The sequence below is a fragment of the Anaerococcus sp. HMSC068A02 genome, from assembly GCF_001811125.1.
In the GTDB taxonomy this organism is placed as follows: Bacteria; Bacillota; Clostridia; order Tissierellales; family Peptoniphilaceae; genus Anaerococcus; species Anaerococcus vaginalis_C.
The window spans coordinates 4,240-119,582 of record NZ_KV803714.1; the positions used below are offsets into that span (position 1 = coordinate 4,240).

Annotated in this window: 128 protein-coding genes, 2 other RNA genes, 2 pseudogenes and 1 riboswitch (1 of these 133 running past the window's edge); of the genes and pseudogenes, 122 read left to right on the forward strand and 10 right to left on the reverse strand. The window is 27.1% G+C overall.

All coding sequences use genetic code 11. The features are described from left to right. Positions 1-90: 90 nt before the first annotated feature. From HMPREF2782_RS09620 to HMPREF2782_RS01185, 9 genes and pseudogenes are all read left to right on the forward strand, one after another. A pseudogene (locus tag HMPREF2782_RS09620) lies at positions 91-255 on the forward strand (sigma-70 family RNA polymerase sigma factor); the annotation flags it as partial. Positions 256-484: 229 nt separating this feature from the next. After that, on the forward strand, positions 485-1,099 hold the full coding sequence (locus tag HMPREF2782_RS01150) for a TetR/AcrR family transcriptional regulator (protein WP_070640272.1): 615 nt from the start codon (positions 485-487) through the stop codon (positions 1,097-1,099). A 107-nt stretch (positions 1,100-1,206) separates the two neighbouring features. Beyond that, positions 1,207-2,976 (forward strand): ABC transporter ATP-binding protein, encoded by a 1,770-nt coding sequence (locus HMPREF2782_RS01155; protein WP_070640275.1) that lies wholly within the window; start codon positions 1,207-1,209, stop codon positions 2,974-2,976. Then, on the forward strand, positions 2,973-4,655 hold the full coding sequence (locus tag HMPREF2782_RS01160; protein WP_070640278.1) for an ABC transporter ATP-binding protein: 1,683 nt from the start codon (positions 2,973-2,975) through the stop codon (positions 4,653-4,655). Before HMPREF2782_RS01155 ends, HMPREF2782_RS01160 begins: the two co-directional genes overlap by 4 nt. Continuing rightward, complete coding sequence (locus tag HMPREF2782_RS01165; protein WP_261668534.1) at positions 4,603-6,777, forward strand: restriction endonuclease; 2,175 nt, start codon at positions 4,603-4,605, stop codon at positions 6,775-6,777. Before HMPREF2782_RS01160 ends, HMPREF2782_RS01165 begins: the two co-directional genes overlap by 53 nt. Before the next feature lie 45 nt (positions 6,778-6,822). Further along, positions 6,823-7,029 carry a GmrSD restriction endonuclease domain-containing protein gene (locus tag HMPREF2782_RS09625; protein ID WP_070640281.1) on the forward strand — a complete coding sequence of 69 codons (207 nt, stop codon included), beginning with the start codon at positions 6,823-6,825 and terminating at the stop codon, positions 7,027-7,029. A 256-nt stretch (positions 7,030-7,285) separates the two neighbouring features. Further along, positions 7,286-8,092, forward strand: a complete 807-nt coding sequence (locus HMPREF2782_RS01175; protein ID WP_070640284.1) for a molecular chaperone DnaJ — start codon at positions 7,286-7,288, stop codon at positions 8,090-8,092. Beyond that, positions 8,089-8,490 (forward strand): HIRAN domain-containing protein, encoded by a 402-nt coding sequence (locus HMPREF2782_RS01180; protein ID WP_070640287.1) that lies wholly within the window; start codon positions 8,089-8,091, stop codon positions 8,488-8,490. The genes HMPREF2782_RS01175 and HMPREF2782_RS01180 overlap by 4 nt, the downstream gene beginning before the upstream one ends. 68 nt (positions 8,491-8,558) lie before the next feature. After that, on the forward strand, positions 8,559-9,122 hold the full coding sequence (locus HMPREF2782_RS01185; protein WP_261668535.1) for a hypothetical protein: 564 nt from the start codon (positions 8,559-8,561) through the stop codon (positions 9,120-9,122). A gap of 277 nt (positions 9,123-9,399) precedes the next feature. On the opposite strand, the gene HMPREF2782_RS01190 is transcribed toward HMPREF2782_RS01185, so the two are convergent. After that, a complete protein-coding gene (locus HMPREF2782_RS01190) occupies positions 9,400-10,431 on the reverse strand; it encodes a lipid II:glycine glycyltransferase FemX (RefSeq protein WP_070640291.1) in 1,032 nt (343 codons plus the stop codon). 423 nt (positions 10,432-10,854) lie between these two features. Between HMPREF2782_RS01190 and HMPREF2782_RS01195 the strand changes: the two genes are divergently transcribed. From HMPREF2782_RS01195 to HMPREF2782_RS01240, 11 genes are all read left to right on the forward strand, one after another. Beyond that, positions 10,855-11,679 (forward strand): hypothetical protein, encoded by an 825-nt coding sequence (locus HMPREF2782_RS01195; RefSeq protein WP_261668536.1) that lies wholly within the window; start codon positions 10,855-10,857, stop codon positions 11,677-11,679. 2 nt (positions 11,680-11,681) lie between these two features. After that, positions 11,682-12,560: a radical SAM protein gene (locus tag HMPREF2782_RS01200; RefSeq protein WP_070640294.1), complete on the forward strand. Its 879-nt coding sequence runs from the start codon at positions 11,682-11,684 to the stop codon at positions 12,558-12,560. Positions 12,561-12,773: 213 nt separating this feature from the next. Continuing rightward, the gene (locus HMPREF2782_RS01205) at positions 12,774-13,127 is read left to right on the forward strand and encodes an SPASM domain-containing protein (RefSeq protein WP_070640297.1); all 354 of its coding nucleotides are present in this window, start codon (positions 12,774-12,776) and stop codon (positions 13,125-13,127) included. Next, positions 13,111-13,260, forward strand: a complete 150-nt coding sequence (locus HMPREF2782_RS09455) for a hypothetical protein (protein WP_186821641.1) — start codon at positions 13,111-13,113, stop codon at positions 13,258-13,260. The genes HMPREF2782_RS01205 and HMPREF2782_RS09455 overlap by 17 nt, the downstream gene beginning before the upstream one ends. Positions 13,261-13,351: 91 nt before the next feature. Then, the gene (locus HMPREF2782_RS01210; protein WP_070640299.1) at positions 13,352-13,999 is read left to right on the forward strand and encodes an NPCBM/NEW2 domain-containing protein; all 648 of its coding nucleotides are present in this window, start codon (positions 13,352-13,354) and stop codon (positions 13,997-13,999) included. 34 nt (positions 14,000-14,033) lie between these two features. Next, positions 14,034-15,014: a tetratricopeptide repeat protein gene (locus HMPREF2782_RS01215; RefSeq protein ID WP_070640302.1), complete on the forward strand. Its 981-nt coding sequence runs from the start codon at positions 14,034-14,036 to the stop codon at positions 15,012-15,014. A 76-nt stretch (positions 15,015-15,090) separates the two neighbouring features. Next, a riboswitch (FMN riboswitch) is annotated at positions 15,091-15,203 on the forward strand. Between the two features lie 76 nt (positions 15,204-15,279). After that, positions 15,280-16,359, forward strand: coding sequence for a bifunctional diaminohydroxyphosphoribosylaminopyrimidine deaminase/5-amino-6-(5-phosphoribosylamino)uracil reductase RibD (gene ribD, locus HMPREF2782_RS01220; RefSeq protein ID WP_070640305.1), 1,080 nt, complete (start codon positions 15,280-15,282; stop codon positions 16,357-16,359). Beyond that, positions 16,340-16,969 carry a riboflavin synthase gene (locus tag HMPREF2782_RS01225; RefSeq protein WP_070640308.1) on the forward strand — a complete coding sequence of 210 codons (630 nt, stop codon included), beginning with the start codon at positions 16,340-16,342 and terminating at the stop codon, positions 16,967-16,969. The genes ribD and HMPREF2782_RS01225 overlap by 20 nt, the downstream gene beginning before the upstream one ends. Positions 16,970-16,974: 5 nt before the next feature. Continuing rightward, positions 16,975-18,189: a bifunctional 3,4-dihydroxy-2-butanone-4-phosphate synthase/GTP cyclohydrolase II gene (locus tag HMPREF2782_RS01230; RefSeq protein ID WP_070640311.1), complete on the forward strand. Its 1,215-nt coding sequence runs from the start codon at positions 16,975-16,977 to the stop codon at positions 18,187-18,189. Then, positions 18,190-18,648, forward strand: a complete 459-nt coding sequence (gene ribE / locus HMPREF2782_RS01235) for a 6,7-dimethyl-8-ribityllumazine synthase (RefSeq protein WP_070640315.1) — start codon at positions 18,190-18,192, stop codon at positions 18,646-18,648. Then, positions 18,645-19,250 (forward strand): HAD family hydrolase, encoded by a 606-nt coding sequence (locus HMPREF2782_RS01240; RefSeq protein WP_070640318.1) that lies wholly within the window; start codon positions 18,645-18,647, stop codon positions 19,248-19,250. Before ribE ends, HMPREF2782_RS01240 begins: the two co-directional genes overlap by 4 nt. A gap of 152 nt (positions 19,251-19,402) precedes the next feature. On the opposite strand, the gene HMPREF2782_RS01245 is transcribed toward HMPREF2782_RS01240, so the two are convergent. Then, positions 19,403-19,948, reverse strand: a complete 546-nt coding sequence (locus HMPREF2782_RS01245) for a DUF3793 family protein (RefSeq protein ID WP_004838694.1) — start codon at positions 19,946-19,948, stop codon at positions 19,403-19,405. Between the two features lie 4 nt (positions 19,949-19,952). After that, positions 19,953-20,387 carry a flavodoxin gene (locus HMPREF2782_RS01250; protein ID WP_039920469.1) on the reverse strand — a complete coding sequence of 145 codons (435 nt, stop codon included), beginning with the start codon at positions 20,385-20,387 and terminating at the stop codon, positions 19,953-19,955. A gap of 606 nt (positions 20,388-20,993) precedes the next feature. Between HMPREF2782_RS01250 and dhaK the strand changes: the two genes are divergently transcribed. Genes dhaK through dhaM form a run of 3 tightly spaced genes read left to right on the forward strand, consistent with a single transcriptional unit; the run spans position 20,994 to position 22,966 of the window. Next, entirely contained in the window at positions 20,994-21,980 is a 987-nt protein-coding gene (gene dhaK / locus HMPREF2782_RS01255) for a dihydroxyacetone kinase subunit DhaK (protein WP_070605297.1), read from the forward strand. A 1-nt stretch (position 21,981) separates the two neighbouring features. Continuing rightward, positions 21,982-22,581 (forward strand): dihydroxyacetone kinase subunit DhaL, encoded by a 600-nt coding sequence (gene dhaL / locus HMPREF2782_RS01260; RefSeq protein WP_070605300.1) that lies wholly within the window; start codon positions 21,982-21,984, stop codon positions 22,579-22,581. Beyond that, the gene (gene dhaM / locus HMPREF2782_RS01265; RefSeq protein ID WP_070605303.1) at positions 22,574-22,966 is read left to right on the forward strand and encodes a dihydroxyacetone kinase phosphoryl donor subunit DhaM; all 393 of its coding nucleotides are present in this window, start codon (positions 22,574-22,576) and stop codon (positions 22,964-22,966) included. Before dhaL ends, dhaM begins: the two co-directional genes overlap by 8 nt. Here dhaM and rsmI read toward each other — a convergent pair. Both rsmI and HMPREF2782_RS01275 read right to left on the reverse strand, forming a co-directional pair. Next, a complete protein-coding gene (gene rsmI, locus HMPREF2782_RS01270; protein WP_070605305.1) occupies positions 22,963-23,781 on the reverse strand; it encodes a 16S rRNA (cytidine(1402)-2'-O)-methyltransferase in 819 nt (272 codons plus the stop codon). The two genes, dhaM and rsmI, sit on opposite strands and share 4 nt — an antisense overlap. Then, entirely contained in the window at positions 23,771-24,472 is a 702-nt protein-coding gene (locus HMPREF2782_RS01275) for a tRNA1(Val) (adenine(37)-N6)-methyltransferase (RefSeq protein ID WP_070640321.1), read from the reverse strand. The genes rsmI and HMPREF2782_RS01275 overlap by 11 nt, the downstream gene beginning before the upstream one ends. Positions 24,473-24,612: 140 nt before the next feature. On the opposite strand from HMPREF2782_RS01275, the gene HMPREF2782_RS01280 reads away from it, so the two are divergent. The 18 genes from HMPREF2782_RS01280 to HMPREF2782_RS01360 all read left to right on the forward strand — a co-directional run bounded on the left by HMPREF2782_RS01280 (position 24,613) and on the right by HMPREF2782_RS01360 (position 36,122). After that, entirely contained in the window at positions 24,613-25,362 is a 750-nt protein-coding gene (locus HMPREF2782_RS01280) for a rhodanese-like domain-containing protein (protein WP_070640324.1), read from the forward strand. Positions 25,363-25,436: 74 nt separating this feature from the next. Beyond that, on the forward strand, positions 25,437-26,891 hold the full coding sequence (locus HMPREF2782_RS01285; protein WP_070640327.1) for a TIGR04282 family arsenosugar biosynthesis glycosyltransferase: 1,455 nt from the start codon (positions 25,437-25,439) through the stop codon (positions 26,889-26,891). After that, entirely contained in the window at positions 26,888-27,607 is a 720-nt protein-coding gene (locus HMPREF2782_RS01290) for a TVP38/TMEM64 family protein (protein WP_070640330.1), read from the forward strand. Before HMPREF2782_RS01285 ends, HMPREF2782_RS01290 begins: the two co-directional genes overlap by 4 nt. Continuing rightward, entirely contained in the window at positions 27,597-28,280 is a 684-nt protein-coding gene (locus tag HMPREF2782_RS01295; protein WP_070640332.1) for a TVP38/TMEM64 family protein, read from the forward strand. Before HMPREF2782_RS01290 ends, HMPREF2782_RS01295 begins: the two co-directional genes overlap by 11 nt. Beyond that, the gene (locus tag HMPREF2782_RS01300) at positions 28,280-28,963 is read left to right on the forward strand and encodes a TIGR04283 family arsenosugar biosynthesis glycosyltransferase (protein ID WP_070640335.1); all 684 of its coding nucleotides are present in this window, start codon (positions 28,280-28,282) and stop codon (positions 28,961-28,963) included. The genes HMPREF2782_RS01295 and HMPREF2782_RS01300 overlap by 1 nt, the downstream gene beginning before the upstream one ends. 8 nt (positions 28,964-28,971) lie before the next feature. Next, entirely contained in the window at positions 28,972-29,295 is a 324-nt protein-coding gene (locus HMPREF2782_RS09630; RefSeq protein ID WP_261668544.1) for a ferredoxin family protein, read from the forward strand. Next, on the forward strand, positions 29,285-29,932 hold the full coding sequence (locus HMPREF2782_RS01305) for a heterodisulfide reductase-related iron-sulfur binding cluster (protein ID WP_261668545.1): 648 nt from the start codon (positions 29,285-29,287) through the stop codon (positions 29,930-29,932). The genes HMPREF2782_RS09630 and HMPREF2782_RS01305 overlap by 11 nt, the downstream gene beginning before the upstream one ends. 10 nt (positions 29,933-29,942) lie before the next feature. Beyond that, entirely contained in the window at positions 29,943-30,362 is a 420-nt protein-coding gene (locus HMPREF2782_RS01310; protein ID WP_070640338.1) for a C-GCAxxG-C-C family protein, read from the forward strand. Between the two features lie 89 nt (positions 30,363-30,451). After that, positions 30,452-31,792, forward strand: coding sequence for a phosphoglucosamine mutase (glmM, locus tag HMPREF2782_RS01315; RefSeq protein ID WP_070640340.1), 1,341 nt, complete (start codon positions 30,452-30,454; stop codon positions 31,790-31,792). A gap of 3 nt (positions 31,793-31,795) precedes the next feature. Next, positions 31,796-32,116 (forward strand): aspartate 1-decarboxylase (aspartate alpha-decarboxylase), encoded by a 321-nt coding sequence (locus tag HMPREF2782_RS01320; protein WP_070640342.1) that lies wholly within the window; start codon positions 31,796-31,798, stop codon positions 32,114-32,116. A 79-nt stretch (positions 32,117-32,195) separates the two neighbouring features. Beyond that, on the forward strand, positions 32,196-32,345 hold the full coding sequence (gene rpmG, locus HMPREF2782_RS01325; protein ID WP_004816546.1) for a 50S ribosomal protein L33: 150 nt from the start codon (positions 32,196-32,198) through the stop codon (positions 32,343-32,345). 14 nt (positions 32,346-32,359) lie between these two features. Further along, a complete protein-coding gene (gene secE, locus HMPREF2782_RS01330) occupies positions 32,360-32,542 on the forward strand; it encodes a preprotein translocase subunit SecE (protein ID WP_004838712.1) in 183 nt (60 codons plus the stop codon). A gap of 7 nt (positions 32,543-32,549) precedes the next feature. Beyond that, a complete protein-coding gene (gene nusG / locus HMPREF2782_RS01335) occupies positions 32,550-33,143 on the forward strand; it encodes a transcription termination/antitermination protein NusG (protein ID WP_070640345.1) in 594 nt (197 codons plus the stop codon). A gap of 63 nt (positions 33,144-33,206) precedes the next feature. Then, entirely contained in the window at positions 33,207-33,641 is a 435-nt protein-coding gene (gene rplK / locus HMPREF2782_RS01340; RefSeq protein WP_004838714.1) for a 50S ribosomal protein L11, read from the forward strand. A 37-nt stretch (positions 33,642-33,678) separates the two neighbouring features. Next, entirely contained in the window at positions 33,679-34,389 is a 711-nt protein-coding gene (gene rplA, locus HMPREF2782_RS01345; protein ID WP_019117748.1) for a 50S ribosomal protein L1, read from the forward strand. A 201-nt stretch (positions 34,390-34,590) separates the two neighbouring features. Further along, the gene (gene rplJ, locus HMPREF2782_RS01350; protein WP_004838716.1) at positions 34,591-35,139 is read left to right on the forward strand and encodes a 50S ribosomal protein L10; all 549 of its coding nucleotides are present in this window, start codon (positions 34,591-34,593) and stop codon (positions 35,137-35,139) included. 39 nt (positions 35,140-35,178) lie between these two features. After that, positions 35,179-35,559 (forward strand): 50S ribosomal protein L7/L12, encoded by a 381-nt coding sequence (rplL, locus tag HMPREF2782_RS01355; protein ID WP_019117746.1) that lies wholly within the window; start codon positions 35,179-35,181, stop codon positions 35,557-35,559. A 113-nt stretch (positions 35,560-35,672) separates the two neighbouring features. Further along, positions 35,673-36,122 carry a Fur family transcriptional regulator gene (locus HMPREF2782_RS01360; RefSeq protein ID WP_019117745.1) on the forward strand — a complete coding sequence of 150 codons (450 nt, stop codon included), beginning with the start codon at positions 35,673-35,675 and terminating at the stop codon, positions 36,120-36,122. Positions 36,123-36,163: 41 nt separating this feature from the next. On the opposite strand, the gene HMPREF2782_RS01365 is transcribed toward HMPREF2782_RS01360, so the two are convergent. Further along, positions 36,164-36,877: a heparan-alpha-glucosaminide N-acetyltransferase domain-containing protein gene (locus tag HMPREF2782_RS01365; RefSeq protein ID WP_070640347.1), complete on the reverse strand. Its 714-nt coding sequence runs from the start codon at positions 36,875-36,877 to the stop codon at positions 36,164-36,166. Between the two features lie 87 nt (positions 36,878-36,964). Here HMPREF2782_RS01365 and HMPREF2782_RS01370 point away from each other — a divergent pair, with 87 nt between their 5' ends. The 4 genes from HMPREF2782_RS01370 (at position 36,965) to pepD (ending at position 42,667) form a co-directional block, all read left to right on the forward strand. Beyond that, on the forward strand, positions 36,965-38,251 hold the full coding sequence (locus HMPREF2782_RS01370; RefSeq protein ID WP_070640349.1) for a bifunctional folylpolyglutamate synthase/dihydrofolate synthase: 1,287 nt from the start codon (positions 36,965-36,967) through the stop codon (positions 38,249-38,251). Positions 38,252-38,524: 273 nt separating this feature from the next. Beyond that, the gene (locus HMPREF2782_RS01375; RefSeq protein WP_070640351.1) at positions 38,525-40,042 is read left to right on the forward strand and encodes a YfcC family protein; all 1,518 of its coding nucleotides are present in this window, start codon (positions 38,525-38,527) and stop codon (positions 40,040-40,042) included. 13 nt (positions 40,043-40,055) lie between these two features. Beyond that, positions 40,056-41,267, forward strand: coding sequence for a peptidase T (gene pepT, locus HMPREF2782_RS01380; RefSeq protein WP_070640353.1), 1,212 nt, complete (start codon positions 40,056-40,058; stop codon positions 41,265-41,267). Then, positions 41,267-42,667 carry a beta-Ala-His dipeptidase gene (pepD, locus tag HMPREF2782_RS01385; RefSeq protein WP_070640356.1) on the forward strand — a complete coding sequence of 467 codons (1,401 nt, stop codon included), beginning with the start codon at positions 41,267-41,269 and terminating at the stop codon, positions 42,665-42,667. The genes pepT and pepD overlap by 1 nt, the downstream gene beginning before the upstream one ends. 619 nt (positions 42,668-43,286) lie before the next feature. Here the strand turns inward: pepD and ssrA are convergent. Further along, positions 43,287-43,643, reverse strand: a transfer-messenger RNA (tmRNA) gene (ssrA, locus tag HMPREF2782_RS01390). Positions 43,644-43,797: 154 nt separating this feature from the next. Here ssrA and HMPREF2782_RS01395 point away from each other — a divergent pair. From HMPREF2782_RS01395 to HMPREF2782_RS01435, 9 genes are all read left to right on the forward strand, one after another. Continuing rightward, entirely contained in the window at positions 43,798-44,931 is a 1,134-nt protein-coding gene (locus HMPREF2782_RS01395; RefSeq protein ID WP_070640358.1) for a glucose-1-phosphate adenylyltransferase, read from the forward strand. Position 44,932: 1 nt separating this feature from the next. Further along, complete coding sequence (glgD, locus tag HMPREF2782_RS01400) at positions 44,933-46,048, forward strand: glucose-1-phosphate adenylyltransferase subunit GlgD (protein ID WP_070605375.1); 1,116 nt, start codon at positions 44,933-44,935, stop codon at positions 46,046-46,048. Between the two features lie 10 nt (positions 46,049-46,058). Continuing rightward, positions 46,059-47,489: a glycogen synthase GlgA gene (gene glgA / locus HMPREF2782_RS01405; RefSeq protein ID WP_070640360.1), complete on the forward strand. Its 1,431-nt coding sequence runs from the start codon at positions 46,059-46,061 to the stop codon at positions 47,487-47,489. Position 47,490: 1 nt separating this feature from the next. Then, complete coding sequence (locus tag HMPREF2782_RS01410; protein WP_070640362.1) at positions 47,491-49,740, forward strand: glycogen/starch/alpha-glucan phosphorylase; 2,250 nt, start codon at positions 47,491-47,493, stop codon at positions 49,738-49,740. Positions 49,741-49,745: 5 nt separating this feature from the next. Continuing rightward, a complete protein-coding gene (gene pulA / locus HMPREF2782_RS01415; protein ID WP_070640364.1) occupies positions 49,746-51,632 on the forward strand; it encodes a type I pullulanase in 1,887 nt (628 codons plus the stop codon). Beyond that, positions 51,622-53,313, forward strand: a complete 1,692-nt coding sequence (locus HMPREF2782_RS01420; protein WP_070640365.1) for a phospho-sugar mutase — start codon at positions 51,622-51,624, stop codon at positions 53,311-53,313. Before pulA ends, HMPREF2782_RS01420 begins: the two co-directional genes overlap by 11 nt. Positions 53,314-53,530: 217 nt before the next feature. Then, positions 53,531-54,034, forward strand: a complete 504-nt coding sequence (locus HMPREF2782_RS01425) for an FHA domain-containing protein (protein ID WP_070640367.1) — start codon at positions 53,531-53,533, stop codon at positions 54,032-54,034. Next, positions 54,027-55,298, forward strand: a complete 1,272-nt coding sequence (locus HMPREF2782_RS01430) for an FtsW/RodA/SpoVE family cell cycle protein (RefSeq protein ID WP_394373503.1) — start codon at positions 54,027-54,029, stop codon at positions 55,296-55,298. The genes HMPREF2782_RS01425 and HMPREF2782_RS01430 overlap by 8 nt, the downstream gene beginning before the upstream one ends. Beyond that, positions 55,279-56,784, forward strand: coding sequence for a peptidoglycan D,D-transpeptidase FtsI family protein (locus HMPREF2782_RS01435; RefSeq protein ID WP_186821642.1), 1,506 nt, complete (start codon positions 55,279-55,281; stop codon positions 56,782-56,784). Before HMPREF2782_RS01430 ends, HMPREF2782_RS01435 begins: the two co-directional genes overlap by 20 nt. Positions 56,785-56,860: 76 nt before the next feature. Here the strand turns inward: HMPREF2782_RS01435 and HMPREF2782_RS01440 are convergent, their stop codons facing one another. Beyond that, a complete protein-coding gene (locus tag HMPREF2782_RS01440; protein ID WP_070640372.1) occupies positions 56,861-57,646 on the reverse strand; it encodes an NAD(+)/NADH kinase in 786 nt (261 codons plus the stop codon). A 60-nt stretch (positions 57,647-57,706) separates the two neighbouring features. Between HMPREF2782_RS01440 and HMPREF2782_RS01445 the strand changes: the two genes are divergently transcribed. The 34 genes and pseudogenes from HMPREF2782_RS01445 to HMPREF2782_RS01605 all read left to right on the forward strand — a co-directional run bounded on the left by HMPREF2782_RS01445 (position 57,707) and on the right by HMPREF2782_RS01605 (position 84,968). Further along, complete coding sequence (locus HMPREF2782_RS01445; RefSeq protein ID WP_070640374.1) at positions 57,707-58,567, forward strand: RluA family pseudouridine synthase; 861 nt, start codon at positions 57,707-57,709, stop codon at positions 58,565-58,567. Between the two features lie 33 nt (positions 58,568-58,600). Continuing rightward, positions 58,601-58,769, forward strand: a non-coding RNA gene (gene ssrS, locus HMPREF2782_RS01450) — 6S RNA. Between the two features lie 83 nt (positions 58,770-58,852). Then, positions 58,853-59,428 carry a YtxH domain-containing protein gene (locus tag HMPREF2782_RS01455; RefSeq protein WP_004838737.1) on the forward strand — a complete coding sequence of 192 codons (576 nt, stop codon included), beginning with the start codon at positions 58,853-58,855 and terminating at the stop codon, positions 59,426-59,428. 10 nt (positions 59,429-59,438) lie between these two features. Beyond that, a complete protein-coding gene (locus tag HMPREF2782_RS01460; protein WP_004838738.1) occupies positions 59,439-59,882 on the forward strand; it encodes a hypothetical protein in 444 nt (147 codons plus the stop codon). A 49-nt stretch (positions 59,883-59,931) separates the two neighbouring features. Then, entirely contained in the window at positions 59,932-60,939 is a 1,008-nt protein-coding gene (locus HMPREF2782_RS01465) for a LacI family DNA-binding transcriptional regulator (RefSeq protein WP_039920481.1), read from the forward strand. A 56-nt stretch (positions 60,940-60,995) separates the two neighbouring features. After that, the gene (locus HMPREF2782_RS01470; RefSeq protein WP_004838740.1) at positions 60,996-61,256 is read left to right on the forward strand and encodes an HPr family phosphocarrier protein; all 261 of its coding nucleotides are present in this window, start codon (positions 60,996-60,998) and stop codon (positions 61,254-61,256) included. Positions 61,257-61,315: 59 nt separating this feature from the next. Further along, positions 61,316-63,025 (forward strand): phosphoenolpyruvate--protein phosphotransferase, encoded by a 1,710-nt coding sequence (gene ptsP / locus HMPREF2782_RS01475; RefSeq protein ID WP_070640376.1) that lies wholly within the window; start codon positions 61,316-61,318, stop codon positions 63,023-63,025. Between the two features lie 11 nt (positions 63,026-63,036). Then, complete coding sequence (locus tag HMPREF2782_RS01480) at positions 63,037-63,945, forward strand: kanamycin kinase (protein ID WP_229028441.1); 909 nt, start codon at positions 63,037-63,039, stop codon at positions 63,943-63,945. A 136-nt stretch (positions 63,946-64,081) separates the two neighbouring features. Further along, positions 64,082-64,933, forward strand: a complete 852-nt coding sequence (locus HMPREF2782_RS01485) for a YitT family protein (RefSeq protein ID WP_070640378.1) — start codon at positions 64,082-64,084, stop codon at positions 64,931-64,933. A 30-nt stretch (positions 64,934-64,963) separates the two neighbouring features. Next, positions 64,964-65,101 (forward strand): annotated as a pseudogene (locus tag HMPREF2782_RS09635) (RNA-binding protein); the annotation flags it as partial. A gap of 111 nt (positions 65,102-65,212) precedes the next feature. Beyond that, complete coding sequence (locus HMPREF2782_RS01490; RefSeq protein ID WP_070640379.1) at positions 65,213-65,755, forward strand: S1 RNA-binding domain-containing protein; 543 nt, start codon at positions 65,213-65,215, stop codon at positions 65,753-65,755. 1 nt (position 65,756) lies between these two features. Continuing rightward, a complete protein-coding gene (locus HMPREF2782_RS01495; protein WP_070640381.1) occupies positions 65,757-66,503 on the forward strand; it encodes a peptidyl-prolyl cis-trans isomerase in 747 nt (248 codons plus the stop codon). A gap of 12 nt (positions 66,504-66,515) precedes the next feature. Then, positions 66,516-67,916, forward strand: coding sequence for a zinc-binding metallopeptidase family protein (locus HMPREF2782_RS01500; protein ID WP_070640383.1), 1,401 nt, complete (start codon positions 66,516-66,518; stop codon positions 67,914-67,916). A 2-nt stretch (positions 67,917-67,918) separates the two neighbouring features. Then, the gene (locus HMPREF2782_RS01505; RefSeq protein ID WP_070640386.1) at positions 67,919-68,275 is read left to right on the forward strand and encodes a DUF1292 domain-containing protein; all 357 of its coding nucleotides are present in this window, start codon (positions 67,919-67,921) and stop codon (positions 68,273-68,275) included. Continuing rightward, on the forward strand, positions 68,268-69,224 hold the full coding sequence (locus tag HMPREF2782_RS01510) for a tRNA modification radical SAM protein MnmL/YtqA (protein WP_070605414.1): 957 nt from the start codon (positions 68,268-68,270) through the stop codon (positions 69,222-69,224). The genes HMPREF2782_RS01505 and HMPREF2782_RS01510 overlap by 8 nt, the downstream gene beginning before the upstream one ends. Further along, positions 69,221-69,649 (forward strand): hypothetical protein, encoded by a 429-nt coding sequence (locus HMPREF2782_RS01515; RefSeq protein WP_004838749.1) that lies wholly within the window; start codon positions 69,221-69,223, stop codon positions 69,647-69,649. Before HMPREF2782_RS01510 ends, HMPREF2782_RS01515 begins: the two co-directional genes overlap by 4 nt. A gap of 36 nt (positions 69,650-69,685) precedes the next feature. Next, complete coding sequence (locus HMPREF2782_RS01520) at positions 69,686-70,225, forward strand: DUF6648 family protein (RefSeq protein ID WP_070605416.1); 540 nt, start codon at positions 69,686-69,688, stop codon at positions 70,223-70,225. Then, positions 70,206-71,186 carry an RluA family pseudouridine synthase gene (locus HMPREF2782_RS01525; protein WP_070640390.1) on the forward strand — a complete coding sequence of 327 codons (981 nt, stop codon included), beginning with the start codon at positions 70,206-70,208 and terminating at the stop codon, positions 71,184-71,186. The genes HMPREF2782_RS01520 and HMPREF2782_RS01525 overlap by 20 nt, the downstream gene beginning before the upstream one ends. After that, positions 71,167-72,795 (forward strand): nucleoside kinase, encoded by a 1,629-nt coding sequence (locus tag HMPREF2782_RS01530; RefSeq protein ID WP_070640392.1) that lies wholly within the window; start codon positions 71,167-71,169, stop codon positions 72,793-72,795. Before HMPREF2782_RS01525 ends, HMPREF2782_RS01530 begins: the two co-directional genes overlap by 20 nt. After that, positions 72,788-73,687, forward strand: coding sequence for an ROK family protein (locus HMPREF2782_RS01535; protein ID WP_070640395.1), 900 nt, complete (start codon positions 72,788-72,790; stop codon positions 73,685-73,687). The genes HMPREF2782_RS01530 and HMPREF2782_RS01535 overlap by 8 nt, the downstream gene beginning before the upstream one ends. After that, positions 73,680-74,375, forward strand: a complete 696-nt coding sequence (locus HMPREF2782_RS01540; protein WP_070605428.1) for a response regulator — start codon at positions 73,680-73,682, stop codon at positions 74,373-74,375. Before HMPREF2782_RS01535 ends, HMPREF2782_RS01540 begins: the two co-directional genes overlap by 8 nt. Next, complete coding sequence (locus HMPREF2782_RS01545) at positions 74,366-75,805, forward strand: sensor histidine kinase (RefSeq protein WP_070640397.1); 1,440 nt, start codon at positions 74,366-74,368, stop codon at positions 75,803-75,805. Before HMPREF2782_RS01540 ends, HMPREF2782_RS01545 begins: the two co-directional genes overlap by 10 nt. Next, a complete protein-coding gene (locus HMPREF2782_RS01550; protein ID WP_070640399.1) occupies positions 75,802-77,277 on the forward strand; it encodes a hypothetical protein in 1,476 nt (491 codons plus the stop codon). The genes HMPREF2782_RS01545 and HMPREF2782_RS01550 overlap by 4 nt, the downstream gene beginning before the upstream one ends. Before the next feature lie 58 nt (positions 77,278-77,335). Beyond that, a complete protein-coding gene (gene rdgB / locus HMPREF2782_RS01555; protein ID WP_070640401.1) occupies positions 77,336-77,944 on the forward strand; it encodes an RdgB/HAM1 family non-canonical purine NTP pyrophosphatase in 609 nt (202 codons plus the stop codon). Continuing rightward, positions 77,922-78,404, forward strand: a complete 483-nt coding sequence (locus HMPREF2782_RS01560) for a metallophosphoesterase family protein (protein ID WP_070640403.1) — start codon at positions 77,922-77,924, stop codon at positions 78,402-78,404. Before rdgB ends, HMPREF2782_RS01560 begins: the two co-directional genes overlap by 23 nt. Before the next feature lie 2 nt (positions 78,405-78,406). Further along, the gene (locus HMPREF2782_RS01565; RefSeq protein ID WP_070640405.1) at positions 78,407-78,754 is read left to right on the forward strand and encodes a hypothetical protein; all 348 of its coding nucleotides are present in this window, start codon (positions 78,407-78,409) and stop codon (positions 78,752-78,754) included. Further along, complete coding sequence (locus HMPREF2782_RS01570) at positions 78,741-79,484, forward strand: HAD family hydrolase (RefSeq protein WP_070640407.1); 744 nt, start codon at positions 78,741-78,743, stop codon at positions 79,482-79,484. Before HMPREF2782_RS01565 ends, HMPREF2782_RS01570 begins: the two co-directional genes overlap by 14 nt. A 197-nt stretch (positions 79,485-79,681) precedes the next feature. Beyond that, a complete protein-coding gene (locus tag HMPREF2782_RS01575; RefSeq protein WP_070640410.1) occupies positions 79,682-80,389 on the forward strand; it encodes a hypothetical protein in 708 nt (235 codons plus the stop codon). A 51-nt stretch (positions 80,390-80,440) separates the two neighbouring features. Further along, on the forward strand, positions 80,441-80,935 hold the full coding sequence (gene ruvC, locus HMPREF2782_RS01580) for a crossover junction endodeoxyribonuclease RuvC (protein WP_004838763.1): 495 nt from the start codon (positions 80,441-80,443) through the stop codon (positions 80,933-80,935). Then, entirely contained in the window at positions 80,935-81,534 is a 600-nt protein-coding gene (gene ruvA / locus HMPREF2782_RS01585) for a Holliday junction branch migration protein RuvA (RefSeq protein ID WP_070640412.1), read from the forward strand. Before ruvC ends, ruvA begins: the two co-directional genes overlap by 1 nt. Positions 81,535-81,543: 9 nt before the next feature. Beyond that, positions 81,544-82,554 (forward strand): Holliday junction branch migration DNA helicase RuvB, encoded by a 1,011-nt coding sequence (ruvB, locus tag HMPREF2782_RS01590; protein ID WP_019117707.1) that lies wholly within the window; start codon positions 81,544-81,546, stop codon positions 82,552-82,554. Further along, complete coding sequence (gene queA, locus HMPREF2782_RS01595; RefSeq protein WP_070640413.1) at positions 82,554-83,576, forward strand: tRNA preQ1(34) S-adenosylmethionine ribosyltransferase-isomerase QueA; 1,023 nt, start codon at positions 82,554-82,556, stop codon at positions 83,574-83,576. The genes ruvB and queA overlap by 1 nt, the downstream gene beginning before the upstream one ends. An 8-nt stretch (positions 83,577-83,584) precedes the next feature. Then, entirely contained in the window at positions 83,585-84,709 is a 1,125-nt protein-coding gene (tgt, locus tag HMPREF2782_RS01600) for a tRNA guanosine(34) transglycosylase Tgt (RefSeq protein WP_070640415.1), read from the forward strand. After that, positions 84,699-84,968: a preprotein translocase subunit YajC gene (locus HMPREF2782_RS01605; protein WP_261668555.1), complete on the forward strand. Its 270-nt coding sequence runs from the start codon at positions 84,699-84,701 to the stop codon at positions 84,966-84,968. Before tgt ends, HMPREF2782_RS01605 begins: the two co-directional genes overlap by 11 nt. 75 nt (positions 84,969-85,043) lie before the next feature. Here HMPREF2782_RS01605 and HMPREF2782_RS01610 read toward each other — a convergent pair whose 3' ends face one another. Beyond that, positions 85,044-86,426 (reverse strand): alanine/glycine:cation symporter family protein, encoded by a 1,383-nt coding sequence (locus HMPREF2782_RS01610; protein WP_083304878.1) that lies wholly within the window; start codon positions 86,424-86,426, stop codon positions 85,044-85,046. A 172-nt stretch (positions 86,427-86,598) separates the two neighbouring features. Here HMPREF2782_RS01610 and recJ point away from each other — a divergent pair, with 172 nt between their 5' ends. From recJ to HMPREF2782_RS01680, 14 genes are all read left to right on the forward strand, one after another. After that, on the forward strand, positions 86,599-88,329 hold the full coding sequence (gene recJ, locus HMPREF2782_RS01615) for a single-stranded-DNA-specific exonuclease RecJ (protein ID WP_070640421.1): 1,731 nt from the start codon (positions 86,599-86,601) through the stop codon (positions 88,327-88,329). An 8-nt stretch (positions 88,330-88,337) separates the two neighbouring features. Beyond that, positions 88,338-90,515 (forward strand): RelA/SpoT family protein, encoded by a 2,178-nt coding sequence (locus tag HMPREF2782_RS01620; RefSeq protein ID WP_070640423.1) that lies wholly within the window; start codon positions 88,338-88,340, stop codon positions 90,513-90,515. Continuing rightward, positions 90,515-90,964 carry a D-aminoacyl-tRNA deacylase gene (dtd, locus tag HMPREF2782_RS01625; RefSeq protein ID WP_070640426.1) on the forward strand — a complete coding sequence of 150 codons (450 nt, stop codon included), beginning with the start codon at positions 90,515-90,517 and terminating at the stop codon, positions 90,962-90,964. Before HMPREF2782_RS01620 ends, dtd begins: the two co-directional genes overlap by 1 nt. Next, on the forward strand, positions 90,964-91,569 hold the full coding sequence (locus tag HMPREF2782_RS01630; protein WP_070640428.1) for an MBL fold metallo-hydrolase: 606 nt from the start codon (positions 90,964-90,966) through the stop codon (positions 91,567-91,569). Before dtd ends, HMPREF2782_RS01630 begins: the two co-directional genes overlap by 1 nt. Before the next feature lie 9 nt (positions 91,570-91,578). Beyond that, a complete protein-coding gene (gene aspS, locus HMPREF2782_RS01635) occupies positions 91,579-93,336 on the forward strand; it encodes an aspartate--tRNA ligase (RefSeq protein WP_004838774.1) in 1,758 nt (585 codons plus the stop codon). Positions 93,337-93,348: 12 nt separating this feature from the next. After that, positions 93,349-93,762: a SoxR reducing system RseC family protein gene (locus tag HMPREF2782_RS01640; RefSeq protein ID WP_004838775.1), complete on the forward strand. Its 414-nt coding sequence runs from the start codon at positions 93,349-93,351 to the stop codon at positions 93,760-93,762. Positions 93,763-93,826: 64 nt separating this feature from the next. Next, positions 93,827-95,143: a ribosome biogenesis GTPase Der gene (gene der / locus HMPREF2782_RS01645; protein WP_070640430.1), complete on the forward strand. Its 1,317-nt coding sequence runs from the start codon at positions 93,827-93,829 to the stop codon at positions 95,141-95,143. Further along, entirely contained in the window at positions 95,140-95,718 is a 579-nt protein-coding gene (plsY, locus tag HMPREF2782_RS01650) for a glycerol-3-phosphate 1-O-acyltransferase PlsY (protein WP_070640432.1), read from the forward strand. Before der ends, plsY begins: the two co-directional genes overlap by 4 nt. Positions 95,719-95,727: 9 nt before the next feature. After that, entirely contained in the window at positions 95,728-96,708 is a 981-nt protein-coding gene (locus HMPREF2782_RS01655) for an NAD(P)H-dependent glycerol-3-phosphate dehydrogenase (RefSeq protein WP_070640433.1), read from the forward strand. A gap of 12 nt (positions 96,709-96,720) precedes the next feature. Continuing rightward, positions 96,721-97,395 (forward strand): YggS family pyridoxal phosphate-dependent enzyme, encoded by a 675-nt coding sequence (locus tag HMPREF2782_RS01660; RefSeq protein WP_004838779.1) that lies wholly within the window; start codon positions 96,721-96,723, stop codon positions 97,393-97,395. Beyond that, positions 97,385-97,960 carry a cell division protein SepF gene (locus HMPREF2782_RS01665; protein WP_039920492.1) on the forward strand — a complete coding sequence of 192 codons (576 nt, stop codon included), beginning with the start codon at positions 97,385-97,387 and terminating at the stop codon, positions 97,958-97,960. Before HMPREF2782_RS01660 ends, HMPREF2782_RS01665 begins: the two co-directional genes overlap by 11 nt. Before the next feature lie 22 nt (positions 97,961-97,982). Next, positions 97,983-98,750, forward strand: coding sequence for a YlmH/Sll1252 family protein (locus tag HMPREF2782_RS01670; RefSeq protein ID WP_070640435.1), 768 nt, complete (start codon positions 97,983-97,985; stop codon positions 98,748-98,750). Further along, entirely contained in the window at positions 98,747-99,214 is a 468-nt protein-coding gene (gene lspA / locus HMPREF2782_RS01675; RefSeq protein WP_004838782.1) for a signal peptidase II, read from the forward strand. Before HMPREF2782_RS01670 ends, lspA begins: the two co-directional genes overlap by 4 nt. Further along, positions 99,192-99,878: a uracil-DNA glycosylase gene (locus HMPREF2782_RS01680; RefSeq protein WP_070605495.1), complete on the forward strand. Its 687-nt coding sequence runs from the start codon at positions 99,192-99,194 to the stop codon at positions 99,876-99,878. Before lspA ends, HMPREF2782_RS01680 begins: the two co-directional genes overlap by 23 nt. Before the next feature lie 5 nt (positions 99,879-99,883). Here the strand turns inward: HMPREF2782_RS01680 and HMPREF2782_RS01685 are convergent, their stop codons facing one another. Further along, complete coding sequence (locus tag HMPREF2782_RS01685) at positions 99,884-100,804, reverse strand: ribonuclease H-like domain-containing protein (protein ID WP_070605496.1); 921 nt, start codon at positions 100,802-100,804, stop codon at positions 99,884-99,886. Between the two features lie 73 nt (positions 100,805-100,877). Here HMPREF2782_RS01685 and HMPREF2782_RS01690 point away from each other — a divergent pair, with 73 nt between their 5' ends. The 20 genes from HMPREF2782_RS01690 to HMPREF2782_RS01785 form a co-directional block, all read left to right on the forward strand. Next, entirely contained in the window at positions 100,878-101,996 is a 1,119-nt protein-coding gene (locus tag HMPREF2782_RS01690; protein ID WP_070640437.1) for a cysteine desulfurase family protein, read from the forward strand. Next, entirely contained in the window at positions 101,996-103,162 is a 1,167-nt protein-coding gene (thiI, locus tag HMPREF2782_RS01695; protein WP_070640439.1) for a tRNA uracil 4-sulfurtransferase ThiI, read from the forward strand. The genes HMPREF2782_RS01690 and thiI overlap by 1 nt, the downstream gene beginning before the upstream one ends. Before the next feature lie 99 nt (positions 103,163-103,261). After that, the gene (rplU, locus tag HMPREF2782_RS01700) at positions 103,262-103,573 is read left to right on the forward strand and encodes a 50S ribosomal protein L21 (RefSeq protein WP_004838787.1); all 312 of its coding nucleotides are present in this window, start codon (positions 103,262-103,264) and stop codon (positions 103,571-103,573) included. Then, the gene (locus tag HMPREF2782_RS01705; protein WP_070640441.1) at positions 103,573-103,884 is read left to right on the forward strand and encodes a ribosomal-processing cysteine protease Prp; all 312 of its coding nucleotides are present in this window, start codon (positions 103,573-103,575) and stop codon (positions 103,882-103,884) included. The genes rplU and HMPREF2782_RS01705 overlap by 1 nt, the downstream gene beginning before the upstream one ends. 1 nt (position 103,885) lies before the next feature. Beyond that, positions 103,886-104,179 (forward strand): 50S ribosomal protein L27, encoded by a 294-nt coding sequence (gene rpmA / locus HMPREF2782_RS01710; RefSeq protein WP_004838789.1) that lies wholly within the window; start codon positions 103,886-103,888, stop codon positions 104,177-104,179. A 56-nt stretch (positions 104,180-104,235) separates the two neighbouring features. Continuing rightward, complete coding sequence (gene obgE / locus HMPREF2782_RS01715) at positions 104,236-105,519, forward strand: GTPase ObgE (protein WP_070640443.1); 1,284 nt, start codon at positions 104,236-104,238, stop codon at positions 105,517-105,519. A gap of 8 nt (positions 105,520-105,527) precedes the next feature. Next, positions 105,528-105,815: a ribosome assembly RNA-binding protein YhbY gene (yhbY, locus tag HMPREF2782_RS01720; protein ID WP_070640446.1), complete on the forward strand. Its 288-nt coding sequence runs from the start codon at positions 105,528-105,530 to the stop codon at positions 105,813-105,815. Then, a complete protein-coding gene (nadD, locus tag HMPREF2782_RS01725; protein ID WP_070640447.1) occupies positions 105,815-106,408 on the forward strand; it encodes a nicotinate (nicotinamide) nucleotide adenylyltransferase in 594 nt (197 codons plus the stop codon). The genes yhbY and nadD overlap by 1 nt, the downstream gene beginning before the upstream one ends. Further along, complete coding sequence (gene yqeK / locus HMPREF2782_RS01730) at positions 106,401-106,961, forward strand: bis(5'-nucleosyl)-tetraphosphatase (symmetrical) YqeK (RefSeq protein ID WP_019117684.1); 561 nt, start codon at positions 106,401-106,403, stop codon at positions 106,959-106,961. The genes nadD and yqeK overlap by 8 nt, the downstream gene beginning before the upstream one ends. Then, positions 106,954-107,265: a ribosome silencing factor gene (rsfS, locus tag HMPREF2782_RS01735; protein ID WP_070640450.1), complete on the forward strand. Its 312-nt coding sequence runs from the start codon at positions 106,954-106,956 to the stop codon at positions 107,263-107,265. Before yqeK ends, rsfS begins: the two co-directional genes overlap by 8 nt. Before the next feature lie 24 nt (positions 107,266-107,289). Next, complete coding sequence (locus tag HMPREF2782_RS01740) at positions 107,290-107,928, forward strand: DUF655 domain-containing protein (RefSeq protein ID WP_070640452.1); 639 nt, start codon at positions 107,290-107,292, stop codon at positions 107,926-107,928. A 9-nt stretch (positions 107,929-107,937) separates the two neighbouring features. Further along, positions 107,938-108,342, forward strand: a complete 405-nt coding sequence (locus tag HMPREF2782_RS01745; protein ID WP_004838796.1) for an RrF2 family transcriptional regulator — start codon at positions 107,938-107,940, stop codon at positions 108,340-108,342. 13 nt (positions 108,343-108,355) lie between these two features. Beyond that, a complete protein-coding gene (gene alaS, locus HMPREF2782_RS01750; RefSeq protein ID WP_070640454.1) occupies positions 108,356-110,968 on the forward strand; it encodes an alanine--tRNA ligase in 2,613 nt (870 codons plus the stop codon). Positions 110,969-110,977: 9 nt separating this feature from the next. Then, a complete protein-coding gene (locus tag HMPREF2782_RS01755; RefSeq protein ID WP_004838798.1) occupies positions 110,978-111,235 on the forward strand; it encodes an IreB family regulatory phosphoprotein in 258 nt (85 codons plus the stop codon). Beyond that, positions 111,228-111,647, forward strand: coding sequence for a Holliday junction resolvase RuvX (ruvX, locus tag HMPREF2782_RS01760; RefSeq protein WP_004838799.1), 420 nt, complete (start codon positions 111,228-111,230; stop codon positions 111,645-111,647). The genes HMPREF2782_RS01755 and ruvX overlap by 8 nt, the downstream gene beginning before the upstream one ends. Beyond that, the gene (locus HMPREF2782_RS01765) at positions 111,640-111,882 is read left to right on the forward strand and encodes a DUF1292 domain-containing protein (RefSeq protein ID WP_070640456.1); all 243 of its coding nucleotides are present in this window, start codon (positions 111,640-111,642) and stop codon (positions 111,880-111,882) included. Before ruvX ends, HMPREF2782_RS01765 begins: the two co-directional genes overlap by 8 nt. Continuing rightward, positions 111,872-112,330: a Fur family transcriptional regulator gene (locus HMPREF2782_RS01770; RefSeq protein ID WP_019117678.1), complete on the forward strand. Its 459-nt coding sequence runs from the start codon at positions 111,872-111,874 to the stop codon at positions 112,328-112,330. Before HMPREF2782_RS01765 ends, HMPREF2782_RS01770 begins: the two co-directional genes overlap by 11 nt. Then, the gene (locus HMPREF2782_RS01775) at positions 112,314-113,990 is read left to right on the forward strand and encodes a ribonuclease J (RefSeq protein WP_070640457.1); all 1,677 of its coding nucleotides are present in this window, start codon (positions 112,314-112,316) and stop codon (positions 113,988-113,990) included. The genes HMPREF2782_RS01770 and HMPREF2782_RS01775 overlap by 17 nt, the downstream gene beginning before the upstream one ends. Beyond that, positions 113,980-114,615, forward strand: coding sequence for an O-methyltransferase (locus tag HMPREF2782_RS01780; RefSeq protein WP_070640459.1), 636 nt, complete (start codon positions 113,980-113,982; stop codon positions 114,613-114,615). Before HMPREF2782_RS01775 ends, HMPREF2782_RS01780 begins: the two co-directional genes overlap by 11 nt. Continuing rightward, positions 114,605-115,343: the 5' portion of a peptidase U32 family protein gene (locus HMPREF2782_RS01785; RefSeq protein ID WP_070640461.1), read on the forward strand. Its footprint extends 491 nt past the window's final position; the window shows 739 of its 1,230 coding nt (coding positions 1-739); its start codon is at positions 114,605-114,607; its stop codon lies off the right edge, out of view. The genes HMPREF2782_RS01780 and HMPREF2782_RS01785 overlap by 11 nt, the downstream gene beginning before the upstream one ends.

Sequence of the window (115,343 nt, forward strand, 5' to 3'; positions counted from 1 at the left end):
GAACTGATTAAAAATAATGGACTTTATTCTGATCTTATAAATGCAAAGGCTAAGGCGGAATCATGGAAATTAAATAATTGATAGAAAGAAATATTTAAAGTCTCTGAACATGAAAAATATTTAGAGCAGGTGGACAAGAAAAACCACTTGCTCTTTTTTTCGTTCCTAAATCAATATGGGAATTTTGAAGATAATCTAGAAGATAAAAATGTTGATGTAGAAAAAGTTGTAGCTACACCAATGATGATTGAAGCATAAAAAATGTATCAACCATTACCCTTTAAACAGGATTTAGGTTGATACACAAAATTATTTACAGACCCTGTTATTGTGTAATTAAGACTATAAGCATTAAGCGTGTATATTTATAATAAATAAAATTATACCACATTCAGAATATAAATTCAGGGCACTATTGACAAAAGTGTAAGAAAATGATAATCTTTATTAAAAGAACGAGTGTCGGTCAATAGGTGGTGAGGTTTTGGCAAAGAGAAATGTAAAAGATCCAGAAGAAAGAAAACAGGAGCTTATAAATATAGCATCCAGACTTTTTGAAAAGTATGGGTATGAAAAAGTTTCTGTTAGAGATATTCTCGCAGAAGTTAATGGAGCGCCGGGAATGTTTTATTATTATTTTAAATCAAAAGAAGATATTTTCTTGGCGTGTATGGAAACATATTTTGAAGAAAAATTAAAAAATAAGTTAGGTATCCTTCAAAACAAGGAAATAGATTACGAAGAAAGAATAAAAATTCTAAGAGATCTTATAGTAAAAGATATAGGTCAGTTTACGATAAGATATAATTTTTCAAAAGAGAATTCAATTACAGATAACTCTTACAGGCTATTGGAATTGATTCATTACATTGGAAAATTTATAGATGTCTATTCAGAGTTTATAATTGAAGGAATTGAAAATAAAAAAATAAAAAATAATATTGGAATAAATAGAGAAAATGTGAGAAGTTTCGCAGCTTTTATTTTATACGGAGCTGTTGGAACAATATATAATGACTATATTATTAAGGGAGAAAACAAAACAAATTCAAGTGAAGCCTTTGGAATAATAAGCGAACTATTTCAAAGACCTCAGTAGAGAAAAACAAAATATAAGTATTTTACAAGGGAAACATCAAGGGTGTTTTCCTTGTATTAGTTTTAAGGTAAATGAACGAACTCGTTCGGTAAGGAGGTATGTTTTAGATGAAAAAGAAGAAATCTATCAAAGATATTATTTCCTACAGTGAAATAAAAAAAGGACAACTTGTAGGAGGAATATTATTTGTTAGTCTTGGAATGCTATTAAGCATTTGTCCAATTTTGGTGATATACAAAGTTATAAAATCCCTATTTTTATTTGGGAAATTAGAACAAAGTACAATTCAGTTTTGTATTTATGGACTTGTAGCAGTGGTATTGGCATATTGCTTAACTTATATTGGCAGTATTTTATGCCATAAGTTTTCATATGTTTTAATAGCTAACTTAAAAAAGAAGATATTATTTCATATTGGGAACCTTCCTTTAGGATTTTTTACTGGGGACAACAAGTCAAAAATAAGGCAAGTATTAGGATCGGATATGAATCAAATTGAGGGATACTTTTCTCATCAATTACCAAATTTAATTTCAACTTTAACACTAATTTTAGCAATGATAATTGTTATGTTAAAGATAAATTTAATATTAGGTCTTACGACTTTGTTAATTATATTTGTTGGTTTAGGAATTCAGATTGCAATCATGGCAAAGATTATAAAGTCGGGTGGACTTGATAAGAACTTTGCGATTTTGGATCAAATTAATTCAGCAACTACTGAATATGTTAAAGGTATGCCGGAAGTGAAAATATTTGGAACAGGAGCAAAATCATTTAAAACTTTTTCAAAGTCAGTAGGAGAATATAGAGACTTTACAAGTTCGATGACATCAATGATAAGACCTGGATTTGTTTCATTTAGAATGTTTATTTTATCTGTGGCTACATTCATAGTTCCTGTAGGAATACTTTTAATGTCACGAAATAATAACTTGGATTTTGCTACAGTTTTTATTTTCTATTTGATTCTTGCACCTGCCATTAGCGTACCTGCATTAAAACTTAGAGATTTTACAGAAGGAATGAATTTACTAAATGAAGTTGTTTTGAGAATCTACGAAATTATAGATCAAAAAGAATTGGCAATTGAAAATATCGAGGAAGAGATAAAAGGTCATGATCTTGAATTCGAGAATGTAAGCTTTTCTTATGGAGATGAAGAGGTTTTAAAGAATATAAGCTTCTGTGCTAAACAAGGAGAAGTTACAGCATTAGTTGGCTATTCGGGAGCAGGCAAATCTACCATTGGAACGCTAATACCCAGATTTTACGATCCTTCAGAAGGCTCTATTAAAATTGGTGGAGTTAATATAAAAAATATTCCGATGAACGCCTTAATGGAGAGGATAGCATTCGTTTTTCAAGACAGTGATCTTATCACAGATACAGTCTTCAATAATGTTGCTATGGCAAAGACAGGTTCTACAAAAGAGGATGTCATAAAAGCATGTAAAAAAGCAAGATGTCATGATTTTATTGAAAAACTCTCTAATGGTTATGACACTGTTTTGGGTAAAGGGACTTATTTATCTGGAGGCGAGAAACAACGTATTGCTGTAGCAAGAGCGATTTTAAAGGACGCACCAATATTAGTATTAGACGAAGCGACAAGTTTTGCTGATTCTGAAAATGAATATCTTATGCAGGAAGCTTTGTCTGAATTGGTTAAGGATAAGACAGTTATCATGATTGCTCATAGGTTAAATACCATAGAGAACGCAAATCAAATTTTAGTAATATCTGATGGAAAAATTGCAGAAAGAGGTAAGCATGAAGATTTAATCCTTGCAGATGGAATATATAAGAGACTCTTTGATATTTATAAGAAGACAAATATTTGGCAAATGGATATAGAAGGGAGTGAGAATGAATGATAAGAAATATTACATTAGGAAAGATGAATAATATAAGAAAATCAATTATTTTAAATGTTTTGGCATCTATTTCCAACCTTATACCATTTATTGCTTTGGCGAAAATTGTAGAAACACTATTTTTAAATAGAGGTGCAGATAGTATAGATACGAGCCTTTTATGGAAGTATTTTGGGATAATGGCAGTATTTTTCTTAATAACATTCTTATTGGAAAATTTAGCCACAAAATATACCTATGAACTTGGATACAAGACAAGTGCAGATGGAAGAATAGAGCTTGCAGACCACATAAGAAAACTGCCGATAGGTTATATTTCAGGGAAAAGTTCAGCGGAGATCTTAGATACATTAATGAATGATTTTTTCAAAGTTGAAACGGCAGTAACGCATCAATTACCTCAATTTTTCAGTGGTATATGTGTAGCGATTCTTTGCTCGATATTATTTTTGATAATTAATGTAAAAATGGGAATAGCAACTCTTATAGGACTACCTATTTCTGTTCTACTTCTCACGCTCATGCAAAACTTTCAGAAACAAATTTATTTAAAAACAAAGAAAATGAGGATAAAAGAGGAAGAAGATATAAATGAATATTTGGATGCCATTAAGACTCTAAAAGCTTATAACAGCTTAGATGATACATTAACAAAGCTTGAAGAAGATATAGATAACTCAAGAAATGCAAATATTAAGAGTGAGAAAGGGGTTGGTTCATTAACTACTATAGCAAGTATGATTTTAAGAATAGGACTTCCTTTGATGAGTTTAGTTGGTTCCTATTTATTTATAAATGGATCTTTGGAAATTGATACATTTTTAATGTTCTTATTTGTAGGCACAAGGATTTTTGATCCCTTGGAGCTTGCACTTGTAAATTATACAGGTCTACAAATGGCTTCAGTTTCAGGAGAGAGAATTATTAACTTACTTAAGGCTAAACCTATGTCAGGAAATTTCGATGTAAACGAAAGCAACAAAATTGAAATTAGCGATGTTTCATTTTCTTACAAGGAATCTAAGGTTATCGATAATGTTTCATTAGACATTAATGAAAATGAATTAACTGCTTTTGTTGGTTACTCTGGCTCTGGAAAATCTACACTAATTAAATTAATTTCCAGATTTTATGATCCTAATGAAGGAACAATTAAAATTGGTGGAGTAGATTTGCTAACAGCCGACCCTGATAAATTAATGGATAAATTTTCTGTTGTTTTTCAAGATGTGTATCTTTTTAAAGACACAATTTATAACAACATAAAATTTGGGAATGAAGATGCAAGTAAAGATGAAATCATGAATGCTGCAAAAATGGCAGGAGCTTATGACTTTATAGTCAAAAAAGACGATGGATTTGACACTATGATTGGACAAGGAGGAGCGACTCTGTCTGGAGGTGAGAAACAAAGAATATCAATAGCGAGAGCAATATTAAAAAATGCCCCAATAATACTACTTGATGAAGCGACATCTTCGCTTGATCCTGAAAATGAACTTATTATACAAGAAGCAATATCAAATTTAATTAAAAATAAAACAGTTGTGGTTGTAGCCCATAAATTAAGAAACGTAATGGGAGCTGATAAAATTGTTGTTTTAAACAAAGGAAAGGTAGAAGAAGTTGGAAAGCATAAATCTTTCAAAGGCTGCACCTACAGCGACAATACAGTTTGATTTTAAAGGTGCAACTAGCATTAGAAAGATAACTCGTATTGTTTCGGAGGGTTATAACCTTTATGATAATTCTGGTCAGATGGAAGAGTACAAGCATGGATTTGTTGTTTCAAGAATTGATGGGCGTGATGATTCTGTAGAATTTATTAATGGTATTAAACTTTATGCAGGTGACGTAATTGGTAAGGTATCAGAAGACCAGCTTCGCCGCATTCAAATTAGAGAAACAATCCTTTCTCATATTCAAAGGGAAAGAGAATTGTTCTATAAAGGCATTAAAGTGCTTTCACTGTTCTTTATTGATGAGGTTGCTAAGTATAAGCAGTATGATTCAACTGGTCAGCCGATAAATGGTATTTATGCAGAGATGTTCGAAGAAGAATACAAGGATGTTATCAGTAATCTTCAAATTGGCATGGGAGAAGACGACTACATGAAGTATCTTTCTGCTATCTCTGAAGATAAGACACATGCTGGATATTTCTCTATCGATAAAAAAGGAAAGATGATTGATAGTAAGGCAAATGAAAAGCGAGAAAACTCTAAGGAAAAAATGTCGAATGACGTTGATGCTTACGACCTTATTATGAAAAATAAAGAGCTTCTTCTTGATAGAAATCCGAAGAAGTCTCCGGTGCGTTTTATATTCTCACATTCTGCACTTAGAGAAGGATGGGATAATCCTAATGTATTTCAGATTTGTACTTTGAAGCAAAGCAGCAGTGATGTTCGCAAACGTCAGGAAGTAGGACGTGGTCTCCGTCTTTGTGTTAATCAAGATGGTGAACGTATGGATACAAATGTGCTCGGCAATGATGTACATAGCGTAAATGTGCTTACTGTAATTGCCAGTGAAAGCTATGATAGCTTTGCTAAAGGTCTTCAGAATGAAATCGCAGAAGCAATTTATGACAGACCAAAGGCAGTTACTACAGAATTGTTCATTGGTAAGGTAATCAAGGACGACAAGGGTAATGAACGGGTTATTGATGGTGATATAGGTAGAGCAATCCATTTTGATCTTATTGTTAATGGCTACATTGATAGGAAGGGTGTTCTTACTGATAAATATTATGAGGATAAGGCTAATGGTGAATTGAAGGTTGCTGAAGAAGTAGCTGATTCTGCAGGATCTGTTATTGAAATTATTGATTCCATTTATGACAGCAGAGCTATAAAGCCTGAAAATGCTCGTAGTAATAATATTGAACTTGAGGTTGATGAAAGTAAACTAGCTATGCCTGAGTTCAAGGCTTTGTGGGCAAAGATTAATTCTAAGTCGGTATATGTTGTTGATTTTGATACAGATGAATTGGTCAGAAAATCTATTGATTCATTAGATAGAAAACTTCGCGTTTCAAAGATTTATTTCAAGGTTGAAATCGGAGCTATGGAACAGATTAAATCAAAAGAAGACCTTGTGAGTGGTGAATCTTTTGTTAAGGAAAAATCTGCAAGCTACGGTAATGTTGTTGCTGCAAATTCTAATGTTAAATATGACTTGATTGGAAAGCTTGTAGATGAGACTGGACTTACAAGAAAAGCTGTAATCCAGATTCTTCAGGGTATTCAGCCAGAAACCTTTAATCAGTTTAAGAACAATCCAGAAGAATTCATCATTAAGGCAGCAGCACTTATTAATGATGAAAAAGCAACTGCTATAATTGAACATATTACTTACGATGTTATGGATGATAAATATGGAACTGACGTATTTACTGATCCTACAATCAAAGGTCGCTTAGGTGTAAATGCAATGAAAGCAAAAAAGCATTTGTATGACCATATCGTTTATGATTCATCAAACGAGCAGGTGTTTGCTACTGAACTGGATACAAACACCAATGTAGCAGTATATGTTAAATTGCCAGACGGATTTTATATTTCAACTCCAGTTGGACATTATAATCCTGACTGGGCAATTGCATTTTATGAGGGAACCGTTAAGCACATTTATTTTGTTGCAGAGACAAAAGGTTCCATGGATTCAATGCAGCTTCGTTTAATCGAAGAATCAAAGATTCACTGTGCAAGAGAACACTTTAAGGCAATCAGCAATGGTGAGGTTATTTACGATGTTGTTGATAGCTACAAGACACTCCTTGATATGGTGACGAAGTGAGAAAGACTATTTATTTCAACAACAATAGAAGTTAACAAACAAAGTATGGAGGCATTACTTGGTAGTGGAAGAGTAAAACCCTTTGTTACGCCAGAATATCAACGACCTTATGCTTGGACTGATGAACATGCAGAAACGCTGTTTGAAGATATATTGGGATTCACGGCTGCTAGTGGAGGAGCTGAACGTGAAGGTTCGTATTTCTTGGTAATATCTATCGTTGCATATGAAAATAAAGATGGTGAGCAATAAATAATTGATGGTCAGCAGCGTATTACGTCTTTATTCCTGTTGTTAAGAGCTACTTACACAAAATTAGTTGTTAGTCCTGTATCGGAACGTAATTAATCAGCAAGTATTGAGCTACGTCTAGACAGTAGCATTGGCTACTGTGATTTATATATTATTGTAACTGATTATGCTAATTATTAATATCATCTTAATGTTATTATAATAGCTTCGTATAAAGTTATTATTTAAAAATCTAATTGTATTAGGAGGCATATATATGGGGCAAATTATTGAGTTTCCAAATGATAAAGAATCAAAGGATAAAATCCGAAAGCTTAAAAAAACTTTGGAAAAGCTTGTTTTTGAAAGGGACAATCTTAAATATATAATTTGTGAAAATATAAAAACTGAATATATGCTTATTTTTGGAAGTCTTGAGTACAAAATCTATAAAGCTTATTGTAAATATCTTCGTTTGAAAAGAAAAAAAGATATGATTCATGCGAAAAAGAATCGTCAAGAAAAAATAAATATGGAAGTTATCGATAGAAAGTTAGACTTAGAATTTACAGAATATAAGAAGAAATTAAATGAAAAAATTAAAGAAATTAATACTGCATTAAGACGTTCAAAATTTGAAATATTATCTGATGATGATGAAAAACGCCTAAAAAAATTATATAAATATATTGTAAAGAAATTACACCCAGACATAAATCTATCGATAACAAATTCTGAGAAAGAGTTATTTTATAATGCTACTGAATTTTATAAAAATGGGGATCTAAAATCTTTACAAATTATTTTTGATATAGTTTGCAGTGAAGATGTGAAAGATGATATAGGTTTGGCTGGTAAATCTTTGGAAGAAGAGGTAATAAGACTAACTGATTTAGTAAATCTAATTAAAAATGACATTGAGTTAACTAAATCTATGCCTCCTTATACTTGGAGTATTTACGTAGAAGATGAGAAGAAAAAGTCAGAGAGGTTAAGTCAGTTAGAAAAAGATTTAAAAAGTTTTGATGATGCAGTACGAACGCAAGAAGAATATATAAATAATTTAATTAGGGATGAGATATGAATAATTTAGAAAAAAAAGATCAGAGAGGAATAATTGAGTATCTTTTGAATAAGGAAGTAGGAATTGATTTACCAAAACCTTTTGAGCGTGATATTTATCTTTTTGATACTTATGTTGCTGGGACAACACACATTGAAGGAATTGAAAATATTTCATCTTATATAAAAGACGGAGACAAATTAGTTTTTTATCGTGAGCCAGAAAATGAACATGATCCTCAAGCTATTAGAGTAGAAACATTGAAAAAAGATAAAATCGGCTATGTCCCTCGTCAAGATAATATTATTTTCTCTAGACTTATGGATGCTGGAAAAATTCTTTTTGCTAAAGTTATTGATAAAGAAATACGAGGTAAATGGCTTAAGATAAAAATCAAAATTTATCTTCATGAAAGTTAGGCTAATAAAGTATGCACTATAAAAATAAATGGATTTGCAATAATATATGTATAAGTGATATCAATGATATGAATTTTGAAATTTGCTCAGGAGAACACTGTTTTATTATTGGACATCATATAAAAGAAAAATATATATTAAAAGAGGCTATCAATAGACTTATAACAGCAGGCTTTGATTATTTTAATATTTTTGGAGAACATGCTGATTTATGGTCAGAAGTTATAATTACGAAAGAAAACCAAAAAAGACAAATACAAGTAGAGGCAAGCAAAATTGATAGGATGAGTATGTCTTATAACCTTGCTATGTTGGCGACTTTGAAACCGGAATCTACGAATTTTGTTATTTCTGATGATGAATATTTTACAGAGTATCTTATAGAAGATCTACATGATATATTCAGTGGAAAGTCTAAATTTACACCATTTGATTGGAAAAAATTTAAAGATGGATATGAATTTATTTATCATAAAAAAGATTCTATTGTTAGTATATCAGGGGATATAGCAATTGGATTTCTCAAAAAAGAAAAAATATTTAATAGCATAGATAAAGCGTTTAGATATAAACTTTTTGATGGTAAAAGTTTTAATGAGATTTGGGATGAGATTTCAAAAACATTATATTAAAAAATAATACAAATTAATGGGATTTTATTACTATTTTCTAATAATAAATCATAAACTATTTAAAACTAGAATATCTGATATTTAAAACTTAGCTTTATCATCTGAGAATGATAAATAAGAAAATTATGAAAGGAAATTTATATTTTAATTATAAACGAGAAAAAAACTATTTATCAATTTCTACTTATAATTTGATTAAAAATCAAATTATAAGTAGAAATTGAATAAAGAAATTATTTAAATATCTATAGAAAAAGATTTACATTTACTTACAAAATTAATCAGCAATATTTCCTTTAAGCTCAGGGCTATAGTCTCTATCATCTTTATTTTCTATAAATTTTTGGTAAGAATCTTCATCAATGATACATTCTATATTACCAATCCATTTTATTATATTATTATTTGTAAATTTTCTCTTAAACCTATATAGACCATTATTTATATCTAATGATTTAACACCACCTAAATCATAATATCTTATATTATTTTCACAACAATATCTTATTTCTTCAGCATCTAAAAAATAAGATTGACCTAAATCAATATTAAGATTATCTGCACCATATAGAGCTATCGCATAATCTTTGAATCTTATCAAAAAAGAACAAGACAAAAATTCGTTTTTGTATTTAACAAAAGTCATTCTTGCGTTATCTTTAAAGTTGTCATAAAGACGATAATAATAATCTATAGGTCTATAAGTAATACCTTTTCTTTTGCACATATCAGCAGTTATTTCATGAAAAATTTTAATATCATCTCTATTTCCAACATATAGCTCCAAGTCTTGTTTATAAGATTTCCTTACTTGTTTTCTTCCGTTTTTAGAAAAAGATTGGATGACATCTTCGAATTTTCTTCCATTAATATCTAACATCATTGAAAAAGGGAATTGAACATAAGAATACATTTTGTGGCAAAATTCTATGCCGTATTTTTTATATTCATTTACAAGTTTTTCATCATATTCATAATTGGGATCAAATTTCACAAGAAATCCATTATTTTTCTTTGCAAAATTCTTGATTTCATTAATTAATTCTATATTTGTTTCTATATCATAAAGATCTGATACTGGTCCACGAGGACAATAGAATAAATTTTTTTTTGCTTCTGAATTGTATATAGATAAAACTTGTGCGACAGCAATTATTTCATTATTTTTTTCTATATAAAAATAGTCACTATTCCATCCGTTTTTTATTAATGCCCAAATTTTATCTTGGTAAAAACTTGAAGATGGGTGATTATAAAAAAATTTCCAATATTTTTCTGTTCTTTCTTTATCTTTTAAATTAAGGTGCATATATCCTCCACATTTTAACTCATTATATATAATGATATCAGAGATGTTTGTGTTATGCAATTACATTTTATATTATTAATAAAAAATTAATTAGATATTAATATAATAATTATTATATTAATATCAGAAAACGATTAACTGATATAAAAACTACATATAAACTAATGTTTAAATTCTTATATAGTTTTTATCTGTAGTGAATATATAAAAATTTAAGATTTTTTGCAGAAATTTATAGTACATATTTTAAAAATATATGAATTAAATTATATTAAGTGGATTATTTTAAAGTGTCTATAAATAATTTATTATATTAAGATCTATACATCAAACTTCCGTAATTAAATAATGCTTGACAATATATATATATATATATATATATAATTTTAATAGAAATATTATAATCTAATAAAGGTAAATAAAATGTTGAGAGATTTAGAAAAAAGCGAATTTACATACAATCCTCACAGAGGAATAAATATAGATATAAATGGATTAGAGGATAAAAAAATTTATCAGTTAATAGATTTGAAAGACTCGCTTACTACTAACCGATTTTCTACATATTTTTTTAAATATTTAGCTCTTTTAGATCATAGTATAATTTTTAATAAAATTGAGTATGTTAAGAATAATAATTTTGAAAAAATTATTTCAATGCCAATTTGTTTAAAAGATAAACAAGTTACAAGTTATATTGAATTAATCTCTACTATAGCAAATCTTAAACAACAAAATAAGGATTTAATATATTTATTATCTACTATAAGAATAAATGAAAATTCTGATTATAATAAAGCTTGTGTTTTTGGTTCTTCATTCACTTATACTGATGATAAACTTTTAAAGACAACTTTCTACTTTAAACTTAGGAAATCTTCATTAATGGATGATAACTATGTATATGATAATCAGTATTTTTTAGATAAACTTTATAGTTTTAACATTCAAAATTTAAATTGTATTTTAGATGATTTAAAAGAAGGTTTAGTTAATAACTATTTTTATTTGAGATTACTTGGCGTTGATTTTTGTCATGATGGAGAAGTTTATTTTAAAATATACATTGAAAGTAAAAACTGGGATAATTTACTATTATATGTCAAAGGTCTTAGTAAAAAACAAGAGGAAAATTTTGAAAAAATATTATCAGAAAGTAAAAATTCGAGTTTATATTTAGATTTAGTTAGTATTGTAAATAAGATTGATTCGAAAAATTTGAATTTATATTTTCTAAAGAAGGTTTAAAAATGGGTTATAAAGCAAGAGAAGATATAGTTTTAAGAAATATATATGATAAGTATTTTGTTATTGATTTGTGGAATCAAAATTATAGATTACATGAAAATATAGTATCTATTAATTATGTGTCTTATTGTATATTTTCTTATATTCAAAAAGTTGATTGTGCTGAAATTGATGATTTAATAGAATTTGTATACTCAGAGTTTAGTATTCCAAATTCTATATCTAGAGAGATGATAAATGACGATATTAATAAATTTTTAGAATTATTTATAAATCTTGGATATATTATATCTGATAATAACGTAATTGTTAAAAATACAAACTTAAAAAATGTAGAAAAAAACTTGGATATACATAAATCTGCCTTTGATTGGGAAAAATGGTGTATAGAGGTAGGTAAAAAAGGTATACCTCTTGCTGGAGGAATAGAGCTAACTTCTCATTGTAATATGAATTGTTTACATTGTTATCAACAAAATTTAGATAGAGATTCATATATGAGTACAAATGATATTAAAAGAATAATAGATCAGCTTGAAGATGCTAATGTTCTATTTTTGTATTTTACTGGTGGTGAAATATTTACAAGAAAAGATTTTTTGGAAATTTATATGTATGCTAAAAGAAAAGGTTTCATCTTGTCTTTGTTATCAAATGCTACAATTGTTCCAGAAAAAGCTTTTGAGATTTTTAAAAAATATCCTCCCGAAATATTTAGCGTCTCAATTTATGGTATGACTGAAGAAATATATAATAAAGTTACTCAGACTAAAACAAATTATAATAATGTTATTAGAAATTGTGAAAGAATAAAAAAAATGGGAATATATCTTGAGCTTAAATTCATAATATTAAAGGAAAACTTGCATCAATTTCAATAATTTATAGAATTATGTGAGAACTTATGTGTTGATGTTAATTATAGTTCAGAATTATTCCCTACAATAGATGGGGATAAGAAGGTATTCGATTATAGAATTTCAAATGAACAAATAGTAGATCTTATAAAGATAGAAAAAGAATTTCCACAAGTTTTAAATCATGTAACGAGCTTAAAAAATCCTTATTTAGGAAAAGAAGATGTTCCATTATTTATGTGTGATATTTGTGAAACGGATTTTTTAATAGATGACAGAGGATATTTGAATCCTTGTAGCAGATATAGAATTAATGATTATTACTTAGGAGAATGGTCATTTAAAAACGCTTGGGCTGATATTCAAAAAATAAGAAAAATAAAGGCTATAGATACGTATAAATGTAGAAGATGTAAATATTTACAAATTTGTAGTCCTTGTGCTGCTCAAAATTTACTTGAAACTGGGGATATAAATGTACCAGGAAAATTAAGGTGTGATTTGGCTGAAAGAAAATTCAAAGAATTTTCAAAAGATATATATTCAGCAGAAAAAAATATAGGAGGTGAAAAAAATGAAAGAAAAAATTGAGTACGAAGCTCCTGCTGTAGAGTTGATTAAAATGGAATCAGAACAGCCAGTTGGCAATGGTGCAGAAAAGTCTTCAAAATGTGGTAATAGATCATGTTGTTATGCTGGAGACCAAAGTTCTAATGGATGGTAGAATGAACTGAATATTAAAAATATCAACAAAATTTTAAAATTTTGTTGATATTTTTAAGTTAAGTAAATTATAAAATGAAATTGGAGAAGAGATGAAAAAAAATAAAATATGTATTATATTGTTTTCTTTATTATTTTTAAATGCATGTGTTTCTCAAAATTTTAATATGAGTCAAGGAGATAATAATAAAAATCAAACTGCTCATGAAGAAAAATCTGCTCAAAATAATCAATCAAATAGTGATGAAGAAAAAGACAAAGATAAAACAAATAAAAATAGTAAAGAAAAATCAGAAGATAATAAATCTGGAAAAAATATTATTGATACTGAAAATTCCAAGAAAGATTTGTATTTAGGAACAGATATAGAACCATTTGCTCAATATTATTATTCGGATAGTGATAATTTAGCCAATATGGGAGGTGTTCATTATAAGAACTTCTTCTCATTATATAATAATTCTGGCGATGAGTATTGTTCTTTTAATTTAAAAGGTGAGTATAAAAAGCTAGAAGGTAAAATTGGGAATATAGATGGGTCAGATCAATATGATTTTACAATAGATATATACGGAGATAATAAGAAGTTAGCATCTTGTTTTGTAAATTCCGCTGAATTGCCAACAGATATTTCTGTTGATGTGTCTGGTGTAAAAAATCTAAAATTTGAAATAGGAGATGGATCAGATTCAGAGTATCCATATTACATTGGTTTTGCTGATATGAAGCTTAAAAAATAGATTGACCACATAGGTTAAATAAAAAGAGGAAAATATGACTAATACAAATAATCCTAATTACAAGTATATTTTATTAGCTGAAAAATTAGAAGAAGAAGGAGATTTTTTAACAGCAGAAAGAAATTACTTATTGTCTGTTATTAAAAATTCTGAACTTATAGAAAATACTGATGACAATGATGAAAATAAGATTTATTATATAAATGATTCTACTAACTATAGGGCAAAACTTGGTTCTTTTTATCTACGAAATGAAAATTATGATAAAGCAGAGCCTTTTTTATTAGATGCAGTTAGATTAAAAGAAAAATTAATAGGTATTATCAAAAATCCTGACATTGAAAGAGAATTAGCGTCAATGTATTATGATTTAGCCGAGTTATATTATAATAAAGAAAATATAGAAAATGCTATTAAGTACAATAATCTATCATTATCTATATATAATAAATTAATAGAAAGATATAATAAAATCGACGATAAGGATGAATTATCATCAATATTCATAAATTTAGCAATGATTAGTAAAAAAAATTCAAATATTTCTTCAGCTGAAAAATATTTTTTACAAGCAATTAATATTAAGGAAGACATAGTAGATGAATGTGAAGATAATGAGTATAAGAACAGACTTGCTATTTCATACATAGGTCTTGGAAATCTTTATTTATCTAACGGTAAGGGAAAAAATGCTGAAAAGTATTTATTTATGGCTATTGATGTCTTAAATAAAATAGATCATCTAGAAGAAAATTATGTATATGGGAGTACGTTAGCTACTTGCTATTTGAATTTATCATGTTTATATGAAGATATTGATTTATTTGATAAATATTTAAATAATGCTATTGAAGTGAAATTTATGTTATTGAAGCGTTTCAAATATGAGAAAGATGCAATTGATATTATTAATTTTTATGAAAATCTTGCAAATGTCTATAAGAGTAATGGAAAACATATAAAGGCTTTATCTTACAATAAGAAAGCTAAAAGTTTTAAAAAAATGATTTCTTGATTTTGTTATGTTATTAATCAGCAAACGTTTGACAAAAATAAAATTTGTATTATAATAAAAGTGTAAATAAAATAACACAATTCTTCAGGGCGGGGTGTGATTCCCCACCGGCGGTAAAGTCCGCGAGCTTTTTGCTGAATAGGTGAAATTCCTATACCGACAGTATAGTCTGGATGAGAGAAGATATTTTGATTTTTCTTTTTGAAATAATTATAGTCCCTGAAATGGGACTTTTTCTTTTGCCTAGAATTGTGGAGGAGGCAAGATGAATGATAAAGATTATATGAGAAAATGTTTTGAGCTTGCAAAAAAAGCAAGGGGAAAAACTTTAACTAATCCTCTTGTTGGTGCTGTGCTTGTAAAGAATAATGAAATTATTTCTACGGGTTATCATCATGAGTATGGGAAAACTCATGCGGAAGTTGATTGTTTTAATAATTTGAAAAGTGATTGTGATGGAGCGATTTTGTATGTGAATTTGGAACCTTGCTCTCATTGGGGCAAACAAGGTCCTTGTACTTTGGAAATTATTAAAAGAAATATTAAAAAAGTTATAATTTCAAATATTGATACTAATCCAAAGGTTGATGGTCTTAAAGTTTTAAAAGATAACAATATTGAAGTTGTTACGGGTTTGCTTGAAGATGAAGGAAAAAAATTAAATGAAAAATTTTTCTTCAACATAAAATATAACAGACCTCTTATTGCATTAAAATTTGCTCAAACTTTGGATGGAAAAATTTCTTCTAATATTAATGATTCTAAGTGGATTTCTAATGAATCATCAAGAGCTTATGTTCATGAATTAAGAAGTGATTATGATGCAATAATTGTTGGAAAAAATACTTTGATTAAGGACAATCCATCTTTAAATTCAAGGATTGAAAACGGTGTTGATCCTGTAAGAATTATTGTGGATACTAATCTTGAAATTGAAAAAGATTATATGTCCTACAAGATTTTTAATTTAAAAAGTGATAAAAAAACTTATATAGCAACTTGCAAGTACTCTAATAATCCTAATTTAAATATAATTAAATGTAAAATGAAAAATAATCATGTAGACTTAAATGATTTGGCAAATAAACTTTACCAAATGAAAATCGGTTCAATTTTGGTTGAGGGTGGCTCAAGTCTTAATTATGGATTTTTAGAAGAAGGCTTAGTTGATAAAATTTATGAATTTATTTCGCCTAAAATAATTAGTGGTTTTGATTCTAAATCTTCTTTTTATGGAAGGGGAGTAGATAAAATTAAGGATGCTTATGAGTTTGAGATTGAAGATGTTAAAAGATTTGATAATGATATTATGATTGAGGCTAAAAATGTTCACTGGAATATCTGAGGAAATGGGAAAAATTTTATCTTTTAAAAAGATAAATGACCATGTTCAAATTGAAGTTCAAGCAAGTATTGTTTTGGAAGATACAAAACTTGGAGATTCTATTATGACTGATGGGGTTTGCCTTACAGTAACAGAAATTACTGACAAAACTTACAAGGCGGATCTTATGAATGAAAGTTTAAAAATGACTAAGTTTGATAGGTCAATTGTAAATAAAAATGTAAATCTTGAAAGGGCTTTGAGACTTTCTGATAGGCTTGATGGTCATATTGTTCAAGGTCATGTCGATGGGGTTGGGAAAATTATAAATATAAATATAAATAAAAATGTTTATACAATTTCAGCAAGTCCAGAAATTTGCTCTTTGATTGTGAAAAAAGGATCAGTTGCTCTTGATGGAATTTCTCTTACTGTTTCTGATGATAAAATTACAAGTTTTGAGGTATCACTTATTCCGGAAACAATAGAAAGAACAAATTTTAAATACAAAAAAATTGGCGATGAAATAAATATTGAAACTGATATTATAAATAGATTTATCCAAAAATCTATGGCAAATAAAAAAGAAGAAAGGTTGGATAAAAACTTTTTATTGGAAAATGGTTTTTAAAAAATATGGAAGAGATAATAAAAGCATTACAAAATAACGAAATAATTATAGTAACTGATGATGAAAATAGGGAAAATGAAGCCGATATGATCTGTGCTGGAGAAAAAGTTACAGGCGAGATGATTAATATTATGGCAAAATATGCAAGAGGTTTGATTTGCACACCAATTGGTAAAAATATTGCTAGACAATTTGACCTAGAAATGATGGTTAAAAATAATACTGACAATCACGAAACAGCCTTTACAGTTTCAATTGACCATGTTGATACAGAAACAGGAATTTCAGCATTTGAAAGAGCACAAACTATAAGGGCACTTGCTGATAATAATACAAAAGCAAGTGATTTTAGAAGACCTGGCCATGTTTTTCCGCTTATTGCAAAAGATAGGGGAGTTTTGGTAAGAGAAGGCCACACAGAAGCTACAATTGATTTGATGAAAATTGCAAAATTAAAAGAAATTGGTTTATGCTGTGAAATTATGGCTGATGATGGTCACATGCTAAGAGGAAAAGCAGTAGTTGAGCTTGCAGAAAAACTTGGAATGAAAATGACAAGTGTTGCTGAGATAAAAAAATATATAAAAGAAAACAAGTTGGATTTTTCAAAAAATGAAGAAAATTTTTTGGAAAAAACAAATATCATAAATCTTCCGACTGATCATGGGAAATTTAAAGCCATAAGTTTTTATGACAAAGTTGAAAAAAAAGAACACTTGGCATTAATCAAAGGAAAGATTGATGGAGAAAATATTTTAACTAGAATTCACTCTGAATGTTTGACTGGGGATGTGTTTTCATCAAACAGGTGCGATTGTGGAAATCAACTTCACAAGGCAATGGAGATGATTGATGAAAAAGGAGAAGGAATTATTTTATATTTAAGACAAGAAGGAAGAGGAATTGGCTTATTTAATAAAATTAAAGCTTATCATCTTCAAGAAGAAGGTTACGATACGGTAGATGCAAATATAAAACTTGGTTTTGCACCAGACTTGAGAAATTATAAAATAGCTTGTCGTATGTTGAAAGAATTGGGAGTGAAATCAATTGATTTAATGACAAATAATCCTGATAAAATCGAACAAGTGGAAAAATACGATATAAAAGTAAACAAAAGAGTTCCAATAGAAATTCATTCAAATCATATAGATAGGATTTATTTAAAAACAAAAGCTGACAGAATGGGTCACGATTTAAGAGAATTTAAGGAGAATTAAATGAAAGAATATAGTGCAAATTTAGTTTCAAATGGCAAAAAATATGCAATTGTTGTTGCAAGATTTAATCATTTTATAACAGATAGGCTTGTAGAAGGTTGTCTTGATACATTAAAAAGACATGAAGTAAAAGATGAAGAAATAGAACTTGTAAGAGTTCCAGGTGCTTTTGAAATTCCTCTTGCAGCCAAAAAGCTAGCACGTAAGGATTATGATGCTGTAATTTGTTTGGGAGCAGTTATAAGAGGAGATACTTCTCATTATGATTATGTTTGCTCAGAAGTTTCAAAAGGAATTGCGAATGTATCACTTGAAAGCGGAAAGCCAATTATTTTTGGAGTCGTTACAACAGATACAATTGAGCAAGCTGTTCAAAGAGCAGGAACAAAAGCTGGAAATAAAGGAAGTGATGCAGCAATTTCTGCAATAGAAATGGCAAATCTAATGGATCTTATATGAAAATAATTTTTGACTTTGATGGAACTATCCATAAAAGTGACGAAATTTATGAAAAAGCATTTTATGATACTTTAAAAAAATATAAAATAAAAAAACCAAATCTTGATCCAAAATCATATCTTGGCTATCCACCAAGAAAAATTTGGGATGATTTTCTTGACGATTCCTATGATAAAGAAAAATTAATAAAAACAACAGGGGATTTGATGATAGAAAATATGAAAGATTTTGGTAGCTTATATGAAGAAACAGAAAAAGTATTAAATTTCCTAAAAGAAAAACACGAACTTATAATTTTATCTTCTTGTACAAAAAAATATATAGAAAATGCAAGAAAAATCTATGATCTTGATTTATATTTTAGTAAATATTTAGTAGGAGAAGATTACAATTACAAATCAAAAGCAGAAATAATAAGCATAAATAAAATTAATAATTTTATAATGGTGGGAGATAGGCTATCCGATATAAAAGCTGGTTTTCTAAATAATAATATATCCATTTTTGCAAAATACGGCTATGGTAAAGAAAGTGAGGGAGACCTATCAGATTATAAAATTGAAAAAATCAGTGACTTATTAAAAATAAAGGGATTGTTGTAAATAGATTACAAATCTTAAATTATTTAGAAAAACTCAAAGGAAATTTTTCTAGGTTAGCTAGGAAAATTTCCTAAAAGAGTTTTCTAAAATTAAAAGATTATTTTTTTTACAACCATCCCTTTTTAGTAGGTTAATATAATTTTAAAGAATTGTTAATTTACACAAAGTTGGCTTATGTTTTTGTAACGGTTAAATAAGATTTTATAAGATTTTTTAATTTTATTGTAGTTATTAAAGATTTTTATTTTTTTATCTTCATTGGCATAGACTTTCCAATATCCATTTATTAGAAATTTATTTCCTTTATTCTCAATAAATCCCATAACATCTTCAAAAGGATAGCCTAAAAAAATACCAATTTCATGTGGGAAATTTTCTTTTTTAAATCTGAATTTTAAATGGTTTATGCATTGATTTAAGTCATTGGTATTATAACCCAATTTACTTAGGAGAGTTTTTGTTTTTGTTTCATTTAATACGTATTTTAGCTTGTGAGGTCTGTATGCATAAATTTGGGCGGAAGATTTATTGTTATTAAGTATTTCCACGTACATATTTTTTTCATTAAGTATTTCATTCCACTCAAAAACCATTTTTTCTATATCAATATTTTCAGAATTTTTAAAAGTAAATAAATTAGCAAGTTTTTGATTCGCTAAAGTTTGTGATGCGTAATCAATTAACAATTCTTCGTTCATACGATTAACCTATGGCTTTAGATAAATCTAATGCCGCCTTTCTACATTCGCTTAAAGCTTCATCATCTGGACTATCATAAGCAATTAGACCATCTCTTACAAGATTTATTCCATCTTCCTTGCATCTATCTTGCCAAATTTCCATCCATTCGCCATCAGCCCATTGGTAAGATCCAAAAATTAAAACAGGTTTGTTAGAAAGATCTTTTTCAATACTTTCAAACATAGGTTCAAATTCAGTTTCTTCCAATTCTTCACTGCCCATAGCAGGACAACCAAATGCAAATCCATCAAAAGAATCAATTGAGTCTTTTGTAAAAGAATTTGGATCTAATAATTCAATTTCTACATCATTTTTTTTAAGTTCTTCTGCAATTTCATTAGCCATAGCTTCTGTATTACCAGTACCTGACCAATAAACAATAGCAATTTTTTTCATAAATGTCTCCTTAAAAATTTTCTAAATTTACGATACTGATAATCTATATCAATATCTAAGATAATAATACATACTTGTAAAAATATTGTCAAGCATTTTTTTAAGAATTTTTTAAATAAAATAAAAAAATATTGAAAATTAAATATTTTTCAAGGTAAAAAAATTTTAACAAAGAAAATTCTCAAATATAAAAAATATAGGGGAACAAATAACAAGCAAAACGTACAATAAAAAAAATTATCCGAATAATTAATTTTGTAAATTTTAAAATAGCAATTTGAAAATCAAATATTATAATTTTACAAGCAGGATAATTAATTTTGAAATAAATTAAATAGGAAAATTTTTTTAATAGTATAGATGAATTTCCACACTAAATTTAAAATTTAAATTTCAATCAATGTCATAATTTTAATATTAGACTCCTAAATAAAGCGAAAAATTTAAATTGACTTGCTTTTTAGGATTTAAATATTAGATTGTAATTTTTAATGGATTTTTTAATTTAAAGCAAATTAAATTTCAATAAGGACTTGCCAGTATTGGGAAATTATAACCATAAAAATTTTTTATTTGGGTATATTTTTATTAAGAAAGGTGGTTTGTATGAAAAAAATAATTAATGACAAGGATAAAATCATAAGTCAAATGCTAAATGGTCTTCAAAAAGCTAATGAGGACAAGGTAAAAATTAATGAAGAGTTGAAAATTGTTTATAGAAAAGATCTTCCAATTAAAGGAAAAGTTGGTTTGATTTCTGGTGGTGGAAGTGGACATGAGCCTGCTCATGCTGGATATGTTGGAGATGGAATGCTTGATTGTGCAATTTGCGGAGAAATTTTTACTTCTCCAACTCCAGATCAAGTTTTGGAAGCTATAAAACTTGCGGATTCTGGCGAAGGTGTATTTATGGTAATTAAAAATTACACTGGAGATGTCATGAATTTTGAAATGGCAAAAGATATGGCTGAGATGGAAGGAATAAATGTTGATTATATTATCGTAAATGATGATGTAGCAGTTGAAGATTCCACATACACTACTGGCAGAAGGGGAATTGCTGGAACAATTTTTGTTCATAAAGTTTTGGGAGCTATGGCAAGAAGTGGAAAAAACTTAAACGAAATGAAAGCTATGGCTGAAAAAATTGTAAAAAATATTAAATCTATGGGCATGGCTACTAAGGCTTGTATAAATCCTATTTCTGGAAAAGAAAGTTTTGATTTATCTGAAGAAGATATGGAAATTGGCGTAGGAATTCATGGAGAGCCTGGTGTAAAACAAGAAAAAATTAAAACAGCTGACGAAATTTCTAAGGAACTTTTAGATCATATTCTTGAGGATTTTGAAAACCTAGATGGGGATTTTGTTTTAATGGTTAATGGCATGGGTCAAACTACTGAAATGGAATTGTTTATTGTAAATAATTTTGCAAGTGATTATTTGAAAGAAAAAAATATAAATATCAAAAAAACTTTCTTGGGTAATTTTATGACAAGCATGGATATGGCAGGTTTTTCATTAACACTTTTTAAAGTTGATGATGAAATTTTAAAATTGCTTGAAGAAAATGTAGATATAGTTAGGGGTTAATATGGATATAGAAAAAGTTAAGTCAAAGGTAATAGCTTTATCAAATATAATTATTGAAAATGAAGAATATTTGACAGATCTTGATAGGGCAATTGGCGATGGAGATCATGGTTTTAATATGGCAAAAGGTTTTAACAAAGTGAAAGATGCCATGAATGATGATTACAAAGATTTAAAAACACTTTTTAATAAAATTGCTATGACTTTGATTTCTAATGTTGGTGGAGCTAGTGGACCATTGTATGGAACATTTTTTATGAAATTTGCTCAAGCTTTTGATGGAGATATTGAATTGGATAAAAATTCATTTTCAAAAGCTTTTTCTGACGGAGTTGATGGAGTAATAATGAGAGGCAAGGCTCAAGTTGGAGATAAAACTATGGTTGATGTTTTATATCCTGTAGCAGAGGCTTTAAAAAATGATTTGAGTTTTGAAGAAATTCTTAAAATTGCAGAAGAAAAAATGGAAAAAACAAAAGAAATTAAGGCTAGAAAAGGAAGAGCTGCCTATCTTGGGGATAGGTCAATTGGACATATTGATCCAGGTGCATATTCTTCATATTTATGTATAAAAAGTATAGTGGGAGATTTGAATGATTAATATATTGATAGCAAGCCACAGCAAAAAATTGGCTGAAGGTTTAAGAGAAATTCTCATTCAAATGGCTCCAAATGTAAATATTTTGGTAAGCGGCGGAGATAAGGATGGAAATATTGGCTCAAATTTTGATGAAATCAATCAAATCATAAATGAATATGCTACAAATGATGGTTTGGTTATATTTTTTGATTTGGGTTCTTCTATGATGAATTGTCAAATGGCAATTGATATGTTGGATGATGAAAAAAAATCCAAAGTTTATCTTGCTGGAACACCAATTGTTGAAACGAGTGTTCAAATTGCTGTTGAAGCATCAGCAGGACAAAGTTTGGATGAAATAGTTAAATATTTAAACGAATATCCAGTAAATAAATTAGAAAATTAATCTAAGCTGATTACAAATTCATAAATATCATTTTTTGAAAAAGTGGTGGATTTTCTCAAGGATTTTACAATATCCTTAGTTGATTCGCCATTTTTTTTCATTTGTAAAATTTGTTCTTTGTATGATGAAATATCTAAAGATTCATTTTCATTATTTTTTTCCAAAATAAGAACAAATTCTCCTTTTAAAGTAAGCTCATCTGTGTTTATATCTTTTATATCAAAAATTTGATATTGTTCGAATTTTTTGCTTAATTCGCGGGTAATCGCCAATTTTCTATTAGGAAATTCTATTTTAAAATCATTGATTGTATTTTCTAAGTTGTGGGGAGTATCAAATAAAATTGAGGTTTTATTTTCATTTTTTAGCTCTTCATATAATTTTTTCTTATCAGAATTTTTTTTGGGAATAAAGCCATAAAAAGCAAACCTATCATTATCAAAGCCACTTGCAATTAAGCCTGTAAGAATTGATGATGGACCTGGCAAAACTGTGTAAGAAATATTATTTTTAATGCATTCTTTAATTAGAATATGACCTGGATCAGAAATTCCTGGCATTCCTTGGTCAGTTATAATTGCGTAACTTGTACCTTCTTGGGCGTTTTTAATAATTTCCTGTGATTTTTGCTTTTCATTAAATTTATGATATGAAGTTAGTTTTTTATTTATTTCAAAATAATTTAAAAGTTTTTTACTTTCTCTAGTATCTTCGCAAGCAATAATGTCTACATTTTTTAAAACATTAATAGCCCTCAATGTTATATCGTCTAAATTTCCTATGGGAGTTGGTACAAAATATATACTATAATCCATTTATTTCTTTGACCTCCTTTGTATAATTATTATTTTCATCATATATTATAAGGGGATTTTCAAATTTTAATCCATCATTTGCATTTTTTACAAACTCCATTAAAATAAAAACAGGTTTTTCAAATGTTTTTGATTGAACAAATTTTATTCTTTTCAATTTTAAATTTCCACTTTCTTTTATAATATCAACAAGCCTTTCGGGTTTGTGAATCATAAATAATTTTCCCTTATCTTTTAAGCACTTATTAGAAAATCTAAAAATATCAGAAAGATTCATTTTAATTTCTTGCCTAGATAATAAAAATTCTTCCTTTTCATTTTTTATATTAGCTCCCTTTTTATAATAAGGAGGATTTGTAATAATATAATCACAAAAATTATTAGGAAAATTTACCTTATTTAAGTCCTCATTAACAACTTCAATATTATTAATTCCATTTAATTTTATATTTTCTTTCAAAAGATTAGCTTTTTCTTTTTGAATTTCGATAGAAAAAACTTTACTTAAATTATAATAAGAAGAACAAGCAAGAGATAAAATTCCACTGCCAGAGCCAATATCAATTAAGATTTTATTTTTTTTCATTTTTGAAAAATTTGCAAGTAGTATTGAATCAATCCCAAAAGAATAAGATTTCTCTACGTGTTTCATATATAAATTTGTTTTTGGTATGTAATCTAATTTAATCATATTATAGATTATATTCTAAGATTTTTGTAAGTAAACAAAATAGGGGATAAATTGACAATATATTTGTATATCGTACAATGATAACTATGTTTAAATATTATATTTATATTTAAAAAATATATTTTAATAAGGAGAGTTTTATGAAAAAATCAAATTTATTGTTAGTAAGTATATTTACTAGTTTAGCTTTATTAAGTGGTTGTTCTCAAAATAATGCAGTTGATAGTACTTCTACAGAAGTAAAATCAAATGAGGCTAGCACAGAAATTAGCAAATATCAAGAAATGAAAGGCGAACAGCTAGATAAAATTGAGGAAGATAATAAGAAAAAAGAGGATTATCTTGTAATTGATGTAAGAAGTGAGGAAGAATATAAGGAAGGTCATGTAAAACATGCTATAAATATTCCTCTTGATGATGCTGACAAAAGAATTTCTGAAATAAATGATTACAAAGATAAAAACGTAGTAACAATTTGTAATACAGGCAAAAAAAGTTCAGAGATGGCAAAAAAACTTGTTGAAGCAGGATTTAAAAATGTTTGGAATGCTCAAGGCGTAAAAGATTTTGAATACACAACAATGACAAAGGTTGCTACAATTTTGCCTGAAGAATTTAAAGAAAAAGCTGCATCTGGAAATTATACAATTATAGATGTAAGAGATGAAAAAGATTATAACGATGGACACATGAAAGATGCAATTCATGCATCTGTAGATACAATTGATGAAGATATTAAAGATTTGCCTAAAGAAAAACCATTTTTAACATATTGTTATAGTGGAAATAAATCTTGGACAGTTGCAGACAAATTATCAAAAGAAGGCCATGAAGTATATAATGCATGGGATGGAACAAAAGAATACGATGGATATGAATTAATTAAATAAGACCTATTAAAAACTTTAAGAATAAAAGTTAAATAAAGACTTTTATTCTTAAAGTTTTTTTGAAAGGAATTTATATGGACAAAATTATTTTTTTTACAAAAGCTCCAAGACTTGGATTTGGCAAATCAAGACTTAAAAATTATCTTGATGAAAAACAAAGATTAAGACTAACAATAGATTTAATAAATGAAAATTATAAGAAAATAAAAAAAACTAATAAGGATTATGTAATTTATTATGATGGATCAAAAAACGATATAGATTTTTTAAGTGGAGAAAAAATTCATCAACAAGGAGATGACCTTGGAGCTAGAATGAAAAATTCAATAGATAAACAGCTAAGTTTTTCTAATAAAGTTATTCTTATAGGTTCCGATTTGATTAATTTAAGTGAAAAAGAAATAAATAGAGCTTTTGAACAATTAGATTTTTATGATATTGTAATTTCTCCATCAGATGATGGTGGGTATGGGCTTGTAGGTATGAAAGAATCTTTAGATATTTTTTCTAATATTGTTTATTCTAAGTCAAATGTTTTGGAAGAGACAATAAAAAAAATAAAAGAAATGAATAAAACTTACAAACTGCTTGATGAAATTTATGATATAGATAATTTTACAGATTTATTAAAGGCAGAGTTTTCAAGCAAAGACATAGAGTTATTAGGAGCTGGAGAATATAATATTAACTATAAATATAAAAATAAGGTTATTAGAATTAATTTACAGTCTCAGCTTGGTTTAGGAAAAGAACAAATAAAATACGAATATAATGCCCTAAAAGAGCTTGAAAAAAGTACAGTCACACCAAAAGTATACGAACTTTATGATAAAGGCAAATATTTACCATTTGGATTTTTGACTATGGAATTTATAGAAGGAAGAGCTTTAGATTATAATAAAGATTTAGAAATAGCAGCATATATGCTTTCAAAAATTCACGATACAAAAATTAAAGATTCAAAATTGATTTTTGCTGATAAACCTTTCAAAAATATGTATGAAGAATTTGAATGTATGTATTCTTATTATAAAGACTGGGAAAATAAAAATAAAGATACCGAAAAATATATAGATAAATTTATGTTAATTGCTAAACGTTCAGGATTAAATAAAAAAATTGAAAAACCTTGTATTATTAATACTGAGTTAAATAATAGAAATTTTATTATTGGAGAACATTCTAAGGTCATAGATTGGGAAAAACCAATAATCGGAGAATGCGAGCAAGACTTAGCTCATTTTTTAGTTCCAACTACAACAAATTGGAAAACGGATGTAATCTTAGAAAAAAAAGATATGTTAGATTTTTTGAACATATATAAAAAGTATAGAAAAGTGGATATGTATAAATTCTTCAAATATCTAATGTTTAATTCTCTAAGAGGAGTGACTTGGTGTTCTATGGCAAAAGTTGAATATAGTAAAGAAAGAAAAATAAAAAATGAAGATACTATAGAAAAAATAAACAAATTTTTAAGCCGAGAATATTTAGAAATGTTAAGTAAATTATATGAGGAGTTTAAATGAAAAAAGCAAAAAAAATAAGTAATGAAAACAAAAATAGAATTATACTCATTTCTATAGTTTTATTATGCGTATTAGTTTATTTTTTTGTACCACAAATAAATAGTGAAATAAATTATGCTTTTAATGTTTTAAGAAAATTAGACATAAATGAAATCGCAAGTTATATAAGAAGTTTTGGAAGTTTATCTGTTATAATATCATTTTTATTGATGGTTCTACAAGCTATAATTGCCCCTATACCAGCATTTTTTATAACTCTTGCAAATTCTATGATTTGGGGATGGTGGAAAGGAGCTATTCTTTCTTGGTCTTCAGCAATGGCAGGAGCTTTGTTATGTTTTTTTATTGCAAGAATTTTAGGAAGAGATGTAGTTAAAAAAATTGCTACAAATGGAGCTTTGCAATCAGCGGAAGAATTTTTTGATAGATTTGGAAAACAGGCAATATTAATATGCAGATTACTTCCTTTTGTTCCATTTGATCCAGTAAGTTATGCCGCAGGATTGACATCAATGAATTTTTGGTCATTTTTTATTGCAACGGGAATAGGTCAATTACCTGCAACAATAATTTATTCTTATTTTGGAGGTCAACTTACAGGAGGAGCACAAGCGTTGATGTATGGACTTTTAGGTCTGTTTGCTTTTTCTCTAATAGCCTATGTAGGAAAGAAAATTTATCAAGAAAAACAAAAGAGCAAAAAAATTGAAAAATAAATTAAGTATAAATGAGAAAAAAATAAAATATACAAAGATTTTTCTAATTATCATAATAGGATTGGTAAGTTATTTTTTGGTTAGAAATATAAGTATAGAACAAATTAAAAATTGGGTTCTTATAAATAACAAATGGGCAGCAATAATATATATTTTAACCTTTATAATTTTACCGATATTCTTTTTTCCTGTTCCGGTAATAGTTGTAGCTGGTGGAAGTTTATTTGGACTTGTAAAAGGTTCAATTTATACTTTTATGGCTGTTATTGTAAATACGACTATAATGTATTTTCTTGGTAGATTTTTATTTAAAGATTTTGTAAATTCTTTTGTAGAGAATCACGTAAGCGAAAAAATAAAAAATGCACTTTTTAGCAAAAATCAAAAAGTTTTATCCCTAGTTTTATTTATAATAAGGCTAAGTCCAATTTTTAGCTATAATCTAGTAAACTATATATCAGGTATAACTGAAATAAAATTTATTCCTTATATCCTAACTACAATTCTAGGAGTTTTACCAGGAATTATAGTATTTATAAATATTGGAGAAAATGTTTTGAAAATAGGAAGTAAAGAATTTTTTGTTAGTTTATTATTTTTATTACTTTTAGTAATAATTTCTGCTATAATTTCAAAATTATTTTTAAAAGATAGTGTAAACAAGGAGAATTGATGGTAACAATAATAGTCCCTACATATAATGAAGAAGAAAATATAAAAAAATTTCAAAATAATTTAAGTAAACTAGAAGGTGATTTTGAAATTATTTTTTCTGATGGATTTTCAACCGATAGGACTTATGACTTAATCAAATATAAAAAAATTAGACAAGCAAAATACAGGTCAAACCAAATGAATGAAGCTGTAAAATATGCACAAGGAGATATTCTTTGGTTTTTGCATGCAGATTCTATGGTAGATCCTTTGAGTATAAAAAAAATTGAAGAAAGTGATTTAGATGCTGTTGGATGTTTTAATCTAAAATTTGATAAGAAAAATTTACTTTTAAAAATGATTGAAATTGGATCTAATCTAAGAGTTGACATAAGAAAAATTGCATTTGGAGATCAAGGAATATTTATAAAAAAATCCTTATTTGAAAAACTAGGAGGATATAAGCCAATTCCATTAATGGAAGATTATGAGTTTTCAATTATGTTAAAAGAAAATGATATTGCCATAAAACGACTAAATACACCCATAACAACATCATCTAGAAGATATATGAAAAATGGAATTTTGAAAACTAATAGGATGATGCATAAATTGCAAAAAACTTATAGAAAAGCTAGAAAAAAAGGATATGTTAATAAAATTATAGATGATATATATAATGTTTATGAGCAAAAAGAATAGGAGAAGTTTTGGGAGATCAAAAAAATATTGTAAGTAAAATAAAAGATGAATGCATTAGATGTGATATTTGTAAAAATAATTGTGGCTTTTTAAAAAAGTATAATATAAATCTTCTAGAATTCGTAAATAGAAAAGATTTAAGATATTCTTGTTTTTTGTGTAATAAGTGTGAGTCTGTTTGCCCTAAAAACCTATCGGGAAGAGATCTTGCTTTAGACATGAGAAAGAAAAAACCTAAAGGAGTTGTAAAAACAAAATTTATTAAAAATAATTATAAATTTTCAAACAATAGTAAAAAAAAAATCAAAAGATTTGCTCTATTTGGGATGTAATTATCCAGGTTTTTTTCCTGAAACTTCGAAAAAGTTAATAGATATTTGCAAAGAAAAAGGAATTGATTACAGTATAGATTGCTGTAAAAAACCAGTTTATGAAAAAGGAGGATATGCAAAAATAAGCCAGATAAAAAAATTATGTCAAATTAAAAATGTAAGAAGGCTTATTTGTTGTTGTCCAAATTGCTATCATTTTTTGAAAGATAAGATAGATATAGAAGTTATCAGTATATATAAATTTTTAAAAGAAAATAATATAGGTCAAAAAATCCAAGGAGAAGTTAATATATTCTTTCCTTGTAGTGATAGGTATAATAAAGAAATTTTTCAAGATATAAAGTACTACATAAAAGATTATAAAAATCCCTATAAAAAAATAAACTGCTGCGGTCTTGGAGGAGGAGCTATAGACTGTGAAAAAGATTTAGTAAAAGACATATCTAATTATATGAAAGAAAATGCAAAAGATAATATCTACACTTATTGTTCTTCATGTGCTGGGATTTTTAAAAATAAATATAAACTAAACAATGTAAAAAAATTTTTATCTGAAATTTTAGGCACAAATGAAAGCGCATCATCAAATTATGGAAAAAATATATTGAAATTTAAATTTAAAAATTATAGAAAGTAGGAAAAATATTATGGACTATGAAAAGATAAATGAAATGATGGAAAAAGGATATAATTGTAGCCAAGTCGTCTTTTGCTATTTTGCAGAGGACTATGGAATAGATAAAAAAACTGCTATGAAACTTGCAACTCCTTTTGAGATGGGAATATATGAAAGCAAGACTTGTGGAGCATTATCTGCAGCATATATGATTCTTGGATTGAAATATGGATCAACAGACTTTGATGATAGAATGAAACTTTTAAAAAAAATCAAAAAATTAAACGAATTATTTTATGGAAAAATGAAAGCTAAAAATTGCAAAGAGTTATTATCTATGAAGATTTTAGAAGATGATAATATGAAATTGGCTGAAGAAAAAGGTTTATTTGAAAGTGTCTGTACAAAATCAATAAAAACAACAATAGAAATATTAGAAGAATTATTATAAATAAAGTAAAAATGCAATTTTATATAACAAGAACTTGAATCAATTTAATTACTAAAATATAATTATGGTAGTTATCTAGGAGGTTTAAAATGAAATATTTTGGAACAGATGGATTTAGGGGAGAAGCTAATCAAGATCTTACCCTTTATCATGCAATTAAAATTGGAAGATTTTTAGGATATTATTTTAATAAAGAAAAAAATGGAAACGGAAAAATTGTAATAGGCAAAGACACGAGAAGATCATCATATATGTTTGAAGATGCCTTATCAGCAGGAATTACTTCATCAGGATCTGATGCATATCTTCTTCATGTAACAACAACTCCTTCAGTATCTTATGTAGTTAGAAGTGAAGATTTTGATTGTGGTGTAATGATAACAGCAAGCCACAATCCATACCATGATAACGGAATAAAAATTATAAATTCTGATGGAGAAAAAATGGATGACGAATTTTTGCAAAAATTAGAAGATTATATTGATGCGGATATTAAAGATATTGATTTAAAAATTGGAGAAGAGATAGGAAGAACTCACGATTTTGTTGGTGGAAGAAATAGGTACACAGCATTTTTGATTCAAACTGTATCAAAATCTTTTAAAGGAAAAAAAGTAGGACTAGATTGTGCAAATGGAGCTGCATCATCAATAGTAAAAAGTGTTTATGATGCTCTAGGAGCAGAAACCTACGTAATAAATAATAATCCAGATGGCTTTAATATAAATGTAGATTGTGGTTCAACACACATTGAAGTTTTACAAAAATACGTAAAAGAAAATAAACTTGATTGTGGATTTGCTTATGATGGAGATGCTGATAGGTGTATAGCAGTCGATGAAAATGGTGAAGTAGTTGATGGAGATGCTATTCTTTATATTTGTGGAAAACACATGAAAGAAGAAGGATATTTAGAATCAAATACAATTGTAACAACAATAATGTCAAATATAGGCTTATACAAAGCACTTGATAAAATAGGAATAAATTATAGCAAGACAAAAGTTGGAGATAAATATGTCCACATAGAAATGAGCGAAAATGGATATGAACTTGGTGGAGAACAATCAGGTCATATTATTTTTTCAAAATATGCAAACACAGGAGATGGAATTTTAACTTCGCTTAGATTAATGGAAGCTATGATAGATAACAAAACAAGCCTATCAGAATTGAGAAGAGATTTAAAAATTTATCCACAAGTTTTAAAAAATGTAAGAGTAAATGATAAAAAAGCTGTATTAAATGATGAAAATATAAAAAATATTATAGAAAAAGAAAGTGAAAGTCTAAAAGATACAGGAAGAATTTTAGTTAGAGAAAGCGGAACAGAACCATTGATTAGGGTAATGGCAGAGGCAGAAACAGAAGAAATCGCTGATAAAAAAGTAAACAATATAGTAGAAGCAATAGAAAAAAGCGGGCTTTAATTAATGAAAGATTATCTTACAGGTAGAGAAATAAATATAAAAGAAGCTGTACTTGTAGTAGGAAATAAAATATATTCAAAAAAATCTTATATAAGCATGGACACAAGAAAATTAGAAGGCTATCCGCCAAAAATATTTTATGATAAAAATAAAAATTATTTGGGGAAAATGTATGACGAAGGAGTATATGAGCTTTTAGATATAGAAGAAATACTTCTTGATTATAGCGATTCATGTTTTTCAAATCACGACTTAGATGATCTTAGAGATTTTTTAGTAAATAAAAGAAAAAAACTTTATGAAAGCCTAGAAAAAAGTCAATAAAAAATATTGACAATATTGTAATTTGATGGTAATATATGTGTTTGTATGGGACTATCCATATAAATTAGGAGGTGTTTTAATGGCAGATAAAGTAAAACTAGAATGCACAGTTTGCAAAAATAGAAATTACGATACTACAAAAAACAAAAAGAACACTCAAGAAAGACTTGAGCTTAAAAAGTATTGTCCTTTCTGTAAAAAACACACTGTTCATAAAGAAACAAAATAGTAAGGAGTTTTAAAATGGCTAAGAAAAAAGATGGATTTTTTAAATCTGTAAGTAGAGAATTCAAAAAAATCACATGGCCAACAAAAAATGAAACTTTAAATTACTCATTACTTGTTATTATTGTCAGTGTGATTACAGGACTTCTCATTTGGTTATTAGACATAGTCTTTGGAAACATGCTTGGATTTTTGATGTAGGTAAGATATGACTGATTTATCTAATAACAATAATTCAAATGAACCAAACAATACTAAAGAAGAAATTGATTCTAAAGATTCAGAAAAACAACCAAGATGGTATGTAGTTCACACATATACTGGCTACGAAAATAGGGTCAAAGATAAGATCCAAATGATGATAGACAACGAACAAAATCCTGATATCATCGATGTAACAGTGCCAGAAGAAGAGTATGTTGAAGTAAAAAATGAATCAAAGAAACTTAAAACAAGAAAATTATTCCCAGGTTATGTAATGGTAAAGATGAATATTACTAACAGATCTTGGTATATAATTAGAAATACTCAAGGCGTCACAGGCTTTGTAGGACCAGATTCTAAACCTGTTCCATTAACAAAAAGAGAGGTAATAAAATTTGGTATTAAAGAAGATAAGCCTGTACTAAATATTAATATAAATGTAGGAGATAATATAAATATTATCCAAGGACCATTTAAAGATTTAGTAGCTGAAGTAAAAGAAGTTGATACAGACAAACAAATAATTAAAGCTTTAATTGATATGTTTGGAAGAGATACAATTATTGATTTAAGTTTCGAGGATATTGAGACAATTTAAACTGGCTTACGTAATGTAAGTGGGAGGGGATAACCCGCCAAAAACCACAAAGGAGGATTTAATATGCCAGCAAAAGAAAAAGAAGTACAAGCAAAAGTTAAATTACAAGTACCAGCAGGAAAAGCTACACCAGCACCTCCAGTAGGTACAGCACTAGGACCACACGGAATCAACATCATGGAATTCGTGCAAGCATTTAATGCTAAAACAGCTGACCAAGCTGGAATGATAATACCGGTTGAAATGACAATTTATAAGGATAGATCATTTGATTTTATCACCAAAACACCACCAGCACCAGTATTAATCAAAAAAGCTATAGGACTTGAAAAAGCAAGTGGGGAACCAAATAAAAATAAAGTTGGTTCAATAAAACTTGAACAAGTAAAAGAAATAGCTGAAACTAAGATGCAAGATTTAAATGCTGCAAGCCTAGAAGCTGCAATGAGCATGATAAAAGGCACATGCAGAAGCATGGGAATTACTGTAGAGGAATAAGTGGAAGAGGAAACTCGTTATACCACAAGGAGGCAACATGGCTAAAAAAGGTAAAAAATATATAGAATCAAAAAAATCTTTTGATACTCAAAAAGAATATGAATTATCAGAAGCATTAGATATAGTTGAAAAAACTGCAAAAGCAAACTTTGACGAAACTGTAGAATTACACGTAAGATTAGGTGTAGATTCAAGACATGCTGACCAACAAGTAAGAGGTACTGTTGTACTTCCACACGGAACTGGTAGAGATGTTAAAGTACTTGCAATTGTAAAAGATGATAAAGTTGAAGAAGCTTTAAATGCAGGTGCAGACTATGCAGGTAGTGAAGAATATACAGATAAAATCCAAAAAGAAAACTGGTTGGATTTTGATGTAATAGTAACAAGCCCTGACATGATGGGACAAGTAGGTAGACTTGGTAGAGTTTTAGGACCTCAAGGATTAATGCCAAACCCTAAATCAGGAACTGTAACAAATGATATTGCAAACGCAATTAAAGAAGTAAAAGCAGGTAAAGTAGAATACAGAACAGATAAAAACAATCTAGTTCACGTGCCAACTGGAAAAGTTTCATTTGGTAAAGAAAAATTATCAGACAACTTAAAAGCTTTAATCACTGCTATTGTTAAAGCAAAACCAGCTTCAGCAAAAGGAAAATATTTAAAATCAATTACTATTGCTTCAACAATGGGTCCTGGAGTAAAATTATCTCCAGCAAGAGCAATGGACTTGGTTGAAAAATAAAAAAATATTTGACAACATATTTATCAAGTGATATACTATCATAGTCAAATAAATAGGCTACCAAAGACTACGGAGACTTAATAGTTTAATTATTCCGTATAGGTGGGAATAAGAATCTACATCCCCACCGATGTAGGCATAATAATTATGCCTAATTGTGGGGATTTTTATATACCTACCAAAAGCCATAGGAGGTGAAATATGTCTGAAAAAGCTATACAACAAAAACAAGTAATTGTTAATGAAATAGTTAAAAAAATTGAAAATGCTAAATCAGTTACTCTTGTAGAGTTTGATAAAATGGATGTAAAAGAAATTACTGATTTACGTAACAATTTTAGAGATGCAAATACTGAATACAAAGTATACAAAAATACTATGATGAGATTTGCATTCCAACAACTAGGATTTGACCAATTTACAGAAGAGCTAAAAGGTTCTAACGCATTAATTTTTTCAAATGAAGAAATGGTTGATGGACCAAAAGTAGCAAGAAAATACATCGATAAAGACGATGCAAACAAAGATAAGCTTATAATTAAATCTGGTGTAGTTGATGGAAACTATCAAACTCCAGACGAAATGTTAGCAATTGCAAAATTACCAGGACAACAAGAACTTGCTTCAATGCTTGTTAATACATTACAAGCACCAATTAGAAAACTTGCTGGTGATTTATCACAAATCAATGCAAAACTTGTTTATGCACTTGATGCAGTTAGAGAAAAAAAAGAAAACGAAGCAGCTTAATATAAGAACAATTTAAATTAAAATATCGGAGGATTAAAAATGTCAGAAAAAGTAACAAACTTATTAGAAGAAATTAAAGAACTTACAGTATTAGAACTATCAGAATTAGTAAAAGCATTAGAAGAAGAATTTGATGTAACAGCTCAAGCTACAGTAGCAGCAGCTCCAGTAGCTGCAGCAGGAGCAGCTGAAGCAGGTGCAGCAGAAAAATCAGAATTTGATGTTGTATTAAAATCAGCAGGTGCTTCAAAAATTAACGTAATCAAAGTAGTTAAAGAAGTTACAGGTCTTGGATTAAAAGATGCTAAAGCATTAGTTGATGGGGCTCCAAAACCAGTTAAAGAAGGCGTAGCTAAAGACGAAGCTGAAGAATTAAAATCAAAATTAGAAGAAGCTGGTGCAGAAGTAGAATTAGCATAGTTTCTATTTATAAAAAGGCTCAATTGAGCCTTTTTTTCTTTGCAAAGATTGACACTTATTAATTTATAATGTATATTAAAAATGAAGGATTTTAATTTTGGAAAGAGGAGAATATGAAAGAAATTATTGATTCTCTTGAAAATGTCGATCAAAATAAAAAATTTGAGATTGAAAAGCATATATTGAAAAAACATGGGATTAGAGTTAGTCATCAAAGGCTAATGATACTAGATTTTCTTGTGAATAATAGAAATCATCCAACTGCTGATGATATTTATAAAAATTTAAAATCTTACGATCCTATTATATCTCAGGCAACGGTTTATAATACATTAAATTTATTTGTAGAAAATAATATAGTAAGTGAATTAGATTTTAATCAATCAAGAAAAAGATATGATTTTTATCAAAAAAATCATTCCCATTTTATTTGCGAAAAATGTGGAAATATTCTGGATTTAAATGTTGACATCGACAATCTAAAATTAGAAGAATTAGAAGGCTATAAAATAAATAGTGTAGATATAACAATTAGAGGAATTTGTCCTAATTGTAAAAAATAAAAGAAGGCGATAAATTATTTTTTATTTATCGCCTTCTTTTGTTATTTAATTATTTCAAAAACAAAATAAACAAGGGCATATATTATTATCTGGTGGGAGAGGTAAATTTTTAGGGAATTTTGACCTATTTTTGCAAGGAAAGAATTTTTTCCGTAATGATTATAAAATTTTTTTTCTATTAAAAATTTTCCTATGATATAACCGCTAATATAAGCAAAAAACCACGGAATAATTGGGAAATAATCCGTTGAATGAAAGCTATTTGATGGAAATCCTAGAATAAATAAATTTTTATTATATAAAGAAAGCCCTATATTTTTACTTAAAAATTTTCCACTAGGTAGGTTATAAGTTATAGCAAATAAGATAATAAAAATAAGTAGTAGGTTTTTGTTTATTTTTATATTTTTTTGTAAAAAAGATATTAGTATCATTGATAGACCAAGACCGTTTAGTACCCCAAAAATTATTAATTGGTCGGGTACAAAAAAATATGTTATTAAAGTAATTAAAATTCCTAAGATTGAAATTATTATTCCACGTTTTAAATTCATTTTCCAATCAAGAAAATTTGAGCTGATTCCTGAAATTATGAAAAATGATATGGCTATGGATAATTGCCAAATTTTATTTATATAAATATCATTGTACCAGTCAAGCCTTGTGTATAGGTTTATATCATAACAAAGATGAAATAATACCATAGATATTATTGTAAAGCCTCTGTACTTATCTAGTGTGTAGTTTCTTTTCATTTTCTTTCCTTTAAAATAAGAGTGTCTATTATTATTTTACTTTATTTTTTATTATAATATAATATTTGTGTTAAGAAAGAGGTAGAGATGATTAAAGATAAAGATTATTATTTGGATTGGATTTATGGAAGAGGAAATTCTGCTGGCAAAAGGAGAGATTTATCGGCTATAAAGGCTTTATTAAATGAGCTTGGAAATCCTCAAGATAAAATAAAGGTTATTCATATAGCAGGAACAAATGGAAAGGGTTCTACTGCAAATTATATTGCAAATACCCTAGCAAAAACTTCTAAGTGTGGTTTATTTACTTCTCCTTATATGGTTGAAATAAATGAAGAAGTACAAATAAATGGAAAAGCAATTAGTGATGAGGAGTTTTTTTCTTATATAAACTTAATTAGACCTATATGTGAAAAATTGGATGTAAGAGGATTAAAAAATACATATTTTGAGGTTATGACAGCTCTTATGTATAAGTATTTTTATGATAAAAAAGTTGATGTATGTGTTGTTGAAACTGGTTTGGGAGGAAGATTGGATTCTACAAATATTGTACAAAAACCTCTTGCTACTATTATTACAACAATATCAATGGACCATACAAATATTTTGGGTGATACTATTGAAGAAATTGCTTGGAATAAGGCAGGAATTATTAAAAAAAATGTTCCTGTATTTATTTATCCTCAAGTTAAAGAAGCCCTTGATGTCATTTTAAAAGAAGCGAATGAAAAAAATTCTAGGATTTATAAATTTGATTTTGATGAGATAAAAATAAAAACTCAAAATGATAACTACAATGAATTTGATTTTAGAAATTATAAAAATATAAAAACTTCTTTAATAGGAAAGGTTCAAATTTATAATGCTTGCAATGCTATAAATTTTTTGGATTATTTTAAAGAGGAATTTTTCTTGGATGAGAATATTATTAAAGAGGGGATATTTGAAAGTAAAAATTCGGGAAGGATGGAACTTATTTCCAAAAATCCAAAAGTTTTAATAGATGGAAGTCATAATAAAGAATCCATAGATGCTTTAATAAAATCCTTAAAATTATTCAAATATAATAGGCTTATAGTAGGTTTTTCTGTTTTAAAAGATAAAGATTTTGATTATATTATAAAAAAATTGTCGTCTGTAGCTGATGAAATGGTTATAACAAAAGTTGACAATCCAAGAGCATTTGATTTAGGCGAATTGGAAAAAATTGTTAGAGAAAAATTTACAAATGTTAAGGCAATAGATAATATAAGAAATGCTTACGAATATTCAAAACAAATAGCTAAAGAAAATGATTTGGTTTTGTGGTGTGGATCTCTTTATTTGATTGGAGAAATAATTAAATATGAAAAAATGAATAAAGATATATAAAATTATTATATTTATAAGAAATATCAGGTTTAAAATTATTGAATCTGGTATTTTTTATTATCTAAAAAAAATACTCATCTAAAAACAAATAAATGTTTTAATATTTATCAATTACGATAAATAAATATGAAAGTTAGATAAAATTAAGTGAAAAAATATAATCATAGCAATTAAATAACAAATATCATTCAATCTTTTAGATTGATTGCTTAATATTACAATATTATTGACAATCTTAATTAAAACCTGTATGGTTTGAATGGAGGTATAATTATGAGTGAAAAAAAGAAAAAGAAATTTAAGTTTCCTTCAGCTTTTACTGTTCTATTTATAGTTTTAGTATTAGCTGCTATTTTAACTTACGTAGTACCAGCAGGTTCTTATGATAGGTTAGAGTATAATAAGGAAGAAAATGTATTCATAAGAAGTGGAGTTGATGGAGAGGAAGAAAAACTTCCTGCAACTCAAGATGTTTTAGATAAGTTAAAAATAACTGTTCCGTTAAAAAGCTTTGTAAAGGAAGATATTAAAAAGCCAGTAGCTATACCGGGATCTTACCACAAGCTTGATCAACAACCACAAGGTTTTCTAAAGGTAGCTAGAGCACCAATAGATGGTGTAGCTGATTCTATAGGAATTATTGTTTTTGTATTATTACTTGGTGGTTGTATTGGAGTTTTAAATAAGACAGGTACTTTTGATGCGGGAATTGCTGCTTTGTCAAAATTAACAAAAGGAAAAGAATTTTTGATGGTTGCAATTTTATCAAGTATTGTTGCTCTTGGTGGAACAACTTTCGGAATGGCAGAAGAAACAATTGCCTTTTATCCTATTTTAATGCCAATATTTTTAGCATCAGGATTTGATGCTATGGTAACAATTGCTGCAATTTATATGGGCTCATCAATAGGAACAATGTTTTCAACAACAAATGCTTTCTCAGTAGTAGTTGCATCAAATGCTGCAGGAATTTCTTTTAAAGAAGGAATGGGTGTAAGAATTATAAGCTTAGTTTTAGCTCAAGCTATTTCTCTTTGGTATATCTATAGATATTCTAAAAAAGTTAAAAAAGACCCATCAAATTCTATAATTGCAGAAGATATGCCTAGAATTAAAGATCAATATCTAAAAGATTATGATCCAGATAATGTTGCACCATTTAATTTTAGAAGAATTGCAATGCTTGTTGTATTTATGCTAGCATTTCCTATAATGATTTATGGTGTTATGAATCTAGAATGGTGGTTTGAAGAAATGTCAACCTTGTTCTTAGTAGTTGGAATTTTATTGATTATTCTATCAGGTTTAGAAGAACAAGATGCAGTTGGATCATTCTTAGATGGAGCAGCAGACCTAGTATCAGTTGCCTTAATCATAGGAGTAGCTAGGGGAATTAATATAATTTTAGATGACGGAATGATTTCAGATACAATGCTTTATGGAGCATCTAATATTATTAGCGGAATAAATGGAGTATTATTCTCATCCGTACAAATGATTTTATTCTCATTCTTGGGAATTTTTATTCCTTCATCATCAGGACTTGCTACTTTGTCAATGCCAATTATTGCTCCACTTGCAGATACAGTTTCTCTTGGAAGAGATGTTGTAGTATCAGCATACAATTTTGGACAAGGTTGGATGGCAATAATAGCTCCAACAGGTTTAATTTTGGCAACTCTCGAGATGGTAGATGTTTCATATAATAAATGGATTAAATTTATTGCACCATTAATGGGAATATTGTTAGTATTAGCTATAGTTATGTTAGGAATACAAACTGTAATTTAGAAACGGAGAATCTATGCTAGACAAATTTTTGAAATATGTTAAATTTGATACTCAAAGCGATGACAAAAACGAATCATGTCCATCAACACCAGGACAAATGAAACTTGCAAAAGTTATCGTTGAGGATTTAAAAGAAATTGGAATTGAAAATGCTCATGTAGATGAAAATGGATATGTTTATGCATCAATTGAGGGAACAGTAAAAAATGTTCCTACAATTGGTTTTATTTCTCACATGGATACAGCTTTGGAATTAACAGGTAAAAATGTTAATCCTCAAATTATTGATTCATACAAAGGTGGAGATATAATTCTAAACGAAAAATATAAATTAAGCGAAGAAGAATATCCATTTTTAAAAGAATTAGTAGGACATAAATTAGTTACAACCGATGGAACAACTTTGCTTGGAGCAGATGACAAGGCTGGTATTGCTATAATTATGGAAATAGCAAAATATTTCATGGAAAATAGAGATTTGAAATTCGGAGATATAAAAATAGGCTTTACACCTGATGAAGAAATTGGTAGGGGAGCAGATCTATTTGATGTAGAAAAATTTGGAGCTGACTTTGCCTATACAATTGATGGGGGACCTGTTGCAGAGTTAGAATATGAAAATTTTAATGCTGCAACAGCAAAAATTCATATCGAAGGAAAATCAGTTCATCCAGGAGCTGCAAAAAATGTTTTGATAAACGCTCTTCTAGTAGGTCAAGAATTAAATTCAATGCTTCCAGTAAATGAAAGACCAGAATATTCAGAAGGATATGAAGGATTTTTTATGCTAGATGAAATTTATGGAACATCTGCTGAAGTTGATATTGTTTATTTAATAAGAGATTTTTTCACAGACTCATTTAACGAAAAGAAAAAATTATTAGAAGAAATAGTAAATTTCCTAAATAAAAAATATGATGATATAATAGATTTAAAAATAGAAGATTCTTATTACAATATGAAAGAAAAAATTGAGCCATGTATAGAAATTGTTGAGCTTGCCAAAGAATCAATCAAAAAAGCAGGCATGGATCCAATTGTAAAACCTGTAAGAGGTGGAACAGATGGAGCAAGTCTTTCATACAAAGGGCTTCCAACACCTAATCTTTTTACAGGAGGATATAATTTCCACGGTAGATATGAAATTTTATCAGTAGATATAATGGAAAAATCACTCGAAGTTCTAAAAAATATTGTAGAGTTAAATGCTAAGGAGAGTAAATAATGGAAAAATTACAACCAGAAAGAGTTTTTTATTATTTTTCAAAATTAATGGAAATTCCAAGACCAAGTTTTCACGAAAAACAAGTTTCTGATTTTTTAGTAAAAACAGGAAAAGAATTAAATCTTGAAACATATCAAGACGAAAGTTTAAATGTAATTTTGAAAAGAAAAGCATCAAAAGGTTATGAAAATGCACCAAAAGTAGTTTTACAAGGTCACATGGATATGGTTGCATCAAAAACTGATGATTCAGACCATGATTTCCTAAAAGATTCAATAATTCCAGTAATTGATGGAAAATATTTAACTGCAAAAGATACAACTTTAGGAGCAGACAATGGAATTGCTGTTGCAATGGGATTAGCTTTGCTTGAAGATGAAAATTATGTTGGACCACAAATTGAATTATTAGTTACAACAGAAGAAGAAACTTCAATGGCAGGAGCTTTGAACTTGGCAGATAATGTTCTTGAAGGAGAATATTTAATAAATATAGACTCAGAAGAAGAAGGAGTCTTAACAGTTGGTTCTGCTGGAGGAATTACAATTTTTGTAGAAGAAAAAATTGGGCAAGAAGAACAAAAAGATGGATATGAAATAAAAGTTTCAGGCTTACTAGGTGGACATTCAGGAATGGATATAAATGACAATAGAGGAAATGCCCTAAAAGTATTTGCATCCATTTTAGATAATTTAAATTCAGATATAACAATAGGAGAATTTACAAGTGGAAGTCTTGATAATATAATTCCATCATCAGGAAGCGTGAAAGTTTATGGAGCAAAATTAGAAGAATTAGAAGAAGCTAAGAAAAATACTCTAGATAAATTTAAAGATGTAAAAGGCGAATTAAAAATAGAAATTAATGAAGCAAGCGGAAAAAGTTACTCAAAAGAATTATCAGAAAAAATAATAAAAATGATAGCAAATGTTGCTTGTGGAACAAATACTATGATGAAAGATGGAATAACAGTAGAATCCTCAGATAATTTAGCCCTAATAAAAGAAGAAGATGGATTTATTAAAAGCGAAATTTCTCTAAGATCTTCAGATAATGATGCGCTAGAAGAATTATCCAAAAAAATCAGGAAAGTTATAGAAGATTTAGGAATTAATTATAGAATTGATTCAATATATCCAGGTTGGGAATACAAAGAAGATTCAAAACTTAGACCATTAGCTCAAAAAGTTTACAAAGAATTTGAAGAAAAAGAATTCGATACAATAGTAATACACGCTGGACTTGAATGCGGAGCATTTTATGAAAAATATCCAAATCTAGATATAATTTCAATAGGACCAAACATAACAGGTGCTCACTCTCCAGAAGAAAAAGTTGAAATAGAATCAGTACAAAGAGTGTATGCATATTTAAAACAATTACTAAAAGAAATTAAATAAGCTAGTAAAAATAATTTTTAATAGATGATGTTTGAAATAGATAAAACTATTTTACACATCATCTTTTTTATTATCTTTTAGTAAATATTTACTATGTTTTTGTAGATTTTTAAAAATAAAACTAATTATAAATATTTCAGGTCATCGTGAGTATTAAAATTTTACTCACGATTTTTTTATTTGGATAATGATAATTTATAAAATCTAATATAAATTAGCATAAAAATTATATCAAATATTAGTGGATAATATAAAAATATTTAAGTGTTATAATCGAAAACAGAGATTAAACACCATCTCCACCTATAAGGTTTCACGGACAGCGATTAATCTCTGTTTATTTTAATATACTTAAAAATATAAAATTTACAAAAAGAAATAATAGAGATACTAACTCACTCCCCCACAAATGTGGAAGGTGGAAAGTACCTCTAATATTAATAATATACTATAAATTCATAAAAAAATTAACAAAGCAAATGGCGCAACCCAAAGAAAATTCTTTTAGGGGGTCACGTATGTGCTTTGTTATTGTAAATAATATAATATAAAATTCAAATTAAATCAATATTTTATTAGAAAAAAATAAAACCTTGAAAACCAAGGCTTATAATATGTATGGTGGAGATGACGGGATTTGAACCCGTGTCCGCACGAGTCTTAATAAAAGCATCTACAAGTTTAGTAAGTATTTGATTTTCATCTAGCACTTATCTACTTACAAATAACTTACTAGACTAGCTTAATATATACTAAATATACTCAAAGCTTTGTATATTAGTTGCCACATAAAATTATGAAACAAATAAAAACTACTGTGGCTTAATTTTTATTTGCTGCTTGCCTAAATTAGGCAGCTAATGCGAATTGTCTTTCGCTATTATTGTTTGCATTTATATTTAATTTTCAATTTTACGAATTGATAAACGACTTGCAACTTAAATCTTAACAAGCACGTCGAAACCAAAACATCCCCATATAATCAATATAAATATTATACTAAAATTTATTTTTATGTCAAAATCTTAATTTTTTATAAAATTATTTATAGTAAATTAAATTATTATTTTTTGGGTATTATTATATTAAGTCATTCAGATTTTTTTAATCATGAAGTAATAGGAGGATTTATGAGAAATAATAATAAAATTGCAGCTATGCTTCTTGCTGGTGGTCAAGGATCTAGATTAAAGGCTCTTACTAAAGAAATGGCAAAACCTGTAGTTCCTTTTGGTGGAAAATATAAAATTATAGATTTTGCTTTGTCAAATGCAACAAATTCAGAAATTAGAGATATTGGTGTTTTAACTCAATATAAACCACAATTATTGAATAAGCACTTGGGTATTGGTGCAGCATGGGATTATGATAGAAATTTTGGTGGTTTAAGAATTTTAACTCCTTACTACACAGAAGAAGGTGGAAGATGGTTTGAAGGTACTGCTGGAGCAATTTTTGTAAATATCAATTACCTTGATAGTATCGACCCTGAATATGTTTTGATTTTATCTGGAGATCATATTTACAAAATGGATTATACAAAACTTCTTGCTGAGCATATGCAAAAAGGTGCTGATGCTACTATTGCAGTTATGGAAGTTGATTGGGATGAGGCATCTAGATTTGGTATTATGAATACTGATGATGAGGGAAGAATTGTTGAGTTTGAAGAAAAACCTGAAAATCCTAAATCAAATCTTGCTTCAATGGGAATTTATATTTTTAATTGGAAAGTTTTAAGAGCTGCTTTGATTGAAGATCATAATAATTCTGAGTCTACAAATGATTTTGGTCATGATATTATTCCTTACTTATTAAATAATAATAGAGATTTATTTGTTTATAAATTTGATGGATATTGGAAGGATGTAGGAACTGTAAAATCTTATTGGCAAGCTAATCTTGATTTAATCGATCCTGAAAACCCTCTAAATATTCAAGATGATTCTTGGAAAATATATACAACTGCATTAAATTTGCCTCCTCATAGAGTTGGTAAAAATGGTGTTTTAAATGATGCGCTAATAAATGAAGGATGTATTATAGATGGAGAGGTTAATAATTCTGTATTGTTTTCAAATGTAAAAATTGAAAAAAATGCTTGTGTAAATAATTGTGTAATATTATCAGGGGTTACTATAAAAGAAGGTGTAAAAGTATATAATTCTGTAATTACTGAAAATATAGAAATCAGTGAAAATATTGGAGATAAAAATTCTACATCAGTTTATCTTGTAAGCGAAGATGGGATAGAGGAGGAATAAGATGCAAAATATACTTGCTTTAATTTATAGTTCAGAATTTGATGAAAAAAATTATGATACACTTTGTAAATATAGACCTGATTATATGCTACCTTTTGGTTGTAGGTATAGAGTTATAGATTTTACTTTATCTAATATAACAAATCACAATATATCAAGTGTTATTTTATATGGTGGAGAACCTCTAAGATCAACTCTTGATCATGTGGGCGATGGAAGAAATTGGGAATTAAATAGGAGAAGCGGTGGTTTGATGATTAATCCGCCAGTATATTTAAGGTCAAGACTTGCTAATGAAATAGAAACCTACTATAACACGATGAAACATTTTATGAAAAATAAACGTGAATATGTTTATATAACAAATCCAATGTATATTTCTAAGGTAAATATTTCAGATGCCTATGAAAAAATGCAAGATGAAAATTTAGATGCTTTAATTTTTACTCAAAAAAAGAATGATGAGTATGGATATTATTTGAATAGAAGAATTATTAATACTGACGAAAATGAAAATCCAGTTAGTGTTGGAATTAATCTTGGACTTGAAGAAGAAATAAATTTATTTACAGGTTCAATATTGATTAAAAAAGATATTTTTATGGATCTTCTTAGATATTCAATTGAAAAAAATAACGCTACAAATGTACTTGATGCTTTATTCAAATATCCAAAGAAAAAATCAATCGGTCTTTATAAATCAAAAGAAAGTTTGAGCGTTATTATGGATACTTTGACATACTTTGAAGCTAGTTTTAATTTGTTAGATAGGGACTTTTTTGATGAAATTTTCTATGAACAAGGAATGGTTTATACAAAAAGCAAAGACGAGCCTTCAACTGAATATTTAAAAGGTTCTAAAGTAAGAAATTCTTTGGTAGCAAATGGAGCAATAATAGAAGGAGAAATTGAAAATTCTATTATTTTTAGAGGAGTTACAGTTAAAAAAGGTGCAGTGATCAAAAATTCAATTATTTTCCAAAATTCTGAGATAGGCGAAGGTGCAATTTTAAATCACGTTATAACTGATAAAGACACAAAAGTTTTTGAAGATGTTAAATTATTTGGAAACAGAACCCATCCTTACTTAACAGATAAGGGAGAACACATTAACTAAGGGGTGTAAGATGAAAGTATTATTTTTAACAAGTGAAGCTGATCCTTTTATAAAAACAGGTGGTCTTGCAGATGTAGCAGGCTCTTTGCCAAAAGAACTTGCAAAAAAAGGTATCGATATAAGAGTTGTTATGCCTTTGTATTCAAGTATTGATTATATTTATAGAAAAAAGATGAAAAAAATAAAAGATTTTTATGTAGATCTTGATTGGAAACATCAATACGCTGGAATTTTTAGCCTAAAATGGGAAGGTGTTACATTTTATTTTATAGATAACCTTGAATATTTTGACAGACCAAATGCATACGGCTATGACGATGATGCTGAAAGATTTATATTTTTCTCAAAAGCTGCTACCTTATTAGGAAAAGAAATTGATTTTAAACCAGATATAATTCATGCTAATGATTGGCATACAGCTTTGGTAAATATTTATGTAAATGATTTTAGAAAAGGCGATCACTATTTTGATGATATAAGAACTTTATTTACTATTCATAATTTAAAATACCAAGGAGTTTTTGACTCAGGATATTTAACGTTAACAGGTCTTGATGGATATTATTTCAATGAACATGATTTAAAATATTTTGATGCCATTAATTTTATGAAAGGCGGAATTGTTCATTCAACAGCTTTTAATACTGTAAGTGAAAATTATGCTCAAGAAATCAAATATCCATTTTATGGGGAAGGTCTTGATGGAATAATTAGAGAATATCAAAACAAACTTTCAGGAATTGTTAATGGAATAGATTATGATTTGTGGAATCCAAAAACTGATAAAAATATTTTCAAAAATTATGATGTAAAATCTTTGGAAAATAAAATAGAAAATAAGATGAAATTACAAGAAGAATATGGACTTCCAGTTAATAAAGATGTGCCAATGATAGCAATTTGTTCAAGGCTTACATCAATGAAAGGATTTGATCTTGTAAGATATATATTGGATGAATTATTACAAGAAGATATTCAATTGGTTGTATTGGGCACAGGAGATTATACTTACGAAGAAATGTTTAAGTATTTTGAGTGGAAATATCCTGACAAGGTTGCTGCAAGAATTTATTATGATGGAAAAGAAAGTCATAAATTATATGCGGCTAGCGATTTATATATGATGCCATCAATATCAGAGCCTTGCGGAATTAGTCAATTAATTGCTATGAGATATGGGTCATTACCAATTGTAAGAGAAGCTGGTGGTTTAAAAGATACAGTAAAACCTTACAATAAATATACTGGAGAAGGAAGTGGATTCTCATTTGAAAATATAAATGCTCACGAATTACTTTTTGCAAGCAAAAATGCAATTGATTTATACAAAAATAATAGAGAGGCTTTTGATAAACTTGTAGTTAATGCAATGAAAGAGAAAAATGATTGGGAAGAATCTTCTAAAAAATATATAAAATTATACGAAGATATTAAGGCTTAGAATGGAAAAAAATAATAATAATTTTATCTTAAAAAGAATACAAAATTTTTTGTATTCTTTTTATGCTAAAGAAACAGATGATGCGAGATTAAGTGAAATTTATGATGGGCTTGTAAAAGCTTTGATGCAAGATATAGGAAAAAATTGGACAAAGTCAAAAAAAATTTTTAAAAATAAAGAAGTTTACTTACTATCTTTTGAATATAATCCAGGAAAATTTATTGAAAGCGCTATTGAATCCTTAGACTATACTGATGAAGTTGATAAGTGTCTGGATAGTTTAAATATTTCTATGGAAGATTTGGTTAATTATGAAAAGGAAGCAAGTCTTGGAAATAGCGATATAGGTATTGGATCTTGGTATTTGATGAAAGAATTAAGTAAAAATAAAATAAAATCAATGGCCTATGCTTTAAGATATGAAAGCGGAGGAATGAAACAAGAAATAAGAGAAGGTAGGCAATTTGTAAATCCTAACGAGTGGTTATATAGGGGAAATAAATGGGAACATAAAAAAGATTTCTCTTATATTTTAAATATTCAAGATAAAGAAGTCAAAGCTGTTGCTTATGATATGCCAATTTTTAATAATGAAAATAATTTTGTTAATAGTTTAAGATTATGGAAATCTGAATCTATAAATAAAATAGATTACTTAAATTTAAAAAGTGGAGATTTAAAAAGTGCTTACGATGATTATATAAACAACAATTCTCTTACTCAATTTTTGTACCTAGATAATTCGACCTATGAAGGAAAAATTTTTAGGCTAAAACAAGAATATTTTTATTGTGTATCTTCTATTCAAGATATTTTTAGAAGATATTTTAAAAGGAATTTTGAAATAAAAAATATTAAAAATAAGATCAAAATTGTCCTTGCAGACATACATCCTTCCTTGGCAATAGTAGAATTTATTAGAAGTTTAAACCAAGGTTATAATTTAGAAATTGGAGAATGTGTAGATATTTCTAGAAAAGTTTTTGATCATATTGGATTTTTGGTTACTCCAGATTCTAGGGAGAGCTATGATATTTCAATGATAAAATCAATTGATGAATCTTTTTTTGATATAGTTATAAAATTAAATGACTATGCAAAAATGAATTTTAATTTACCAATAATTGAAAATAACCAATTGCAATATGATAGGTTAAATTATTTTTTTGCTGAAAAATATTTTTATTTGTCTAAAACAATTGTTGAAAACTATAAGGATAAGTCAGATAATTTTTCACATTTAAATTTTGGGATTGATAGGTATTTGTATGCAAAATCAAACAATAAAAATTTAAAAAAATTGCTTGAAAATTATGATATTAATATTAGCGATAAAAATAGCCTAGAAAAATTGGAAAAATTAAAAAATAATTTGGATTTTTATGATGAAGTTGAAGATGTTAAATACAAAAATAAACTTCAATTAATTGATTATTTTAAAATAAATGAAACTGAGCCGATAAATCCATATTCTATATTTGATATGCAACTTACTATGTTTCATGAGGCAAAAAGACAACTTCTTAGTGCAATATGTATAGCAAGCATGTATTATAAGTTGAAAGATAATTCAAATATTTTAATTCCGCCAACAACTTATATATTTTCTGGAAAAGCCAGTGATGGATATTTTATGGCAAAAGAGATAATAAAATTTATTTTGGCATTAAAATATATGTTGGATAAGGACAAGCTAATCAAAGAAAAATTAAAAATAATTTTTATTGAGGATTTAAATGTTGAAAAACTTAGGAAAATTTATCCTGCTTGTGATATTTACAGCAATTTAACTCTTCCTTTATACGATAATCAAAGTTTTCATATGCTAAATGCTATTTTTAATTTTTCAAATATTATTTCAACAAAAGGTGGAATACTTACAAATATTCAAAAAGAAAATAAAATTTATACTTTTGCAGATGACTACAAAAAAATCGAAAAAATTAAAGAAGAAAATTCATATAATGCTCGCGAATTCTATTATAAAAATGATATAATCAAAACAACGATTGATAACTTAATCAATGAAGATTATAGTAATTTGCCTTATAATTTTAAAAATATATATGATTATTTAATTTCATATAATGATTCATTTTTTATTTTCAAAGATCATGAACAACTATTGGACAAAAGACTTGAAATAGGCATGGATTACCTAAATAAGAAAAAATGGATTGATAAGGAAATTGATAATATTTTGTGGGCGAATGAATTTAATCTTGATAAAAATTTTGAAAAATTGAAATAGGAAATATGACATATAATTACGAAGAAATTAAGGATATAAAATTAGGAGCAATATATACAAAAAAATATACAGAATTTAGAGTTTTTGCTCCAAATAGAAAAAAAATAGATTTATTAATAACAGATGATTATAGAAAAATAAGAAAAGAAAAATTTTCTATGGTCAAAACAAAATTTGATATATTTTATTGTAAAATTGATAAAGATTTGGATGGATTTTTTTACTCATATTTGGTAGAAGATAAATACGAAGTTACAGATCCTTACTCAAAGGCGTCATCTATCAATAGCTTGATGTCAGCTGTGGTTGATTTCGAAAAGACAAATCCAAAAAACTTTAAAAAATTTGCTCCCAAAATTTGTGAAAATAAGGCAATAATTTATGAATTAAATGTAAAAGATTATACTGCAAACAAAAATTCAAATGTAAAATATAGGGGAAAATTTCTTGGTCTTTGTGAAGAAAATACAAAATTTAAAGACCTTACAACTGGATTAAGCCATTTAAAAGAAATGAATGTTACTCACATACAACTTTTACCAGTTTACGATTTTATTTCTACATTCGAAGAAAATGAGAAATTTTTTGATGATGATAATTACAATTGGGGCTATGATCCAGAATTATATTTTAATGTAGAAGGTTCTTATTCAACAAATCCATACAAAATTAAAAGAAGAATCTATGAATTTAAAGAAATGGTAAATAAAATTCACGAAAATGGAATTAATGTTGTTATGGACGTTGTATACAATCATACATTTAAAACCATAGATTCAAATTTGGAAATTTTAGCACCAAATTATTATCATAGAAAAAATCAAGAAGGATATTTTTCTAATGGTTCGGGAGTTGGAAATGAGCTTGCAAGTGAAAAAGCTTTTGTAAGAAAATTGATCATAGATTCCTTGAAACATTGGGTAAATGAATATGATATTGATGGATTTAGATTTGATTTGATGGCTTTGATTGATATTGATACAATAAAAATTGCAATAAAAGAATTGAAAAAAATAAAACCCTACATAATTATTTATGGAGAGCCTTGGATGGGAGGAGAATCAGTCTTACCTATTGAAAAACAAATTCTTGTAGGAAGTCAAAAATCCAATGACTTTGCGGTTTTTAATGATAGATTTAGAAATGCAATTAGGGGAGATAATGATGGATATTCAAAAGGGTTTATCCAAGGAAATTTTACATTAAAAAATGAAATTGAAATAGGAATCAGCGGAAGTATTAATTTTGATGAAAAAAGAATTGGATTTGCAGATGATGCAAGCGAAGTTATAAATTATTTTGCATGTCATGATAATCTTATTTATTACGATAAGTTAAAAATTTCTTTAACAAATCATGAAAATATTGATTCTATATCAAGACTTGGCTTTGCAATTTTGTTTTTATCATTTGGCAAGCCATTCATATATGAAGGAACTGAATTTAACAATTCAAAATCAAATAACAGCAATTCTTATAATTCGAGCCTTGATATAAATGGAATAAATTGGCAAGATAAAATTGATAATTTGGAAACTTTTACTTATGTAAAAGAGCTTATTGAATTGAGAAAAAAATTAGCAGTTTTTGACTTATATAAAAGCGAAGATATAAAAAAAGTTTTAACTTTTGTTGATGGGCTAGAAGATTTCTTGATAGCTTATAAAATAAATTTTAAAAATAAAAAAATTTATTTAGTATTTAATGCTTTAAAAAATGATTATGAACTTGATGATATAACAAGAAATAAAATATTTAATGAGGAAAGAGAACTTGTTAAAATATTTAATAAAAAGGGTAAAATTAATAAAAGATTAAATGTTTCTGATATAAAAAAAATCAGTAAATATTCTGTAAACGTATATGTAGGAGGAAAATATTATGGATTATAAAAAAGTTTATGAATCTTGGTTAAATAATGAATTTTTTGACCAAGACACAAGAGATGAATTAAAAAATATTGAAAATGATGAGAATGAAATTGAAGATAGATTTTATCAAGAATTGGCATTTGGAACTGCAGGGCTAAGAGGGAAATTAGGTGCTGGAACAAATAGAATGAACCAATATACAGTTGCCAAAGCAAGCCAAGCCTTTGCTGATACAATATCAGATATGGGCGAAGATGCAAAAAAAAGAGGAGTTACAATTTGTTATGACGTTAGACATAAATCTGATGAATTTTCAAAAATAACAGCTGAAGTCTTTGCTGCAAACGGAATTAAAGTAAATATTTTCAAAGAAATTGAACCAACACCAGTTTGTTCATACGCTATAAGAAAATTAAAATCTATAGCTGGAGTAATGGTAACAGCAAGCCACAACCCAAGAGAATATAATGGATACAAGGCTTATGGTTCTGATGGAAGTCAAATTCTTGAAGATATTGCAGTACAAATTCAAAATTATATGAAAGAATACGATGATTATTCAAAAATAAAAAGAATTGATTTTAACAAGGCAATGGATGAAGGATTAATTTCATGGATTGATGATTCATTAATAGAAGATTATGTAAAAGAAGTTTTGGCTTGTACAATTAACGATGACGTAGACAAGAAAGTAAAAATTGTTTACACTCCATTAAATGGTTGTGGAAATAAATTGGTAAGAAGAATACTTAATGAAAGAGGATTTGAAAATATTTATATAGTAAAAGAACAGGAAAATCCAGATCCTGATTTTACAACAGTAGGTTATCCAAATCCAGAAGATCCAAAAGCATTTAAATTATCAGAAAAATTGGGAGAAGAAAAAGAAGCAGATTTATTGCTTGCAACAGATCCTGACTCAGATAGATGTGCAGTTGAAGTTAAAGATGAAAAAGGAAACTATCAATTTTTAACAGGAAATCAAATTGGATCATTGCTTACAAATTATATTTTGACAGCTCTAGATGAAAATAATGAATTGCCAGAAGATGGAGCAGTTGTAAAAACAATAGTATCTACAGATTTAATTAAACCAATTGCAAAAAGCTATGGAGTAGAAGTCTATGAAGTTTTGACAGGATTTAAAAATATTTATGAAGTAGCAAATGAATTTGAAAGAAAAGGCAAAGGCGAATTTATTTTTGGATTTGAAGAAAGTATAGGATATAATTACAAAACATTTGTCAGAGATAAGGATGCAGTAAATTCTGCTATGCTTATTAGCGAAATGACAGCTTATTATAAAGACAAAGGCAAAACTTTGTTAGACGTGTTGGATGATATATATGATAAATTTGGATATTATTCAAACGAAGTTCAATCAATAGTTCTTGAAGGACTTGATGGAGCAAATAAAATTAAAAGAATAATGGAAACAATAAGAAATAATCCAATTGAAGAAGTAATAGGACTTAAAGTTAAAAGCATCGTTGATTACTTAAATGATGATACAGGATTGTCAAAATCAAATGTATTAAAATATTATCTAGAAGATGATTCATGGTTTGTATTAAGACCATCAGGAACAGAGCCAAAAATTAAATTATACCTAAATGTAATAGAAAAAAGTAAAAAAGAATCAGAAATTAAAAAAGATAAATTGAAAGATGAAGTAAATAAAATAATTGATAAAATTGACTAAAAATTCAAAATAAAATGCCAAGAATGTAAATTAATTCTTGGCACTTTTTTTATTTAGAAAATTAAAAAAAATTTTTGAATCAAAAAATTTTCGTGGGTTTAAAATTGATTTCAAGACAAATTTATCTAAGGCTTTTATATTAGATATTTTTAATAAGGATATTTTAAAGAATTTTAAATTTCTGATAAAATAAGTAAACAGGAAGTAAGGAGGTTTTATGGATCAATTTTTTAACTTTATAGATAAAGTATTTTCTATTCAAGTTTTTGGAAATTTAACTTTATATCAATTATTATCAACGATTTTAAAATATGTATTTGTTGTTATTGTTTTGTACTTTATCTATTCAATTATTAGAATAATATATTATGATGTTAGATATGCTATTAAAAAAGAGCAAATATCTGATACATATTTACAATTCATAAATCAAAATCAAGAACACAAATTTAAAGTGCAAGAATATTATTATATTGGTGAGAATAATACTATTGGAAGAGATGATAAAAATACTATTTGTATAAAAGACAAATTTTTATCAAGTTTTCATGCGAGAATTATTTTAGACCAAGGTATTTATTTTTTGGAAGATATGAACTCTTCTAATGGAACTTTTTTAAATGATGAAAGAATTAATGAAGCGATAGAATTAAAAAACAAGGATATTATTAAATTTGGAGAACTTAAATTCTTATTTATAAACGGTGATGAAGATGATTAAAAATGAAAATATAAATATCACCAGGCAAAAACAGTATAAAAATTCTGCTTTATTTCTTTTATTTTTATTTGAATTTTTAAGTTTAAGTTTGTCAATGATTTACAATGCTAAACATTTACAAAGCAGAGATTTCTATTCCTATTTAACAATACTAATTACAACAATACTATCTACAGTTTTGGCTAATAAATTTACAAGAAGCGATAGTATTTTATTACTTATAGTAAATATGTTGTTTTCAATTGGCGTTGCTATGATTTATAGACTAGATCCTGCTTTAGGAAAAAAGCAATTGTTGTTTTATATAATTGGTGTGGTTGTATTTTTTATTACCTATTTTATATTGCCAAAAATAAAAAATTGGGATGATTACATTATTTTTTATTTTGTAATTTCTATAGTTTTATTTATGGCAACTTTGGTATTTGGTTTTGCATCTGGTGGTGCGAAAAACTGGATTGTAATTGGTCCTATTTCCATACAACCATCAGAATTTATTAAAATTCCTTTTATATTTTTTGTGGCAAGCTTTTATACAAATTACAATAAATATAGAAAAAAAGCATTTGGTAAGTATTATTTGAATATTGGAATTTACTTTTTTATTTTGATGTTTTTTATTCAAAAAGAATTGGGAACAGCTTTAATATTTTTTGGAACAATGATTTTGACACAATTTGTTTATGAAAGAGATAGAAAGCTTATTCTTTTGAACGTAATATTTACAATTTTGGGAGCTATACTTGCATATTTTTTATTTTCTCATATTAGAGTTAGGGTACAAACATGGCTTGATCCATGGTCTGTTATTGACGATAAGGGTTACCAAATTACTCAATCATTATTTGCTCTTGCAAGTGGTGGACTATTTGGAACAGGAATAGGCTTGGGTAGACCTGATTATATTCCAGTTGCAGAAAGTGATTTCATTTTTCCTGCAATTTGTGAAGAATATGGGATTTTTATGGGAATTGCAGTAGTTTTATTGTTCTTGATTTTAGTTTATAGGGCAATAAAAATTGCTCTTCAACAAGAAAATAAATTCTTTTCAATACTTGCTTTTGGTATAGGGGGGCTTTTTGCGCTTCAAACCTTGATAATTTTAGGTGGAGTTTTAAAACTTATTCCATTAACAGGTGTTACTCTTCCATTTATTTCTGCAGGAGGCTCCTCAATGGTATCAGGTTTTATTTTATTAGCCTGCCTACAATATTGTGGTCAAAAAATAGAAAATGGTGATGATAATGAAAAAGAAGAAAGATAAGCAAAAGCCATTTATTCAAAAAATCTTAGATATGGAAAAAAAACAAAGATTAAAAGACGAAGATAACAAACATATATTAGAAAAATCAACTATGAATAAAAGATTAATATATGTTATGATGCTTTTTATTCTTTTGTTTTTATCTATAGTTTTATATTTGGTATATTTTCAATTATTTAAAGCTCAAACTCTAGCTGATAACAGTCATAATAAAAGAAATTGGGTAAATGAAAATGTAATTAAAAGAGGAAATATCTACGATAGAAATGGAAATCTTTTAGTATATAACGAAAAAGATGATAATGGAAATAACATAAGAGTTTATAAAAATGGAAAAATAAATTCGGCTTTTACTGGATATAATTCAATTAAGTATGGGAAAAGTGGTTTAGAAAAAACTTACAATAAAGAATTATTAGATATTTCAGATCAACCAACATCAAAAATAAGAGATATGGTTGAAAAATCTGGAATTGGAAATAATTTGAATCTAACGATTGACCAAACAATTCAAAAAATAGCTTATGAAAGCTTAGGCGATCATATTGGCTCAATTGTTGTTATGGATCCAAGAAATGGAGAAGTTTTGGCAATGGTTTCAAAACCATCTTATGATCCAAATAGTCTAGATCAAGATTGGAATACTTTGATTCAAAATACAAATGCTCCTTTGTTAAATAGATCTAGCCAAGGAATTTATAGACCAGGTTCTTCAATGAAGATTGTTACTGCTAATGCAATATTAGAAAGTAAATTAAATACTCATTATAACGATACAGGAAAAGTTAAAATTCAAGGCTATGATATAGAAAATTATGGTGGATATTCTTACGGGAATTTAAATTTAAGATCAGCGTTTTTAAATTCTGTTAATACTTATTTTGCATCAAAAACAGATGAATTAGGTAAAGATTTTTATAAACAAATAGCTGAAAAATATATGTTCAATAAGGATTATAAGTTCGATATAGAAAAAATAAATTCCAAAATTCCATTTGATGATTTAAATCAAGTTGATTTAGCGATGACAGGATTTGGATATGGTAAGACAAAAGTTACTCCGCTTCACATGGCAATGATTGCATCTACAATTGCTAATAATGGAAAAATGATGCAACCAAGACTTGTAAAAAATGTAGTAAATAAAGATGGAAAAATAATTAAAGAAAGTGAAAGTAAAGTTATATCAGATGTTACAAGTGTAGAAAATGCTAATTATATTAGAGATTTTATGGTGGATGTTGTAAATAGAGGAACGGGAACAAATGCATACACCAGAATTGTACAAATAGCAGGAAAAACTGGAACAGCTGATAAAAAAAATGGAGCAACAGATGCTTGGTTTGTTGGATTTGCTCCAGCTTATCAACCTAAATTAGCCTTTGCTATTGTTATTGAAGATTCTGATGATACAGCAGGAATTACAGCTGCTCCAATTGCAGGAGAGTTAATTACAAGTATTGTAAATAACGTCAATCTAAATTAGAATAATTAAAAAATGCTTTGGTATAAAAAATACATCCAAAGCATTTTTATTGTGAATATATAATTATAATAAAAAATTACAAAAGCTTATTTTTTATATTAGACCAATAATGGTTTTTATTTAAAATAAGCTTTTTTAGTTCCTTATTAGAAATTTTTGTGCTTATTTTAAAACTATTTGTCTTATATTCTTTGCCATCAAACAAAAAAACTGTGTGATAATTATCTCTTTTACTGACATTAATTTCGATTTCAGCATTTTTCGGCAAAATTATTGGTGCCTTTAATGACCTATTTAAACTTGAAAAAATAGGCGCGATTGGTGTAAGTTGAAAACCCTCAAGAGATTGATGCAAAATTGCACCGTTTGATGATAAATTATAAGCAGTTGAACCATGAGGAGTAGATATTATTAGACCATCTCCTGAAAAATTCTCTATAAAATTTCCATCAATAAAAAGCCTAAGCCTTACAATTTGATTTCTGTTGCTTTTTACTACAACTTCATTTACAGCATTAATTTTATTATTTCCAATATTTGATTCGAGAATTGCAAGTTTTTCCATATAATAATTTTTTTCGGATAATCTTCTTACAAAATCTTCAATATTGTCAGGATTTACTTCTTGATAGAAACCTAAATGACCTGTGTTTATACCTATAAAAGGAATTTGAGAAAATTTTGAAAGCTTTACAGCGTTTAAAAACGTTCCATCTCCACCAATAACAAGGTTTAAGCAAGCGTTTGGATCATAGTTATTGGAAATTTCATATCCAAAATCTTTTAATATTGCTCTAGTTTTATTATAAATATTTTTAGTATATCTAGATTTATTTTTGAAAATATTAATCGTTTTATTCATTGTTACTTACCTTTCTTAAGATATAATTAATTATAACATAAAAAAATTTTTGAGGAAAAAATGACATATATTGAATTTAAAGCAGCTAGAAAGATTAGTTTAAAAAAATTCTTGCTAGATAAGAATATTTCAAATAGGGCTTATAAAAAAATAATAAAAAATTCTATCTTGGTTAACGATAAAAAAATAGAAAAAAATATTAAATTAAATCCAGATGACAATATTAAAATAATTATTGAAGATGAATCACTTAATTATGAGCCAATAAATAAAGAGCTTGAAATTTTATATGAAGATCAAGATATAATTGCTATAGACAAAGACGCAAATCTTACTGTAAATTCTAAAGGTCAAGAAAGTTTGGCAAATTATATTAGCTATTATTTTTTGGAAAATAATATAAAATCTCAAGTTAGATTTATAAATAGACTTGATATGAATACATCAGGAATTATTTTGATTGCAAAAAATCCTTATGCCCAAGCATATTACCAAAAATTAATAGAAAATAATGATTTTGATAAAGAATATTTGGCGCTTGTAGAAGGAAATTTAGAAATAGATAAAACAATTTTTTTGAAGATAAATTATGATGAAAATAATAAAAAAATGAAAATAGCAGATAAAGGCTATGAAATAAAAACATATTTTAAAAATATAAAATTATACGATAAATTTTCCTTAATTTATTGCAAAATTTATACGGGCAAAACTCATCAGATTAGAATTTCCTTATCAAATTTAAATCATCCAATAATTGGAGATAAACTTTATGGTTCAAAATATAAATTGGATAGGTTTTTATTGCATTCATACAAGGTAAGTTTTATAAGATTTAGAGACGGAGAAAAAATAACGATATTATCACGACCGAATTTTGATAAATATTTAAATTCTAGTCTTTTAAGAGGCGATAGCTAATTTGCAATTATGCTTTTCATGATATATAATAAAGGTATTCCAAGGGGCAAGGTCCAAATTTAAACCTACAACATTTATAAGGGATTGCGGAGTTTTGACTTTGATGGCAAGCCTCCTTTGAGTGGAAGTCAGATATTTCAAACAGCAAACCCACCTTCACTTACGCGAAGGTATTAAATAATAGGGCCGCCTTGGATTTTTTTTATATTTTGTTGTTTTTATCCAATAGTGGGTATAAATTTATAAGAACAAAAATTTAAAAAATAATAAATAAGGAGAGTTAATATGAGTATAGCTGATTATATTGAAAGTAAAGCACAAAGAAAACAAAGAGAAATTAAATATGAAATTTGGAAAATGAAAAATCACGATAGCAGAATGAGAGCTCAAGGAGCTTTGGTTGGAGCTGTTGCAGGAGTTGCTGCTGGTCTATTACTTGCACCAAAATCTGGTAAAAATTTAAGAAAAGATATAGTTAATTCTGTTGATAACACAATTAATCAAGTTAAAGATACAACAAATGATTTTGTAGAAAGTGCTAAAGAATCATACGTTGATTTTAAAGATAGAGCATATACAGAACTACAACCAATTGAAGAAGGCTTTGAAGAAGGAAAAAAAGTAGTTAAAGATACTTATGAAAAAACAAAAGCAAATCTAAAAGATAATGCAAAAGATGTTAAAGAAGAAGCTGAAAAATTAAAAGAAGATGCTAAAGACGTTAAAGATGCTGCAAAAGAAGGCGCAAAAGAAGCGAAAAAAGACGTCAAAGAAGGCAAAGAAGAAGTTAAAGAAGTAGCTGAAGATACTAAAAAGAAAGCTGGAGAAGTAAGAAGAGCAGAAGATAAAAAAAATAAGTAAGGGGTAGATAATGGTTACCATAAATTTAAGATTAATAGGAGATATTATCTTAGTATTAGTAGGCATAATCGCTATTGTATTTCTTGCTATGTTTTTGAAAAAAGCATCAGGTTTGGTTCAATCTATTCAAAAAATTGTTGACAAAAATGAAGATAATTTAGATAATGTAATAAATAAACTACCAAACTTGGTTGATCAAGCAAATATTTTAGTAGAAAATGTAAATGGATTAGTTTCTGATCCTAACCTAAAAATGGCTATATCCAATGCAAATCTAGCTATTTCTAATGTAAGTGATATAACTGTAGATATAAAAGATACAGTGAACTATTTTGGAGAAAGCGTAATAGATACAACTGATACATTTGGAGAAGGAATTGCTTCAATAAATGATTATGCGTCATTAATTATGGATGTGTTTGATATAGTTAGAAGCGTAATATCAGGAAGATAGGCCATCATTTGATGGCCTTTATTATTGTTTAATAATGAAAGGAGCATATATGGCACAACCTACAATTAAAGATGTAGCAAAACTTGCAGGTGTATCAATTTCCACTGTATCGAGAGTAATGAATGATTCAAAACCTGTTAGTCCTGAAGCAAGAAAAAAAGTACTAGATGCAATTAACAAATTGGATTTTAAACCTAACGAACTAGCAAGAAGTTTGGTTATGAAAAAATCTAATCTAATTGGTGTAATAGTTGAAGATATTGGAATTGAATATATGGCTCAACTAATTAGAGGAGTTGAAGAAATTGGTCACTTGTATAAATACGATATAATTCTTTCAAGTACTTATGGAGATGATAATTCTCTAGAAAATGCGATAGACTTTTTGTCAACAAAACAAGTTGAAGGAATTGTAGTAATAAGTGAAGATATTTCTGCAGAAATTCTAGTTAAATTGAGAGATAATAAAATACCATTTTTGTTATTAGATAAATTCCACGATTTCAAAAAAATAAATACTGTAAAAATAGATTATGAAAAAGAAGAATATGAATTAACAAAATACTTATATGAGCAAGGGCATGAAAATATTGCTTACGTTACTTTAAAAGAACATAATTATTTAACTGATATAAAAATCAAAGGATATGAAAAATTTGTTAATGAAAATAATTTAAAATCTATTATTATAGAAGCTGATGGAAAAAATAGTGATGATGGGTATAATATTGGGGAAGAAGTTATATCTCAAGCTAAAAGTGAAAATGTAAGTGCTATAAGCTTTTATAACGATCAAACTGCGGTTGGATTTATTTCATATTGCTATGATAACAATATAAAAATTCCAGAAGATTATTCAGTAGCAGGATTTGGAAATTTTGAAATTTCTAGAGTATACAGACCAAAATTAACTACTGTTTCTATACCAAATTATGATATAGGAGCAATAGGAATAAGAGCTTTGATTAAAAGAATAAGGGGCGAAGAAGATATACTAGAAAATGATTGGGTTTTGGATGCTCAATTAATAGAAAGAGATAGTACAAAAAAGCATTAGTTGAATGTAACTTATTTAAATGTTAAAATAATAATATAATAATTTAGGAGGCAATTATGGCAGAAAGAAAAATTGTTGTAACTAACGAAACAGGTCTTCACGCAAGACCAGCAGCATCTTTGGTTCAATTTGTAAAAAATTACCCAGGTGATGTAAAATTAGTTAAAGATGGAAAAGAAGCTAACGCAAAAAGCATTTTCAATGTTATGAGTCTTGGAATTTCAAAAGGTACAGAAATTGGTATCATAGTTGAAGGCGAAGACGAAGAAGCATTTGCAGATAAATTAACTGATTTTATAGATAACTTATCAGAATAATTAATTAAGGGGTACATCAAGTACCCCTATATTTTTATAATAGAAAGGAAATTTAAGATATGTCTAATAAACTAAAAGGTATTATAGCTTCAAATGGAGTTGCTATTGCAAAGCTTTTTCTATTTAGTAAAGAAGAATTAGTTATTGATAAGTCAAATATTAGTGATCAAGATAAAAATTTACACATCAAAAAAGTAGAAGATGCTATTAGTTCCTATTTCAACGACTTAGATTACAAAGAAAAAAATGAACAAAATGAAGAAGTTTTAAATATTGTTAGAGCACATAAGGAATTATTACAAGATCCTTATTTTGTAGATACAATCAAAGAAAAAATTCAAAATGAAAATAAAAATGCTGAGCTTGCTACAAATGAAACAGTTGAGCAAATGGTAATGGTTATGTCAGCTCTAGAAGATGAATATTTAAAAGAAAGAGCTGATGACTACAAAGATATTGGATTTCAAGTTCTTTGCAAAATTAAAAATGTTGTACCTAAAGATTTGTCAAAATTAGATGAAGAATGCATTATTATTTCTAAAGAACTTACACCTTCCGATACATCAAATATGGATAAGGAAAAAGTTTTAGGATTTGCAACAGACCTTGGAGGAAAAACTTCTCACGTTTCAATAATTGCACAAAATTTAGATATTCCAGCGCTTGTAGGTATGCAAGATGTTTCAAGTAAGATTAAGGGCGAAGAGCTTGCGATAATTGATGGAAATCAAGGAATTTTAATTGTAGATCCTAGCGAAAAAGAAATAGAAGATTATAAAAATTTAATTGAAAAAGAAAAAGAAGAAAAACAAAGACTTGAAAAGGTTAAAAATTTAGAAGCTAAAACTTTGGATGGTAAAGTTTGTGAAGTTTCTGCAAATATTGGAAATATTGAAGATTTAAAAGTAGCAATTGAACATGGTTGCGATGGGGTTGGTTTATTTAGAACAGAATTTTTATATATGGAAAATGATCATTTCCCAACAGAAGAAGAACAATATGAAGTTTACAAAGAAGCTACACAAATGCTTGGAGAAAAACCTTTGGTTGTAAGAACCTTAGATATAGGTGGAGATAAGGGACTTGATTATTATGATTTCCCAAAAGAAGAAAATCCATTCTTAGGTTACAGAGCAATTAGGTTTTGCTTAGACCACCAAGATATTTTTAAAGACCAATTAAGAGCTTTACTAAGAGCATCAGCTTATGGAAATTTAAAAATAATGCTTCCTTTCGTAATTTCAACTGATGAAATAAAACAAACTAGACTAATCCTTGAAGAATTGAAAAAAGATCTTGATAAAGAGGGAATTGCTTATAATAAAGACATAGATCTTGGAATTATGGTTGAAACATCAGCTTCAATTATAATGGCAGATAAATTAATAAAATATTCTGATTTCTTTTCAATAGGAACAAATGACCTTACCCAATACACCTTAGCTTGTGACAGGGGAAATGAAAATATTTCAGATATTTATAACAATTTCAATCCAGCAGTAATTAGATCTATTAAACATGTTATTGATGAAAGTCACAAAGCTGGAAAATGGACTGGAATGTGTGGACAATTTGCCTCAGATACAAAGGCAACAAAACTATTGTTAGGACTTGGATTAGACGAATTTTCAGGCTCAGCTTCAAAACTTCCAAAAGTTAAAGATATTATTTTAAATTCTAATTTTAAAGAAGAAGAAAAATTTGCCTTAACTATTTTAGATTTAGAAGATGTTAAAGATGTTGAGGAGTCAATAGAAAAACATAATTAATGGATAAAAAAATGAATGATAAATCTCTAGATATTATTAAAAGAACCAAATTTTTTACAGATAAAATTAAAAATATATCTTCAATTGAAGACATTTCATCTAATAAAATTAGAGTGATTTCAAATGAAAAATCTTATGTTTTGGGTTTGTATTCAATGGATGATTTTGATAAATTAAAAAAAGAAGAAATTATTAATAATTATCTAAAAAGTATAGATTTATTAGATACTTTGGATTTATTTGAAATAGGAATAATGCCAGATATTAACAAATCTTACAAAATATTTGAGTACAGGGATGAAATTTCCTTGGGAGATTATTTAGATAAGCTTAAAAAAGATGAAATATATAATATTGGTATAAAATTTGGTAAAATTCTAAAAAATATTCATATCAAAAAAATTGATGAGTATGATGGATTTGATTGGTATAAAAATGTAGATACAAAAGTCAATTTCTTACTTTATAGGCATGGGTTGAATAAGATTAATGATAATAACGATTATATTTTGATTGATTATTTGACCTCAAATAAATATATATGCAAAAATACTGCCTTTAATTCTTTGTATCAAAATATAAGTGAAAAAAATATTAGGATATTTGATGATGGAGAAATTGATATTAGAGGCTTAAAAGAAATTAAAATTGGAGATGGAGTTAGTGATTTTGTAAATATAAATAAAATTGCTATAAAATATCCTGAATTTGCCAAAGGAGTTCTTGATTCTTATCATAACGATGAAGTGATTTCAAGAAAATTTTATAGGCTATTAAGTTTCTACCAAGTTTATTATATTCTAGAATCTTTGGTTGATATTAGAGATAAAAAAGAACCATATTTAAATGAGCAAGAAATTGAAGCGATTTTAAATATGTATGATAATTTTTCAGAAATCATTCCTACATGGGCAAAATAAATTTTATAAAGAGGCTAAGAAAGTAAATTTTTTTAGCCTTTTATTTTTTGTAAATTAAAATCAAATTTTGATTTATTGTAGAAAATTAAAAAATATGATAAAATTTATATAAATATTTACAAAAGGGAAAGATAGTATGGTAAAAAAATTTAAAAAAGTTTTTAATATTGGATTTAATTCAATATTATTAGCATTCGGCTTATATTTTTTTTTAGTTCAACATAATATTGCACCAGGTGGTGTTACTGGAATTTCTTTAATTATGGCAAAACTTTTTAATTTTTTCACGGTTGGACAATGGTATTTAATTTTAAATATAATTTTATTTATTATGGCTTTTTTACTTATGGGAAAAGATTTTGGGAAAAAGACAGTCTTGTCTGCATCAATTATTTCCTTGGCTATAATGTTTTTTGAAAGATATTTTCCACAAACAATTTTAACTGATGATTTGATAATAAACGTATTCTTTGGTGCAGGTATTGTATCTTATTCTTTAAGTTGTATTTTTTTTAATGATGCATCTTCTGGAGGAACTGATATAATTGCTGCAATCATAAACAAATATTTTAATGTGACAGTAGCAAAATCTTTATTTATGATCGACTCTCTTGTAGTTTTGATGGCAGTCAAAGAATTTGGAGTAGAAACTGCTTTGTATGCGGTTTTATCTGTTATTATTCAATCATTTGGTTTTAATTATTTCATACAAGGATTAGGAAGAAAAATTGCCATTACTGTTATTAGTGATTATAGTGATGAAATTAATAAAATGATTTTGGGTAAATATAGAAGAGGAGTAAGCCTTTACAAAGCAGAGGGAGGTTTCTCTCATAAAGAAAGAAATATAATATTAACTGTAGTTCCTTTTAGAAAATACATACCTATAAGAGATGATATATTAAAAATTGACAAAAACGCATTTGTTTTTACTCATGCTATATCAGAAGTGCTAGGAGAAGGATTTACATATCAAGTTTTTGAATAAATGGGAGTGATTTAAATTAAAAATTTAAAAATAAAAAGATTTAATAAAAATAAGGCATACATACAAACAAAGTATGGCGATGCTGTAATTGACAAAAATGAAGTAAAAGAATACAAACAAGGCGATGAAATAAAGACATATATTTATTTTGATAAGAATAATACTTTAAGAGCAAGCATAAATCTTGATATTCAAAGTGGAAAAATATATAGTTTAAAGTGTATAGATGTCAAAAAAAATGGAGCATATTTTTTATACCAAGATAAAATAAAATTATTAATGCCAGCTAGTGAGAAAACATATAAGGTTATTAAAGATATGACTTATCCAGTTGGACTTATCATAGATGATCAAAATATGCCTATTTTAACAAGTAAAATTAGGGATATGTTATCGTTTGACCATAATTTTAAAGAAAATGATATTGTTGAAGGAAGAATTTATTCTATAAATAAACATATAGGAGCTTTCATTGCGATTAATAATCAATTTGACTCGTTAATAAGAATTAAAGAATTAAATGGAGTTCATATTGAGGGAGAACTTTTAAAATTAAGAGTCAAAGAAGTAAGAGAAGATGGTAAAATTGAATTATCTAATAGAAAAAGATCTTATCTTGAAATAGATGATGATTGTCAAAAAATATTAGATTATTTGGAAGAAAATAATGGTTTCTTAAATTTGGGAGATAAGTCATCTCCTGATAAGATTTATAAAATATTTGGATTTTCAAAATCTGCCTATAAAAGAGCTATAGGTAGACTTTATAAAGATAAATATATTAAGATTTATCCTAAAAAAATACAATTATTGGAGAGGTAAAATGACAGAAAAAAATAATGATATATTAGCAGAAGTAAATGGTAAAAAAATTAGTCAAAAAGATGTTGTAAGCTTTATTACACAAATGCAAGGCGGACAACAATTTTTGAATCCACAAGGAATTCATCAAATTACAGACGAGTTAGTTAATCAGGAATTGATGTATATAGATGCATTAGAAAACAAACTAGATGAAGATGAAGAATTTACTAAAGAGTTAGAAATAACAAAGGAAAATATGCTAAAAAATTATTCTATGCACAAATTATTTGAAAGCATAGAAGTAAGCGACGAAGAAATTAAAAATTATTATGATAACAATAAAGAAGTAGTAAAAAAACCAAAATCTTACAGAGCAAGCCATATTTTAGTAGACGATGAAGAAAGTGCCAAAAATATTTTAAATGAAATAAATGATGGTTTAAGTTTTGAAGATGCTGCTAATAAATATTCAAAAGATAATGGCTCAAAAAATGGAGATTTGGGAGAATTTCCAAAAGGAGCTATGGTTAAAGAATTTGAAGAAGCCCTTGATAAACTAGGAGAGGGAGAAATTTCAAAACCAGTAAAGACACAATTTGGTTATCATATAATAAAATTAGACCATACACATGATGAGTATTTACCAGAATTTGATGAAATTAAAGATAGAATTCACGATACACTTTTGATGATAAAAAGACAAGAAAAATATTTAGAAAAAACAAGAAAAATCAAAGAAAAGGTAGATGTTAAAAAATATTACTAAGAAGGAAATTTTATGGAAAAGTCGAATTATTCCAATAAGCTAAGGGCAATAGCAAAAGATTTAAGTGAATATATTAAAGTAATCGATGATAAGAAATCGCTTATAAAATTTGTTTTGTCAAAAGCTAAGGAAAAAAAATTAGTTATACTTTTAATAAATGATTGTTATTATATAAAAAATGAAAATTCGAAAGCTGTTTTACACCTAAATATTAGTGATAAAATAAACCAATCTTCTTTCATTAAATTTAAGGAAGATGAAGATTTTTCATTTGAAACAAATTTGAATCCAACTGAAATAAGCGGGATTTTATCGATAACAATGCTTTTGGAAGAAGGTATAAATAATTTTGATATTTTATTAACAAATAATTATATAAATGATTATAATAAAGATTTTTCTGTTTTAAGATCCGTTATAAGATCAAAAAATATTATTAATTTAAATTTAAATGAATCTGATTGCATAGCAGAAAGTTTTGCTTCACATACGATTAGTACAGTTGGAATTCCTATAAATAGGAAAGAAATTGACGAAGAAAGTTTCTTAGAAAATAATTTAATTTATAGAATAAGTCTTAAAAATATAGCTGGCGATAATTTTTCGAATGATTTCAACAATGTTTTCAAAAACACAATAAAAATGTTGATGACTTTTATTAGAAAAATAAAATCAAAAGTTGATTTAGATGTAATTAATATTGAAGGCGGAGGCAAGCACGACAAAACACCATCTTATTGTTTTGTAGACTTAGTTTGTAAAAATGAATTCGAAAATGATTTATTAGATGTATTTTATTTATTTGAAAGCGAATATTTAACTGCAAATTTAAAAATTGAACCAAATTTAAAATTTGAAATAAAAAAAATAGATAAATTAAAATTTTATCCAATGACTCAAGAATCATACAATCACATAGCTTCTTTCGTTGAATTATCATTAAATGGAACATTTGCTGTAGATAGTAATACAAAAACTACAATCTCTTCTTCTGTTTTAACAAAAGTAAGAACTTCAAGTTATAAATTAAATGCTGTTATGATTTTTAGATCCTTATCTGAGGAAAGTTTAAGCAGAATGTTAGAACAAACTAAGCTTGCTAGTGATATTAATGGGGGAGAATTTACAAATAGGTTATCAATTCCATCATGGCAAAATAAAGAAAATGATCTGGCTCTTATATTTAAAGATACCTATGATTATTTATATAAGAGCAATTTAGAGATAATAAAAACACAATATTCTTTAGACTGCAACCTGATTTTTTATAAATTTAATGTTAATATGATATCAATTGGGGTAAAATATAAACAAGTGGATATGATGAATTCTGCTTGTGATTTTAAAGATATTTTAAAAACTTTTTCTTTAATTAAGGAAGTTTTACTTAAATTAAATAAAAATTTGGAGTGAAGATGGCAAAAAAATTAGAAATTCACAATCATGAAATTGAGTTTGAAAAAAATGAAGGAAAAGCAATAATTGAATTGCAATTGGATGAGAATCCTATTCAATGTTATTTAATTGATATATTTTCTGTAGATGGCGTTGATTATATAGCCTTAGTTGATTCTGAAAATAGCGAACTTATTATTCTCTTGTATGAATTAGAGGATGAAGAAAGCGGAGAAATCAAATTAAATTCATTAGAAGATGAAGATAAACTTGATGAAATATATCATTTATTTTCACATTATTGGGATTACGATACAATTGATGAGATTGTAAGTGAATACGAAAGTGATTTAGAAGATAGTGATTTAAATGAATAGGGATTTACCATATTTTCCTATATCAGAATATTACAAATTAGAATATGGACAAAAGGTATATAAACTACCTGTAAAATTATCTTTATCTTGTCCAAACAGGGATGGAGAAAAAAGTACAAAAGGATGTATTTTTTGCTCTGAAAGTGGGGGAAGTTTTGAAAATTTACCTTCATTTTTGACAGTCGATAGGCAATTAGAGATAAATAAAAATTATATAGGTAGTAGATATAAAGCAAAAAAGTTCATAGCTTATTTTCAAAACTTTTCAAATACTTATGTAGAGTTCGAAAAATTCAAAAATATTATTGAAGCTTGCAACAAAGAATATATTGTAGCTATATCAATATCAACTAGAAGTGATTGTATAACTTATAAAAAATTAGATTTTTTAAGTGATTTTTCAAAAAAAACTGGAATTGATATAATCATAGAATTGGGTTTACAAACTGCAAATTATAAAACCCTAAAGATTCTTAATAGATGTGAAGATTTAGCTGACTTTATAAAAGCTTGCAATATGATAAATGAATATGGATTTAGGATTTGTACTCATGTTATCTTATCACTTCCTTGGGATGATGATGAAGATATAATTGAAACTGCTAGGATTATTAATGTACTTAGAGTAAAAGAGGTTAAAATTCATTCCTTGTTTGTAATAAAAAATACAAAACTTGAAAAGATGTATCAAGACAATGAGTTTAAAATGCCCTCAAAAGAAGATTATCAAAAAAATGTTATTTTGTTTTTGAGATATATTAATAAGGATATAGCAATACAAAGACTTGTAGGAAGAGCACCTAAAGAAGATTCTGTTTTTTGTAATTGGAACTGTTCATGGTGGATGATTAGAGATGAAATTATAGATTATATGAACGAAAATAATATTTTTCAAGGCGATATGACTTGCCAAAAAGAATATAAAAAATTAAAGGGAGAGATGAAATGATTTATTTAGTATTAGGACCATCAGGAAGTGGAAAAACAAAATGGCTAATAGACCAAGCTAATGATGAAAAAGGTAAAGGAAACACAAATATAGTATTTGTTGATAGTGATAATGAACAAATTTATTCACTAGACCATTCTGTAAGACTAATTGATGCCTCAAACTTTTTTATAGATTCTGTAGAATCTTTTAGAGGATTTATAGCTGGAATATTAGCAAGAGATTATGATATTGGAAAAATTTATATTGATGGTATCTACGATATAATTGATATTAATAGTGAAAATATTGAGAAACTTTCAGATGACTTAACTAAACTTTCAAATGAATGTAATGTAGATGTTTATCTTGGCCTAGATTGTAAGTCAAGTGATATACCTGAATCTCTTGATGCAGAAATTCACGAAACAAAATTATTAGATTAAATTTAAGCCGTCTCTAAGAGACGGTTTTTTGATATTATGTTAGATGAAGTAAAAAAATTAGAATCTTTCAATAAATGGAGAAAGGAAAGCATTGATTTATTAACTAATCAAAAAATTGGTAAAGATGAATTTTTAGAATTAAATTATAGGTATTTGGTAAAGCTCGATTTAAAACCATTTTCAAATATTTCTTCTGTTTTAGAAGCTGTATATAATTATCAGTATTACAATATAATGGCAAAAAGATCTAATCAAATGGCTCTTACTTTTATTTCTAAAAAAAAGAAAAAATATCAACAAGAAATAAACAATAGGGAAAATTATTATTATTTAAAAGATTTGGCAACAGAAAAATTGCTTGAATTGATAGATTATAAGGACACAGAAGCTTATTTCATAAAATTAAAATCAAAAAGATTAACAGGTGAAATATTTGAGATATATCTAAAAGATTTTGATAAGTTGATATTACATTCAAAAAATAAAAATCTTCTTCAAAAATTAAAAGAGAAAGAATGTTTTTTGGATGAAGCAAAAATATCCATGATTGATTCTTATGTTAATAAATCATATTAATATGATAGAAGTTAAAATTAATGAAAATGATGCAAATCAAAGATTTGACAGATTTTTAAGAAAATATTTACAAAATGCTCCCTTGTCACTTATTCAAAAAAATATTAGAAAGAAAAATTTTAAAATAAATGATAAAAGAGCAAAAAAAGATGATTTCGTCAAAAATGGCGATATTATTACAATGTATATTAAAGATGAAGATTATAAAAAATGGGTTAGAAGAAAAGAATTCAAAGCTAGTGATTTTGACCTTGATATAATATATGAAGATGAAAATATTATTATAATCGACAAAAAATCTGGAGTTTTATCTCATGCTGCCAATAAAAATGATTATGGAAATAATATAGTAGATCAGATGACTTCATATTTATATAAAACAAACAAGGTAAACAGTAGAGATTTAACCTTTAAACCAAGTATAGTAAATAGACTTGATAGAAATACTGCAGGGCTTATTATTGGAGCAAAAAATGCAAAAGCACTTAGAAGTCTTAACAAAGCAATTCGTCAAGGAAAGATAAATAAATATTACCTTACTATAGTTGAAGGAGAAATTCATAAAGATTTTGAAATTGATACTAGAATTTCAAAAAATGAAAATAAAAACATGGTAAAAGAAAAAGAAGATGGAAAAAGGATTATTACAAAATTTCATCCTCTAGAAACAAAAAATAATTTTACTTTACTAGAGTGTAAGCTTATTACTGGAAAAACCCATCAAATTAGATATTCATTAAGCAAAAATTCTACACCAATAATCGGCGATAGAAAATATAGTAAATCAAATATAGATTATAAAAAAATAAATCTTAAAAATCAAGCTCTATTAGCCTACAAATTAGAATTTGATTTTATTGAAGATTTATCATATCTAGATAAAAAAATATTTATTTCAAGACAAGTAGGAAAAATTAATGACCTAAAAGAGGAAGTCTTCTATGGAAATCTTATTAAATGATGAGTTTTTAAAAACAAATAAAAAATTTTTATATGAAATTATAAAAGAAAAATACCCAAATAATTTTAAAGATTATGTTTTAGCAAATGTGAAAGGTAAAATTGTAGATCTTAATTATAAAATTTTTCAAGATGACAAAATAGATTTAATAAAAAAATATACTCACATAGCAAATTTATCCTATGAATCTACCATAGCTTTGATTTGTATGCTTGCATTAGAAAAAATTTATAAAAATAAAAGAGTTAATATAGAATATTCTGTAAATAATTGCTTATACTTATCTGTTGAAAATTTTAAAATCTTACATAAAGATATAGAAAAAATAAAAAAAGAGATGGAAAATCTAATAAAAGAAGATTTTCCAATTGTTAAAAAAACTTACAAAAAATATGAAGCTCTTAAAATCTTTAAAGAAAATGATGACTTAGATAAGTACAATTTATTAAATAGCTTAGATTTAAATGAAATAAATATATACGACGTAAAAGATAAATTTTATTTTTTTACTAATTATTTATGCCCAAAATCATCTTGGATAGAAGATTTTGATATAATTTATTATCATCCAGGAATTTTAATAAATTATAAAAAATCTGAAAATTCAAAATTATTAGATTTTAAAGAGCAAATTAATATACCAAAAATATATGAAAGATCAAAAAGATGGACAAATCTATTGGGGATTAATTTTGCAAGCGATTTAAATGAATTAGTAATAAACGATAAAATTGAAAGCTTGGTTAATGTTAATGAAACATATTATAATAATCAGTTAAATAAATGTGCCAAAGATATTATTGCAAATAATATGAATATAGTTATGCTTGCAGGGCCTTCCTCATCAGGAAAGACAACTACTGCAAAAAAATTAGCAATTCAACTTGCGGTATTGGGAAAAGATGCATATGTAATTTCAACTGATGATTATTTTGTAGATAGAAATAAAACGCCCTTAGATGAAAATGGAAATAAGGATTTTGAAAGTATTGATGCCATAGATCTACATAGTTTAAATGAAGATTTATTAGATCTTTTAGAGGGCAAAGAAGTTATTTTACCTTCATTTAATTTTATAAAAGGAATTAGAACCTTATCAAATAAAAAAATAAAAATGAAAGATAATACGATTTTGATAATAGAAGGAATTCATGCTCTAAATCCAAAACTAACTGACTATATACCAGAAAAAAATAAATACAAAATTTACGTTTCAGTTTTAACAGGTATAAATATAGACTCAACAAATAGAATTTCATCAACTGAAACAAGACTTATAAGAAGAATAGTTAGAGATAACAAGTACAGAGGATATGATACTTTAGAAACTTTAAAATCTTGGGATAAGGTAAAATTAGGAGAGCAAAAATATATTTTCCCTTATCAAAATAGGGCAGATTTTTATGTTGATTCATCACTTATATATGAATATAATGCATTAAAAAAATACGCCATAGAATGTTTCAAACAAGTTTCAAAGAATTCTAAATATTATTATATGGTTGATAGGCTTGAAAATATTTTGTCATATTTTGTAGAAATTGGAAATACAAAAATAATTGACGATCACTCAATACTAAGAGAATTTATAGGAGAAGATAATGACTAAAACAATAGGACTTGATATAGGTGGAACAAAAATCCAAGGTGCTGTAATTGATGAAAATGGAGAAATTTTAAAAACTTATAGACTTGAAACTTGTGCTAGAGAAGGAAAAGATAAAGTTTTAGAAAATATTTCAAAAATTATAGAGTTTTTAAAAACTGATGAAATTGAAGCTATTGGTGTTGGAACACCTGGTTTTATAGATTCAGAAAATGGAATAGTTACTTTTGCAGGAAACATAGATGGTTGGACAGGTCTTAATTTAAAAAAAGAACTTGAAACAATATCAGGACTTCCTGTATTTGTAGAAAATGATGCAAATATAGCTTTGGTTTGTGAAAAATGGCTAGGAGCCGGTAAAGGTTATAATGATATAGTTATGATTACAATTGGAACAGGACTTGGCGGAGCTGTTTATAATGAAAAAATGGGATTATTATCTGGAAGTAATTTTCAAGGAGCAGAGCTTGGACATATAATTTTACATCCTGATGGAGAATATTGTACATGTGGACAAAGTGGTTGCGCAGAAAGTTATTGTTCTGGAACCGCTATTGTAAGACATTATGAAGAATTAACAAGAAATGAATTAAATGGGGAAGAAATATTTAAACTTGCTAATGATGATGAAAATGCAAAAAAAGTTATTGAAAGATTTACAAGCGATTTGGCTTGGTTTTTAACAAGTTTGAGAAATATTTTTGATCCTCAATTAATAATTGTTGGTGGTGGAGTAATAAATTCTAAAGATTTTTGGTGGAATGACGTTTTGGAAAATTTCAAAAAATATTGCCATTTATCTGATAAAATTGAAATCAAATCAGCTAAATTTTTAAATGAAGCTGGTGTTATTGGTGCAGGAAGAATTGCAATGGAAAGGTTAAAAAATGAGTGATAAAATTTTAATTTGCGATGACGAAGAACATATCAGACAATTTATGAAAATAAATCTTGAGTATGCAGGATTTAATATTATTGAGGCTGGTAGTGGAGAAGAAGCATTGAGATTAGCAGATGAAGAAGAACCTTTGGTTTGTATTTTAGATATAATGCTACCAGGAATTAGTGGATATGAAGTTTGCGATAGTATAAGAAAAAAATATCCAAAAGTCGGCATAATTATGGTATCTGCAAAAAGTCAAGATATTGATAAAATTTTAGGACTTGAAAGAGGGTGTGATGATTACATTATAAAACCATTTAATCCTCAAGAGCTAATTTTAAGAGTTAAATCTTTGATGAGAAGAGTTAAATTTATTGATGTAGAAAAAGAAGAAAAAAATGAAAATGTTCTTGAAGATGGTGTATTCAAATTAGATTTGTATGCTAGAAATTTTTATAAAAATAATATAGAAATTGATGTTACACCAACTGAGTTTACAATATTAAAAAACTTTATTTTAAATAAAGGTAAGGCAATGAGTAGAATGGAAATAATGAAAGATACTTGGGGCGATAATTATAGCACAGATACAAAAATCGTAGATGTAAATATAAGAAGAATTAGAGCAAAAATTGAAGAAAATCCAGCAAGACCCGAGTATATAGAAACAGTTTGGGGAACAGGTTATAGATGGAGATAGAAAAAAAGAAAAAATCATTATTTAAAATAAATTTTAATAGCATAATTTTTAGTATTATGAAAATAATAATGATTTTTGTAACTTTAGTTGTTGTAGGATTTGAAATTTTTTCATATAGGTCAATTACTAATTATTATGAATCTGCACTTGTTGGAGCTATGCTTAATCAAGCAAAATATAATCAAGTTTTATATTCAAATTATTTGTCTAGATATGATCTTTCAGAAATTGTAATTGGAGATAAAAATTCTTTTTATAGAAATAATGTTAGTCAAGTTCAAATCTTAGATAATTCTTCCAATGTTTTATTTGATTCACTTGGCTCTTCAAAAATTGGCACAAAAATAAAATCTACTGATGTCATCAATGCAAATAAAGGGGAATATTCTTACCAAAAAATAATCAATAAAAAAACAGGAGAAGAAGTTATAACTCTTTCATATCCATTAAGCGATAATCAAAAACAAATTGGTATTATAAGGCTAATTTCTTCTACTGCAAAAGTAAAAGAAAATGTAAATAATCAAATGATTATATTTTTATTTTTTGGCTTTACAATTTTTCTTTTTGCGCTGGTGGTTTCTTTTTATGCATCAAAAAGATGGATTGTACCAATTAAAAATTTGACAAAGGTAGGAGAAAAATTAGCTCAGGGAGATTTTAAAGTAAAAGCCAGTGAAGATGGAAAAAATGAAATTTCCGAACTAGGGCAAACTCTTAATTATATGAGTGAAAATATAGTTAAAAGAGAAGATATGAAAAATGAATTTATATCTTCTGTTTCACATGAGCTTAGAACTCCACTTACCTCTATTAAAGGTTGGGCAATAACTTTACAAGCAAAAGAAATTCAAAAAAATGAAGATATGCTAAATCAAGGATTAACTATAATTGAAAATGAGGGAGAAAGATTGTCGCTTATGGTAGAAGATCTTCTTAATTTTTCAAGATTATCTTCCACATCTTTTCAATATGAAAAAGAAGATCTTAATATTGTTGAGATTGCAAAAGAAGTTTATCAACAAATTTATCCTAGAAGTTTAAATGAAAAAATAAATTTTGATTTTAAAACTGCTTACGAAGAAATTATTGTTAATTGTGATAAAAATAGAATGAAAGAAGTCTTTATAAATATCATTGACAATGCCATGAAATTTACTCCAAAAGATGGACATATTGATATTTTTATAAGTAAAGAAGATGAAAATGTAAATATTGAAGTTAAAGATGATGGAGAAGGAATTAAAGAAGATGAAATTTCTTTTGTTTCTAGTAAATTTTTCAAAGGTTCTTCATCAAAAAGCCAAACTGGATTGGGCTTATCTATTTGTGAGGAAATAGTAAAAGCTCATGATGGAAAACTTGTAATAAAAAGTAAATATACAGTTGGGACTTCTGTCATTGTAGTTTTACCGAGGGCTAAAGTATGAAAAAATTTAAAAAATTAATACTATTAATATTTCTTTTTGTTTTAACTGCTTGTAGTTTTGGAAGACCTGAAGATGTAACAGAATTAATTGAAGCTCCAAAAGTAGAAGATCCAATTTTAAAAGGAACATGGCAAGTAAGCGAAATAAAAAAGGCACCAGGTGCAACTGATTTATCAAATGTAAAAATAAATGACAAATTATATATTGATAAAAATTTAGTAGCTTTAAATGATGATTATGCTTATCCACCAAAATTTTCTACAAAATATGTAAATTTAAAATCCTATTTAGAAAGTAGGTCCTTAGATTTAGATTTATCATCAAAATTATATGTAAAAATCTTATCAGCAAATCAAGGACAATTGTATTCTAGAGATTTTGTTGTTTTGGACAAAGATACTATCTTTTATATTCAAGAAGATTGTGCAGTTTTTTTAAAGAAAATAGATAAATCTGTAAAAAGAAATGTTATAAAAAAATATGCAAAGAGAGCGTCAAAAGAGAGAACTACTACAAAAACTGGAGAAAAAGTAGAAGAAGATACAAGCGTATTAATTGGCGTAAGGGAAAGAGTAGATAATAATACATCAAGTCCAAATTATTATTACTATACTTATTGTATAAGACTTGAGCCAAATAAAATGGCGAGAATTGAAAAAGCCGAGCATATATTTTTCCCTTTAAAAGAAGAATTTTGGCGTTTAAAATGTGAAATAAATACTAAAAATAAAAAATACGATAATATTTTAGCTTATCCAATAAAATTAGAAAACAAGATGAATGATAAAAAAAATAAGGATAAGTATAAGTTTGAAAACAGTGATATTGATTTAAAAATCAATTATGTAGATGAAGATTATATTTCTTTTGACTACAACTTAGTTTCTGATAAACTTCCAATAAATAAATACGCTATGTTAAAAACTGACCAGTTATCAAATGATTCTTTTCTTACAATTAAAGAATTTACAGGAGAAAGTAAGAGCAAGGACATATTTAAAAATGTTGTTTATGATCAAATTAGTCAAAATGTAGGCTCTCTTGATGATAATAAAATATCTTACGATTTTACAAATTTTGGTTTTATAAGAAATTTTGGTTTGTGGCAGTTGGAATCTTCTTATCAAATGAAAAAGGATGAAAATTTAGAACAAAAATCATTTCCTATAGATATGGCAATAACAGAAGAGCTTTTAGAACAAAATAAAAAGGACATAACAGTTGATATGATAAAAAATATTAACAGTCATGCCAAAGATTATTTTGAGCTAGTTAATGGACAATATGTTGCTGTACAAACTCCAGATGAAATTTTATTTTATAATGTAAGAAGTGGACTAATAGATCCAAATCCTAAATTTTCAATTCAACTATCAAATTCAACAGATATTATTATGTTTGAACAAGGTTTGGGTTCGTATGCTGAAAAATGGGAGAAATTATTCAGCGATAATAATATAATCATACATTAATAAAACAAAAAATTGACTTGACTTTAAAATATTTGATAAGATTTATTAAGAGGTGAATATGAAGATAGTATTAGCAACATCTAACAAAGATAAGGTTAGAGAAATTAAAGAAATTTTAGGGGAGAATATAAAAATATATACAACTAAAGATTATAATGTAGATAATTTTGAAGTTGAGGAAGATGGAGAAACATTAAAAGAAAATGCTTATAAAAAAGCAAAAACTTTATATGATATTTTAAAAGTACCAACACTTGCAGATGATACAGGTTTATTTGTAAAATCACTAGATTTAAGACCAGGTGTTTATTCTCATAGATATGCCGGAGATAATCCAACATATAAAGACAATAGGGATAAACTATTAGATGAATTAAAAAATTGTGACAATAGAGATGCTTATTTTAAAACTACAGTTTGCTTTATAGATGATAAAGGAAAAGATTATTATTTTGATGGTCAAATAAACGGAGAAATAAGCAAAAAAGAATATGGCGATAAGGACTTTGGCTATGATCAAATTTTTAAAGTTAAAGAATTGGATAAAACTTTTGGTCAAATGACTGATGAAGAAAAAAATTTATACAGTCATAGGTCCTTGGCTTTAGAAAAATTCAAAAAATTTTTGTTGAAAGAAGAATTTAATGAGGATATTGGTAACAAGTGATACTCATGGAGATTATCATTCTATAGTAAATTATATTAAAAAAAATCATGTAGATTTTATGATACACGCTGGAGATTATACCAGTGATGCTTATAATATTTCAAAAATCACTGGTATAAATTATATAACAGTTAAGGGGAATAATGATTATGGAGATTATAAAAATCCATTTGAACAAATAGTACCTCTAGGAGATAATAATATCTTGTTAGTTCATGGCCACAAAGAAGGAGTTTATTTTTCTAAAGAAAAGCTTCTTCAAAAAGCCCTAGATTATGATTGTAATATTGTAATTTTTGGTCACACTCACACTTATTTTTTTGAATATTTAAAAGATTTTAACTTATATTTACTAAATCCAGGTTCTCCGACTCTTCCAAGAGATAATAAGGCTGGATTTGTAATTTTAGAATATGATAAAAAAATAAAATTTAATAGAATAGATTTAAAAAAGGAATAAATATGGCAGGTTTAATAACTTTAGTAGCAAATAATATATCAAAGCTTATTGTTTTGCCAATCTTAGCATTAGTGATAATAGGGTTGACATATTTTATAAGCAAAAATAATGACGATAAAATTGTAAAATTTTACCCATCTTTTATAATAGGAATTGTTGGATTGGCTATTGGAATTATAGCTTTTGTAAATTTAACAACAGCAATAGGACTTAATTTGGCTTGGATAGGAGTGATTTTACTATCAAATGCCTTTATAGGAATTTTTTCTGCAATTATAATCGATTTGGTTAATGGTGTAAAAGAAGATAGCAATCAGCAAAAAAAGGTGAAAAAAAATGCAAAAAAATAAGGCGGCATTTTTTGATATAGATGGAACCTTATTTAGAAATTCATTATTAATAGAACATTATTTTTTGATGACTAAAGATGGAATTTTAGATAAGGAAAATTGGGAAGAAAATGTGAAACCCTTATATCAAAAATATGAAGATAGAAAAGGTCCTTATGAAGATTACCTTGATAAAGCATCATTGCTTTATCAACAAAATTTAAAAGGAATTGATAAGCTTACTATTAATATATACGCAAAAAAAGTAATTGAAAATAATAAAAGTAAAATTTATAGAGTGACAAAAAATGCCTTAGAATATCACAAAAAAATGGGATATAAAATATTTGTGATTTCAGGTTCTCCAGATTTTTTGGTTAGAGATTTTGCAAAAATTTATGGAGCTGACCATACTATCGCAACAAAATATATTTTTGATGATAAAGATAAATTTACAGGCAAAATATTGCCAATGTGGGATAGCAAAAATAAGAAAAAATCAATTGATTTTTTGACAGAAAAATATAATATAGACTTAGAAAATTCACATGCTTATGGAGATACTAATGGAGATTTTTCTATGTTTGAAAAAGTTGGAAATGCTCATGCTATAAATCCAAGCTATGAACTTATAGAAAGATTATACAATAATAAAAAATTAAGAGAAAAAACAAAAATTCATGTTGAAAGAAAAGATGTAAACTATACTTTTTTGTTAAGTGATTTGAATGTAGATTTTCATCAATTTTAATAAATTTTTCAATGAATAAAATTAAATTGGATTTTTTTAAATAGCTAATTTACAAATAATTTATACAATATTTAGGAAATATTGCATAAATTATTCATTTGTTTTAGCTATTTTTATTTTTCTGTAAATAAACTTAAATAAATTTATTTGATTTTATGTTAAAATTTATTTACAGACTAAGAAGAGGGATAAGAAATATGACATCAAGTGCGGAAAAAAAACCAATAATTGAAAAACTTGAATATGATTATTTAATTAATGAAGATATTTCTTCATTAAATACATTGATGTCATTATATGATAATAAAAATTTTAGAAATTATAAAAAAAATAAATTTTTCATAAAACCATATATATTAAAAAATTTGAAAAAGAATTTTTGGTATTTATCTGATATAGATCAAATCATCATAAGTTTAGATAAAACTATTGGAAATGATTTGGACAGGTTTGAATTTTTATTGACTTTAAAAAGTGAATATGAAGCTTTTAAAGATAAAAAATTAATTGATGATTTAGAGTATCTTGCTATTAACTATTATGGGGATGTTTTTTTATTTGAGGAAAATGAAATTTTTACAGAAGATAATCCTTATGTTAATCAAGAGAAAAATAATTATATAAAAAAGATTTATGACAATAAAGATTTGGTTTCAAATATAAGAAAAAGTGTAAAAATATATGCTGATACATATTTAAAGTTAAAAGTTTTAAATCTTGATGTTAACACTAATAAGCAATTAGCTTTTGATATTGATATGATTTATACCGAAGATATTACATTAAAGCAGGCTCAAGAAATTAATGATAAATTAGTAAGCCTACTTTACAATATAGCTATTGATGTCTATGCTAATTATTATTGGAAGGGACTTTGTATAGAAGTTGTTAATAGGTATCATTAAAACAAAAGGGCAATTAGCCCTTTTTTAATTGTAAGTTTAAGAAAGGTTAGTATGATTATTTTAGGGATTGATCCAGGAATTGCTATTATGGGTTATGGAGTTTTAGAAGTTAATGGAAATAGGTATAAGGTTTTGGAAAATGGTGTTGTTACAACTTCTTCAAAAACTAAAACTCCTGAAAGGCTCAAAATTTTATATGATAATTTAAATGATATAATTAAACAGTATAAGCCAGATGAATTTGCCATAGAGGAATTATTTTTTAATCAAAATGTTAAAACGGCTATTACTGTAGGACATGCAAGAGGAGTGCAAGTTTTGTGTGCACAAGTAAATAATCTTCCGATTTACGAATATACTCCTTTACAAATAAAACAAGCTATTACTGGATTTGGTAGGGCAAATAAAAAACAAATGCAAGAAACTGTTACAACTTTACTAAATTTAAGTGAAATTCCAAAACCAGATGATGCTGCTGATGCTTTGGCAGTATCTTTAACTCACGCTTTTAGTCAAAGATTTAAAGAACAATTTAGGATGAATTAATGATTAGTTATATAATTGGAGAAATAAAATATATAGGAGAAGATAATTTTGTAATTGAAAATAACAATATAGGTTACTTTATTAATTCTTCTTTTAATACTATAAAAACTCTTGAAATAAATAATGAATTTAAAATTTTTACAAAAATGAATGTAAGAGAAGATGATATATCTTTATTTGGTTTTTCGTCAAAAGATGAATTAGAAGTTTTTGAGCTTTTGACAAGTGTATCTACAATAGGACCTAAAAACGCTATAGCAATTTTGTCAACTTTAAATGTAGATAAGATTAAACTTGCTATAGTAAATAATGATATTGATACTTTAACCAAGGCGAAGGGGATTGGTAAAAAAACTGCATCAAGAATTATTCTTGAGCTTGTTGATAAGGTTAAGAAAATGGCTATTAATGATGATATTTCAATTTCTAATCCGGATATTGATAATATTACTTCTAATGGAGAAATTGAAGTTGCAAGAGAGGCTTTACTTAATCTTGGCTATCAAAGAAATAGCATAGATAAAGTTCTTGCTAGCCTAAAAGATAGTGATCTTAGTCTTGAAGAAATTATTAAAGAGTCTTTGAAGCGAATGATTTAAGGTGATTATATGTATGATCAAAACGAAAGAATAGTTGGCTCTAATGAGCAAATAAATGATAAATATAAGGAAATGACTATAAGGCCAAAGTGGCTAAAAGATTATATAGGTCAAGATAAGGCTAAAGAAAAATTGAAAATTTTTATTGAATCATCAAAAAAAAGAGAAGAAGCTCTTGACCATGTTTTATTGCAAGGTCCTCCAGGACTTGGTAAGACAACCCTTTCAAATATAATTGCCAATGAATTGGGAGTAAATATTAGAATTACAAGTGGACCTGCTATAGAAAGACCATCTGATCTTGCAAGTATTCTTACAAATCTTGACAAGGGAGATGTTTTATTTATTGATGAAATTCATAGGATAAATAGATCAGTTGAAGAAATTTTATACCCGGCTATGGAAGATTTTGCTCTTGATATTATTGTAGGAAAAGGACCAAATGCTCAGTCTATTAGAATAGATTTGGAAAAATTTACTTTGGTTGGCGCTACAACAAGAGCTGGAATGCTTTCTGCACCATTAAGGGATAGGTTTGGCGTTTTATTATCCTTAAACCTATATGATACAAAAGATTTAACAAAAATTGTAAAAAGGTCTGCTGATATTTTAGAAATTCCAATAGAGGATAAAGGAGCTTTTGAAATAGCTAGAAGAAGCAGAGGAACGCCAAGAATTGCAAATAGACTTTTAAGAAGAGTAAGAGATTATGCAATAGTAAAAAAAGATGAAATTATAGATTATGAAACATCTTGTGAGGGCTTAGAATTATTAGAAGTTGATCCTATGGGACTTGATAATATGGATAAAAAAATAGTTCTAACTATGTATGAAAATTTTTCAGGAGGCCCTGTTGGAATTGATACTATTGCAGCATCAACAGGAATTGAAAATATTACAATAGAAGATGTTTATGAGCCATATTTGCTTCAAATTGGTTTTTTAACAAGAACTCCAAGAGGAAGAATTTTGACAAGAAAAGCTTATGAACATTACGGATTAAAATATGAGGATAAATAATGAGAACAGAAGATTTTGATTACAATTTACCAGAAGAATTAATTGCTCAACATCCAGCAGATAAGAGAGATTTTTCTAGATTAATGGTTGTTGATAGAAAAACTGGTAAAAGAGAAGATAAACATTTTTATGATATTATAGATTATTTAAATGAAGGCGACCTTCTAGTAATGAATGATACAAGAGTTATACCTGCAAGACTTTTTGGTCATAGAGAAGGAAAAGAAGAAGAAATCGAAGTATTTTTGCTTGAAAATATTGAAGATGATAAGTGGGAAGTCTTAGTTAGACCTGGTAAGAAGATGAAAATTGGAACAAAATGTATTTTTTCTGATGAATTAAGTCTTGAAGTTATTGATATTAAAGAAGATGGAAATAGGGTCATTGAATTTTTCTATAATGGAATTTTTCAAGAAATTTTAGATAGACTTGGAAATATGCCTTTGCCACCTTATATAAAAGAAAAACTAAAAGATAAAGAAAGATACCAAACAGTTTATTCCAAAAATCCAGGTTCAGTTGCTGCACCAACAGCTGGTCTTCATTTTACAAAAGAATTACTTAAAAAAATAGAAGAAAAAGGTGTTAAATTAGCATATATAACTTTAAATGTAGGACTTGGAACTTTTAGACCTGTAAAAGTTGACGATGTAAAAAATCATAAAATGCATTCTGAATTTTATCAAATAAGCAAAGAAACTGCAGATTTAATAAATGAAACAAAGAAAAATAATAAGAGAATTATTTCAACAGGAACAACGACTACAAGAACACTTGAATCAGTTTACAAAAAAAATGGAAAAATAAAAGAAGATTCAGGTTGGACTGATATATTTATTTATCCTGGATTTGAATTTAATGTTATAGATTGTCAAATAACAAATTTTCATTTGCCAAAATCTACTCTAATAATGCTTGTATCAGCTTTGGCTAGTAAAGAAATAATTTTAGATGCTTATAAGGATGCTGTTGATAAAAAATATAGGTTCTTTAGCTTTGGCGATGCAATGTTTTTGAAATAGGAGAGAAAATGCCGATAAAATATGAATTAATAAAAAAAGATAAATATTCCAATGCAAGATGTGGAATAATTCACACAGACCATGGAGATATACCAACACCGATTTTTATGCCAGTTGGAACAAAGGCAACAGTAAAAACTATGAGTGTTGAAGAATTAAAAGAAATTGATGCAAAAATAATTTTGGGAAACACCTATCATTTGTATTTAAGACCAGGCATGAATATTATGAAAAAAGCTGGCGGTCTTCATAAATTTATGAATTGGAATGGACCAATTCTAACAGATAGTGGTGGATTTCAAGTTTTTTCTTTGTCAGATACAAGAGATATTTCTGAAAAAGGTGTAGTTTTTAGATCCCACATTGACGGTTCAAAACATTTATTTACACCAGAAAAGTCAATTGAAATTCAAAATGATATTCATTCAGATATAATGATGAGTTTTGATGAATGTATTCCTTATCCTGCAGATTATAAATATGTAGAAGAATCTGTAGAAAGAACAATTAGATGGGCTAAAAGAGGTCTTGATTATCACAAAAAAAATTCTCACAAAGACCAATCATTATTTGGAATTATTCAAGGTGGAATGTTTGAAGATTTAAGAAAAAGATCTGTTGAAGAAACTTGTGCAATGGATTTTGATGGATATTCATTGGGAGGCTTGTCTGTTGGAGAGCCAAAAGAAGAAATGATAAGACTTTTAAAATATACAACTCCACTTTTACCAGAAGATAAACCAAGATATAATATGGGTGTAGGAAGTCCTGATTATTTATTTGAATCTTTTGAAGCAGGAATAGATATGGCCGATTGCGTTTTACCTACAAGAATTGCAAGAAATGGAACAGCTATAACATCAGAGGGAAGACTTGTTGTAAGAAATGCAAAATACAAAGAAGATTTCACGCCACTTGATCATGATTGTGATTGTTATACTTGTAGAAATTATTCACGAGCTTACCTAAGACACCTTGTAAATGTAAATGAAATATTGGGAGCAAGGCTTTTAACTTATCATAATTTATATTTCTTACTTAAATTATGTGAAAATATAAGAAAAGCTATAATGGAAGATAGATTTTTGGAATTTAAAAAAGAATTTTATAAAAAGTATGGATATGAATCTTAAATTAGAATATATTATTTTAATAATTTTAGCATTGATGTTTTATTTTTATTCTTTAAAGGATGATATAAATAGGAAAAAGAATAAAAAATTTATAAAAGAAAATCTTAAAATCGGTTCAAAAATTATAACTGAAAGTAAAATTATTGGAGAAGTAGTAGAATTTAATAAGACAGATTGCCTTATTATTAGCGGAAAAGATGACAAATTTTCATATATTTTAGTAAATATTGAAAGTATCGAAAATATTATAGAAATTTAAAATAAAAAAGCTTAGCTTGGACTTTAATTAATTTGGTCTAAGCTAGGCTTTTTTATTGGGGATTATATAAATATTTTATTTTATTTTTATACATGATTTATATTCTTCTGGACTTTTTCTGATTTTTTCTGGATTTTTAAAGAAATCTTTACTTAGTTTCACTACAACAGGACTAAGAGTGACAACTGCAAAAAGATTTGGCAAAGCCATAAAACCATTTAAAATATTTGCTACAATCCAAGCTACTCCAAGATCAATATTTGCTCCAACAAAAACGAAAATAACATACAAAATTCTATAAGGAATTATAATTTTATCTCCAAATAAATATATAAGAGCCGTTTCTCCATAATATGCCCATCCAAGAATTGTTGATAAGGCGAAAAGACTTAAGCCAACGCATACTATAATATTTCCAAAACTTGAGTCTGTTGCAAAAGCTCGTGCAACAAGGCTTGCTGCATTGTTTGTATCACTAATATCTACATTTGTAGAAAGAATTACTAGAGCTGTCATGGTACAGATTATAATTGTATCTACAAAAACTTCACTAATTCCCCAAAGACCTTGACGTACAGGATGGTCAGTTGTAGCACACGCATGAGCCATAGGAGATGAACCTAAACCTGCTTCGTTTGTAAAAACTCCTCTAGCAACACCAGCAGATACAACTGCTTTAACAGAAAGACCAGCAAAAGAACCACCAAGACTTTTTGGACTAAATGCCCCTAGAAAAATTGATTTAAAAGCTGGCAAAATATTTGCTTTGTTTAAAAATAAAATCCATAAACAACCAAGAATGTAAAGAAGGGACATTAATGGAACTAACTTTTCAGTAACTTTTGTAATTGAATTAATTCCTCCAACTATTACAACACCAGCTATAATCGATAAAATTATTCCACTAATTATTGTATTTACTCCAAAAGTATCTTTAAGTACACCTGAAATTGCATTTGATTGAGTAGAATCTCCAATTCCAAAAACGGCAATTCCTGCAAAAATTGCAAAAGTTTTTGCTAGTTTTTTATTATTTAGACCCTTTTCAATATAATACATTGGTCCGCCTACATATTTTCCATTTTTCTTTTCCCTATAAGCAACTGCTAAGGTTACTTCAGAAAATTTTGTAGCCATTCCTAATAAGGCAGCGATCCACATCCAAAATATTGCACCAGGCCCTCCCAAAATAATTGCAAGAGAAACACCAACAATATTTCCAGTTCCAACTGTAGCTGCAAGAGCCGTTGCTAATGCACCAAAAGGACTTATATCTCCCTTGGCATGGTGGCTATTTTTTTCAAAAATTTTTCCCAAAGTATTTTTTAAAGCGTATCCTAATTTTCTAAATTGAATTGCTTGAGTTTTTATGCTTATGTATATTCCTGTTCCAGCAATTGCCAAAATCAAAGGCAACCCCCATAGCAAATCATTAAAACTTTTTAATATATTTATCATATAATTCTCCATTAAATTTTATTTTATTATTTTATCATCATTTAAAATAAATGCAAAATAATTTATAATTTATCAAAATTTTTAACTTTGTATTTTATAATTAACATTGCTTGTACCCATATCTTTATATTGATTCTAAAAATGGTATAATTTATTCATAAGAGAGGAAATTATGACCAAGTGGTATATATATAATAAAAAAAATAATTATTTATCAAATTTAAAAAATAAAAATATTACCAAATTAGAAGCATTAATACTTGCAAATAGAGATATAGTTGATCCAAAAGTTGTTGATAGTTTTATTAATCCTACTTTAGCAAAACTTCATGATCCTTTTTTATTAAAAGATATGGAAAAAGCTATTGATTTAATTATTGAAACTATGGAAAATGGAGAATCTATTAGGATTTTTGGAGATTATGATCAAGATGGTATAAGCTCAACTATGACACTTTTGGATGGCTTATTATATTTTTATGATGATATAAGCTATGATATTCCGGATAGGGTTATTGATGGCTATGGAATTAGCGATAGGATGATTGATAGGGCGATTGAAGCAAATATAAGCCTTGTGATTACTTGCGATAATGGAATTAGTGCTATTGATCAGGTTAAAAGATTACAAGAAAATGGGATTAAAGTTATAGTAACCGACCACCATCAAGTTTCAAAAAAAGAAGAGGGTGAATGGGTTGAGCAAATTTTGCCTCAAGCTGATTGCGTTATAAATCCAAAAAGACTTGACAATACTTATCCATTTGATGATTTGTGCGGAGCAGGAGTTGCTTTTAAATTAATACAAGCTTTGTACCAAAGACTTGATGGAGATATGGAATACTTATATGGTTTATTGGAATATGTAGCTATGGGAACGGTTTGTGATGTTGTTTCACTTACTGATGAAAATAGAATTTTTGTAAGAGAAGGTCTAAAAAGAATTAATAACACTGAAAAACTAGCTATAAAAGCCTTGATTGAAGAAAATTCTTGGAATAGAGAAGTTAGTGCTTATACGCTAGGATTTATAATTGGGCCATGCATGAATGCTACTGGTAGACTTTCTACTGCAAAACTTGCTATTGATATGCTCATGGAAGATGATATAGAAAAAATTCGTACTTATGCAAAAAAACTTGTTAGTTTGAATAATGAAAGAAAAGAATTAACCAATATAGGTCTTGAAAAAACTTTAGAAATTATAAAAGATAAAAAATATTATAATGATGATATTATTATTGTAGATGTTGAAAATATTGAAGAAAGTATTTGTGGAATTATAGCAGGAAGAATTAAAGAAAAATTTAATAAACCAACTATAATTATGACTGAGTCAAGTCAAGATGGAATTTTAAAAGGCTCTGGAAGAAGCATAGATGCTTATAATATTTACAAGGAAGTTTTTGAAATAAAAGACATACTTGAATCATTTGGTGGACATCCTATGGCTTGCGGACTTTCTATAAGAAGTGATAAGGTTGAGGAATTTAGGCAAAAATTAAATGATAAATCAAAATTAAAAAAAGATGATTTTGTAAATATTATAAATATTGATGCTCAAATACCTATAGACAAACTTTCACTCGAATTTGCCGAAAGTTTACAAAGACTAGAACCTTTTGGAAAAGACAATCCAAAAGCAAAATTTGCCGACAAAAATCTATTTATAAAAAATATAAATATGATTGGAAAAAACAATAATACCATGAAAATGATCTTAAATAAAAATGGTCGTGATATAGAAGCTATAAAGTTTAACGCACAAAAAGATTATAAATATTTAAGTGATAAATTTAAGGCAAATATAATAGGAAATAGAATTGACGCTGTATTTTATCCAGATATAAATGAATTTAATGGCAGAAGAAATTTACAAGTGAAATTAATAGATATAAGGTAGGTGATATTATGGCAAAAGATTTTCAAAAAGAATTTTTAAATTTCAAAAAAATTATTTTAAAAAATAATGAACATGCAGATATTAATTTAATAAAAAAGGCTTATGATTTTGCTGAATATCATCACAGAGGTCAAAAAAGAAATTCTGGAGAAGATTATTTTATTCACCCAATAGCTGTTGCAACAACTATATCTAATATGCAGTTAGATGACCAAACAATTTGCGCTGGATTGATGCATGATGTTTTGGAAGATACACCTGTAACAGAAGAACAAATGAAAGAAAATTTCGGGGAAGAAATAACTTTTTTAGTAGATGGAGTTACAAAGCTTAAAAAATTAAATTACAAAACAAAAGAAGAAAAACAAGCCGAAAATATAAGAAAAATGGTTTTGGCTATGAGTAATGACATTAGGGTTATTTTGATAAAGCTTGCTGACCGTTTGCATAATATGAGAACTTTGGAATATAAGACTGAAAAAAAACAAAAGCAAACAGCAAGTGAAACTTTGGAAATTTATGTTCCACTAGCACATAGGCTTGGAATATATACTATGAAATGGGAGCTTGAGGATTTATGTTTTAGGTATCAAAAACCTGAAGAATATTATGAGCTTGCTCAAATGGTTCACAATAAAAGAAGAGAAAGAGAAGCATACATAAATCAAATAATTGAAACTTTGGATAAGGCTCTTTCATCCTCAAATATAAATTATGAAATTTCTGGAAGACCAAAAGGTTTATTTTCAATTTATAAAAAAATGAATAGAAATAAAATTGAATTTAACGAAATTTATGATTTAACTGCCGTTAGGGTTTTGGTTGATACAGTTGCAGATTGCTATGAAGTTTTGGGAAAAGTTCATTCAATCTGGAGACCAATTCCAAATAGGATTAAAGATTATATTGGTCAGCCAAAACCAAATGGTTATAGGTCTTTGCATACAACAGTATTTGGAGAAGATTCTAAGCCATTTGAAGTTCAAATAAGAACAAGACAAATGCATTATGAATGCGAATATGGAATTGCAGCTCACTGGAAATACAAAGAAAACAAAAGTAAATCAACAGAATTTGATGAAAAACTTACATTTATAAGACAAATTATGGAATGGCAAAAAGAAGGTGGCAAGGACGTAGATAGTAAGGAATTTTTAGACACCTTAAAAGGAGATTTTTTCTCAAAAGAAATATATATATATTCTCCAAAAGGAGAGATTTATTCTTTGCCAGTAAATTCGTGTGCAATTGACTTTGCTTATAGAGTTCACACAGAAGTTGGAAATAAATGCGTTGGAGCCAAAGTAAATGGAAAAATTGTTCCATTTTCCCACAAGCTAAATACAGGAGATGTAGTTGAAATTCTTACAAGCAAGAATTCTCAAGGACCATCAAGAGATTGGCTAAATATGGTCCAATCAAACCAAGCCAAAAGCAAAATCAAACAATTTTTTAAAAGATATAGAAAAGAAGAAAATATTGAAATAGGAAAAGATTCCTTATACAGAGAACTTAGAAAATCAAACGAGATTTACAAAAAAGATATAAAAGATGATTGGCTAATAGAAATTGCAAACGACTTAGGTTATCCAACAAAAGATGAAATGTTTGCATCGATTGGATTTGGCAAAACAAATACAGATCAAATAATTCAAAAATTGATAAAAAAACACAAAGATGAATTGCCTAAAAAAATTGAAGATTTAGATATAAATAAGGTAAAACCAAAAAAATCTTTTTCTAATGAAGTAAGGGTAAGCGATCTTGATGACCAAGTGGATGTAAAATTTGCAAAATGTTGTAATCCAGTACCAGGAGATCAAATTGTTGGATATATTACAAAAGGAAATGGCATAAGCGTTCATGTAAGGACTTGCCCAAATATAACAAGCTTAAAATCTCCAGAAAGATTAATTGATGTATATTGGCAAAATAATTCTGATGATATGTTCCCTGTAAGAATACAAATTACAACAAAAGATAAAACTGGAATTATTTTTGAAATAACTAAATTAATTTCAACAGAAAATGTAAGCATTGAAGCGATGAATGTAAGAAGCAATGAAAATCACGAGGGAATTATTGATCTTACAGTTTCAGTTCCAAATACTGAAAAACTTAATGAATTAATTATGAAATTGAAAACAATAAAAATGATTGAAAGTATTTATAGGGTGAAAAGTTAATGAGAGCAATTGTACAAAAAGTAAAAAAAGCAAGTGTAAAAGTTTCTGATAAGTTGATTTCAGAAATAGGAGAAGGGTTATTAGTTTTTGTAGCTGTAACAGATTCTGATACAAAAAAAGATATTGATTATATAAAAAAGAAAATAGAAAAATTAAGAATTTTTGAAGACGACCAAGGTAAAATGAATTTGTCTGTAGAAGATGAGGGAGGAGAATTATTAATTGTAAGCCAATTTACCTTATATGGCGATGCAAGAAAAGGAAATAGACCTTCATTTATAAATTCATCAAGTGCAGATAAGGCAGAAGAATATTATGAAATATTGATTAAAGAGCTAAAAGATGATGGATTTAATGTGAAAACTGGAAAATTTCAAACACACATGGAAGTTTCATTAATAAATGATGGCCCTGTTACTATACAGCTTGATAGTGAAAGGTTGTATTAATGAATATTAAAAAAATCACTGAAGGGCCAATGATGGCTAATTGTTATGTAGTTTATGACGAAAATAAAAATGGATTTTTGATTGACCCAGTTTATCCAGGTGGAAAAATTGAAAATTATATAGATAAGAATAAAATTAATATAGAGTTTATTTTATTAACTCATACACATTTTGATCATGTGTTGGGGCTTGAATATTTTAAAAATAAATTGAATGTAGATGTTTATGCTAGTGATGATAGTAAAAATATTGCAAATGATCCAGACTATAATTTATCTAGAGGATATTGCAATATAAATGTAGAAATTGATTCATATTTAAAAGATGGTCAAGAATTTTCTCCATTCAAAATAAAAGCTATCAAAACTTCTGGTCATAGTTTAGATTCAATGTCATATAAAATTGAAGATGATATTTTTTCTGGAGATACTTTATTTAATTTATCAATTGGAAGAAGTGATTTTCCAGGAGGAAATTTTAACACTTTGATTAATTCTATAAAAAATAAAATATTTATATATGATGAAAAAACAAGGATCCATCCAGGACATGGAGAATCAAGTAATATTGGTTTTGAAAAAGAAAATAATCCATTTTTAAATTAGGAGGTTAGTATGGAATTTAAAAGAAGTCACATGTGTGGCGAACTTAGAGAAGAAAATATTGGAGATGAAGTTGTACTTATGGGCTGGGTTGCCAAAAAAAGAAATCTTGGCTCATTGGTGTTTATAGATCTTAGAGATAAAACAGGTATAACACAAATTGTAACACGTGAAGATGATAATGAAAATTATAAAATAGCAAAAGATGTAGCTGGAGAATATGTTTTGGAAGTTAAGGGAGAAGTTAGAGAAAGAGAATCTAAAAATCCAGAAATTCCAACAGGAAACATAGAAATAATAGCTAGTAAAATCAATATTTTAGATAAGGCAAAAACACCTCCTATTTATATTAAAGAAGATGATGATGTAAGTGAAAATTTAAAATTAAAATACAGATACCTTGATATGAGAAAACAATCAGTTCAAAAAAATCTAAAATTAAGATCTGATATTGTTAGGTGTATGAGAGAGTATATGTATGATAATGGATTTACAGAAGTTGAAACACCATTTCTTACAAAACCAACTCCAGAAGGAGCTAGAGATTATTTAGTTCCATCAAGAGTTAATCAAGGAAAATTTTATGCATTGCCACAATCTCCACAATTAATGAAACAATTGTTAATGATTGGTTCATTGGATAGGTATTTCCAAATAGTAAAATGTTTTAGAGATGAGGATTTAAGAGCAAATAGACAACCAGAATTTACACAACTAGATCTTGAATTAAGTTTTGCAGATCAAGATGATGTAATTAAAGTTAATGAAGGATTATTGAAAACACTTTTTGACAATTTTACTGACTATGATTTAAAACTTCCAATCCAAAGAATGGATTATTCTGAGGCTATGAATTCATACGGATCTGATAAGCCAGATTTAAGATATGGATATAAGATAAATGATATTTCTGAAATATTTAAAGATTGTGATTTTAAAGTTTTCACAGATAATATCAAAGAAGGTCATTCTGTTAGGGCAATTAATTTTAAAGGACAAGCAGGAAATTATTCAAGAAAGCAATTAGATAAATTAACAGATTTTGTAAAAGATTATGGCTTAAAAGGATTGAGTTTTATTAAATTTAATTCAAAAGATGATATAAATTCTTCTATTAAAAAATTCTTAACAGACGAAATTGTTAAAAATTTAATAGAAAAATTAGATATTTCTGATAATGATTTGATTTTAATTGGAGCTGATAAAAATAAAACTGTTCTTGAAGGACTTGGAGCTTTAAGAAGAAAAGTTGCAAAAGATCAAAATCTTTATGAAAAAGAATATGCTTTTTGTTGGGTTGTAAACTTCCCTATGTTTGAATATAGCGAAGAAGAAGACAGATACGTTTCTCAACACCATCCATTTACTATGCCAAATGAAGAAGACATTGATTTATTATTAACAGAGCCAGAAAAAGTAAGAACTCAAGCTTATGATATTGTAATAAATGGAGATGAGATGGGTGGAGGTTCAGTAAGAATAAACAATCAAGAACTTCAAGAAAAAGTATTTAAGGCTTTGAAATTATCTGATGATGACATAGAACAAAAATTTGGTTTCTTTATAGAAGCTTTACAATATGGAACACCTCCTCATGCAGGACTTGCTTATGGACTTGATAGGTTGGTAATGTTATTTGCAAAAACTGAAAATATAAAAGATATTATTGCATTTCCAAAAACTCAATCAGCAACTTGCCCATTAACTCAAGCTCCAAGTATAGTTGATGAAAAAAGTTTAAATGAGCTAAGTATTGAGGTAAAAGAATAAAAGGAGCATTGGATGCAAACTATTAGTAAAAAAGGAATAGTCGTAGAAAACTTAAATGGCAATGTAAAAGTAATGATTCAAAAGGAATCAGGATGTGGATCTTGCTCTTCATGTGGTGGTTGTGAAATAAAACCATCTTACTACACTACATTTACTAATGAAAATCTAAATCCTGGAGACTTTGTTTATCTAGATTCAGATGTAAAAACTGTAAATAGACTTTCTTATTTCACTTATTTATTTCCAGTTTTTATGATGATATTTGGAGCTGTTTTAGCCAATACAATATTTAAAGATAAGTTTCTAGATAATAATTTACTTACTGTTTTGTTTATATTTTTATTTTTAGCAATATCTATTTTTATTTTAAGAATGATGGACAAGAGATATGAAAATAAGGATATAATTACAATAAGAAAAGCCTAATATAGATAAGGTTAGCTTTGCTAACTTTATCTATTTATTTATCTTAAAATTAATGGAGAATATAATGAACGCACCAATAGTTACACTGGTAGGAAGAACTAATGTTGGGAAATCGACATTATTTAATAAATTAGTTGGAAAAAGAAAAGCTATTACAGAAGATGTGAATGGGGTCACTAGAGATAGGGTTTATGACAAAGTTGAATGGATAGGTCATGAATTTATACTAGCAGATACAGGTGGACTTGATATTTCAAATAAAGAACTTATGAATCAAGAAATAAAGTCTCAAGTTGAAAAAGCCCTATTAGAAAGTGATTTAATTCTTTTTGTTGTAGATGGAAGAGAAGGAATAAATCCACACGATTATGAAATAGCTGATGAAATTAGAAAATATAATAAAAAAGTTATAGTTGTAGCAAACAAAATTGATGGAGCAAATATACCAGATCATATTTATGATTTTTATCAATTTGGTTTTGATGATTTGATTAGTACATCTGCAGAAGGTTCAAAAAATCTTGGAGATTTGTTAGATAAAATTGTTGGTTTTATAGATTTTTCTAAATTTGATACAGATTTAGATGCTACAAGAATAGCAATAATTGGAAAACCTAATGCTGGCAAATCATCTCTTGTAAATCATCTTTTGAATGAAGAAAGAATGATTGTTACCGATATTGCAGGAACTACAAGAGATGCCATAGATACTTATTGGCAATATAAAGGCAATAATTATGTTTTGATTGACACGGCAGGACTTAGGAGAAAAAATAAAGTAAGCGATAATATAGAATATTATGCTAATCAAAGAACTTTTGATGCTGTTGATAGCTCAGAAATTTGTTTATTTTTAATAGATGCAACAGTTGGAGTAACTGAACAAGATACAAAAATAGCAGGATATGCTCACAACCAGAAAAAAGCAATTATAATTGCTGTTAATAAATGGGATAAGGTTCAAAAAGAAACAAATACAATGAAAAATATGGAAAAAGAAATTAGAAATAAGCTTTCTTTTGCTTTATATGCCCCAATTATTTTTATTTCGGTTCTAAAAGGACAAAGGATTACAGATCTTTTGAATTTAATTGAAATTGTAAATAGCAATTATCACACAAGAATAAAAACTGGAGTATTAAATACTATCTTGCAAGATGCAATAATGATGACAGCACCTCCTCAAGATAAGGGAAAAAGATTGAAAATATTTTATATCTCACAAGTTCAAACTGCTCCACCAAAGTTTTTATTGCATGTAAATGACAAAGAGTTGATGCATTTTTCATATCAAAGATATTTGGAAAATCAAATAAGACAAAATTACAGTCTTCAAGGAGTACCTTTTACTTTTGAAATTAGAGAAAGGAAAGAAAAATGAAATTTGTTTTAGTTGCACTTTTTTCATATTTAATTGGCTCTATCCCTTTTTCTTATATAATTGCTAAAGTTTTTTTCAAAAAAGATATAAGAAGTATGGGAAGTGGAAATCCTGGAACTACAAATGTATTTAGAAATTTTGGAGCACTTGCAGGTTGCTTTTGCTTGTTTTTAGATATGGCTAAAGGATTAGTGGCAGTTTATTTTTCCATGTTTTTCCTTGGCGAAAAATATGCTTTAACTGCTCTTATTTTTGTAGTTTTAGGGCATATATTTTCAATTTTTTTAAAATTTAAGGGCGGAAAAGGGGTAGCAACATCTGCTGGAGCATTGTTTGCTTATGATTTGAGAGTTTTCTTGTGTCTATTAATTTTATTTTTAATAGTTTTTTTACTTACAAGAACAGTTTCCAAAGCATCATTAACTGCAAGTTTACTTGCTCCATTTATTTCTTATTATTTTCAAGGTCTAAGTGCCTTTACATTAATTATATTATTTGTAGCAATTACAATAATAATTGAACATAGGTCAAATATAATTAGAATTAAAAATCACGAAGAAAAGAAAATGTTTTAAAGGAGTATTATGAAAATTTCAATTATTGGAGCAGGAAGTTGGGCAAGTGCTATTGCTGATTTTCTTTCAAAAGACAATGAAGTTTTAATGTATGCTAGAAATATTGAAGATGTAGATAATATAAATAATTTGCATATCAATAAAAAATATTTTGCTGATATAAAATTAAGTGAAAATATAAAGGCTACTAATAAAATAGAAGACTTATTAGAAAATAAAATAATTATAAATGCTATACCAACTCAAAAGACAAGAGAAGTATTAAGCAATATAAAAGATGGACTTGATGAGAAAATTTTGGTTAATTTATCCAAAGGAATAGAAATTAAAACATTAAAAAGAATATCACAAGTAATTTACGAATTAAATCCAAATTGCACTTATGCAGTTTTGTCAGGGCCAAGTCATGCTGAAGAAGTTATTAGAAAAATGCCTACAGCTTTGGTTTGTGCTTGTGAAGATGAAAAAATCGCAAAAGAAATTCAAGATATATTTTCAAAATATTATTTAAGAGTATATACTTCAACTGATGTTATAGGCTGTGAAATTGGTGGAGCTATAAAAAATGTACTAGCTTTTGGTATAGGAATGGTTACAGGTTTAGGATTTGGAGATAATACCAAGGCTGCGATTATGACTAGAGGAATCTATGAAATGAATAAATTTGCCATAAGCCAAGGAGCAGATAGAAAAACAATAAATGGACTTTGTGGAATAGGAGATTTGATTGTTACTGCTACAAGTATGCATTCAAGAAATAATAGGTGTGGGATATTATTTGGAAAAGGCTATTCATTAGATGATGCTTGTAAGGAAGTTAAAACAGTTGTTGAGGGAATACCAACTACAAAGGCTCTTTACAATCTATCAAAAAAAGAAAATATAGAGCTACCTATTACAAATGAAATTTATAAGGTGATTTTTGAAAATAAAAATCCAAAGGATTCTGTAGAAGTTTTGATGAATAGAGATAAAAAAAGCGAATATTAGATTGGATGTGTTATGAGTATAAAAGATAATATTGATGATTTAAAAAAAGACTTAGAAAATTATGATGCTAATCTTTTGGCTGTAACAAAAACTCATGGAATAGATAAAATTATGGAAGTTTACAATTACGGTTTAAGGGATTTTGGAGAAAATAAAGTTCAAGAATTAATAGAAAAAAAAGAAAAAATGCCAGAAGATATTAATTGGCATTTGATAGGTCATTTACAAACTAATAAGGTTAATAAAATTGTAGGAGAGGTTTCTTTAATTCATTCTGTTGATTCTTTAAAAATTTTAAAAAAGATTAATAGCCGTGCAAAATCTTTATCAATTGTTCAAGATTGTTTGATACAAGTAAATATTTCAAAAGAAGAAACAAAGTCAGGATTTTTTGTTGACGAGATTGATAAAGTTATTGAAGAGGCTTCAAAATTAGATAATATTAACATAAAAGGTTTAATGACTATGGCTCCTAATACAGAAGATGAAAATCTTATTAGAAATTGCTTTAGGGAACTTAAAAAAATATTCGAAAAATTATCCAATTTAAGTTATAATAATATTGAAATGAAATATCTTTCTATGGGAATGACTCATGATTATAAAATAGCTCTTGAAGAAGGAGCTAATATAATTAGAGTTGGATCAAAAATATTTGGTAAAAGGATGTATAAAAATGTTAGATAAATTTAAAGAATTTATAGGAATTGACGATGATTACGATGAATATGATGAGGAAGTTGATGAAGAGGAAGAAGTAGAAAAAACTAGCGAAAAAACTGAAAAAACTTATAGCCCTAGCTCAACTTATGATTTTAGTAGTACAATGAGCTCAGATAACGCTAAGACAAGCTCCTATTCATCATTTTCAAATGATTATTCTTCTAATAACAAAGCTAGAAAAATTAGGGGAGGAGACAATATAGTTAGTATGAATAGTAATAATAGAAGCTTCGGAAAAAGCACATCAAATTCTTTTAGAATTTCTATTCAAGAACCATTAAGCTACGATGAAGATGGTCCAAAAATTGTTGATGATATTTTAGATAAAAAAGTTGTAGTATTAAATCTTGAAATGCTTGAAGTTGACAAAAAAAGACAAATTTTAGATTTTGTATCTGGTGCTGTTTATGCTCTTGAAGGAACAGTAGAAAAAGTTTCTAAAGGAATTTTTGTAATTTGTCCAAAGGGCGTAGATATTGATAATTATGTAGAAGATCAAATTTCTAGCGGAAATTACAATCAATTATAATTTGTAATTTAATAAATCTTTTATGAAATTAGAATATAATATTGATTTTGTTGAAGATAAGTCTGTCAAAGCAAATATAAAAAAAGCTATCTCTTTATTAGAAAAATCATTTTATACTAGAAAGGAAGTTTCAAGTTTTTTCTTAAATCCATTTGAGATTTCTGTATTAAATGATATAGCAAAAATTAATAATATAGAGATAGTTTTTTTGTCATGCAATGAATCTAGCGAAAGACAAATATTTGTTGCAAATCCTTATTCAAATGAAATTAATAATAAAGACTACATAAGTGTATTAGAATTCAAAAAAAATAATATAAAACATCCAGATGTCCTTGGAGCACTTTTAAATTTAGGTCTTGCAAGAAATGATATTGGGGATATTTATGTTGGAGATGAAATTTGCGAATTTGTAGTTTTAAATAAGGATAAGGATTTTGTTAAATTTAACCTAAGTAAAATAAAAAATGAAAGAGTAAATATTGATTTTAAAAAAGATAATATTTTAAATTTGCCAAAAATTGATTATATAGACAATAGAGGATTTGTTTCTTCGCTTAGACTTGATAATATTGTTAGTGAATTTATAAATCTTTCAAGGTCAAAGGCAAAAATTTTAATTCAAAGAAGGTTAGTTAAGGTTAATTATCAAATTATTGATAATCCTTCAAAAATTATTGATGAAGATTCTTTAATATCAATTAGAAAAGAAGGCAGATTTATTTTTGATAAGGTAATAGGAAAGAGTAAAAAAGATAATTATCACATAGAATATAGGAAGTATAAATGATTTACACAATTTTAATAATTATTGGAATAATACTAGATAGGTTTACAAAAGCCTATGCAATATCACATTTTATTGAAAATCCAGTTTTTACAAATTTTATTAATTTTCTTTATGTAGAAAACAGGGGGGCGGCTTTTGGAATATTGCAAAATAAGAGAATATTTTTTCTTATATTGACTTTAGTTGTTGTTATTTATTTATTGTATTATTTCATTAGAAACATAAAAAGCAATCCAAAATTATTAAACATTTCATTATCTTTAATTGTTTCTGGAGCTTTAGGGAATTTCTATGACAGATTATTTCATGGATTTGTTGTAGATTTTATAGAATTTTCTTTTTTTGATTTTCCAGTTTTTAATGTAGCAGATATTTTGGTTACAACTGGATCAGTTTTGTTGATTATTTTTATAATTTTCGGAAAAATGGATGGAGAAGAAAATGTCAGTTCAAATAGGAAATGATTGGGATGAAATTTTAAAAGATGAATGGAAAAAAGATTATTATATTAGATTAAGAAAAAATCTTATTAATGAATATAAAAATTATACAATTTATCCAAATATGTATGATATTTTTAATGCATTAAAAAAAGTTTCTTATGAAGATACAAAAGTTGTAATATTAGGACAAGATCCTTACCATGGTGTGGGGCAAGCTCATGGATTTTCTTTTTCTGTTCAAGAAGGTATAAAAACACCTCCATCATTGTTAAATATTTACAAAGAATTACATGATGATTTAGGCTTATATATACCTAATAATGGAAATTTAATTAAATGGGCTAATCAAGGAGTTTTGTTATTAAATTCCACATTAACAGTTAGAGCTCATCAAGCAAATTCTCACAAAGACATAGGGTGGACAATATTAACTGATAATATTATAAAATTATTAAATCAAAGAGAAAAACCTCTTGTATTTATTCTTTGGGGCAAGTTTGCTCAATCTAAAGAAGAGCTAATAACAAATAATAGACATTTAATTTTAAAAAGTGCTCACCCATCTCCATTCGCAGCTCATAGAGGATTTTTTGGTTCAAAACCATTTTCAAAAACCAATGATTTTTTAATAAAAAATAATATGAGTCCAATTGATTGGCAAATAGAAGAGACTGTTGCAAAATGATTTATTCATTCTGTAACAGTCTCTTTTTCGATTAAAAATTTCATAATATTTAAGATATTTTCACAAGAAAAAATCTTATCTTCCATTATGGATATTAAATTTTTATTTATTTTATACTTTCCTTTATTTTCGATATTAAAATTATTAACTGTTACAAAACCCGATGAATTTTTTGATAATTTCCCATACAAAACTATAATTTTTAATTCAATAGAATAGTCGTTAATATTTAATGAATAGTTTTCTCCACGAAAATATGATTTTTTTAAAATTTTATTGGAAATAAAATTTATATAGGCAATATCCTTATCAATATAAGCACTATCTAAGTGAATTTTGTAATTATTTATTTCAAATGAAAGTTCATCATTAATAATTTCTTCAATGTTAGCAATAGCTTCTGTTGCTATTAAGTCATTTTTATTATGAATTAATATAGGCCGTGGATTGTTCCTATTTTTAATATCATCACTTAATTTACTAATAACCTTGTATCGAGATGGGTCATTTCTTTCTATTCCAACAATTTTTTCAATATTAGTAAGTTTCATAGAATCAAATTCAATTAATTTTCTTTTATTCTTTATAATTTTATAAAGGTCCAAATTAATTTGCCATATTGGTTCTTCTTTATTTTCTATTAATCTAATATTTAAAAAAGGTAGGTCAAAAATATCTCCATTATAGGTTATTAATTTTTTGTTTTGAATTTTTTCTTTATAAATTTTTAATAATTTTACTTCTTCTTTATCATTTTTTGAAAAATATTGGTCTATATAAAATTTATTTTTTTTATAATCAAAATATATTAGTCCTAAAACTACAAGCTTATCTTTTTTTGGATCAAGTCCTGTAGTTTCAATATCTAAAATACATTCATCTTTTTTTAAATTTTTCCCATAAAAAGGGTATCTAACACATAACATACTTATACTATACCTTATATTTGATTTATTTTCTTTCTAATAATATAATAAATAAGTTAAAGGATGTGATAAAATGATATATTTAGATAATGCTGCTACAACAAAAATGTATGATGAAGTTATTGATATAGAAAAAGATTTTGAAAAAAATTTTTTTGCCAATCCATCAGCCTTACATAGTTTTGGTATGGATGTGGAAAATAAAGTAAAAGAGGCTAGAAAAATTATTTCCTCTTATATAAATGCAAATGAAAGTGAAATTTATTTTACAAAAGGAGCAACAGAATCCAATAATATAGTAATAAATTCATTAGCAGGCGAAAATAATAAGGCAATAACAACAAAATTAGAACATTCGTCTGTTATTGATGCTTTTGATAATTCAATTTATAAGGAAGTAAAACTTATTTCAAATGATGAATTTGGATTTGTTGATGTTGATAAATTAGAAAAAGCTATTGATGAAAAAACAAAATTAGTATCAATAATTTATGTTCAAAATGAAATAGGAAGTATTCAAGATATAAGAAAAATTTCTGATGTCATTAAGAAAAAAAATAAGGATATTTTATTTCATATAGATGCAACTCAAGCATTAGGTAAAATTTCATGTGATGTAAAAAAATTAGGAGTTGATGCTATGAGCTTTTCATCACATAAAGTTCATGGACCAAAAGGAATTGGTGGTTTATATATTAAAAATTCCTTTAAAAATAAAATTAAACCCTTAATGTATGGGGGAAGGCAAGAAATATTTTCTTCAGGAACAACCAATGCTCCTGCAATTTACAGCTTTGCTAAGGCATTAGAATTATCAAAAGAAAAAGAAGATTTTTCTTATGTTAAAAATTTAAATATTTATTTAAGAAATAAAATTTTGGATAAATTTTCTGATATTCAAGTAAATTCTCCCTTAGAAAATTCAAGCCCTTATATATTAAATATATCTTTTGGTAAAATAAAATCAGAAGTTTTACTTCACATGCTAGAATCAGATGAAATTTATGTATCAAGCGGTTCAGCTTGCTCAAAAGGAAATAATAGCAGGATACTTTCAGCACTTAATTTAAATGAAAAATATATTGATGGAGCTATTAGATTTTCATTTTCAAATGATATTTCCATCGAAGATTTGGATTTTGTAGCTGAGAAATTATATGCTTATGTAGAAGAAATAAGAAAGGTGTTTTAATGGAAGATTTACTATCAGTAAGCTTTGGGGAATTGTTTTTAAAAGGAAAAAATAGAAATAAATTTTTTAAGGCTGCAATCGATAATATAAAAAGAAATATAAAAGACATTGGCTATGAAGATATGTATCTTGAAAGCTCAAAATTATATATAAATGCCGATAAAAATGATTTTGATGATCTTATTAGAGAAATAAAAAAAGTTTTTGGAATAATTTATATTTCCGAGATAAAAAGATGCGATAAAAAAATCGAATCAATTGAAGATGCTTTAAAAGAAATCTTGGATAATATGGATATAAAAAATAAAAGTTTTAAAGTTATAACAAATAGAGTTGATAAATCATTTGAAATAAAATCTCCAGAATTTTCACAAATGATTGGCGGATTTATTTTAAAAAATTATGCAAAAGAAAATAATTTAAAAGTTGATGTTCATAATCCTGATTTTAAAGTTTTTATTGACATTAAAAAATACGCCTATGTTTATGCAAATAGGCACGAAGGAATTGGAGGACTTCCACTTGGATCAAGTGGAAATGGATTATTGTTATTGTCAGGAGGAATTGATTCACCAGTTGCAGGATTTATGATGGCAAAAAGAGGAATGAGAATTAATTGTTTGCATTTTCATTCTTATCCATTTACATCAAAAAGAGCTTTGCAAAAAGCTATAGATTTAGGAAAAATATTATCCCAATACACTGGTAAAATGAGAATATATTCTGTAAATATGGCAGAAATTTACAAGTCAATAAATAAAAATTGCCATAGAAATCAAACAACAATTTTATCAAGAAGATTTATGATGAGAATAGCTGAAAAAATTTCAGAAAAAAATAGTTATGATGCTTTAATTACAGGAGAAAGTTTAGGTCAGGTTGCAAGCCAAACAGTAGAGTCTATGACTGTAATAGAAGATGCAACAAAACTTCCAATTTTTAAACCATTAATTGCGCTTGATAAAACAGAAATAATAGATAGGGCACTATTCATTGGTTCTTATGAAAAAAGTATTGAACCTTATGATGATTGTTGCTCAATTTTTGCCCCATCAAATCCAATTACAAAACCAAAATTAAAATATATAAAAGAAAGTGAAAGTAATTTAGATATTGAAAATCTAGAAAATAAGGCAATTGAAAATATGGAAATATTTGATATATAAGTTGACAAAACTTGTATTTATTGGTAATATATTATGGTAAACCGCTCAGTATGGGTACTGATCACCTTGACTGGCGAGAATCTAAATAGGAGGTGTACTATGTACGCTATAATTAAGACAGGTGGAAAACAATATAAAGTATCAGAAGGCGATCTAGTTAGAGTTGAAAAACTTAATGCAGAAATAGGAGATAGTGTAAGCTTTGAAGATGTACTATTAGTAAAAAGTGATAGTGATTTAAAAGTTGGAACTCCAATAGTTGAAAATGCAAAAGTTGAAGCTACTGTAAAAGATCAAGCTAAAGACAAAAAAATAGTTGTGTTTAAATATAGACCTAAAAAAGCATCAAAAACTAAAAAAGGTCATAGACAACCATATACTTTAGTTGAAATTAACAATATTTCTTGTTAATGATTGATGTTACTTTATTAATAAAAAATGAAAAAAGATTAGGATTTGCAATAAAAGGTCATGCAAATTTTGATCAACACGGATATGATATAGTTTGTGCTGCAGTATCAATTTTATCATACACAGCAGTAAATACCTTAGATTATTACGAATTAGAATTTGATTTTTTTGATGATGATAATGAAATGAAAGTTTCATTAGAAAATCCTAATGAAAAATCAGAAATTATTTTAAATAATTTTGAAATAGGTATTAAAACTTTACTCACAAATTATAATGAATATGTTAATTTAAATTATAGGGAGGTTTAGGATGTTTTTAAACATAAACTTACAAAGATTTTCTAGTAAAAAAGGAGTTTCTTCTTCTAAAAACGGTAGAGATTCTAATGCAAAAAGACTTGGCGTTAAAAGAGCTGATGGACAAACAGTAAATGCTGGAACAATTATCGTTAGACAAAGAGGAACAAAAATTCACCCTGGCGAAAATGTAAAAAAAGGTGGCGATGACACACTTTTTGCTGTATGCCAAGGAGTAGTTAAATTTGAAAGAAAAGGAAAAAATAGAAAACAAGTTTCTGTATATCCAAAGCAAGACATTGCTTAATAGAGAACTAGCTTGCCCACGGGCAAGCTTTTTTTGTAAAAAGGAAATTTACACCAATGATTGATTATGCAAAAATCGAACTTCAAGCGGGAAAAGGTGGAGATGGTGCAGTCGCCTTCAGAAGAGAAAAATATGAACCTACAGGAGGGCCTGCAGGTGGAGATGGAGGAGATGGAGCAAGTATTTATATAAAAGCTACAAATTCCCTTTCAACCCTTGAAGAATATAGATATAAAACAAAATATAAAGCAACAAATGGCGAAGACGGTATGGGTAAAAAAAGATTTGGAAAAAAAGGAGAAGATCTTTATTTATATGTACCAGTTGGAACAATTGTTAGAGAAAGTACAAGCGGAAAAATTATAAAAGATTTGAAAAAAAATGGAGAAGAATTTCTAATAGCAAAAGGTGGCAAAGGTGGAAAAGGAAATGTTCATTACAAATCTTCCACAAGGCAGGCTCCACGTTTTGCTCAAAATGGAAAAGAAGGTCAAAAAATAACTATAAGCCTTGAGCTTAAAATTTTGGCTGATGTCGGTTTGGTTGGACTTCCAAATGTAGGAAAATCAACCTTGATTTCTGTTATTTCTAAAGCAAAACCAAAAATTGCAAATTACCATTTTACAACTCTTGATCCAAATCTAGGAGTCGTTAAAATTGATAAAGAAAGATCTTTTATAGTTGCTGACATTCCAGGACTAATAGAAGGTGCCAATGAAGGCTTAGGTCTTGGCCATGATTTTTTAAAACACGTTCAAAGATGTAAAATTCTTGTTCATTTAGTAGACATTTCAGGTTTTGAAGGACGAGATCCTATTGAAGATTTTGAGCTTATAAATAAGGAATTAAAATTATTTGATGAAAATCTTTATAACAAATATCAAATAGTTGCTCTTAATAAATCAGACTTAGATTTTAATGAAAATTATAAAAAGTTTGAAGAAAAATACTCAGATAAATATAAAATTTTTAGAATTTCAGCTGCTACAACAAATGGAATCAAAGATTTGATTGATGAAGTTTCAAGAGTTTTATATAATTTTGAAGATGAACAATACGATCTTGATGAAAAAGTCGATGAAGCTTATCTTGAAGAATTTTATGATAGGTCAATTGCAAGTGATGAATTAAATTTTGAAATAGAAGATGGGATTTATGTTTGCAACGGATATAGAATCGATAAGCTTTTAGAAAAAGTTAATTTAGATGATTATGATAGTCGTATGTATTTCGAAAAAAATCTAAGAGAAATGGGTGTTTTTGAAAAATTTGTAGAAATGGGAATCCAAGAAGGAGATTCTGTTGCTATAGGAGATATAGTTTTTGATTATTATGAATAGGAGATAAAATGATTTCAGGAAAAGAAAGATCATATTTAAAATCTTTAGCTCATGATTTAAAGCCAATTGTTAATATAGGAAAAAATTCATTAACTGATGAGGTAATTACTTCAATTGATGAGGCTTTGGAAAAAAGAGAGCTTATAAAAATAAAAATACTAAACAATAACTTAGACGATAATGATGAAATTGTTGATGAAGTTATTGAAAAATTAAATTGTGAATTCGTTTCTCATTTAGGTAATATTTTTACCATATATAGAGAAAGCAAGAAAAATAAAAAGATAGATTTATAATGAAAATTGGTCTATTTGGTGGTACATTTGACCCAATTCATATTGGACACATGATATTGATGGAAAATGTGATTAATAATTTGGATTTGGATAAAATATATGTTCTTCCAAATTCAAATCCACCACACAAATTAGAAAATAAAAAAACAGCCTTAAATTTAAGGCTAAAAATGGTAAATGAAACAATAAAAGACAATCCAAAACTAGAAATAAATGATTATGATTATAGAGATAATGAAATTCACTATACCTTTGATACAATTAATTATTTTAAAAAATCTTATCCTAATGATGAATTTTTCTTTATAATGGGCGAAGATTCATTTCTTGATATTGAAAAATGGAAAAATTACAAAGAAATATTAAAAGAAAATTTGATTATTTTTAAAAGATATAGCAACAAAAATTTTTCTCTTATATCTAAAATAAATCAAGTAAGAAAGTATAATAAAAATATATACCTAATTGATAATATAGCTTTAGATATTTCATCAACTTTAATAAGAAACTTAGTAAAAGAAAATAAAAGTATCAGATATTTGGTAAATGATGAAGTTATAAATATCATTAAAGAGGAGAAATTGTATGTTTGATTTTTCTAAATATAAAGACAAGCTTAAAAATGATATTGGAGAAAAAAGATTTAATCATGTAATCAGAGTTAAGGATATGGCTTTAAAAATCAATAAAAATATAGATATTGAGAAAATAAAAACAGCAGCTTTATTACACGATTGTGCAAAATATAATGAAAAATATTATTTAGATAAGTATAAGAAATATTGTGATTTTTCAAATGAAATTATTAGCAATAAAGCAATTTTACATTCATTTTTAGGACCTATTGTTGCTAAATATGAATATGGTGTAGATGATGAAGAAATTTTAAATGCAATTAAATATCATACTACTGGAAAAGAAAATATGACTGATTTTGAAAAAATAATTTTTCTTGCAGATGCTTGCGAAGAAAATAGAAATTATGAAGGTGTAGATAAATTAAGAGAGTTAGCCTTTAAAAATTTGGATGATGCTGTTTTATTTAGCTTAGATGGAACTATAAAGTCACTGGTTGATAGGAAGATGGTAATATTTCCTTTGACTATAAAAGCAAGAAATTATTTATTAAGGGAGAAAAATGGGTAAATTAGATATTATAGTAAAAACTTTAGAAGATAAACAAGCTTATGATATTAAAGTTATTGATCTTGAAAATAAATCTTCAATAGCTGATTATTTTGTACTTGCTACTGGAAATTCAATTAATCAAAATAAAGCTTTAATAGAATATATTGAGGAAAATCTTAAAAAAGAAGGATTTGAAGTTTTATCTATTGAAGGATTGAGAGAAGGAAAATGGATTTTAATGGACTGTGGAGAAGTGATAGTTCATATATTTTCATCAAATCAAAGAGAATTTTATAATATAGAAGATTTATGGGAGTCATAAATTATCGTTTAATAGAGGTATTTTATGGAAACTGATAAAAAAGATAAGATTATCATTGCTTTGATAATTGGAATTGTTATTGTTATATCTCGAAATTTTGTTTCAAGTCAAAATAATGATGAGCTTGTATTTGAAAAACAAGGCTTATCAATTGAAATGAAATCAACTGATGATAAGAAAAATAATGATGATAATAAACTAAATTCTGAATCTAAAAATTCTATTAAAAAAGTACATATTAGTGGTGAAATTAATAAGCCTGGAGTTTATCAAATAAATGAAGATTATAGATTAGAGGATTTAGTAAATGATGCGGGAGGGCTTACTGAAAACGCTGATATTGATAAAATAAATTTGGCATTAAAGCTTGAAGATCAAATGAGAATAATAATTCCAAACATCAATGACAAAAATAATGATGTGGAAGTTTCTACAAATCAACTTATTAGTCCCGTAGAAAAAATTGACGATAAAAAAGTTAATATTAACAAAGCTGATAAGGCTCAGTTGATGACTTTGCCAAATATTGGAGAAAAAAGAGCGCAAGCTATTATCGAATATAGAGAAAAAAACAAATTTAATAAGATTGAAGATATTAAAAATGTATCTGGCATTGGGGATAAGTATTTTGAAGCGATGAAAGATATGATAGTGATAGATTGAGGAGTAAATATGAAATTATCAACTAGAGGTAGGTATGGACTTAGAGCTATACATTATTTAGCAGAAAATGAAGATAATGGATATATTTCAGTTTCTGATATTTCTAATGCCTTAAAGTTGCCAGAAAATTACTTAGAACAATTAATAAGAATACTAAAAAGAAATAATTTAGTAATATCAGCAAGAGGTGCTAAGGGAGGTTACAAACTTTCTAGAAATTCAAGTGAAATTACAGTTGGAGATGTTTTGAGAGTATTGGAAGGCGAAATGACCTCAAGTGAATGCGTAGCTGATAGAAATAACTGTAATAATTCGGAATGTGAAGCTTATTATGTTTTTGCAAAAATTGATGATGCTATCAACAAGGCAGTTAATTCAATAACTATAAAAGATATGGTTAATGAAAAACTATAAATAGGAGAAAATTATGAGAAAACTAGGAATGAACGAACTTAGAAAAGAATATTTGAATTTTTTTGGCTCTAAAAAAAATCATACAGTATTAAAATCATTTTCTTTGATACCAGAAGATGATGAATCATTACTTTTGATTAATGCTGGTATGGCACCATTAAAAAAATATTTTACTGGCGAAAAGAAAATGAAAAATAACAGAGCTACATCTTCACAAAGATGTATAAGGACTGGAGATATTGAAAGAGTTGGAATAACTGAAAGGCATGGAACTTTTTTTGAAATGCTTGGCAATTTTTCTTTTGGAGATTATTTTAAGAGAGAAGCTATACATTGGGCATACGAATTTTTAACAGTTAATCTTGAAATTGATAAAAATCTTTTGTGGGTTTCAGTTTATGAAAATGATGATGAAGCATTTGATATTTGGCATGACGAAATAGGAATTGCCAAAGATAGAATTTTAAGATTTGGAAAAGAAGATAATTTTTGGGAACTAGAAGTAGGTCCATGTGGCCCAGATTCAGAAATTTTTGTTGACAGAGGTATAGAAAAAGCTGTTGATGAAAATGATAATAAACCAGGAAATGATGATTCAGATAGGTTTATGGAAGTTTGGAACTTAGTTTTCACTCAATTTAATAAAAACGCAAATAAGGAATATATACCATTAGCTCATCCAAATATTGATACAGGAATGGGACTTGAAAGAATGGCAATGGTTCTTCAAAATAAAGACAATATTTTTGAGGTTGATGTAAACCAAAATATTATCAAAGAAATTGAAGAATTATCAAATAAAAAATACAAGGAAAATAAAAAAGATGATATTTCTATAAGAGTTATTGCAGATCACGCTAAAGCTATGACTTTTATGGTATCAGACGGCATTCAACCTTCAAATGAAAAAAGAGGATATGTTTTAAGAAGACTAATAAGAAGAGCATTTAGACATGGAAAACTATTAGGAATTGAAGGAGAATTTTTATCATCTATTGTTGATTGCGTTATTGATTCTTATAAAGTTGAGTATGATGAACTTACAAAAAATAGAGAAAAAATCATTAATATTATAGAAAAAGAAGAAGAAAATTTCCAAAAAACAATTGACAGTGGTCTGGATATTTTAAATTCTTATATTAAAGAATTAAAAGAAAATAATAAAGATATACTTAGAGGTAAAGATGCATTTAAATTGTACGATACTTACGGTTTTCCATTAGATTTGACAAAAGAAATTCTTGACGAAAATGATTTAAAAGTTGATACAAAAGAATTTGATGAATATATGGAAAATCAAAGAAATCTTGCAAGAAATGCAAGAAAATCTGATGCAGGTTGGTCTCTTGAATCGATAAATGTAGATGAATTTAAACAAACAGAATTTGTAGGTTATGAAAATTTTGAAATCAAAGCAAACATTATTGGCTTATTTGATAATAAAGAAAAAGTAAACTTTATAAAAAAAGGTCATAAGGGTATAATTGTAAGTGATAAGACTTCTTTTTATGCAGAAGGTGGCGGACAAGTAGCTGATACAGGATTTATTATCACAGATGATGCAAAAGCAAGAGTTTATAATGTACAAAAGAAAAAAGATGTTATACTTCATTATGTTGAAGTTGAAGAAGGTAAATTAGAATTTTGTAATGCATTATTTAAAGTTAATAAACAAAGAAGATTAGATATAACAAGAAACCATACTGCAACACATTTACTAGATCAAGCTTTGAGAAATTTATTAAGTGATGAAGTTAAGCAAGCTGGATCATTAGTAGATGAATATAAATTAAGATTTGATTTTACTTATCCAAATGCTTTAACTAAGGATGAAATCAAGAAAATAGAAGATGAAGTAAATGAAAAAATCAGAGAACAATTGCCTGTAAAAAAAGAAATTATGTCTTATAAAGAATCAGAAAAACTTGGAGCTATAGGTTTATTTGAAGATAAATATAAAGATATGGTTAGAGTTGTTTCAGTTTCTGATTATTCAAAAGAATTATGTGGTGGATGTCATGTAAATAATTCATCTGAGATTTTAATGTTTAAAATAATTCAAGAATCATCTGCAGCTTCAGGCATAAGAAGAATTGAAGCTATAACAGGAAAAAAAGTTTATGAATATTTAAATAATAATATAGAATTAATTAACTCAATTTCTGATGAATTAAAAACAAACCCTAAAAATATATTGTCAAGAGCTAAATCTTTAAATGAAGAAATAAAACAGCTCAAAGATGACATTCAAAAGCTAAAGGAATTCAATGAAAAAGATATTTATAAAGATATGGAAAGTGAAGTTAAGGATATTAATGGTATAAATCTTTTAGTTCACAAATTTGATAATGAAGATCTTGATACATTGAGAAATTTTGAAAACAGAATAAAAGACAAATACAAAGATTTAATAATTGTATTTGCTACTGTAAAAGATAATAAAATAATCTTTACAGCATCTGTTTCTGATTCATTAACAGATAAATACAATGCAGGAAAAATTGTCAAAGAAGTTAGTAAAATAACAGGTGGAAATGGTGGAGGAAAGAAAAATTTCGCTCAAGCTGGAGGTAAAGATATTTCTAAACTAGATGAAGCTTTAGAAAAAGTTTATGATTTAATATAAGGAGAAATTATGTCAGACAAAAACTTCAATGAAACTATGCGTTTCGATCCACAAGATGAGAAAAAAGTTGATATAAGAGAAATTATTACAGAAGTTTATAATGCTTTAGAAGAAAAAGGATATAAACCAACAAACCAAATTATTGGATATTTAATTAGTGGAGATCCTACTTATATTACAGGACACAAAAATGCTAGAAAATTGATAAGACAAGTTGATAGAGATACTATTCTAGAAGAAATATTAAAATATTATATTAATGAGTAGAATTATGGGATTAGACTTGGGTGATAAAACAATCGGAGTCGCATTAAGCGATCCGTTTTTTATCACTGCCCAAGCCTATATTACAATTAAAAGAAAAAAAGCAAGTTTAGATATTGAAAAATTAATTGAAATAATTAATGAAAAAGAAGTAAATTTAATAATTATTGGACTTCCAAAAAATATGAATAACACCTTAGGACCTCAAGCCATGAAGGTGATTTCTTTTGTCGATTTATTAAAAAAATCCACTGATATTGAAATTAAATATCAGGATGAAAGAATGACTACTATACAATCAGATCAGGTCTTGATGGATATGAATGTTAATCTAAAAGATAGAAAAAAATACGTAGATAAAATTGCTGCCTCTTTTATTTTACAGACCTATTTGGATGGGAGAAATAATGGATAAGATAATTTTAACAGATGAAAATAATAACGAAGTCGAATTTAATTTGATAGATACATTCGGAGTAGACGATAAAGATTATGCTGCTTTAGAGCCGATAGATGAAGATTTTATTTTAATTTTTGAAATGATAAAAAGTAAAGATTCTGTTAGATTTAAGGCAATCGATAATAATAAAGAATTAGACGAAATTGTAAAAATATATGAAGAAATGAAAGAAGATGAAAATGAACATTGAACAGTTAAAAAAAGTATTTGAAAAAAATGGTCATAAATTTACAAAACAAAGACAAATAATTTTCAATGCTCTTAAAAATTCTAATTCAAAACATTTGACACCAGAAGAGTTGTTTTCTATAGTACATGAAGATAATAAACAAGTTGGTATAGCAACTGTTTATAGAACTCTTAATATTTTTGAAGATTTGGGAATTGTTAATAAGCAAGAATTTACAGATTCTGTGAATACTTATGAGCTTATTAGTCAAAAAGATGCACACCATGACCATTTAATTTGTACTAATTGTGGAAAAATTGTTGAAGAAAAAATTTTAGATAATGAAAAATTAGCAAAAAGTTTAAAAGATAAATATAACTTTGAATTGGATTATTATTCTTTAAGAATATATGGTATTTGCTCCGAATGTGAAGATAATTTAAGGAGTAAAAATGAGAATGCAAAATAAACTAAAAGTCATCCCATTAGGAGGACTTGGAGAAATAGGTAAAAACTGTACAATTGTCGAATATAAAAATGAAATGATTATGATAGATTGTGGCTTAACATTTCCAGATGAGGATATGTTAGGTGTAGATATAGTAATACCAGATTTTACCTATGTTGAAGAAAATAAAGATAAGTTAAAAGGTATATTCATAACTCATGGTCATGAAGACCACATTGGAGCAATTGCATACCTTTTAAAAACAGTAGACACTAATGTTTACTGTTCAAAACTTACAAAAGGATTATTAGAAAATAAATTTAAAGAACATGGACTTAACCCTAATAGATTAAAGATGGTTAATGTCAATAATACAGTTAAAGTTGGAAATTTAAGTGCAGAATTTATCAGAGTAAGTCACTCAATTCCAGATTCTTGCGCAATCGCTGTAAAATCTCCAATAGGAACTATATTATTTACTGGCGATTTTAAAATGGATTTTACGCCTATAGATGGCGAACCTACTGATATACAAAAACTTGCTTCTTTAGGAAGAAAGGGATTATTATGTCTTTTTTCTGATTCTACAAATGTAGAAATAGAAGGAAGTTCAATGAGTGAGAAAGAAGTAGGGGAAACTTTTATTAATCTATTTGGTCAAGCACCAGGCAGAATAATTGTTGCAACTTTTGCTTCAAACCTTCATAGGGTACAACAAGTAATATTTGCTGCTGAAAAATATAATAAAAAAGTTGTTTTATCTGGAAGATCTATGATAAATAACGTAAAAATTGCAAGTTCATTAGGATATTTGAAAATTAGAAGTAACACTCTAATAGATATGAAAAATATTAAAGATTATTCTGATGATCAAATTGTTGTCTTGTCAACCGGAACTCAAGGAGAACCACTATCTGCATTGACAAGAATGGCAAATAATGAACATAAACAAGTTCATTTAAATTCATCAGATACTGTAATTTTGTCATCATCAGCAATTCCTGGTAATGAAATGCCAATTAATAATACAATTAATAACTTGACAAAAATTGGTTGTGATATTATATATGATTCTTTGGCAAAAGTCCATGCATCAGGTCATGCTTGCCAAGAAGAAATTAAATTAATGCACCAATTAACAACACCAAAATATTTTATTCCAGCTCACGGGGAACCACGCCAATTGAAAAAACACATGGAAATAGCTATGGATATGGGATTGAATAAAGAAAATATTTTAGTCGGTCAAAATGGAGATGTATTTGAATTTACAAAAAAATCTGCTAGAATTAATGGTAAAGTTCAAGCAGGAAATGTTCTAGTAGATGGTTCTGGTATTGGCGATGTTGGAAATATTGTTCTTAAAGATAGAAAACATCTTTCTGAAGATGGACTTTTAGTTGTAAGTTTAACAATTGAAAAACATACACAAAGAGTTTTATCAAATCCTGAAATTGTTTCAAGAGGATTTATTTATGTAAAAGAAAATCAAGATCTTATTGAAAATTCAAAAGATATTGTAATGAGAACAATGAAAAAATGTGAAAAAAAAGATATTCATGCTATTAGTCAAATAAAATATCAAATAAGAGAAGCATTGAAATCATATATTTATAATCAAACTGGAAGAGATCCTATGATTTTACCAGTTTTAACAGAGGTTGATAGCAATGAATATTAATTATAATCATATAGTTGATTATTTAAATAATATTTATATTGATGAAGATTTTATTGAATTAAGAAATTACGGAATGGAAAATAATATTCCTATAATGAAATTAGAAACAAAAGAATTTCTTAAAAGTCTAGTTTTAATTTCAAAACCTAAAAATATTCTAGAAATTGGAACAGCTATTGGCTATTCTTCATTACTTTTTTCTAAATATTCTAATGCAAATATTACTACAATTGAAAAGAGTAAAGAAATATCAGAAATAGCAAAAGCTAATTTTTCTAAATATAATAAAAAAATAAATTTAATAAATATGGATGCAAAAAAAGCCTTGAATAATTTTAATCAAGGCTTTGATTTTGTTTTTATAGATGCAAATAAATCACAATACGAATATTATTTTAATGAATCATTAAAATTATTAAATGAAAACGGACTTATTGTTTGTGATAATATTCTCTTTAGGGGAGAAATTACAAACGATGATTTAATTAATAGACGACACATAACTATGGTTAAAAATTTAAGAAAATTTTTATCTCATATTACAAATTTAGATGCATATGTAACAAGTATAATACCAATAGGTGATGGTATTAGTTTAACGACAAGGAGAGTTGATGAAAGATAAAGTTGAATTATTAGCACCAGCTGGAGATATGGAAAAATTAAAAGCAGCTATAAAATTTGGAGCAAATGCTGTTTATATGGCTGGAAATAATTTTGGTCTTAGAAAAAATTCAAAAAATTTTGATAAAGATGAACTTAAAGAAGCAGTTGATTACGCACATGAAAATGGAGTTAGATGTCATATTACAATGAACATAGTTCCTCATGATAATGATCTTGAGGGAATTGTAGAATACATCAAATATCTTGAAAAAATTGGGGTAGATGCTTTAATAATTTCAGATCCTGGTATTTTTAATATAGCAAAAGAAAATTCTAATATAGATTTACACATTTCAACTCAAGCATCTGTAACTAATTCTCACACAATTAATTTTTGGTATAAACTTGGTGCAAAAAGAGTTATACTTGCAAGAGAATTATCACTTGATGAAATAATAGAAATTAGAAAAAATGTTCCAAAAGATTTAGAAATTGAATGTTTTATTCACGGAGCTATGTGTATTTCATATTCTGGAAGATGTTTATTAAGTAATTACATGACAGGAAGAGATGCAAATAGAGGAGATTGTGCCCATGCTTGCAGGTGGAAATATGCCTTACAAGAAGAAAAAAGACCAGGCGAATATTATCCTATAGGCGAAGATGAAAATGGAACATTTATTATGAATTCCAAAGATTTATGCCTAATAGATGAAATTGATAAGCTAATAGAGGCAGGAGTTGATT

Coding starts and splice junctions, on each gene's coding strand:
- HMPREF2782_RS01155 (WP_070640275.1), top strand. CDS start 1,207: ATGAAAAAGAAGAAATCTATCAAAGATATTATTTCCTACAGTGAAATA.
- HMPREF2782_RS01160 (WP_070640278.1), top strand. CDS start 2,973: ATGATAAGAAATATTACATTAGGAAAGATGAATAATATAAGAAAATCA.
- HMPREF2782_RS09625 (WP_070640281.1), top strand. CDS start 6,823: ATGGAGGCATTACTTGGTAGTGGAAGAGTAAAACCCTTTGTTACGCCA.
- HMPREF2782_RS01175 (WP_070640284.1), top strand. CDS start 7,286: ATGGGGCAAATTATTGAGTTTCCAAATGATAAAGAATCAAAGGATAAA.
- HMPREF2782_RS01180 (WP_070640287.1), top strand. CDS start 8,089: ATGAATAATTTAGAAAAAAAAGATCAGAGAGGAATAATTGAGTATCTT.
- HMPREF2782_RS01185 (WP_261668535.1), top strand. CDS start 8,559: ATGAATTTTGAAATTTGCTCAGGAGAACACTGTTTTATTATTGGACAT.
- HMPREF2782_RS01190 (WP_070640291.1), bottom strand. CDS start 10,431: ATGCACCTTAATTTAAAAGATAAAGAAAGAACAGAAAAATATTGGAAA.
- HMPREF2782_RS01195 (WP_261668536.1), top strand. CDS start 10,855: ATGTTGAGAGATTTAGAAAAAAGCGAATTTACATACAATCCTCACAGA.
- HMPREF2782_RS01200 (WP_070640294.1), top strand. CDS start 11,682: ATGGGTTATAAAGCAAGAGAAGATATAGTTTTAAGAAATATATATGAT.
- HMPREF2782_RS01205 (WP_070640297.1), top strand. CDS start 12,774: ATGTGTGATATTTGTGAAACGGATTTTTTAATAGATGACAGAGGATAT.
- HMPREF2782_RS09455 (WP_186821641.1), top strand. CDS start 13,111: ATGAAAGAAAAAATTGAGTACGAAGCTCCTGCTGTAGAGTTGATTAAA.
- HMPREF2782_RS01210 (WP_070640299.1), top strand. CDS start 13,352: ATGAAAAAAAATAAAATATGTATTATATTGTTTTCTTTATTATTTTTA.
- HMPREF2782_RS01215 (WP_070640302.1), top strand. CDS start 14,034: ATGACTAATACAAATAATCCTAATTACAAGTATATTTTATTAGCTGAA.
- ribD (WP_070640305.1), top strand. CDS start 15,280: ATGAATGATAAAGATTATATGAGAAAATGTTTTGAGCTTGCAAAAAAA.
- HMPREF2782_RS01225 (WP_070640308.1), top strand. CDS start 16,340: ATGTTCACTGGAATATCTGAGGAAATGGGAAAAATTTTATCTTTTAAA.
- HMPREF2782_RS01230 (WP_070640311.1), top strand. CDS start 16,975: ATGGAAGAGATAATAAAAGCATTACAAAATAACGAAATAATTATAGTA.
- ribE (WP_070640315.1), top strand. CDS start 18,190: ATGAAAGAATATAGTGCAAATTTAGTTTCAAATGGCAAAAAATATGCA.
- HMPREF2782_RS01240 (WP_070640318.1), top strand. CDS start 18,645: ATGAAAATAATTTTTGACTTTGATGGAACTATCCATAAAAGTGACGAA.
- HMPREF2782_RS01245 (WP_004838694.1), bottom strand. CDS start 19,948: ATGAACGAAGAATTGTTAATTGATTACGCATCACAAACTTTAGCGAAT.
- HMPREF2782_RS01250 (WP_039920469.1), bottom strand. CDS start 20,387: ATGAAAAAAATTGCTATTGTTTATTGGTCAGGTACTGGTAATACAGAA.
- dhaK (WP_070605297.1), top strand. CDS start 20,994: ATGAAAAAAATAATTAATGACAAGGATAAAATCATAAGTCAAATGCTA.
- dhaL (WP_070605300.1), top strand. CDS start 21,982: ATGGATATAGAAAAAGTTAAGTCAAAGGTAATAGCTTTATCAAATATA.
- dhaM (WP_070605303.1), top strand. CDS start 22,574: ATGATTAATATATTGATAGCAAGCCACAGCAAAAAATTGGCTGAAGGT.
- rsmI (WP_070605305.1), bottom strand. CDS start 23,781: ATGGATTATAGTATATATTTTGTACCAACTCCCATAGGAAATTTAGAC.
- HMPREF2782_RS01275 (WP_070640321.1), bottom strand. CDS start 24,472: ATGATTAAATTAGATTACATACCAAAAACAAATTTATATATGAAACAC.
- HMPREF2782_RS01280 (WP_070640324.1), top strand. CDS start 24,613: ATGAAAAAATCAAATTTATTGTTAGTAAGTATATTTACTAGTTTAGCT.
- HMPREF2782_RS01285 (WP_070640327.1), top strand. CDS start 25,437: ATGGACAAAATTATTTTTTTTACAAAAGCTCCAAGACTTGGATTTGGC.
- HMPREF2782_RS01290 (WP_070640330.1), top strand. CDS start 26,888: ATGAAAAAAGCAAAAAAAATAAGTAATGAAAACAAAAATAGAATTATA.
- HMPREF2782_RS01300 (WP_070640335.1), top strand. CDS start 28,280: ATGGTAACAATAATAGTCCCTACATATAATGAAGAAGAAAATATAAAA.
- HMPREF2782_RS01310 (WP_070640338.1), top strand. CDS start 29,943: ATGGACTATGAAAAGATAAATGAAATGATGGAAAAAGGATATAATTGT.
- glmM (WP_070640340.1), top strand. CDS start 30,452: ATGAAATATTTTGGAACAGATGGATTTAGGGGAGAAGCTAATCAAGAT.
- HMPREF2782_RS01320 (WP_070640342.1), top strand. CDS start 31,796: ATGAAAGATTATCTTACAGGTAGAGAAATAAATATAAAAGAAGCTGTA.
- rpmG (WP_004816546.1), top strand. CDS start 32,196: ATGGCAGATAAAGTAAAACTAGAATGCACAGTTTGCAAAAATAGAAAT.
- secE (WP_004838712.1), top strand. CDS start 32,360: ATGGCTAAGAAAAAAGATGGATTTTTTAAATCTGTAAGTAGAGAATTC.
- nusG (WP_070640345.1), top strand. CDS start 32,550: ATGACTGATTTATCTAATAACAATAATTCAAATGAACCAAACAATACT.
- rplK (WP_004838714.1), top strand. CDS start 33,207: ATGCCAGCAAAAGAAAAAGAAGTACAAGCAAAAGTTAAATTACAAGTA.
- rplA (WP_019117748.1), top strand. CDS start 33,679: ATGGCTAAAAAAGGTAAAAAATATATAGAATCAAAAAAATCTTTTGAT.
- rplJ (WP_004838716.1), top strand. CDS start 34,591: ATGTCTGAAAAAGCTATACAACAAAAACAAGTAATTGTTAATGAAATA.
- rplL (WP_019117746.1), top strand. CDS start 35,179: ATGTCAGAAAAAGTAACAAACTTATTAGAAGAAATTAAAGAACTTACA.
- HMPREF2782_RS01360 (WP_019117745.1), top strand. CDS start 35,673: ATGAAAGAAATTATTGATTCTCTTGAAAATGTCGATCAAAATAAAAAA.
- HMPREF2782_RS01365 (WP_070640347.1), bottom strand. CDS start 36,877: ATGAAAAGAAACTACACACTAGATAAGTACAGAGGCTTTACAATAATA.
- HMPREF2782_RS01370 (WP_070640349.1), top strand. CDS start 36,965: ATGATTAAAGATAAAGATTATTATTTGGATTGGATTTATGGAAGAGGA.
- HMPREF2782_RS01375 (WP_070640351.1), top strand. CDS start 38,525: ATGAGTGAAAAAAAGAAAAAGAAATTTAAGTTTCCTTCAGCTTTTACT.
- pepT (WP_070640353.1), top strand. CDS start 40,056: ATGCTAGACAAATTTTTGAAATATGTTAAATTTGATACTCAAAGCGAT.
- pepD (WP_070640356.1), top strand. CDS start 41,267: ATGGAAAAATTACAACCAGAAAGAGTTTTTTATTATTTTTCAAAATTA.
- HMPREF2782_RS01395 (WP_070640358.1), top strand. CDS start 43,798: ATGAGAAATAATAATAAAATTGCAGCTATGCTTCTTGCTGGTGGTCAA.
- glgD (WP_070605375.1), top strand. CDS start 44,933: ATGCAAAATATACTTGCTTTAATTTATAGTTCAGAATTTGATGAAAAA.
- glgA (WP_070640360.1), top strand. CDS start 46,059: ATGAAAGTATTATTTTTAACAAGTGAAGCTGATCCTTTTATAAAAACA.
- HMPREF2782_RS01410 (WP_070640362.1), top strand. CDS start 47,491: ATGGAAAAAAATAATAATAATTTTATCTTAAAAAGAATACAAAATTTT.
- pulA (WP_070640364.1), top strand. CDS start 49,746: ATGACATATAATTACGAAGAAATTAAGGATATAAAATTAGGAGCAATA.
- HMPREF2782_RS01420 (WP_070640365.1), top strand. CDS start 51,622: ATGGATTATAAAAAAGTTTATGAATCTTGGTTAAATAATGAATTTTTT.
- HMPREF2782_RS01425 (WP_070640367.1), top strand. CDS start 53,531: ATGGATCAATTTTTTAACTTTATAGATAAAGTATTTTCTATTCAAGTT.
- HMPREF2782_RS01430 (WP_394373503.1), top strand. CDS start 54,027: ATGATTAAAAATGAAAATATAAATATCACCAGGCAAAAACAGTATAAA.
- HMPREF2782_RS01435 (WP_186821642.1), top strand. CDS start 55,279: ATGAAAAAGAAGAAAGATAAGCAAAAGCCATTTATTCAAAAAATCTTA.
- HMPREF2782_RS01440 (WP_070640372.1), bottom strand. CDS start 57,646: ATGAATAAAACGATTAATATTTTCAAAAATAAATCTAGATATACTAAA.
- HMPREF2782_RS01445 (WP_070640374.1), top strand. CDS start 57,707: ATGACATATATTGAATTTAAAGCAGCTAGAAAGATTAGTTTAAAAAAA.
- HMPREF2782_RS01455 (WP_004838737.1), top strand. CDS start 58,853: ATGAGTATAGCTGATTATATTGAAAGTAAAGCACAAAGAAAACAAAGA.
- HMPREF2782_RS01460 (WP_004838738.1), top strand. CDS start 59,439: ATGGTTACCATAAATTTAAGATTAATAGGAGATATTATCTTAGTATTA.
- HMPREF2782_RS01465 (WP_039920481.1), top strand. CDS start 59,932: ATGGCACAACCTACAATTAAAGATGTAGCAAAACTTGCAGGTGTATCA.
- HMPREF2782_RS01470 (WP_004838740.1), top strand. CDS start 60,996: ATGGCAGAAAGAAAAATTGTTGTAACTAACGAAACAGGTCTTCACGCA.
- ptsP (WP_070640376.1), top strand. CDS start 61,316: ATGTCTAATAAACTAAAAGGTATTATAGCTTCAAATGGAGTTGCTATT.
- HMPREF2782_RS01480 (WP_229028441.1), top strand. CDS start 63,037: ATGAATGATAAATCTCTAGATATTATTAAAAGAACCAAATTTTTTACA.
- HMPREF2782_RS01485 (WP_070640378.1), top strand. CDS start 64,082: ATGGTAAAAAAATTTAAAAAAGTTTTTAATATTGGATTTAATTCAATA.
- HMPREF2782_RS01490 (WP_070640379.1), top strand. CDS start 65,213: ATGCCAGCTAGTGAGAAAACATATAAGGTTATTAAAGATATGACTTAT.
- HMPREF2782_RS01495 (WP_070640381.1), top strand. CDS start 65,757: ATGACAGAAAAAAATAATGATATATTAGCAGAAGTAAATGGTAAAAAA.
- HMPREF2782_RS01500 (WP_070640383.1), top strand. CDS start 66,516: ATGGAAAAGTCGAATTATTCCAATAAGCTAAGGGCAATAGCAAAAGAT.
- HMPREF2782_RS01505 (WP_070640386.1), top strand. CDS start 67,919: ATGGCAAAAAAATTAGAAATTCACAATCATGAAATTGAGTTTGAAAAA.
- HMPREF2782_RS01510 (WP_070605414.1), top strand. CDS start 68,268: ATGAATAGGGATTTACCATATTTTCCTATATCAGAATATTACAAATTA.
- HMPREF2782_RS01515 (WP_004838749.1), top strand. CDS start 69,221: ATGATTTATTTAGTATTAGGACCATCAGGAAGTGGAAAAACAAAATGG.
- HMPREF2782_RS01520 (WP_070605416.1), top strand. CDS start 69,686: ATGTTAGATGAAGTAAAAAAATTAGAATCTTTCAATAAATGGAGAAAG.
- HMPREF2782_RS01525 (WP_070640390.1), top strand. CDS start 70,206: ATGTTAATAAATCATATTAATATGATAGAAGTTAAAATTAATGAAAAT.
- HMPREF2782_RS01530 (WP_070640392.1), top strand. CDS start 71,167: ATGGAAATCTTATTAAATGATGAGTTTTTAAAAACAAATAAAAAATTT.
- HMPREF2782_RS01535 (WP_070640395.1), top strand. CDS start 72,788: ATGACTAAAACAATAGGACTTGATATAGGTGGAACAAAAATCCAAGGT.
- HMPREF2782_RS01540 (WP_070605428.1), top strand. CDS start 73,680: ATGAGTGATAAAATTTTAATTTGCGATGACGAAGAACATATCAGACAA.
- HMPREF2782_RS01545 (WP_070640397.1), top strand. CDS start 74,366: ATGGAGATAGAAAAAAAGAAAAAATCATTATTTAAAATAAATTTTAAT.
- HMPREF2782_RS01550 (WP_070640399.1), top strand. CDS start 75,802: ATGAAAAAATTTAAAAAATTAATACTATTAATATTTCTTTTTGTTTTA.
- rdgB (WP_070640401.1), top strand. CDS start 77,336: ATGAAGATAGTATTAGCAACATCTAACAAAGATAAGGTTAGAGAAATT.
- HMPREF2782_RS01560 (WP_070640403.1), top strand. CDS start 77,922: ATGAGGATATTGGTAACAAGTGATACTCATGGAGATTATCATTCTATA.
- HMPREF2782_RS01565 (WP_070640405.1), top strand. CDS start 78,407: ATGGCAGGTTTAATAACTTTAGTAGCAAATAATATATCAAAGCTTATT.
- HMPREF2782_RS01570 (WP_070640407.1), top strand. CDS start 78,741: ATGCAAAAAAATAAGGCGGCATTTTTTGATATAGATGGAACCTTATTT.
- HMPREF2782_RS01575 (WP_070640410.1), top strand. CDS start 79,682: ATGACATCAAGTGCGGAAAAAAAACCAATAATTGAAAAACTTGAATAT.
- ruvC (WP_004838763.1), top strand. CDS start 80,441: ATGATTATTTTAGGGATTGATCCAGGAATTGCTATTATGGGTTATGGA.
- ruvA (WP_070640412.1), top strand. CDS start 80,935: ATGATTAGTTATATAATTGGAGAAATAAAATATATAGGAGAAGATAAT.
- ruvB (WP_019117707.1), top strand. CDS start 81,544: ATGTATGATCAAAACGAAAGAATAGTTGGCTCTAATGAGCAAATAAAT.
- queA (WP_070640413.1), top strand. CDS start 82,554: ATGAGAACAGAAGATTTTGATTACAATTTACCAGAAGAATTAATTGCT.
- tgt (WP_070640415.1), top strand. CDS start 83,585: ATGCCGATAAAATATGAATTAATAAAAAAAGATAAATATTCCAATGCA.
- HMPREF2782_RS01605 (WP_261668555.1), top strand. CDS start 84,699: ATGAATCTTAAATTAGAATATATTATTTTAATAATTTTAGCATTGATG.
- HMPREF2782_RS01610 (WP_083304878.1), bottom strand. CDS start 86,426: ATGATAAATATATTAAAAAGTTTTAATGATTTGCTATGGGGGTTGCCT.
- recJ (WP_070640421.1), top strand. CDS start 86,599: ATGACCAAGTGGTATATATATAATAAAAAAAATAATTATTTATCAAAT.
- HMPREF2782_RS01620 (WP_070640423.1), top strand. CDS start 88,338: ATGGCAAAAGATTTTCAAAAAGAATTTTTAAATTTCAAAAAAATTATT.
- dtd (WP_070640426.1), top strand. CDS start 90,515: ATGAGAGCAATTGTACAAAAAGTAAAAAAAGCAAGTGTAAAAGTTTCT.
- HMPREF2782_RS01630 (WP_070640428.1), top strand. CDS start 90,964: ATGAATATTAAAAAAATCACTGAAGGGCCAATGATGGCTAATTGTTAT.
- aspS (WP_004838774.1), top strand. CDS start 91,579: ATGGAATTTAAAAGAAGTCACATGTGTGGCGAACTTAGAGAAGAAAAT.
- HMPREF2782_RS01640 (WP_004838775.1), top strand. CDS start 93,349: ATGCAAACTATTAGTAAAAAAGGAATAGTCGTAGAAAACTTAAATGGC.
- der (WP_070640430.1), top strand. CDS start 93,827: ATGAACGCACCAATAGTTACACTGGTAGGAAGAACTAATGTTGGGAAA.
- plsY (WP_070640432.1), top strand. CDS start 95,140: ATGAAATTTGTTTTAGTTGCACTTTTTTCATATTTAATTGGCTCTATC.
- HMPREF2782_RS01655 (WP_070640433.1), top strand. CDS start 95,728: ATGAAAATTTCAATTATTGGAGCAGGAAGTTGGGCAAGTGCTATTGCT.
- HMPREF2782_RS01660 (WP_004838779.1), top strand. CDS start 96,721: ATGAGTATAAAAGATAATATTGATGATTTAAAAAAAGACTTAGAAAAT.
- HMPREF2782_RS01665 (WP_039920492.1), top strand. CDS start 97,385: ATGTTAGATAAATTTAAAGAATTTATAGGAATTGACGATGATTACGAT.
- HMPREF2782_RS01670 (WP_070640435.1), top strand. CDS start 97,983: ATGAAATTAGAATATAATATTGATTTTGTTGAAGATAAGTCTGTCAAA.
- lspA (WP_004838782.1), top strand. CDS start 98,747: ATGATTTACACAATTTTAATAATTATTGGAATAATACTAGATAGGTTT.
- HMPREF2782_RS01680 (WP_070605495.1), top strand. CDS start 99,192: ATGTCAGTTCAAATAGGAAATGATTGGGATGAAATTTTAAAAGATGAA.
- HMPREF2782_RS01685 (WP_070605496.1), bottom strand. CDS start 100,804: ATGTTATGTGTTAGATACCCTTTTTATGGGAAAAATTTAAAAAAAGAT.
- HMPREF2782_RS01690 (WP_070640437.1), top strand. CDS start 100,878: ATGATATATTTAGATAATGCTGCTACAACAAAAATGTATGATGAAGTT.
- thiI (WP_070640439.1), top strand. CDS start 101,996: ATGGAAGATTTACTATCAGTAAGCTTTGGGGAATTGTTTTTAAAAGGA.
- rplU (WP_004838787.1), top strand. CDS start 103,262: ATGTACGCTATAATTAAGACAGGTGGAAAACAATATAAAGTATCAGAA.
- HMPREF2782_RS01705 (WP_070640441.1), top strand. CDS start 103,573: ATGATTGATGTTACTTTATTAATAAAAAATGAAAAAAGATTAGGATTT.
- rpmA (WP_004838789.1), top strand. CDS start 103,886: ATGTTTTTAAACATAAACTTACAAAGATTTTCTAGTAAAAAAGGAGTT.
- obgE (WP_070640443.1), top strand. CDS start 104,236: ATGATTGATTATGCAAAAATCGAACTTCAAGCGGGAAAAGGTGGAGAT.
- yhbY (WP_070640446.1), top strand. CDS start 105,528: ATGATTTCAGGAAAAGAAAGATCATATTTAAAATCTTTAGCTCATGAT.
- nadD (WP_070640447.1), top strand. CDS start 105,815: ATGAAAATTGGTCTATTTGGTGGTACATTTGACCCAATTCATATTGGA.
- yqeK (WP_019117684.1), top strand. CDS start 106,401: ATGTTTGATTTTTCTAAATATAAAGACAAGCTTAAAAATGATATTGGA.
- rsfS (WP_070640450.1), top strand. CDS start 106,954: ATGGGTAAATTAGATATTATAGTAAAAACTTTAGAAGATAAACAAGCT.
- HMPREF2782_RS01740 (WP_070640452.1), top strand. CDS start 107,290: ATGGAAACTGATAAAAAAGATAAGATTATCATTGCTTTGATAATTGGA.
- HMPREF2782_RS01745 (WP_004838796.1), top strand. CDS start 107,938: ATGAAATTATCAACTAGAGGTAGGTATGGACTTAGAGCTATACATTAT.
- alaS (WP_070640454.1), top strand. CDS start 108,356: ATGAGAAAACTAGGAATGAACGAACTTAGAAAAGAATATTTGAATTTT.
- HMPREF2782_RS01755 (WP_004838798.1), top strand. CDS start 110,978: ATGTCAGACAAAAACTTCAATGAAACTATGCGTTTCGATCCACAAGAT.
- ruvX (WP_004838799.1), top strand. CDS start 111,228: ATGAGTAGAATTATGGGATTAGACTTGGGTGATAAAACAATCGGAGTC.
- HMPREF2782_RS01765 (WP_070640456.1), top strand. CDS start 111,640: ATGGATAAGATAATTTTAACAGATGAAAATAATAACGAAGTCGAATTT.
- HMPREF2782_RS01770 (WP_019117678.1), top strand. CDS start 111,872: ATGAACATTGAACAGTTAAAAAAAGTATTTGAAAAAAATGGTCATAAA.
- HMPREF2782_RS01775 (WP_070640457.1), top strand. CDS start 112,314: ATGAGAATGCAAAATAAACTAAAAGTCATCCCATTAGGAGGACTTGGA.
- HMPREF2782_RS01780 (WP_070640459.1), top strand. CDS start 113,980: ATGAATATTAATTATAATCATATAGTTGATTATTTAAATAATATTTAT.